88 protein-coding genes and 3 pseudogenes (1 of these 91 running past the window's edge) are annotated in these 93,725 nt (G+C 56.2%); 38 read left to right on the top strand and 53 right to left on the bottom strand.

The genetic code is table 11. The features are described from left to right. Positions 1-150 precede the first annotated feature (150 nt). Genes WMW72_RS17255 through WMW72_RS17240 form a run of 4 tightly spaced genes read right to left on the bottom strand, consistent with a single transcriptional unit; the run spans position 151 to position 3,420 of the window. Complete coding sequence (locus WMW72_RS17255; RefSeq protein ID WP_341416760.1) at positions 151-852, bottom strand: urease accessory protein UreF; 702 nt, start codon at positions 850-852, stop codon at positions 151-153. Between the two features lie 37 nt (positions 853-889). Beyond that, the gene (gene ureC, locus WMW72_RS17250; RefSeq protein ID WP_341416759.1) at positions 890-2,692 is read right to left on the bottom strand and encodes an urease subunit alpha; all 1,803 of its coding nucleotides are present in this window, start codon (positions 2,690-2,692) and stop codon (positions 890-892) included. After that, complete coding sequence (locus WMW72_RS17245; RefSeq protein WP_341416758.1) at positions 2,693-3,058, bottom strand: urease subunit beta; 366 nt, start codon at positions 3,056-3,058, stop codon at positions 2,693-2,695. A 56-nt stretch (positions 3,059-3,114) separates the two neighbouring features. Beyond that, positions 3,115-3,420, bottom strand: coding sequence for an urease subunit gamma (locus WMW72_RS17240; RefSeq protein WP_341416757.1), 306 nt, complete (start codon positions 3,418-3,420; stop codon positions 3,115-3,117). A gap of 302 nt (positions 3,421-3,722) precedes the next feature. On the opposite strand from WMW72_RS17240, the gene urtA reads away from it, so the two are divergent. The 9 genes and pseudogenes from urtA (at position 3,723) to WMW72_RS17195 (ending at position 12,266) form a co-directional block, all read left to right on the top strand. Then, a complete protein-coding gene (gene urtA, locus WMW72_RS17235) occupies positions 3,723-4,991 on the top strand; it encodes an urea ABC transporter substrate-binding protein (RefSeq protein ID WP_341416756.1) in 1,269 nt (422 codons plus the stop codon). Positions 4,992-5,038: 47 nt separating this feature from the next. Further along, positions 5,039-5,944 carry an urea ABC transporter permease subunit UrtB gene (urtB, locus tag WMW72_RS17230; protein WP_341416755.1) on the top strand — a complete coding sequence of 302 codons (906 nt, stop codon included), beginning with the start codon at positions 5,039-5,041 and terminating at the stop codon, positions 5,942-5,944. A 22-nt stretch (positions 5,945-5,966) separates the two neighbouring features. Further along, a complete protein-coding gene (urtC, locus tag WMW72_RS17225) occupies positions 5,967-7,091 on the top strand; it encodes an urea ABC transporter permease subunit UrtC (protein WP_341416754.1) in 1,125 nt (374 codons plus the stop codon). Positions 7,092-7,111: 20 nt separating this feature from the next. Continuing rightward, on the top strand, positions 7,112-7,906 hold the full coding sequence (urtD, locus tag WMW72_RS17220; RefSeq protein ID WP_341416753.1) for an urea ABC transporter ATP-binding protein UrtD: 795 nt from the start codon (positions 7,112-7,114) through the stop codon (positions 7,904-7,906). Beyond that, positions 7,896-8,618: an urea ABC transporter ATP-binding subunit UrtE gene (gene urtE / locus WMW72_RS17215; RefSeq protein ID WP_341416752.1), complete on the top strand. Its 723-nt coding sequence runs from the start codon at positions 7,896-7,898 to the stop codon at positions 8,616-8,618. Before urtD ends, urtE begins: the two co-directional genes overlap by 11 nt. 173 nt (positions 8,619-8,791) lie before the next feature. Beyond that, a complete protein-coding gene (locus tag WMW72_RS17210; RefSeq protein WP_341416751.1) occupies positions 8,792-9,625 on the top strand; it encodes an aldo/keto reductase in 834 nt (277 codons plus the stop codon). Between the two features lie 192 nt (positions 9,626-9,817). Continuing rightward, a pseudogene (locus WMW72_RS17205) lies at positions 9,818-10,092 on the top strand (hypothetical protein). Positions 10,093-10,130: 38 nt separating this feature from the next. Beyond that, complete coding sequence (gerQ, locus tag WMW72_RS17200) at positions 10,131-10,583, top strand: spore coat protein GerQ (RefSeq protein ID WP_341416750.1); 453 nt, start codon at positions 10,131-10,133, stop codon at positions 10,581-10,583. 207 nt (positions 10,584-10,790) lie between these two features. Continuing rightward, on the top strand, positions 10,791-12,266 hold the full coding sequence (locus tag WMW72_RS17195) for a protein adenylyltransferase SelO (protein ID WP_341416749.1): 1,476 nt from the start codon (positions 10,791-10,793) through the stop codon (positions 12,264-12,266). Positions 12,267-12,345: 79 nt separating this feature from the next. Here WMW72_RS17195 and WMW72_RS17190 read toward each other — a convergent pair whose 3' ends face one another. Continuing rightward, a complete protein-coding gene (locus WMW72_RS17190) occupies positions 12,346-13,095 on the bottom strand; it encodes an SDR family oxidoreductase (RefSeq protein WP_341416748.1) in 750 nt (249 codons plus the stop codon). Between the two features lie 151 nt (positions 13,096-13,246). On the opposite strand from WMW72_RS17190, the gene WMW72_RS17185 reads away from it, so the two are divergent. From WMW72_RS17185 to WMW72_RS17165, 5 genes and pseudogenes are all read left to right on the top strand, one after another. Next, entirely contained in the window at positions 13,247-14,065 is an 819-nt protein-coding gene (locus WMW72_RS17185) for a helix-turn-helix transcriptional regulator (protein ID WP_341416747.1), read from the top strand. Between the two features lie 263 nt (positions 14,066-14,328). Continuing rightward, positions 14,329-15,126, top strand: coding sequence for an alpha/beta fold hydrolase (locus WMW72_RS17180; RefSeq protein WP_341416746.1), 798 nt, complete (start codon positions 14,329-14,331; stop codon positions 15,124-15,126). A gap of 45 nt (positions 15,127-15,171) precedes the next feature. Then, positions 15,172-16,152 (top strand): sensor domain-containing diguanylate cyclase, encoded by a 981-nt coding sequence (locus WMW72_RS17175; RefSeq protein ID WP_341416744.1) that lies wholly within the window; start codon positions 15,172-15,174, stop codon positions 16,150-16,152. After that, positions 16,130-16,522 (top strand): annotated as a pseudogene (locus tag WMW72_RS17170) (phosphotransferase); the annotation flags it as partial. The gene WMW72_RS17175 and the pseudogene WMW72_RS17170, both read left to right, overlap by 23 nt. Positions 16,523-16,525: 3 nt before the next feature. Next, positions 16,526-16,654: a hypothetical protein gene (locus WMW72_RS17165; protein ID WP_341416743.1), complete on the top strand. Its 129-nt coding sequence runs from the start codon at positions 16,526-16,528 to the stop codon at positions 16,652-16,654. 108 nt (positions 16,655-16,762) lie between these two features. Here WMW72_RS17165 and WMW72_RS17160 read toward each other — a convergent pair whose 3' ends face one another. Beyond that, positions 16,763-17,809 carry a bifunctional transcriptional activator/DNA repair enzyme AdaA gene (locus WMW72_RS17160; protein WP_341416742.1) on the bottom strand — a complete coding sequence of 349 codons (1,047 nt, stop codon included), beginning with the start codon at positions 17,807-17,809 and terminating at the stop codon, positions 16,763-16,765. A gap of 143 nt (positions 17,810-17,952) precedes the next feature. Next, positions 17,953-18,273, bottom strand: a complete 321-nt coding sequence (locus WMW72_RS17155) for a hypothetical protein (RefSeq protein ID WP_341416741.1) — start codon at positions 18,271-18,273, stop codon at positions 17,953-17,955. 127 nt (positions 18,274-18,400) lie between these two features. On the opposite strand from WMW72_RS17155, the gene WMW72_RS17150 reads away from it, so the two are divergent. Then, positions 18,401-19,384 carry a metal-dependent hydrolase gene (locus tag WMW72_RS17150; RefSeq protein ID WP_341416740.1) on the top strand — a complete coding sequence of 328 codons (984 nt, stop codon included), beginning with the start codon at positions 18,401-18,403 and terminating at the stop codon, positions 19,382-19,384. Between the two features lie 191 nt (positions 19,385-19,575). On the opposite strand, the gene WMW72_RS17145 is transcribed toward WMW72_RS17150, so the two are convergent. Continuing rightward, positions 19,576-19,803 carry an alpha/beta-type small acid-soluble spore protein gene (locus WMW72_RS17145; RefSeq protein WP_341416739.1) on the bottom strand — a complete coding sequence of 76 codons (228 nt, stop codon included), beginning with the start codon at positions 19,801-19,803 and terminating at the stop codon, positions 19,576-19,578. Between the two features lie 146 nt (positions 19,804-19,949). On the opposite strand from WMW72_RS17145, the gene WMW72_RS17140 reads away from it, so the two are divergent. Next, positions 19,950-20,150 (top strand): DUF5325 family protein, encoded by a 201-nt coding sequence (locus tag WMW72_RS17140; RefSeq protein ID WP_341416738.1) that lies wholly within the window; start codon positions 19,950-19,952, stop codon positions 20,148-20,150. 117 nt (positions 20,151-20,267) lie between these two features. On the opposite strand, the gene trpS is transcribed toward WMW72_RS17140, so the two are convergent. Beyond that, entirely contained in the window at positions 20,268-21,257 is a 990-nt protein-coding gene (trpS, locus tag WMW72_RS17135) for a tryptophan--tRNA ligase (RefSeq protein WP_341416737.1), read from the bottom strand. A 528-nt stretch (positions 21,258-21,785) separates the two neighbouring features. Between trpS and WMW72_RS17130 the strand changes: the two genes are divergently transcribed. Next, on the top strand, positions 21,786-22,955 hold the full coding sequence (locus tag WMW72_RS17130) for a permease (protein ID WP_341416736.1): 1,170 nt from the start codon (positions 21,786-21,788) through the stop codon (positions 22,953-22,955). A 10-nt stretch (positions 22,956-22,965) separates the two neighbouring features. Next, on the top strand, positions 22,966-23,946 hold the full coding sequence (locus WMW72_RS17125) for a TIGR03943 family putative permease subunit (RefSeq protein ID WP_341416735.1): 981 nt from the start codon (positions 22,966-22,968) through the stop codon (positions 23,944-23,946). A 21-nt stretch (positions 23,947-23,967) separates the two neighbouring features. Here the strand turns inward: WMW72_RS17125 and WMW72_RS17120 are convergent, their stop codons facing one another. The 4 genes from WMW72_RS17120 to WMW72_RS17105 all read right to left on the bottom strand — a co-directional run bounded on the left by WMW72_RS17120 (position 23,968) and on the right by WMW72_RS17105 (position 26,087). Further along, positions 23,968-24,666, bottom strand: coding sequence for a Crp/Fnr family transcriptional regulator (locus tag WMW72_RS17120; RefSeq protein WP_341416734.1), 699 nt, complete (start codon positions 24,664-24,666; stop codon positions 23,968-23,970). Further along, the gene (locus tag WMW72_RS17115) at positions 24,641-24,979 is read right to left on the bottom strand and encodes an HD-GYP domain-containing protein (protein ID WP_341416733.1); all 339 of its coding nucleotides are present in this window, start codon (positions 24,977-24,979) and stop codon (positions 24,641-24,643) included. Before WMW72_RS17115 ends, WMW72_RS17120 begins: the two co-directional genes overlap by 26 nt. Further along, positions 24,980-25,402 carry a hypothetical protein gene (locus WMW72_RS17110; RefSeq protein WP_341416732.1) on the bottom strand — a complete coding sequence of 141 codons (423 nt, stop codon included), beginning with the start codon at positions 25,400-25,402 and terminating at the stop codon, positions 24,980-24,982. Positions 25,403-25,586: 184 nt separating this feature from the next. Continuing rightward, positions 25,587-26,087: an LURP-one-related family protein gene (locus WMW72_RS17105; protein ID WP_341416731.1), complete on the bottom strand. Its 501-nt coding sequence runs from the start codon at positions 26,085-26,087 to the stop codon at positions 25,587-25,589. A 124-nt stretch (positions 26,088-26,211) separates the two neighbouring features. On the opposite strand from WMW72_RS17105, the gene WMW72_RS17100 reads away from it, so the two are divergent. Next, positions 26,212-27,447, top strand: a complete 1,236-nt coding sequence (locus WMW72_RS17100; protein WP_341416730.1) for a CapA family protein — start codon at positions 26,212-26,214, stop codon at positions 27,445-27,447. 48 nt (positions 27,448-27,495) lie between these two features. On the opposite strand, the gene WMW72_RS17095 is transcribed toward WMW72_RS17100, so the two are convergent. Continuing rightward, a complete protein-coding gene (locus WMW72_RS17095; protein ID WP_341416729.1) occupies positions 27,496-28,026 on the bottom strand; it encodes a hypothetical protein in 531 nt (176 codons plus the stop codon). A 104-nt stretch (positions 28,027-28,130) separates the two neighbouring features. On the opposite strand from WMW72_RS17095, the gene WMW72_RS17090 reads away from it, so the two are divergent. Next, positions 28,131-28,358 carry an alpha/beta-type small acid-soluble spore protein gene (locus tag WMW72_RS17090; RefSeq protein WP_072334850.1) on the top strand — a complete coding sequence of 76 codons (228 nt, stop codon included), beginning with the start codon at positions 28,131-28,133 and terminating at the stop codon, positions 28,356-28,358. A gap of 158 nt (positions 28,359-28,516) precedes the next feature. On the opposite strand, the gene WMW72_RS17085 is transcribed toward WMW72_RS17090, so the two are convergent. The 5 genes from WMW72_RS17085 to WMW72_RS17065 form a co-directional block, all read right to left on the bottom strand. Continuing rightward, positions 28,517-29,518 (bottom strand): FecCD family ABC transporter permease, encoded by a 1,002-nt coding sequence (locus tag WMW72_RS17085; RefSeq protein ID WP_341416728.1) that lies wholly within the window; start codon positions 29,516-29,518, stop codon positions 28,517-28,519. Continuing rightward, positions 29,515-30,534 (bottom strand): FecCD family ABC transporter permease, encoded by a 1,020-nt coding sequence (locus WMW72_RS17080; RefSeq protein ID WP_341416727.1) that lies wholly within the window; start codon positions 30,532-30,534, stop codon positions 29,515-29,517. The genes WMW72_RS17085 and WMW72_RS17080 overlap by 4 nt, the downstream gene beginning before the upstream one ends. A 47-nt stretch (positions 30,535-30,581) precedes the next feature. Next, positions 30,582-31,598 carry an ABC transporter substrate-binding protein gene (locus tag WMW72_RS17075; protein ID WP_341416771.1) on the bottom strand — a complete coding sequence of 339 codons (1,017 nt, stop codon included), beginning with the start codon at positions 31,596-31,598 and terminating at the stop codon, positions 30,582-30,584. A 217-nt stretch (positions 31,599-31,815) separates the two neighbouring features. Next, the gene (locus WMW72_RS17070) at positions 31,816-34,221 is read right to left on the bottom strand and encodes a heavy metal translocating P-type ATPase (RefSeq protein WP_341416726.1); all 2,406 of its coding nucleotides are present in this window, start codon (positions 34,219-34,221) and stop codon (positions 31,816-31,818) included. Positions 34,222-34,433: 212 nt separating this feature from the next. Beyond that, positions 34,434-34,817, bottom strand: a complete 384-nt coding sequence (locus tag WMW72_RS17065) for an O-methyltransferase (protein WP_341416725.1) — start codon at positions 34,815-34,817, stop codon at positions 34,434-34,436. Positions 34,818-35,068: 251 nt separating this feature from the next. Here WMW72_RS17065 and WMW72_RS17060 point away from each other — a divergent pair, with 251 nt between their 5' ends. Then, on the top strand, positions 35,069-36,328 hold the full coding sequence (locus WMW72_RS17060) for a methyl-accepting chemotaxis protein (protein ID WP_341416724.1): 1,260 nt from the start codon (positions 35,069-35,071) through the stop codon (positions 36,326-36,328). 128 nt (positions 36,329-36,456) lie between these two features. Here WMW72_RS17060 and WMW72_RS17055 read toward each other — a convergent pair whose 3' ends face one another. Further along, complete coding sequence (locus WMW72_RS17055; RefSeq protein WP_341416723.1) at positions 36,457-38,244, bottom strand: M3 family oligoendopeptidase; 1,788 nt, start codon at positions 38,242-38,244, stop codon at positions 36,457-36,459. A gap of 166 nt (positions 38,245-38,410) precedes the next feature. Between WMW72_RS17055 and WMW72_RS17050 the strand changes: the two genes are divergently transcribed. Together WMW72_RS17050 and WMW72_RS17045 are read left to right on the top strand one after the other, a co-directional pair. Continuing rightward, complete coding sequence (locus WMW72_RS17050; RefSeq protein WP_341416722.1) at positions 38,411-38,599, top strand: YycC family protein; 189 nt, start codon at positions 38,411-38,413, stop codon at positions 38,597-38,599. A gap of 6 nt (positions 38,600-38,605) precedes the next feature. Continuing rightward, positions 38,606-38,848, top strand: a complete 243-nt coding sequence (locus tag WMW72_RS17045; protein ID WP_341416721.1) for a hypothetical protein — start codon at positions 38,606-38,608, stop codon at positions 38,846-38,848. Between the two features lie 90 nt (positions 38,849-38,938). Here the strand turns inward: WMW72_RS17045 and WMW72_RS17040 are convergent, their stop codons facing one another. From WMW72_RS17040 to WMW72_RS17030, 3 genes are all read right to left on the bottom strand, one after another. Next, entirely contained in the window at positions 38,939-39,637 is a 699-nt protein-coding gene (locus tag WMW72_RS17040; RefSeq protein ID WP_341416719.1) for a DUF2225 domain-containing protein, read from the bottom strand. A 30-nt stretch (positions 39,638-39,667) separates the two neighbouring features. After that, on the bottom strand, positions 39,668-40,054 hold the full coding sequence (locus WMW72_RS17035; protein ID WP_341416770.1) for a globin domain-containing protein: 387 nt from the start codon (positions 40,052-40,054) through the stop codon (positions 39,668-39,670). Between the two features lie 100 nt (positions 40,055-40,154). Then, positions 40,155-40,412 carry a hypothetical protein gene (locus WMW72_RS17030; RefSeq protein WP_341416718.1) on the bottom strand — a complete coding sequence of 86 codons (258 nt, stop codon included), beginning with the start codon at positions 40,410-40,412 and terminating at the stop codon, positions 40,155-40,157. Positions 40,413-40,430: 18 nt separating this feature from the next. On the opposite strand from WMW72_RS17030, the gene ylbJ reads away from it, so the two are divergent. The 3 genes from ylbJ to WMW72_RS17015 all read left to right on the top strand — a co-directional run bounded on the left by ylbJ (position 40,431) and on the right by WMW72_RS17015 (position 45,481). Next, a complete protein-coding gene (ylbJ, locus tag WMW72_RS17025; RefSeq protein WP_423227559.1) occupies positions 40,431-41,678 on the top strand; it encodes a sporulation integral membrane protein YlbJ in 1,248 nt (415 codons plus the stop codon). A 64-nt stretch (positions 41,679-41,742) separates the two neighbouring features. After that, entirely contained in the window at positions 41,743-44,340 is a 2,598-nt protein-coding gene (gene glgP, locus WMW72_RS17020; RefSeq protein WP_341416716.1) for an alpha-glucan family phosphorylase, read from the top strand. Between the two features lie 328 nt (positions 44,341-44,668). Continuing rightward, positions 44,669-45,481, top strand: coding sequence for an NAD kinase (locus WMW72_RS17015; protein WP_341416715.1), 813 nt, complete (start codon positions 44,669-44,671; stop codon positions 45,479-45,481). A 129-nt stretch (positions 45,482-45,610) separates the two neighbouring features. Here WMW72_RS17015 and WMW72_RS17010 read toward each other — a convergent pair whose 3' ends face one another. Both WMW72_RS17010 and lipA read right to left on the bottom strand, forming a co-directional pair. Continuing rightward, positions 45,611-46,444, bottom strand: a complete 834-nt coding sequence (locus WMW72_RS17010) for a YutD-like domain-containing protein (RefSeq protein WP_341416714.1) — start codon at positions 46,442-46,444, stop codon at positions 45,611-45,613. 18 nt (positions 46,445-46,462) lie between these two features. After that, positions 46,463-47,338 (bottom strand): lipoyl synthase, encoded by an 876-nt coding sequence (lipA, locus tag WMW72_RS17005; RefSeq protein ID WP_341416713.1) that lies wholly within the window; start codon positions 47,336-47,338, stop codon positions 46,463-46,465. Positions 47,339-47,512: 174 nt separating this feature from the next. Here lipA and larB point away from each other — a divergent pair, with 174 nt between their 5' ends. The 7 genes from larB (at position 47,513) to WMW72_RS16970 (ending at position 55,210) form a co-directional block, all read left to right on the top strand. Further along, positions 47,513-48,421 carry a nickel pincer cofactor biosynthesis protein LarB gene (larB, locus tag WMW72_RS17000; RefSeq protein WP_341416712.1) on the top strand — a complete coding sequence of 303 codons (909 nt, stop codon included), beginning with the start codon at positions 47,513-47,515 and terminating at the stop codon, positions 48,419-48,421. After that, positions 48,418-49,587 carry a nickel pincer cofactor biosynthesis protein LarC gene (larC, locus tag WMW72_RS16995; RefSeq protein ID WP_341416711.1) on the top strand — a complete coding sequence of 390 codons (1,170 nt, stop codon included), beginning with the start codon at positions 48,418-48,420 and terminating at the stop codon, positions 49,585-49,587. Before larB ends, larC begins: the two co-directional genes overlap by 4 nt. A gap of 121 nt (positions 49,588-49,708) precedes the next feature. After that, positions 49,709-50,179 (top strand): nucleoside deaminase, encoded by a 471-nt coding sequence (locus tag WMW72_RS16990; RefSeq protein WP_341416710.1) that lies wholly within the window; start codon positions 49,709-49,711, stop codon positions 50,177-50,179. Positions 50,180-50,465: 286 nt separating this feature from the next. Further along, a complete protein-coding gene (locus WMW72_RS16985; RefSeq protein ID WP_341416769.1) occupies positions 50,466-51,584 on the top strand; it encodes a GntR family transcriptional regulator in 1,119 nt (372 codons plus the stop codon). Between the two features lie 421 nt (positions 51,585-52,005). Then, positions 52,006-53,346, top strand: coding sequence for an ABC transporter substrate-binding protein (locus WMW72_RS16980; RefSeq protein WP_341416709.1), 1,341 nt, complete (start codon positions 52,006-52,008; stop codon positions 53,344-53,346). A 72-nt stretch (positions 53,347-53,418) separates the two neighbouring features. Next, positions 53,419-54,357 carry a carbohydrate ABC transporter permease gene (locus WMW72_RS16975; RefSeq protein ID WP_341416708.1) on the top strand — a complete coding sequence of 313 codons (939 nt, stop codon included), beginning with the start codon at positions 53,419-53,421 and terminating at the stop codon, positions 54,355-54,357. A gap of 16 nt (positions 54,358-54,373) precedes the next feature. After that, complete coding sequence (locus tag WMW72_RS16970) at positions 54,374-55,210, top strand: carbohydrate ABC transporter permease (RefSeq protein ID WP_341416707.1); 837 nt, start codon at positions 54,374-54,376, stop codon at positions 55,208-55,210. A gap of 125 nt (positions 55,211-55,335) precedes the next feature. Here the strand turns inward: WMW72_RS16970 and WMW72_RS16965 are convergent, their stop codons facing one another. The 3 genes from WMW72_RS16965 to larC2 form a co-directional block, all read right to left on the bottom strand. Then, positions 55,336-55,830 carry a GNAT family N-acetyltransferase gene (locus WMW72_RS16965; protein ID WP_341416706.1) on the bottom strand — a complete coding sequence of 165 codons (495 nt, stop codon included), beginning with the start codon at positions 55,828-55,830 and terminating at the stop codon, positions 55,336-55,338. Further along, the gene (locus WMW72_RS16960; protein ID WP_341416705.1) at positions 55,811-57,013 is read right to left on the bottom strand and encodes a bis-aminopropyl spermidine synthase family protein; all 1,203 of its coding nucleotides are present in this window, start codon (positions 57,011-57,013) and stop codon (positions 55,811-55,813) included. The genes WMW72_RS16965 and WMW72_RS16960 overlap by 20 nt, the downstream gene beginning before the upstream one ends. A gap of 450 nt (positions 57,014-57,463) precedes the next feature. After that, complete coding sequence (gene larC2, locus WMW72_RS16955; RefSeq protein WP_341416704.1) at positions 57,464-57,940, bottom strand: nickel pincer cofactor biosynthesis protein LarC2; 477 nt, start codon at positions 57,938-57,940, stop codon at positions 57,464-57,466. A 128-nt stretch (positions 57,941-58,068) separates the two neighbouring features. Between larC2 and WMW72_RS16950 the strand changes: the two genes are divergently transcribed. After that, positions 58,069-59,130, top strand: coding sequence for a M23 family metallopeptidase (locus WMW72_RS16950; protein ID WP_341416703.1), 1,062 nt, complete (start codon positions 58,069-58,071; stop codon positions 59,128-59,130). A gap of 103 nt (positions 59,131-59,233) precedes the next feature. On the opposite strand, the gene WMW72_RS16945 is transcribed toward WMW72_RS16950, so the two are convergent. The 10 genes from WMW72_RS16945 to WMW72_RS16900 all read right to left on the bottom strand — a co-directional run bounded on the left by WMW72_RS16945 (position 59,234) and on the right by WMW72_RS16900 (position 70,902). Beyond that, on the bottom strand, positions 59,234-60,850 hold the full coding sequence (locus WMW72_RS16945; protein WP_341416702.1) for a response regulator: 1,617 nt from the start codon (positions 60,848-60,850) through the stop codon (positions 59,234-59,236). Then, a complete protein-coding gene (locus tag WMW72_RS16940; protein ID WP_341416701.1) occupies positions 60,825-62,645 on the bottom strand; it encodes a cache domain-containing sensor histidine kinase in 1,821 nt (606 codons plus the stop codon). Before WMW72_RS16940 ends, WMW72_RS16945 begins: the two co-directional genes overlap by 26 nt. Before the next feature lie 26 nt (positions 62,646-62,671). Beyond that, positions 62,672-63,523 carry a carbohydrate ABC transporter permease gene (locus WMW72_RS16935; RefSeq protein ID WP_341416700.1) on the bottom strand — a complete coding sequence of 284 codons (852 nt, stop codon included), beginning with the start codon at positions 63,521-63,523 and terminating at the stop codon, positions 62,672-62,674. Then, on the bottom strand, positions 63,523-64,410 hold the full coding sequence (locus WMW72_RS16930) for a carbohydrate ABC transporter permease (RefSeq protein WP_341416699.1): 888 nt from the start codon (positions 64,408-64,410) through the stop codon (positions 63,523-63,525). Before WMW72_RS16930 ends, WMW72_RS16935 begins: the two co-directional genes overlap by 1 nt. A 90-nt stretch (positions 64,411-64,500) precedes the next feature. After that, positions 64,501-65,847, bottom strand: a complete 1,347-nt coding sequence (locus tag WMW72_RS16925; RefSeq protein ID WP_341416698.1) for an ABC transporter substrate-binding protein — start codon at positions 65,845-65,847, stop codon at positions 64,501-64,503. Further along, positions 65,822-67,045: an MFS transporter gene (locus WMW72_RS16920; RefSeq protein ID WP_341416697.1), complete on the bottom strand. Its 1,224-nt coding sequence runs from the start codon at positions 67,043-67,045 to the stop codon at positions 65,822-65,824. The genes WMW72_RS16925 and WMW72_RS16920 overlap by 26 nt, the downstream gene beginning before the upstream one ends. 22 nt (positions 67,046-67,067) lie before the next feature. Next, the gene (locus WMW72_RS16915; RefSeq protein WP_341416696.1) at positions 67,068-68,210 is read right to left on the bottom strand and encodes a Gfo/Idh/MocA family protein; all 1,143 of its coding nucleotides are present in this window, start codon (positions 68,208-68,210) and stop codon (positions 67,068-67,070) included. 36 nt (positions 68,211-68,246) lie between these two features. After that, a complete protein-coding gene (locus tag WMW72_RS16910) occupies positions 68,247-69,056 on the bottom strand; it encodes a sugar phosphate isomerase/epimerase family protein (RefSeq protein ID WP_341416695.1) in 810 nt (269 codons plus the stop codon). A gap of 171 nt (positions 69,057-69,227) precedes the next feature. Beyond that, the gene (locus WMW72_RS16905) at positions 69,228-69,590 is read right to left on the bottom strand and encodes an ArsR/SmtB family transcription factor (protein WP_341416768.1); all 363 of its coding nucleotides are present in this window, start codon (positions 69,588-69,590) and stop codon (positions 69,228-69,230) included. A gap of 52 nt (positions 69,591-69,642) precedes the next feature. Then, on the bottom strand, positions 69,643-70,902 hold the full coding sequence (locus WMW72_RS16900) for a DUF445 domain-containing protein (RefSeq protein ID WP_341416694.1): 1,260 nt from the start codon (positions 70,900-70,902) through the stop codon (positions 69,643-69,645). 178 nt (positions 70,903-71,080) lie between these two features. Between WMW72_RS16900 and WMW72_RS16895 the strand changes: the two are divergent. Continuing rightward, a pseudogene (locus tag WMW72_RS16895) lies at positions 71,081-71,782 on the top strand (Rpn family recombination-promoting nuclease/putative transposase); the annotation flags it as partial. A gap of 168 nt (positions 71,783-71,950) precedes the next feature. Here WMW72_RS16895 and WMW72_RS16890 read toward each other — a convergent pair. From WMW72_RS16890 to WMW72_RS16840, 11 genes are all read right to left on the bottom strand, one after another. Beyond that, a complete protein-coding gene (locus tag WMW72_RS16890; protein WP_341416693.1) occupies positions 71,951-73,141 on the bottom strand; it encodes an LLM class flavin-dependent oxidoreductase in 1,191 nt (396 codons plus the stop codon). Between the two features lie 84 nt (positions 73,142-73,225). After that, positions 73,226-74,185, bottom strand: coding sequence for a PhnD/SsuA/transferrin family substrate-binding protein (locus WMW72_RS16885; RefSeq protein WP_341416692.1), 960 nt, complete (start codon positions 74,183-74,185; stop codon positions 73,226-73,228). A gap of 67 nt (positions 74,186-74,252) precedes the next feature. Beyond that, positions 74,253-74,564, bottom strand: a complete 312-nt coding sequence (locus WMW72_RS16880) for a 2Fe-2S iron-sulfur cluster-binding protein (protein WP_341416691.1) — start codon at positions 74,562-74,564, stop codon at positions 74,253-74,255. Next, the gene (locus tag WMW72_RS16875; protein WP_341416690.1) at positions 74,552-76,288 is read right to left on the bottom strand and encodes an FAD-binding protein; all 1,737 of its coding nucleotides are present in this window, start codon (positions 76,286-76,288) and stop codon (positions 74,552-74,554) included. The genes WMW72_RS16880 and WMW72_RS16875 overlap by 13 nt, the downstream gene beginning before the upstream one ends. A gap of 12 nt (positions 76,289-76,300) precedes the next feature. After that, positions 76,301-77,089, bottom strand: a complete 789-nt coding sequence (locus tag WMW72_RS16870; protein ID WP_341416689.1) for a LamB/YcsF family protein — start codon at positions 77,087-77,089, stop codon at positions 76,301-76,303. Between the two features lie 12 nt (positions 77,090-77,101). Then, positions 77,102-78,106, bottom strand: a complete 1,005-nt coding sequence (locus tag WMW72_RS16865; protein WP_341416688.1) for a 5-oxoprolinase subunit C family protein — start codon at positions 78,104-78,106, stop codon at positions 77,102-77,104. A 5-nt stretch (positions 78,107-78,111) separates the two neighbouring features. Then, positions 78,112-78,822 carry a 5-oxoprolinase subunit PxpB gene (gene pxpB / locus WMW72_RS16860; protein ID WP_341416687.1) on the bottom strand — a complete coding sequence of 237 codons (711 nt, stop codon included), beginning with the start codon at positions 78,820-78,822 and terminating at the stop codon, positions 78,112-78,114. A gap of 155 nt (positions 78,823-78,977) precedes the next feature. After that, a complete protein-coding gene (locus WMW72_RS16855) occupies positions 78,978-80,402 on the bottom strand; it encodes a UbiD family decarboxylase (RefSeq protein ID WP_341416686.1) in 1,425 nt (474 codons plus the stop codon). A gap of 23 nt (positions 80,403-80,425) precedes the next feature. Then, positions 80,426-81,442 carry an ABC transporter substrate-binding protein gene (locus tag WMW72_RS16850; protein ID WP_341416685.1) on the bottom strand — a complete coding sequence of 339 codons (1,017 nt, stop codon included), beginning with the start codon at positions 81,440-81,442 and terminating at the stop codon, positions 80,426-80,428. Positions 81,443-81,489: 47 nt separating this feature from the next. After that, complete coding sequence (locus tag WMW72_RS16845) at positions 81,490-82,254, bottom strand: ABC transporter permease (RefSeq protein WP_341416684.1); 765 nt, start codon at positions 82,252-82,254, stop codon at positions 81,490-81,492. Positions 82,255-82,271: 17 nt separating this feature from the next. After that, a complete protein-coding gene (locus WMW72_RS16840) occupies positions 82,272-83,045 on the bottom strand; it encodes an ABC transporter ATP-binding protein (RefSeq protein WP_341416683.1) in 774 nt (257 codons plus the stop codon). A gap of 442 nt (positions 83,046-83,487) precedes the next feature. Here WMW72_RS16840 and WMW72_RS16835 point away from each other — a divergent pair, with 442 nt between their 5' ends. The 3 genes from WMW72_RS16835 to WMW72_RS16825 all read left to right on the top strand — a co-directional run bounded on the left by WMW72_RS16835 (position 83,488) and on the right by WMW72_RS16825 (position 87,158). Further along, positions 83,488-84,249 carry an IclR family transcriptional regulator gene (locus tag WMW72_RS16835; protein WP_341416682.1) on the top strand — a complete coding sequence of 254 codons (762 nt, stop codon included), beginning with the start codon at positions 83,488-83,490 and terminating at the stop codon, positions 84,247-84,249. Between the two features lie 191 nt (positions 84,250-84,440). Next, positions 84,441-85,433, top strand: coding sequence for a BMP family lipoprotein (locus tag WMW72_RS16830; RefSeq protein WP_341416680.1), 993 nt, complete (start codon positions 84,441-84,443; stop codon positions 85,431-85,433). Positions 85,434-85,457: 24 nt separating this feature from the next. Then, positions 85,458-87,158 carry a methyl-accepting chemotaxis protein gene (locus tag WMW72_RS16825; protein ID WP_341416679.1) on the top strand — a complete coding sequence of 567 codons (1,701 nt, stop codon included), beginning with the start codon at positions 85,458-85,460 and terminating at the stop codon, positions 87,156-87,158. 75 nt (positions 87,159-87,233) lie between these two features. On the opposite strand, the gene WMW72_RS16820 is transcribed toward WMW72_RS16825, so the two are convergent. The 4 genes from WMW72_RS16820 to WMW72_RS16805 all read right to left on the bottom strand — a co-directional run. Then, positions 87,234-88,034: an alpha/beta hydrolase gene (locus WMW72_RS16820; RefSeq protein WP_341416678.1), complete on the bottom strand. Its 801-nt coding sequence runs from the start codon at positions 88,032-88,034 to the stop codon at positions 87,234-87,236. Between the two features lie 207 nt (positions 88,035-88,241). Further along, positions 88,242-89,978, bottom strand: a complete 1,737-nt coding sequence (locus tag WMW72_RS16815; RefSeq protein ID WP_341416677.1) for a hypothetical protein — start codon at positions 89,976-89,978, stop codon at positions 88,242-88,244. Between the two features lie 18 nt (positions 89,979-89,996). Continuing rightward, a complete protein-coding gene (locus WMW72_RS16810; protein WP_341416676.1) occupies positions 89,997-91,298 on the bottom strand; it encodes an efflux RND transporter periplasmic adaptor subunit in 1,302 nt (433 codons plus the stop codon). A 100-nt stretch (positions 91,299-91,398) separates the two neighbouring features. Next, a protein-coding gene (locus WMW72_RS16805) for an efflux RND transporter permease subunit (RefSeq protein ID WP_341416675.1) crosses the window boundary here: on the bottom strand, positions 91,399-93,725 show its 3' portion. It continues 787 nt past the right edge of the window; the window shows 2,327 of its 3,114 coding nt (coding positions 788-3,114); its start codon lies off the right edge, out of view — the gene reads right to left on this strand; its stop codon occupies positions 91,399-91,401.

Here is a 93,725-nt window from a genome sequence, read left to right as displayed (position 1 = left end):
GATTGTTTATACTTCATGTTGAGTGCCTCCTGTGCTGGAATTGTTCTTTGGACGGAACGTTTCCCAGTATACAGTTGGCGCTTTTTTCATTCAAACCTTAAATTAATTCATTACAGGAATGGCTCCTTAAATGTAAACCTTCTGGATCATTCAGGACATAAACAACCGGGAATAGAGCGTTTCATGCCGCATCATCGCCAGATCTGCCTGCGGCGTGCTGGACATGCCGTCCTCCAGCGGGTCCAGCGCTTCCGCGAGCGACCAGGCATGCCGGATGGCCGGCAGCAGAGAAGCGATCAGGCGCTGCCCCTCCGTTTGACCGAGAGACATCAGTCTTAGCCCGCTATTGACGCCCGTCAGCACACACTGGTACAGATATCCCTCGGCAGCAGCTGTGAGCGGGACCCCGAGCTGCCAGACAACCCATCCGTGAAGCAGCGGATGCGTGCCGATGCAGCGGCGGTCGTTCATCGCCTGCGTCAACGGCTCCCAGCTCAGCTCCGGATACATCGAGCAAGCCAGCTTATGCAGCCTGCGTCCCATCTTGGCAACACCTTCCCTGGTCTCGGCTGCCGACCGCTGAACATGCTGCATCCGGTCTACCTGCCACAGTCGCTCCCATTCGCCTGCAGGGGCATACACATACACAGCCTTGACGGCGAGTGCATCCAGTGTAGACCAATTGAAGCGCAGCATCGTCTCCAGGTACAGCTTCAGCTCGGATGGTGTCTGGACAATTCCTTCCTGCACAAGCGTCTCCAGGCCGAAGGAGTGGGAGAACCCCCCGATCGGCAGCGCCGAGTCGAGAAACTGCGTGTATGCGAGCCAGCTCTGTTGAAAATCTGCATTCAACCGTCCGCCTCCCCTCCCTTCGTACCGCAGCGAGCCGTTAGAATAGAAAATACCTCTGCGCCATCGGCAGCTCCCTTGCCGGCTCACAGACAGCCGGCACACCGTCTACCTTAACCTCATACGTTTCCGGGTTCACCTCGATATGAGGCGTCTCCCCGTTATGCACCATGTCCTTCTTGGTAACGCCCCGGCAATGCTTGACGGGTTCAACTCGCTTGCGCAGGCCGAGCTGATGATGCACGCCCGCATCGAATGCGCTCTGTGAGACGAAGGTCAGGCTGTGACGGAGCGCCAGCCCGTAAGCCCCGAACATCGGACGGCCCATCATCGGCTGAGGGGTCGGGATCGAGGCGTTCGGATCGCCCATCTGGGCGAAGACGATCAAGCCTCCTTTGATCACCATGTCCGGCTTAACGCCGAAAAACGCAGGGCTCCAGACGACCAGATCAGCCAGCTTGCCGACCTCTACAGAGCCGACCAGATGGGAGATGCCGTGTGTAATCGCGGGATTGATCGTATACTTGGCGATATATCGCTTAATCCGGAAATTATCGTCGCTGGGAACTTCCATATCCGGGCCTGCTCCCGGGCCGTCCGCCAGACTGGGGCTGGCCCCTTCTGCCAGTGCGCCTACCGCCTCATCCTCCAGGCCGTCCGGGTCCTCCAGCCTTCCCCGCTGTTTCTTCATCTTATCCGCCGTCTGCCAGGTACGGATGATGACCTCGCCGACGCGTCCCATCGCCTGAGAATCCGAGCTGATCATGCTGAACACGCCCAGATCGTGGAGGATATCCTCCGCCGCGATAGTCTCGGGACGGATCCGCGAATCTGCAAACGCCACATCCTCGGGAATACGGCTGTCCAGATGGTGGCAGACCATCAGCATATCGAGATGCTCTTCCACTGTATTCACCGTGTACGGCCTCGTCGGATTCGTCGAAGAAGGAAGCACGTTCAGCTCCGACGCGATACGGATAATATCAGGCGCATGCCCTCCTCCGGCGCCCTCCGTATGGTACGTATGGATCGTCCGGCCGCCGATAGCCCGGATCGTATCTTCGACAAAACCCGCTTCATTGAGCGTATCCGTATGAATCGCTACCTGAATATCCAACAGATCGGCGACGGCCAGGCAGGTATCGATCGCCGCAGGCGTCGTTCCCCAATCCTCATGCAGCTTCAGACCGATAGCACCGGCCTCCACCTGCTCGATCAGAGGCTCTGGGAAGGATGCATTGCCCTTGCCGGTGAACCCTAGATTCATCGGAAACGCCTCTGCGGCCTCCAGCATCCGGTGAATATGCCATGCGCCCGGAGTGCAGGTGGTCGCTTTCGTTCCCGCAGCTGGGCCGGTACCTCCGCCGATCATCGTCGTGACGCCTGAGGACAATGCCGTCTCGATCTGCTGCGGGCATATATAATGAATATGCGTATCGATCCCGCCCGCCGTAATCAGCTTTCCCTCGCCTGCGATGACTTCCGTAGAGGCACCTATGATCATATCCGGAGAGACACGATCCATAATATCCGGGTTCCCTGCCTTGCCGATGCCGATGATGACCCCATCCTTGATCCCGATATCGGCCTTGAAGATGCCGCCAGCATCAATCACCACCGCATTTGTAATCACCGTATCCAGCACACCCTGATCCCGGGTATGGCGGGAGGACTGGCCCATGCCGTCGCGGATCGTCTTGCCGCCGCCGAATTTGCATTCGTCACCGTAGCAGGTATAATCCCGCTCAATCTCCGCCCACAGGTCGGTATCCGCCAGACGGATCGCATCCCCCGTCGTCGGACCGAACATCAGCGCATAAGAGCTTCGGTCCATCCGGGCCATCTACTCCCCCTCCTCCCACTCCATAAGTCTGGTGCGTACCGGTTCAGGCAATGGCCCTCGGACTGCCTGGCCCCGGCTAAGCCCATTCAGTCCGAAGGACAACCGGTCTCCTCCCAGCTCGATGAGCGTAATTTCCTTCTCCTCGCCAGGCTCGAAACGCACGGCCGTCCCAGCTGGAATGTCGAGACGCATGCCATAGGCTTCAGCCCGCTCAAACCGGAGGGCCCGGTTGACTTCAAAAAAATGAACATGCGAACCGACCTGAATCGGACGGTCGCCGATATTTATGACAATCAATACATGGGTAGATCGGCCTGCGCTCAGTTCGATGGCACCTTCCTTGATACGGTATTCTCCCGGTATCATCCCGGCATCCCTCCTGATCGGCGATATACAGTATGTGCAGCCGTCCGCTCAAAGCTTCAATAGCGAATCGGGTGATGGACAGTCACCAGCTTCGTTCCATCGGGGAAGGTCGCCTCGACCTGCACCTCCGGGATCATCTCAGGCACACCAGGCATCACCTGGTCTGCATTCAGCACAGCGGCCCCCGTCTCCATCAGCTCCGTGACCGTTCTCCCGTCCCTGGCCCCCTCCATAATCTCCGAGGTGATCAGCGCGACGCATTCGGGATAATTCAGCTTCAATCCCCTCTGCATCCTGCGCCTGGCAATATCGGCAACCACCGTAACCAGCAGCTTTTCTTTTTCCCTCTCCGTCAAGTACACAAGCATCCCCCCCAAACACGAATATTGATGCTAGATATCGTTCATTGTATTCGGGTTTGGTCATTTTGTAAACATTTTATGTTATACTTAATGACATTTATTATTTCACTAAAGTGAAACAACCTCCAAAAATAATCATTTTACAGCAAAAACACAATATTAATGTAAACTAAATGTTATGTTTTTAATATTTTTAGTTAAATAAGACTATTTTAAGTGATGTATATTGACATTACATAATTACCCAAATATGATGAATCCAGCAAGATACCCGAACGATACAAAGAAAAGGGAGTGGTCGGATGACAACAAGTAAACATCATCTTTCCAAATGGATGGCAGGTACGCTTACCCTCGCCATGATGCTCGCCGGATGCGCCAATCCGCCTGCAGCCCCGACGACGGCAGAGAGCTCGGCTGGAACTGGCGCGAAACCCGAGGCTGGAGCCGGCGATACCATACCGGTGGGCGTCCTCCATTCCCTTACCGGGACTATGTCTATCAGCGAAGTATCCGTGAAGGACGCTACCCTGATGGCGATCGAGGAGATCAATCAGGCGGGCGGCGTGCTCGGCAAGCAGCTCAAGCCCATCATCGAGGATGGCGCTTCGGATTGGCCGACCTTCGCAGAGAAGACGAAGAAGCTGCTGCAGAAGGATAAGGCCGCAGTCATCTTCGGAGGCTGGACCTCGGCAAGCCGTAAGGCCGTCCTGCCTGTCGTCGAGCAGAATAAAGGTCTGTTCTTCTATCCGGTCCAATACGAAGGTTTGGAATCTTCCCCCAATATCTTCTACACCGGCGCCACCACCAACCAGCAGATCGTTCCGGCCGTCTCCTGGCTGCTGCAGAACAAGGGCAAGAAATTTTTCCTCCTCGGCTCCGACTACGTCTTCCCGCGCACCGCTAACAAAATCATCAAGGAACAGCTCAAAGCCGAAGGCGGAACGCTGATCGCCGAAGAATACACGCCTCTCGGGCATACCGACTACAACACCATCATCAGCAAGATCAAGAAAGAGAAGCCTGACGTCGTGTTCAATACGCTGAACGGTGACAGCAATGTAGCCTTCTTCAAGCAGCTTAAAGATGCCGGCATCAGCGCCAGCGATCTGACGACACTGTCCGTCAGCGTAGCCGAGGAGGAAATCCGGGGCATCGGAGCTTCTGTACTGGAGGGTCATTATGCGGCCTGGAACTATTACCAGACGACCGCTACGCCGGAGAACAGCAAATTCGTCGCCGCCTACAAAGCCAAGTACGGCAAAGACCGTGTCACGGACGATCCGATCGAGGCCGGGTACTTTGGGGTTTACCTGTGGGCTGAAGCTGTCAAGAAAGCGGGTGCCTTGGATGTTGAGAAAGTGAAGGCCGCTGCCAAAGGCATCGAGTTCAACGCGCCTGGCGGCAAAGTAACGATTGACGGCGACAACCAGCATGTATTTAAGACCGTCCGCATCGGTCAGGTGCAGGCAGACGGCCAGTTCAAGGAAGTCTGGAATTCCGGGCAGCCCGTTAAGCCCGATCCGTTCCTCAAGACCTACCCGTGGGGCGCGGAGGTCACCAAGAAATAGGCGTCCGCATGTCTACGCACTCATTTTCCGTTAGGAGGCGATGTGTATTGAGCATTCTATGGCTGCAAGTCTTCAACGGCCTCTCCCTTAGCTCGGTGCTGCTGCTGATTGCACTCGGTCTCGCCATCACGTTCGGTTTGATGAACGTTATTAACATGGCGCACGGCGAGTTTATTATGATCGGCGCCTACACCACCTTCATGATTCAACGGGCCTTTCAAGCCTATCTTCCGGCGGATGCCTTCGGCTATTACTTTGCCGCCTCGCTGCTGCTCGCCTTCCTGCTCGCAGGAGCCGTCGGCTGGCTGATGGAGATCCTGCTGATCCGCTTCCTGTACGGCCGCCCGCTCGACAGCCTGCTCGCTACCTGGGGCGTCAGCCTCGTGCTGCAGCAGCTCGCAAGAACGATCTTCGGCGCACCGAACGTCGCCGTGAAAGCTCCCGCCTGGCTGGACGGGGGGCTCGCGCTTGCCCCCGATCTAATCCTGCCCTACAAGCGCTTGTTTATTATCGGGCTGGCCTGCCTGTGTATTCTGGCGGTGTTCCTGTTCATCTACCGCACGCGCAGCGGACGCAACATCCAGGCGGTCATGCAGAACCGGCAGATGGCCTCCTGCCTCGGCATCTCCACCCAGCGTGTCGATACCGTCGCCTTCTCGCTGGGCTCCGGGCTTGCAGGCGTGGCAGGCTGTGCCTTGACGCTGATCGGCCCGATCGGGCCGTCGATCGGCACCTATTACATCGTGGATGCGTTCATGGTCGTCGTGCTCGGCGGAATCGGCAAGCTGGCCGGGACCGTGTTCGGCGCCCTCGGCATCGGCGCAGCGGGTACGGTCATCGAGTATGGCACGAGTGCAACGATCGGGAAGGTGATCGTCTTCACGCTGATCATCGCGTTCCTGCAATGGAGACCATCGGGACTTGTGACGACCAAGTCCAGAGCTCTCGATTAACTAGCGAAGGAGTGCTGCCTATATGTACGGCATGCTAAGTATCGGCGGCAAATACAAGCTCGTCCTCACCGCCATTCTGTTAATTGCGCTGCTAGCAGCTCCCTTGCTGCTATCCGAGTTCCGGCTTGGCCTGCTCGGCAAATTCCTCGCCTTCGCGATCCTCGCGATCGGCCTCGATCTGATCTGGGGCTATACCGGCATCTTAAGCCTGGGTCACGGCGTATTCTTCGGCCTCGGCGCCTATGCCATGGCCATGCATCTCAAGCTGGCCGCCTCCGGCGGGGAGCTGCCGGACTTCATGTCCTGGAGCGGCGTTGAGACGCTACCCTGGTTCTGGGTGCCCTTCCATTCCGCCGGGCTCGCCGTCCTGCTGGCTATCGCCATCCCGGTGCTGGCCGCCCTGCTCATTGGGTACTTCACGTTCCGCAACCGCATCCGGGGCTCATTCTTCTCCATCCTCACCCAGGCTACGGTGATCATCGCCGTCACCCTGTTCGTCGGGCAGCAGGGCTATACGGGCGGAACCAACGGCTTGACCAACTTCAGCACCTTCCTGGGCTTCTCGCTGAGCGACCCTGTGGTCAAGCGAATGCTGTATATCGCGACTGTGCTGATCCTGGGGCTCGTGCTGCTGGCCTCGCTGAAGCTGGCTTCCGGCAAGCTCGGCAATATCCTGATCGCCATCCGCGATGCTGAGAACCGCGTCCGCTTCCTAGGCTACAATCCGGTCACGTACAAATTGTTTATTTACTGCGTGTCTGCAGCGCTCGCCGGAATCGCAGGCATCCTCTTCGTGCTCCAAGAAGGCATCATCTCGCCTGCGCAGATGGGCATCGTTCCTTCTATTGAAATGGTGCTATGGGTAGCTATCGGTGGCCGGGGCACCCTGTTCGGCGCCGTCATCGGTGCCTTGCTGACGAATACCGCCAAAACGACGCTGAGCGAGGCCTATCCAGAATGGTGGCCAATCGTCATCGGCGCCCTGTTCATCATCGCCACGATGCTGCTGCCACAAGGAATCGCCGGAGCTCTATCCGGCTGGATCCAGCGTTACCGGGTGCAGCGCGGCAATCGCCGGCAGCCGGTGCGTCCGGCTGCTGCCCTGGCCTCTTCCGGCCTCGCAGAGCCGGGGCCTGAACAATCCTAACCGAAACGGAGGAACCAGCGATGCATTCAGCCGAGGCCATGCCCCGTCAAGCAACCGCAGGCCCCATCATCCGGGTGGAGCAGCTCGAGGTCCGCTTCGGAGACTTCAAGGCGATCCGCGGCTTGAACTTCTCACTCGCCCCCGGGGAGCTCCGCTTCCTGATCGGCCCGAACGGCGCCGGCAAAACCACCCTGCTCGACGTGCTGTGCGGGAAAACAAAGCCTTCATCCGGAACCGTCCGTTTCAAGGACAACTGGGATCTGGCGAAATTCCAGGAGCATCAGATCGCGCAGCTCGGTATCGGGCGGAAGTTCCAGTCTCCCTCCATCTTCGCAACCTTGTCCGTGCTCGACAACATGCTGCTCGCCTTGAAGGCGCAGCGCGGGCTGCTTCGCACCCTGCTCGCAGCAACAGCCGCCGGACAACGGGAGCGGGCAATCGGGCATCTGGAGACGGTCGGGCTGGCGCACAAGTCCGGTCTCCAAGCCGGAGCGCTCTCCCACGGGGAGAAGCAATGGCTCGAGATCGGCATGCTGCTTAGTCAGGAGCCGGAGCTGCTCCTGCTCGATGAGCCAGCCGCCGGGATGACCGACAGCGAGACAGAGAAAACCGGCGAGCTGCTTGTGCGGATCGGGCAAACACAGACGGTCATTGTCGTGGAGCATGACATGGAGTTCGTGAAGCAATTTGCCAGCATCGTGACCGTCATGCATGAGGGAAGCGTGCTGCGGGAAGGGACGATGGAAGAGATTCAAGCGGACGATCAGGTCGCACAGGTATACCTGGGAAGGAGGACGGAGAGACATGACGACTAATTCTGGCACAGGCTTATGGGTAGAAGCGCTGGAATCAGGCTACGGGGAAAGCATGGTCGTACGGCGCGCCTCCCTGCACATTCCGCCCGGGCAGGTCGTGTGCCTCATGGGCCGCAATGGCGTGGGCAAGACAACCCTGCTCCGCACGGTGATGGGGCTGATCAAGCCCCGCTCGGGACGCATCCTCTACAACGGCCGCGATCTGACGAGATCCGCCCCCGCAGTCCGGGCCAAGTCCGGTATCGGCTACGTGCCGCAGGGCCGGGACATCTTCCCGCAATTAACGGTGGAAGCCAATCTGCTGCTCGGCCTGGAAGCGGCCTCCCCCGACATACGCAAGGACGGCATTCCAGCCTCGATCTTCGAGCAATTCCCGGTGCTGCGCGACATGCTGCACCGCAAGGGCGGTGAACTGAGCGGAGGCCAGCAGCAGCAGCTCGCCATCGGCCGAGCGCTCATCTCGAGGCCCCAGCTGCTCGTGCTGGATGAGCCGATGGAAGGTATCCAGCCGTCGATTGTCATGGATATCGAGCGGGTCATCGAGTCCGTTAAGGCAGCAAGGACCACCTCCGTGCTGCTCGTCGAGCAAAGCCTGGCTTTCGCCACCAGCATAGCGGATTACTTCTATGTGCTGGATAAGGGCACCGTCGTGGCGGAGGGCAATTCCGGCACCTTGAACGGAGACATGATGCGCAAGCACCTGGCCGTCTAACCGAGACTCAAGCAACTTACTTCAAGAGAAAGAACCAGGCTCCCCGCCAGGTTTTTTTTCACGTTTATTGCCGTAACTCGCTTCATTTTGGAGGTTGTCGGCAACTTGTGTTATGATGGAAAAGCAAGCAAATCGCTAGGAATAATCGATATGGAGAAGGGAGCTGTCATCTCATGACATCCATTACACAAATCCAGGACACAGTCACGCTTCACAACGGCGTCCGTATGCCATGGCTCGGGCTCGGCGTATGGCAAACCAAGGAAGGAGACGAGGTCGTTCAAGCCGTAACCGACGCTCTCAAGTCAGGCTATCGTTCTATCGACACTGCTGCTATATATGGTAATGAAGCCGGGGTTGGACAAGCCATCCAGGCGAGCGGCGTCCCCCGCGACCAATTGTTCATTACGACGAAGGTCTGGAATGCCGATCAAGGCTTCGACCAGACGCTCCGCGCGTTCGAGGAAAGCCGTAAGAAACTGCTCGTCGACACCATAGACCTTTACCTGATCCACTGGCCGGTGAAGGATAAGTACAAAGAAACCTGGAAAGCGCTGATCAAGCTGTATAACGAAGGTCTAGTTCGTGCGATCGGTGTGAGCAATTTCCACATCCACCACCTCAAGGATATCATTGAGGACAGCGGTGTCGTGCCGACGGTCAACCAGGTCGAGCTTCACCCCTTGCTGCAGCAAAGAGAGCTGCGCGAGTACTCCCGCGCCCATAATATCCGGCTGGAAGCCTGGAGCCCGCTCATGCAAGGGCATCTCGACCTTCCGCTGCTGGCGGAGCTGGCAGCCAAGTACGGCAAATCTCCGGCCCAGATCGTGCTTCGCTGGGATCTCCAGCAAGGCATCGTGATTATCCCGAAATCGATCCAAGCCCACCGGATTCAAGAGAATGCCGATATCTTCGACTTCAATTTGTCGGATGAGGATCTAGCCCGTCTGGATGCCCTGAATGAGGACAAACGGTTCGGCCCTGATCCGGACAATTTCAACTTTTAAACTTCTACCGGCATCTTCCCGGTAAGAACCGCAGGCCTATAGCTTGCGGTTCTTTGGCTTACTTCCCCATTTCAGACGCCTCTTCCCCGCTCCCGATAAAAAGTACAACCACCCCCCGGCAATAATCCCGCCTACCCGTCATACAATAAATGGTGTGCAAAAGCCCATGGGCGCTAGGTCCATGAAAAGGAAGTGACAGCAAGAAAGGCAGTCATTAAAACGAATGCCAATGACACCAGGCTTCTCGCAAGATTGCTTCGCGCCGAGGCGGAGAGCGAAGGCGAGCCCGGCATGCTGATGGCCGACCATGTCGGCGTCAACCGACTGCGTTCGGATTCTGGTATTTCCGGCCTAACAGCGATTGCCCCGATCAGTGGTACAATCAGCCGAATATAGGCCGTTACAAGCTGCATTGCTTCTTCTCGCCGACCACCGAAGATTGCCCACAGGTGTACAACACGTATTGAGCTGTAATCCGATTATGTAAAGGAGGCTTTAACTGCTCATGTACAATCAGCCTTACAAGCCGAATGCCACCCCTTACGGGTACCCGTCTTATCCGCAACAACAGGTCAGTCCCGCCACCCAGATTCCGCCGCAGGTGCCAAGCGGCTCACCCATCACGCCTTACGGTACCGTCGTCGCTCAGCAAGCCGCCCCGGCTGCCCCTGCCACGCCAGGCTTGCTGCCGATCGAGCAATCCTTCATCGAGAACATTCTGCGCCTTAATCTTGGCAAGGTAGCCACGCTTTATATGACGTATGAGAACAACTCCGAATGGAACGCCAAAATCTTCAGAGGCCGCATCGAGGCCGCGGGACGCGACCACATCATCATCAGCGACCCCAAAACAGGCATGCGGTATTTATTGCTGATGGTCAACCTGGATTACATCACCTTTGACGAAGAGCTTCAGTACACCTATCCATACGGCACCCCCGCTCAGGGCGGCCGATAATTCCCGGCACATAAGACTCCCCGCCTGCAGCTTGCAGCTGCAGATTTCTCAGTTACAAGTTGCACTTGCAGGCAGACCGGCCTCCCGGTCTGCCTATTCGTCGCACAAACCGATTAGCCTCAGCAAGCTTAGAAAGAGTATAATGATTAGATAGAAGCAAAAACTACGTGAATGCCTATGATTTTGTCTCATGCAAAGGAGAAACTGATGACACCGAACTCTGCAACCCCGAAGCCAGGCTGGAACCTTGATGATAGTTACGCTCGTCTGCCGAAGATCTTCTTTACCCATCAGAGCCCGGCCCCGGTGCGCTCTCCGGAGCTGGTCATCCTGAATAAACGGCTGGCCGCCTCGCTGGGACTGGATGCGGAGGCCCTGCAAACCCGCGAAGGAGAAGCCGCCCTGGCCGGCAATCATGTTCCCGAGGGTGCTTCACCGCTGGCCCAGGCCTATGCCGGGCATCAATTCGGGTACTTCAACATCCTCGGAGACGGACGGGCCCTGCTCCTCGGCGAGCAGCTTACGCCCCAGGGTGAGAGATTCGATATCCAGCTCAAGGGCTCGGGCAGAACCCCTTACTCCCGCCAAGGCGACGGACGTGCGGCGCTCGGACCGATGCTGCGCGAATACATCATCAGTGAAGCCATGCATGCGCTCGGCATCCCGACCACCCGCAGTCTGGCGGTGACGGCAACCGGTCAGGAAATCATCCGGGAAACCCATCTTCCCGGCGCCATCCTCACCCGCGTGGCTGCCAGCCATATACGCGTCGGCACCTTTCAGTACGCAGCCAGTCAAGGTACTGCCGAGGAGCTCAAGGCTCTGGCGGATTATACCCTGCACAGGCATTATCCGGAAGCCGGCGCCGAGCCGAACCGCTATCTGCTCCTGCTTCAGGGGGCCATCCAACGTCAATCCGAGCTGATCGCCAAGTGGCAGCTGGTCGGCTTTATCCACGGGGTCATGAACACCGACAATATGACCCTTAGCGGCGAAACGATTGATTATGGTCCTTGCGCCTTCATGGATGTCTATAGTCTGGCAACAGTGTTCAGCTCCATCGATAGGCAAGGCCGCTATGCCTACGGCAATCAACCGCATATGGCCGTCTGGAATCTGGCGCGGCTGGCCGAATCTCTGTTGCCCTTGCTGCATGAGGATGAGGAGCAGGCCGTCAAGCTGGCCGAAGAAGCACTTGCCGGCTTCTCCACTACCTATCAGCGTTATTGGCTCGCCGGCATGAGGGCTAAGCTGGGGATTTTCAATGAAGAGACCGGGGATGAAGCCCTGATCGAGAACCTGCTCAAGCTGATGCAGCAGTACGAGGCAGACTACACCAATACCTTCCTCGCCTTAACCTTCGACCGGCTCGAGGGGACGACCCTCTTCGAGACCGAGGAATTTGCGGATTGGAAGGCGCAGTGGCAGGCTAGACTAGGCCAGCAGCAGGAAGGCAAGGAAGCCTCCCATCAGCTGATGCGGAGAAGCAATCCAGCCGTCATCCCCCGAAACCACCGGGTGGAAGAAGCCCTTGAGGCCGCAGAATCCAACGAAGATTACAGCGTCTTGGAGCGCCTTCTCGAGGTATTGTCCGACCCCTTCGCTCATACGCCTGAGCAGGCGGAATACGCCGCACCCCAGGAGCGCTCCACTCGTCCTTACCGGACCTATTGCGGAACCTGACCCCGTCACATGAACAAGCGCCCGCTCCCGGCTTAGGCTGGGAACGGGCGCTTGTTCATGTCTATCTATGCGCAGCCGGTTACACGAGGATAGAACCTCCATCTACAACGATTCTCTGTCCGGTCGAGTATTGCTCGCGCATCAAGTAAAGAAAAGCTTCGGCCGCATCCTCCGGTTCACCTACCCGGCCTGCCGGAAGGCGAAGACCGTGGTTCTCATACAGCGCGTTCCGGCCCTCCTCAGGAAGGTTATCCCACAGCTCCGTGCGTATAAGTCCCAGACACACGACATTGACCCGGATAGGTGCGAGCTCGACCGCCAAGGCCCGGGTCAGCACCTCCACAGCGCCGCATATGCTGGCCGGGACCGTCGATCCTGCTGAAGGCCTGATCCCAGCTGTACCGGAAGTCAATGTAATGGAACCGCCCTGCCGGATGTTCCCGCTGCCGTATTTGGCAGCCATATAGGCTCCCCAGTAGCGCAGGTCAAACAATTGTCGCGCTGCGGCCAACTCAATTTCACCGATCGTATCGAATGACAAGGACTCGCCAGCCGTAAACACCAAATGATCAAATTCACCGATTCGCTTAAAAAATGCACGGACCTGCTCCTCGTCGGACAAGTCAACCGCATACCCTTCGGTACCTCGGGGCAGCCGAGAAATCGCAGCATCAACCCGGTCCTGACGGCTGGATACGACGACAACGGAAGCTCCTCCCCTGGAAGCAGCTTCCGCTGTTGCAAAACCGACTCCGGATGTTCCTCCGAGGAGGAGAATCCGCTTATCTTCCCATGTACGACTGTGTTCGTTTTGTTCCGACTTGGTCATATGAAAATCTCCTTCTTACCCTAATAATTTGTTAGGTTCTCACCGACAAGTCGATTATAATCGGAGTTATATTACGCAAACAGTTGTGTACTTATCGTATGATTCGCTATCCTGCTATAAATTCTATTACGATGGGAGATGCATCATCGTTATGAATAGTGACCGAAGACGAAGAGAACTGGCGGACTTCCTCCAGAGCCGCCGCAAGCGTTTATCCCCGCAGGAGCTGGGGCTGCAGGCCGGAGCTTCACGCCGCCGCACACCCGGTCTAAGACGGGAAGAAGTCGCTAGTCTATCCGGTATTTCCATACCATGGTATACCGCGCTGGAGCAAGGACGGGATATTCAAGTGTCCGAGCAAGTACTGGAGAGCTTGGTGCGGACACTTAAACTGAGCCCTGACGAACGCAACTATCTCTTCATACTGGCTAATCCTTCTTTGATGACGAAAGCAGCGGAAGAATCCACTCCTCCCGCCCTGCAAGCGATTCTCGACAGGATGGGAACCTACCCCGCCTATGTCATTGACAAACGCTGGAATATATCGGCCTGGAACCAAATGACGAGTACGTTGTGCGGTGAGTTGAACGGATCGGCGGAGATCGAGCGAAATATACTTTGGCGCGTCTTCGTGATGGAGCGCAATAAGGCAAGCATCGTGAATTGGGAGCATGTCTCCTCCCGGCTGCTGGCTCACTTCCGAAACCGTTATGCCTGGCACCTGAATGATCCGTGGTATCAAGAGTTAATCAGCAAGCTGCATGACCAGAGCGAGGAATTCCGGGCAGGGTGGGAACGGCACGAGGTAGCCGGAAATTCGGAAGGCGACCAAGTGATACAGCATCCTGAGGCGGGACGGCTAGCCTTTCGCTATCATACTTTTGCAGTTTCTGAAAACAGTGACTTCTTCATGAGAGTGTATACCCCCCTCGAAAACAACGGAAGCCTTGATCGGCTGGTAAACTTGTAGCATGCCGAGCAAGCGAGGCCAATTCATGGCCGCATTGTGTTCCTGATCATCGTATCCTTATCGGGACTATATCATAGATGGATTTCTCGTAGCTTTGCCTCAGGTAGGACGCTTGCAATCGGCCGGCCAGTCTCCTTTATTCGTGCCAACCGCTCACAGAACCATCCTGCGGGACGGACTCCTGGACTGTGAAAATTTACTTGATATTTATAGAACCTCCCCTCAGAATGGAGAGAATACCAATTATAAGGGAGTCATCCAAGATGAGCGACGTGGGTGTACGGAATAATGTAAAGATGGTTGGCGAAGGAGAACGCACCGTCATGCTGGCCCATGGATTCGGATGCGACCAGAGCATGTGGAAGTATATATTGCCTTCCTTGGAGCGGAAATTTCGAGTGGTTCTGTTCGATTATGTAGGTTCGGGGAAATCGGATTTGAGTGCATATACCTCGAAGAAATATCACACCCTGCACGGCTATGCCCAGGACGTGCTGGATATTATAGAAGCCTACGGGCTTCGCGATGTCATCTTTATTGGCCACTCCATCAGCTCGATGATCGGGATGCTCGCGTCCATCGAGCGGCCGGAATATTTTGAGCGGATGGTCATGATCGGACCTTCCGCTTGTTATTTGAATGAGGCGGACGAGTATGTCGGAGGGTTCGAGAAGAGCGATATTATCGAGCTGCTGGATATGATGGAAATGAATTTTGCAGGCTGGGCAAGCTTCATGGCTCCCTTTGCCATGAATAATCCAGAGATGCCTATGCTATCCAAGGAACTCGAGCGCAGCTTTATTTCTGCAGATCCTGTCATTGCCAGAGAATTCGCGGAGGTGACCTTCTTTGCAGATCATAGACGGGATCTGGCTCAGGCTGCCGTTCCTACGCTGATCATGCAATGCTCCGATGATAGTGTGGTACCGCTGGAAGCAGGAGAATACTTGCACCGGCACTTGAAGAACAGCACGTTCCAGCTCATGGAGGCTAAGGGGCATTATCCGCATATTAGCCATCCTGACGAAACGATTCGCCTGATTCATGAATATCTGGAATAGCGGCGGAAGGAAGATCCGCCCGTGATTGAAAGGACACCTGAACTAATGGATGAACGGCTGAACCACGCACCTTGCGGCTATATCTCCCTGACCCATGAAGGAACCATAGCCGATGTGAATCAAACCTTCCTCGATAAGATGAAGTATACCCGGGCTGATTTGTTGGACAAACATATGGAATCGCTCATGTCGACGGCCAATAAACTCATTTTTCATTCTTACTTCTTCCCGTTTATCAACTTGAATGGGCATGTGGACGAGTTATTTTTGAGCTTGAAGGATGCCAGCGGGCAGTCGGTCCCTTATCTGCTCAGCGGGAAAATATTCCAGAACGATAGCCTGGAATTGACAGATTGTATCTTGCTGCCGATGGGCAAACGTATCGAGTACGAGCAGGAGCTCCGGTCGGCCAAGAAGCAGATCGAACAAGCCTACTGGGAGAAGGACCAGGCCCTGGCCAAGCTGGAGCAAATTCATAGGGAAATCGAGCAAAAACAAGCAGAGCTGATCCAGATGAATACGATCCTGGTTGAATTGTCTACGACCGATAAGCTTACGGGATTGAAGAATCGGAGATATTTTCAGGAAAAGCTCGAAGAGCAAATTGCCTTGTTCCATAAGACGCTGCAGCCCTTCTCCCTTTGCATCCTGGATATCGATCACTTCAAGAAGGTCAACGACACCTACGGGCATCAGACAGGGGATCAGGTCCTGGAGCAGCTGGCCCGTATTCTGAAAGCCCATGCCCGGTCTGAGGATATTGCAGCCCGGTACGGCGGAGAAGAATTTGTGCTGATCCTCCCGGGCACCGATGGGCCGGAGTCCAGAAGCATCGCCGAGCATTTGCGGCAGATCGTCGCAGAATCCTCGTGGATAACAGGCAGCCTCACCGTCAGTGTCGGTATAGCGACCTACACGGCCGAGGAGACCGATGCTACGATTCTGAAGAAGGCCGACCAAGCTCTCTATACTTCGAAACTAAACGGAAGAAATCGCGTGACCCATATCGTGGAAATTCCAGAATGAGTATGATACAGAGGCCGTTCAGTCTGGAGTTCGTTGCAAGTCCCCGGAAGAAGCACGGGAGGCTTTTGCCGCCAACATCGAAGAGATCCAGCAGAGCTTCGCGATTCCGGCCAAGCTATCCGAGCGCTGGACGGCATGGCTGACTACGGATAGCTACTGGCCGGAGCATTCGGTACTCCATCATGGCGATCTGCATCCCCCTCATATTCTCGTCGACCGCAACCAACGTGTAACCGGGCTGATTGATTGGACTGAAGCCGAAATTGCCTACCCCGGCAAAGATTTCGTTATCCTGTATGCCTTATTTGGCGCCGAGGGACTCCGTGATTTACTGCGGCGTTATGAACAGGCGGGCGGCAGAACCTGGCCACGCATGTATGAACATATCGCAGAACAATGGGCCGCATATCCAGCACTAGTCGCCAAGTTCGCACTGACGACAGGAAAAGAAGCCGATATGGACATGGCCAGAGGGATGATCGCCAGATGGAAGACGGACTAATCCAGGTCTGCATGGACAGGAAGTGGGAATGGCTTGTAACAAAACGCTGACCCCAGCCGCTGCGTGAGCATGCGGCTGGGGTCAGCCTGTTCAGCTTGAGATTTCATCCTATTTGACTCCCATCTCATGCTGCAGCAGCCAATTCTTGCGCGTTAAACCGCCCCCGTAGCCGCCCAGATCGCCATTGGCATTGATGACACGGTGACAGGGAATTACGATGGCAAGCTGGTTGGCTCCGTTGGCCTGAGCCACAGCGCGAAATCCCTTTGGCTTCCCGAGCGATAGGGCAAGGTCCAGATAAGACCGCGTTTCCCCCGTCGGTATCTTTATTAACTGCTCCCACACGCTTTGTTGGAAGGGCGACCCCGCTAGAAAAAGTGGAGTTTCGAAGGTAGTCCGCTTCCCCTCGAAATATTCGCCGAGCTCCCTCTCGATGGAGCGGATGGGCTCGGTCATTCCCGGAATAATCGCCGAGCGCGTCCGCTTGCGGTGACGCTCCACCTCTCGCTCCAGTCCGCGGCGGTCGACAAACTCCAGTAGGTGAAGAGCATGATCATCTCCTATAGCCATCATCGGGCCAAGTCGCGTATCGATCCAGGCCGCTTTCAGAATTCTCCGCTCGTCCACCAAGGTAGGCGCCGCCCCCATAATGCGGGAGAAGGCATCTCGGAAGCCGCTGCTGGATTCATAGCCTGCTGATAGCTGACTATCGATCACGGGCTCGCCCGCCCTGATCTTCTTGAGAGCAAGCCCCATGCGCCGGGCCCGTGCATATTCCACAAAGGTCATACCGAAGCGCTTCTTGAATTGACGACGCGCCGTCGATTCATCGACGGACAGATTTTTGAAATCTTGACCGGTCCATCGTTTTTCCGGGTTATGCTCGACCGCCTCAACCAGCACGCGGACAATCTCCGGCACATGGTTCGGATGAGATAGCGGCCGGCACCGCTGGCAGGGCCTGTAGGAGGCGAGCAGCGCCTGCTGCGCCGTCTCGTAGAACTCGCAATTTTCAAACTTAGGCTTCCTTGCGGGGCAGGTTGGCCGGCAAAAGACGCCCGTAGTCTTGACGCCTACGTAGAATAAACCCTCGTATTCGCTGTTTTTCTCCAGCAATGCCTTATAATATTCCTCTTTGCGTTCAGCCATGCTCATGGGCGCACTCCTTAACCTGGATTATGCTTTTATTATAAAGCGCTGTACCCTGCAGCATCGCCGAAATTCAGGCACTAATATTGGGAAATGACGACCGCCTGTCTGACACCATTCCTCCGCTTATGGCATACGATACGACGGAATCATACGCCCTTACCCGAGATCGGACTGAACTGCCACATATGAATCTTAGGCCGTCCTCCGGCCACCCACAGCTCCATCGTCCTCCATCTGCCGCTCTCTTCATCCTGAGCGATCCGGGAGTCCTCCCCGATTCTCGCCGCTTTCAGCGCCGCGTACTTCTCCTGACTCAGGCCGCTCCAAATCTCTACGAACAAATTCGGCTGCTCCGTCCCCTCGTAAATCTCCAATTCCGCAAACTCCTGTTTCAAATCGGCGGCCCATGTCAAATAATCAGTACGATGTATGGCGTCAATCTTATACTCAGTAAACACAATCCCCATAGTATTCACGCTCCCGACGTTTTTTTGTTCCCGATGAAGCTTTATTTTGCTCAAGAAAATGATACACTACTAGTAGTGGACTGCAAACGACAGTTGGCAGAACTATGCTTGACCAGGAGGTAAGTCCATGGATACCGGAACCCATCTCGTCATTGGGCTGGGCTTGGCGGGACTCGCTTATATCGATCCTGTCGTTGCCGCAGACCCTGCGGTCGCTACGGCCGTCCTGATCGGCACCGTTGCCGGCTCGCAGGCCCCCGATGCAGATACGCTGCTACGACTGAAGAACAACGCCGTGTACATCAAAAATCACCGTGGCAAGTCTCATTCCTTGCCCGCGCTGGTCCTCTGGACCGCGCTCATCTCCAGCGTGCTGGGGCTCACCTTCAAAGGTCTGCCGATGCTGCACGTCACGATGTGGGTATTTATCGCCGTCGCCTTTCACGTTTTCACCGACTTGTTCAACACGTATGGGACTCAGGCGGTCCGGCCTTTTTCGGAACGATGGGTGGCCTGGAACATCATTCACATTTTCGACCCGTTTATCTTCCTGTCGCATGTACTCGCCATCTTCTTATGGTCGGTGCATGTACTGCCTCCACAGGTGATTTTCCCGATTCTGTACAGCCTGACAGCCGTTTATTACCTCTGGCGCACCTGGGAGCATCACCGGACCCAGTCCAGACTTCATCTATCCGACCCCGAGTATAAGCCGGGAGAACGGTACACCTTGATTCCGACCGTTCACCTGCATAACTGGCAGATTGTGAAACGACGGACGGACGGCTCCTACCGGCTGGGCGAGCTGAGGAACGGCAAGCTCCAATGGGTCGATCAGGTGCGCTGCGATGAGCATCCTGCCGTTGACGCCTCCAAGTCGCATCCGAATGTAGCTTCATTCCTGTACTTTACGTCTTATGCCTGCTCGGAGATGAAGGAGCATGCCTGGGGCTACGAGGTACGCTGGGCGGATGTACGCTACCGGCATCGCAAGCAATATCCGTTCGTGGCTGTCGTCAGAATGGACAAAGCCTACGAAACGCTCGATTCCTACGTTGGATGGAAGAATGATTCCAAGCTGGAGAAGAAGCTGCGTGTCGATCTGAATTAAGCATACACGGATTACGGCGGATTGGGAACGCGGAATGAAAAGCAGACAAAGGGCGGGACATGCGCGGATGCTGTATCCGCCATGTCCGCCCTTTGTTGCGCGCCTCCGGCCGGGTCCATAGGAAAAAGCCCAAGGAGCGAACTCCTTGAGCTTTATATTCGATCTTGCTTGGTACAAGACCGACCGGGCAATTAGCGGGATTGTTGTCCTGCAATTGCTTGCTCGGCGATTTGCACCAGGCGGCGTGTAATGTGACCACCGATTGCACCGGTGTCACGGGACGCCATGTAGCCGTAGTAACCGTCTTGAGGGATTTGAATGCCCAGCTCCTGAGCTACCTCATACTTCAATTGATCCAATGCCTGAGAAGCTTGTGGCACTACCAGAGCGTTGCTGCTGCGGGATTGACCTGCACCCATGTTCAGCACTCCTTTCGATTGGATAATGTCTTTGATGTATTTGCAAGCTTGCAAACTTATTATGTGTCGGACGCGGGAAACTATACGCCGCTTTGAAAAAAAATTCAGTTTCAAACTTTTACAGTCAAAGGGGCAACTTAAACCTTATGAACAAACCACTTGCACTGATCTATGCCGTGCTCGGTACGGCGCTGCTAGCTGCTATCAGCTTCTTCATGGCAGCAGGCCGCCCCTGGATGGCTGTACTCGCCGCCATCGTCTCCCTGTTCTTCATCGGCTCGGGCTTTATCGTCAAGGCCAGGCAGCGGAGAAAACGCGAGCAGTCGTCCCATTCGGGTGAGAAGTAGCCAGGTTCGCATTACACTCTCTGTCCGGGTGTCCGGCAGCCAAAACTCAAAAAGAGCTCATTCCCCCGTTCAACCGGTTGGAATGAGCTCTTTGTCTGTGAATACTTGCTTATTCGTTCAGAGGGTAACGAAGCCCATCTTGGCTTTGACTTCGCTCAGCGTCCGCTCGGCCTGTTCCTGCGCACGCTCCTGCCCTTGCCGCAGAATCCGGTGCAGCTCGCCGGACTCGCGAATATCCCGGTAAGTCTGCTGCAGCGGCTCGAGCAGCTCGACCACGGCTTCGCCCAGCCCTTTCTTGAACGGTCCGTACCCCTGCCCGTCGTACATCGCTTCGATCTCTGTAATCGGCTTATCCGTAACAGCGGAATAGATGCTGAGCAGATTGCTGACCTCCGGCTTGCCCGCAGGATCATATTTCACCTCGCGGCCTGAGTCGGTCACGGCCCGGCTGATCTTCTTACGGATCACATCCGGCGGATCGAGCAGCGCAATATAGCTGCCGGCGTTCGGACTGCTCTTGCTCATCTTCTTGGATGCATCGTCCAGTGACATGACGCGCGCGCCTACCTCCGGAATATATCCTTGAGGAATCTTGAACGTGTCCCCGTAACGGCCGTTGAACCGGTGCGCCAAATCCCTCGTCAGCTCCAGATGCTGCTTCTGGTCGTCGCCTACCGGCACCTGATCCGCATTGTACAGGAGAATATCCGCAGCCATCAGAGACGGATACGTGAATAAGCCCGCGCCTACCGACTCCTTGCCCTCCGATTTATCCTTGAACTGGGTCATACGCTCCAGCTCGCCCATATAGGTCATCGTCGTCAATAACCATCCGAGCTCCGCGTGCGCGCTCACGCTGGATTGCAGGAAGACCGTTGCCTGCTCAGGATCGATGCCTGCCGCCAGATACAGAGCCGCTACGGATTCTGTCTGCTCCCGCAGCGCTGCAGGCTCCTGCGGAACTGTAACCGCATGAAGATCGACGACCATGAAGTAGCAGTCATGCGTATGCTGCAGCTTGACATAATTGCGCAAGGCGCCGATATAGTTGCCGAGGGTCAGTTGACCGCTGGGCTGCATGCCCGATAATACCCGCAGCTTTGTCATTGTTCATTACCTCCCGATATTCTAGACTCTTCTCGTTTCTTTACCCAAAAATGCATACAAAAAAGGCCTCTCCCCGCAAGGGACGAGAGACCGTGGTGCCACCCTAATTCGCCTGCATGAACGACCCGCCAGATGATATCCTCATCCAGTCAGTGCCTGAATTATGCAAACCTTATGGCTCCTGTAACGGGGAGTCAGCCGGACAGGTATACTTGCTCACGCATTCAACGGAAAGTTAATTATCCGTCCCGGGCCCGGTAATCGCGCGGCCGTTCCACCTTCAGCTCAGGGATCCATTCAGTCGGCGCCGCCTGCCGGTTCGCACCACCCACCGGCTCTCTGATCAAGCGCACTGCCGCTTACTTGTTCCCGTCATTGCTTATTAGGAGCATTGTATCGAACGCATCATGCGATGTCAACCACCTCCCGCCCAAATTCTTCCTTCCGAAAAAAACTCGTCCTATATTCAAGGGCTCGTGCATACGATATAATAATAATTATTACGTTTATAGAAGGAGAAATGGGATCGTGTCCATGACTATCCAACGCTGGATCACTAATATCCTGGCCGTTCTATGCCTGCTTATGCTTGTACTGATCTTCACGCAGAAGCAGCAGCCCGATCTGTCCTGGATCAGCTCCGATGCGATGCAAAACTTCAAGACGATGTTTATCAGCATCATCCTAGAGGCGCTGCCCTTCGTCCTGCTAGGCGTCCTCGTGTCCGCCGTACTGCAGATGTTCGTATCTGAGCAGACTATCCGCCGCTGGACTCCGAAAAACCCGATCCTCGGCATCTTGTTCGCGTGCCTGGTGGGCATCATCTTCCCTCTCTGCGAATGCGGCATGATTCCTGTCATCCGGCGTCTGATTCGCAAAGGCATGCCGGCTTATGTAGCCGTCGTGTTTATTCTAGCGGGACCGATCATTAATCCGGTCGTCTATGCCTCCACCTTCATGGCCTTCCGTACCCGCCCAGAGATCGCCTACTCCCGGATGGCACTCGCCTTTGTCGTAGCCGCGGCAGTCGGTCTGATCGTCTACCGGTTCGTCCGGTCGAATCCTCTGCGCAGCCAGACAGAGGGTACCCATGAACACGACCATGGGCACAACCATGGACACCTGCACGGACATGCGCATCATCACGATCATGGACACGACCACCATCATCATGATCATGGGCACCATCACGATCACAACCACAACCATGAACATGGTCACGTCCACGCAGGAGGCCATATTCATGGCGCCGGTCATGCCGCCCATAGCAGCGCCGGCCGCGGATTGAAAGGGAAGGCAGCTGGCGTGCTCAGCCATGCGTCCGAAGAATTTTTCGATATGGGTAAATATTTAATTTTCGGCGCCATGCTGACCGCCATCATCCAAACCTTCATGTCGCGCGATAGCCTGGCCGCCATCGGCGAAGGCACGATCAGCTCCCATCTGTTTATGATGGGCTTCGCTTATATCCTGTCGCTCTGCTCCACCTCTGACGCCTTCGTGGCCTCGTCGTTCGTCACGACCTTCTCGACCGGCTCACTACTGACGTTTCTGGTCTTCGGTCCGATGCTGGATATCAAGAGCAGCCTGATGCTCCTATCCGCATTCCGTGTCAGATTTGTTCTCGTGCTGACCGTACTCGTGACCGTAGTCACCTTGTTGTTCTCTCTGCTGTTCGAACGTATTTTCTTCCTGTGAGGTGAACCCGATGAGTCCACGTACGCTTAGCTTCCATCATGCCATCAAGGCGTTGATCCTGTTCGGCTTTGCCGGGTACATCGCCTATCTCGTCCAAAGCGAACGCATTCTCCTGTACATAGCTCCACGCATGACCGATTATGTCAAGTGGTCCGCCTTGGGCCTCTATGCCGTAGGCGCCCATCAGGCCTACCTGGCCGTCAGCACGCTGCGCAAGCGGCATGAGCCGGACTGCGACTGCGGTCATGACCACACACCGTCCAGGTCCGTCTTCAAGCATACCATCGTCTACGGCTTGTTCATCCTGCCTCTGCTGCTCGGCTTCGCCCTCCCGGACTCAACCATGGGCAGCAGTCTCGCGGCCAAGAAAGGAATGAACCTGAGCAGTGCCAGCTCGGTGAAGAAGGCTTCCCCAGCCGCCGATTCGGGCACTGGAGAAGCTCCAACGAACGGCGGCGGTACCGGTGCTACCGCTCCGGACAGCCGCACGTCTCAGACCGGCGACGCGGGCAAGGAAGCTCAGCAAGCAGGCTCGGCTGGGCCGACAGATGAGCTGTTCCCTTCCGACCGGTTCACCAAGCAATATGCTGATTATGCCAAGAAGCTGTATAAGCAGGATACGATCCAAGTATCGGAAGAATTTTTCATGGAGACGCTGACCTCAGTCGATCTGTATCTCGACCGTTTCGTGGGCAAGAAGCTGGAGCTCACCGGCTTTGTCTACCGTCAAGAGGAGATGAACGAGCGGCAGTTCGTCATCGGGCGCTTCTCCATCCAGTGCTGCTCGGCGGATGCCGCTCCCTTCGGCGTACTTGCCGAATATGACAGAGCCAAGACGCTCGAGAATGACGGATGGGTGACGGTAACCGGCAAAATCGAAAAAACGAAGTTTAATGATGCGGAGATTATGGTGCTCAAGGTGGAAAAGGTCGTCCGGGCAGAGCCGGCCAAGACCCCGTATGTGTATCCGAATATGAACTTCGGTCTCTAAGTGGAGCGGGCAAGCCCAGAGTTATTCATCCTCCAGCAGCTTGCTCTCCAATTGCTTGATGCTGATCACCTGAATCATCTTCTGCCTGATCTGGATCAGGCCCTCGTCCTGCAGCTCCTGAAGCACCTTGGATACCGTTTCGCGGACGGCGCCGACCAGATCGGCGAGCTGCTGATGGGTCAGCTTCATCGGGATCAGGACAGGGCCTGCTTGTCTGGGAGCGGCATATTCCTCGGCCCAGCCCTTCAGCCGCTTCATGATGCGGGAACGGACCTTCAGGAAGGTCAGATCATAGATCTGCCGGTTCGCATTACGCAGCCGATCCATCGTGTCCTCTACCAGGTAGTAAAGCAAATTACGGTCATTCTCGAACAGGTACTTAAAATCCGTTCCCTGCAGCACGAATAACCGCGTCGGCGCGATCGTCTCCGCTGTTGCCGACCGTACGAGACCCGGCTTGATCAGCGCCATCTCCCCGAAATAATCGCCTTCTTGAAAGAAGGCCAGGATGACCTTCTTGGATTTATTGAACGTATGAATGCTGACTGACCCCGATGCGATGAAATAAATCTCATTCCCTTCGCTTCCCTCTAGGAAAATAAGCGTTCCCTTCCTGTAGGTCTTCTCCTGTACATACGGTACAATCCGCTTCAGAAGTTCAGGATCTATGCCCTGGAAAAAAGGAATCTTCGACCTAAGCTTGGCTGAAGTAATAGGCATACCTGTCCCCCATTTCCTTATAAACCGTCCCCAAGGGGTAGGGTACGAATGCCTTGAGAAATGCACAATCACTGCAGATTCCGCAAATCTGTGCCCCTTCGGATAGCTCCTTCCCTGTAATACCTTGAGGAAAGCCTCTGCCATCCAGTTGCTCATGATGCTGCAGGACAATATTCAGTGCCCCTTCGGAAATGCCAGGTACTGCTTGCAGCAGTTCATAGCCGGTCACCGGGTGTTGGATAAGCAAGCTGTCAGCCGCGGAATAGGCCAGTCCCATGTCATGCAGCAGACTGCCAATCGCCACTTCTTTCACCTAAGGCAGCGTATAACCGAGCGCCCTGCCCGTCAGCATGGACAGCAAGCATACGTTCAAGCTGTGTCCGATCAAGTCCGGGCCACTGGGCCGGAGGTCTTGATAATAATAAATAACATCCGGCTGCTCCATGAAGGAGGCGGCTGCATGATCGGCCCAGTCATTAATCGGCTCAAAGCTCAGCCCCTCTTCCAACTGAGCCTTCTCGTTCAGTTCCTGGAGCAGCAGCTCCGTCAGGCGGCGTAAATCCGCCTTGATCCCCTCCGTACCGGAAGTCTCACCGACTCTTGATTCGATAACAACGTAACGCTGTCCTCGCCGCTTGATGGTGTCAATCCGTTTATCGTCAAGCTTGACGCCTTTATTCAATATCAGCCGTCCTTCAGCCGTGTATATACTGCGCCCGAGGATATCGCCCTCCATTGCTTCATCCGTCAGGACAACAGCATACTTCCACTCCCTATCTTGTCTTGTAGAACTGACTTCTCTCTAAGCCGATACTACCATATTCAACATTCAAGATTCTGTAACTTCCGTTACAAAGCTTGGAATGATGAGGACTTTTGAACCAAATTCCTATGGAAGTCAGGTCTTATGCATAAACTTTTCATGTATTCGCCGAGGACTGCTTCCGCTTCCGGATCGCATGAACACCCATGACCACCACGATCAATTCCTGCATCTGCAGTCCCGAATGATTGGTCAGCTCAAATGCTCCGGAAGCGAAGAAGTGGCTAATCCGGCGGAATTCCGCAGCTACCTGCCCATTAGGGGCAACGACCGTATAATCTTTGGAGAAAGCAGGGGCCTCGATCGTGAATATCCCGTGACGGAAACTATCGTATTCATATCGTTGGGACAGAAACGAAATTCTGGACCTCAATACGCCCATTTCCTGCTCGTTCCCACTGTAAACGAACCATTTGTTGGAGAAAAAACGGAATTTGCCGCTATAGGACGCGAGTCCGCCGGAGCTGTATACGGTCACTCCAGAATGAAACATGCTGTGCAGATCCAACCTCCCTACCTGCCGCTGGGCTTCATCCAGAATTTCCGTTTCTCCGCTGGAGAAAAAATTTTCGCGAAAGTAGACAGTGCGAGCTTCCATATCTGCCTCCCCCTCTCAGCTTACGTCTTTGTATACCGTTAAACGTTGTATGCAGGAAATAGTTTCATCCCCTGCGGATTTGTCCATCTGGGGATAGTATGGGAAAACAGGAGGTGGATCCGACTTGAAACAAATCTGGGGATCCCCCAGGCTCATCGCCATAGCCGGTGCGCTTCTTCTAGCGGTTGTCTCCAGCTCCTGTTCGACCCTGTCCAGGCAAGGAAAGCCGCCAGCTCCCGATGCCTCCGTCCACGAGCTGCAGCATACAGGAGGCGGAACAGGCAGCTTGTCCGTGCCACTTCCTGAGGAAAGCATGCAGCAGGCAGGCCCGCCTGCTCCGGAGCCCGCCGTCACGCTTGCAGCCGTCGGAGATGTCCTGCTCCATCGGTCCGTCTACGAGGATGCCCGAACCGGGAACTCCTTCGACTTCCGCCCGATGCTGGCCCCCGTCAAGAGCATGCTGGAGACGGCGGATATTGCGATAGCCAATCAGGAGAGCGTGACAGGCGGAGCTGCCATCGGACTGTCCGATTATCCGGCATTCAACAGTCCCTTCGAAGTAGCTGACGCACTGCGCGACGCTGGTCTCGACCTCGTAACCATGGCTAATAATCACGCGCTGGACCGCGGGGAGAGAGCCTTGCAGCGGGCCATCGCACATTGGCGCACGCTGGGGGTCGAATATACGGGAGCCAGCACGGATGAAGCCGACCGCAGGCGTCTGCGCATCTTGGAGAAGCACGGGCTGAAGCTGGCATTCCTGGCCTATACCTACGGAACGAACGGTATCCTCTCCCCGCCGGGAAAGGAATATCTCGTCCACAGGCTGGATAAGGAGGCGCTGAAACAAGAGGTTAGCCAGGCCAGACAAAGCGCCGATGCCGTCATCGTGAGCCTACACTTTGGCAACGAGTACCAGCGTCTGCCGAACGCCGGTCAGCAGGAGCTCGTCCGACTGGCGGCTTCGGCCGGAGCGGTCCTGATCCTGGGCCATCATCCGCATGTGCTGCAGCCTGCCGAATGGGTGGATGACGGACATGGCAGCCGCAGCCTGGCCGTTTATTCGCTCGGCAATTTCATCGCGGCCCAGAAGCAGCCGGGGCCGTATACACGCATCGGCGGCATCCTCCAGGCCAAGCTGCGCAAAAAAGCCGCTTCAGGCGATAGCCCGGGCGGCGTAACGGTTGAGCACGCAAGCATCATGCCGACCTATATCCGGTTCTCCGATTGGAGAGGATACCGTGTCGTACCGCTTGCGTCTGTGGAAGAGCATGAGCTGAAGGGCGCCTCCAGCATCCGCGATGAGCTGAGGCAGCATATGCGCCGCTGGATGCCGGAGCTTGAGATCTTAGACAGGTGAGCTTTTCACCCGATCGGTATTAAGTTCACAGCCTGTCGATCTGCTGACCTATGAGCTCTGACCCGATGCAAATCCCTGAACGTCGATTTCCTGCCGAGACAGCTCAGCTAGCAGCCTGCGAACCGTAGGTACCGTGTCCGCGTAGAGCGGCCTATAGTCGAGCGGCTCCACGAAGGCCAGGAACGTCTCGCCGATGTCCCGGACCTGCCGGATGTACTCCGCCCGGTCGATCTGGTAATCGGCCAGCGGGCGTGGCTCCCCGTCCTGGGACTCCTCGACCTCCTGCAGATCGAGCAGCGGCTCGCCTTGGCGGTGCCGGGCGATGAAGGAGAAGCCGCGGCATTCCGGGTCGCCGCAGCCGCAGATGAAGAAGGGCACCTTGTCCCAGGCCTCAATCCCAGCCCAGCGGTCGGGCCGCACATCCCGCTGCGCGCTCAGCAGCAGGGCCGGCAGGCCTACATCGATACAGAGCGGCTCGTCGATGACCGATTCGCCGTCAATCTCAAGCCTGACATCGGCGTGCACGATTTGCAGGTCACGGTCAAAGGACCAGTTGCGGTAGCTGAGTGCAAAAGACATGCTGTTCATCCCCTTTTCGCGCTAATGGACAGATTTACCAATTTCCAAATTGAGTAGAAGTCCTTTTGTGGAACATACTACCTATCAGAACGGAGGTGATATCAATGGGTGCAGGACAATCCCGCAGCAGCAACGCTTTGGTCGTTCCTCAAGCCTCCCAGGCTTTGGACCAGCTGAAGTATGAAGTTGCTCAAGAACTGGGCATTCAAATTCCTCAAGACGGCTACTATGGCTTCATGGCTACCCGCGACACGGGTGCGATCGGTGGTCATATTACACGTCGTCTCGTTCAAATCGCCGAGCAGCAGCTGGCCGGCAAATTTTCCCGATAAGGCAACACCACGAATACTTAAGGGCGGCTCCTTCCGGAGCCGTTTTTCTTTATGCTGTCCTTTTATTATAGACGATGAGCTTGCTTCACGCCTCCCCCTATTTTCCCTGGACCCGTCGCGACGCTGGAATATCCATATCCTGAGCCTCCAGCTTGGTTTCACGGCTTGCGGATCAGCAGATACAGGAAGTAGGGGGCTCCGACGGCGGCAACCACGACGCCCACTGGAATTTCCACCGGCTGCGCCATCGTTCGGCCGATGGTATCAGCGGTAAGCACGAGAATCGCGCCCAGCAGGGCCGCGCCCGGCAGCAGCAGCCGGTAGTCGGCCGGAAACAGCCGGCGGGCCAGATGCGGTGCGATCAGCCCGACGAAGCCGATGCTTCCGGCCACTGCGACGCATGCCCCCGCGAGTCCGACTGCGACAGCCATCAGGACCAGACGCTCGCGCTGCACCGCGACGCCCAGACCGGTCGCGATAGGATCGCCCAAGGTCAACAGGTTGATCCGGTAACCCTTGTAGACGGCCAGCGGCACCAGCACTGCCACCCAGAGCAGCGCAGCCTGTACGTAGAGCCAGTTGGTGCCCCAAATGCTTCCCGTCAGCCAGATTTTCACGAACGTATAGTTGTAAGCATTCATCCGGTAGGTAAAAAACAGCATCGCTGCGCTAATACCCGCTCCTGTGGCGATGCCAACCAGCACGAGCCGTACCGGGGCCAGCTGGCCGTCTTTAAGCGCGAGCAGAAATACGAACAGGGCAGCTAAGGCAGCCCCGACGAACGCAACCGCCGGCAGGGCGACTACCGGGGCATACTGGAGCTTGCCATAGCCGAATACCACATACAAGACAATAGCCAAGCCCGCTCCGGCATTGATGCCCAGCAGCCCCGTATCGGCCAGCGCATTGCGGGATACGCCCTGCATGATCGCCCCAGCCACGGCAAAGCCTGCGCCGACCAGCAGGGCGATGACAATCCGGGGCAGCCGGATGTCGAATAAGATGAGCCGGGCATCGGGTGTCCCTTGGCCCAGCAGGGTGTGCACGGTCTCCACCGGTGTGAGCCGGACGAGCCCCGAATTAACGCTTATGAAGAAGATGACAGCCAGCAGAAGCAGCAGGACGATAACAGTAACCAGGGTGCGGCGCTGGGTGCTCATACGGCCCCCTTCCCTTCCTTACGGGCGAGATACAGGAAAAAAGGAATGCCCAGCAGCGCGGTCAATATACCGACCGGCGTCTCCTGGGGAGGATTCACCAGCCGGGCGGCCGTATCCGCCGCCAGCAGCAGGAAGCCGCCGAGCAGAGCCGAACAGGGGATCACCCAGCGGTAATCGACCCCGATGAGAAAGCGGGTCAGATGCGGAATCATCAGCCCGATAAAGCCGATCGGCCCCGCTACGGCTACCGCCGAGCCGGTCAGCACGAACACAGTCAGCGCTCCGGCCAGCTTGACCCGGCCTACCCGCAGCCCGAGTCCCGCTGCGGAATCCTCGCCCAGGCCCAGCAGCGTGATGCTGCGGGCAAGCAGCATTCCGGCGGTCAGACCCGCCGCCGCCCAAGGCAGCATCGTCTGTACATGCACCCACTTCACGCCGGAGATGCCCGCCGCATACCAGAACATGATGTCCTGGGCGATGCCGTAGTAAATTTGCATCCCCTCGGACACCGCGCCCAGCATGGCGCTGACCGCTGCCCCGGCCAGGGCAAGCCGTACATGCGTATGGGATGCCGAGCCGATATACGAGGCCGCAGTTCCCGCGCCGAAGACCAGCATCGTCCCGAGCGCTGCACCGGCCATCGATACGAGGATCATCGCCTGGTAAGACAGCGCTGGAAAGAAGATAAAGGCGCCTACGACAGCAAAACCGGAGCCTGCCGATACGCCCATAATGCTCGGGCTGGCCAGCGGATTGCGCGTCATCCCCTGCATAATCGCTCCCGATACGGCGAGGCCTGCGCCGATGAGGACGGCAATGACCGCACGGGGCAGCCGGACGGACATCACTGTGTAATGCTGCACCGAAGTCCGGTCATAATGCAGGAAGGCTTCCTTCACCGTGGTCGGAGAAATCGAAGCGGCTCCTGTCGTCACCGAGATAAGCAGCCCGGCCAGAATACCCGCCGAAACGAGAAAAATCAGAAAAGAAGGCGACAGCCTTCTCTTCTGATTCATCGCCCCGGGAAGGCAGTCAGGCCGTCGTGCGATAGACGGCCGGGAACTCATGATCCGAGCAGCGCCTTCTGTACTTCGTCGACGAACTGATTGTGCATCATAAGTCCAAAGCCGGTTTTCGTTGCACGGAGCGGCACCATGTACACATGCTTGTTCTTCAAGGCATTGAGGCTCTGCCACAGCGGCGTCTGCATCGCTTCATTCAGCTTGGCGGCATAATCCGGCACGTTCGTATCCATCACGAAGATATAATCCGGGTTCAGCTCAGGCAGCTTCTCGATGGCGATCTTGATCTCGCCTTCTCCGTCAGGCATGCCCTGAGGCGCCTTCAGGCCAAGCTGCTCGTAAGCGATTTTTCCGAGCGGGCTGTTTTTGCTCAGGATGCGCGTATCCTTGTCCGTGACCTTGAAGAATACGACGGTCTGATTGCCCAGCTTGGCAGCAAGCTTCCCCTGAAGAGCCTTCGTTTTATCTCCGAACGCTTGCAGCTTCTGCCTCCCTTCCGCTTCCTTGCCTACGGCTTCCGCTACCTTCAGGAACACGCTGGCCCAGTCCTGCTCCATTTCCTTATCTGTGTATACGAGCGTAGGAGCCGTTTTCTTCAAAGTCTCATACACTTTGGAGTGATCCTTCTCCACCGCCAGGATCAGGTCGGGCTTCAGCGTCACCAGCTTCTCCAGACTCGGTGCCGATGACTGGCCTACGGAATCCGTCCCCTTCAGTTGAGCTGCCAGATACGGTTCAAAATCTCCGCCCTCGCGTACGACTGAGCCGACAGGCGTAATGCCCAGCGATACCAGGTGATCGGCGAAATGTGGAGTCAGCGATACGACCCGGCTTACCTGCGCGGGTACCTCTGTCTCTCCGAGCGCGTGAGTGATTTTTTTCGTCTCGGCCGCCGCCGGAGCCGGATTCGCGGTCTGCGCTGCAGAAGATGTGGAAGCTGGTTCAGCGGGCTTCGCCGCTTCCTTTGCCTGATTTCCCCCGCCTCCGCATGCACTGACCGTAAGAGCCAAACTTAACGCAAGCAGAGATAACAACTTTCTTGATTTGCCGGACAACATGATAAGCACCCCGTCTATATGTATTTTATTGATAATGATTATCACTTTCAGTATAACAGGGGGGTCTCTCCTGTCAACCCCTAATCCTCCCCCTACTGTCCGATAATGTCGGGAGTCGTGTCCCTTTTTCTGTGAAGCCTGCTTCCAATCGCCTCATCGTCCATGCCATAAACACGAAAAACCTGCCGTTGACCGGCAGGCTCTTCGTTCTTCTTAATCAGGCGTAGTCACGCAGACGCAGCACGCGCATCGCGTTCAATACAGCCAGCAGGGTTACCCCGACATCTGAGAATACAGCTTCCCACATGGTTGCAATGCCGAAGGCTCCCAGCAACAGGAACAATGCTTTGACCCCGAGGGCAAACCCGATATTTTGCCAGACGATGCGGCGCGTCTGTTTGGCGATGTGAATGGCTGTCGCAATCTTGGACGGCTCATCGGTCATAATCACGATATCCGCCGCTTCGATCGCAGCATCCGACCCCAGTCCACCCATCGCGATCCCGACATCGGCGCGGGCCAGTACCGGCGTATCATTGATACCGTCTCCGACAAATATCGTCTTTTCCTTCGCTGACTTCTGCTGCTCCAGCCGTTCCAGCTGCTCGACCTTATGCTGGGGCAGCAGCTCCGCATGCACCTCGTCGACGCCAAGCTGCCGGCCTACGGACTCTGCGACTGCTCGGGCATCGCCGGTCAGCATGACAGTCCGCTTGATGCCAAGCTGCTTCAGCTGGCGGATCGCTTCGGCCGCATCGTCCTTAACCTCGTCGGAAATGACCAGATATCCCGCGTAGCTGCCGCCGATCGCCATGTGAATGATCGTTCCGGCCTCTGGAGGCGCTGCGAACGTTAGCCCTTCCCTCTCCATCAGTCTGGCGTTGCCCGCCAGCACGGATTGACCGTCAAACCGCACCTCGACGCCGTGGCCGGAGATTTCGTTGTAATCCTCCAGCCGGCTCTCATCGATAGGCTTGCCGTAGGCGGCCCGCACCGATTCCGCTATCGGGTGATTGGAATGCAGCTCCGCGTAAGCCGCGTTTCGAAGCAGCTCCTCCTTGGAGCGCTGACCTTCCGGGTAGATGCCTGTGACGGCAAAGGCGCCTTTCGTCAGGGTTCCTGTTTTGTCGAAGACGACGTATTGAACATCATTCAGAGCTTCCAGATAATTGCTGCCTTTGACCAGAATGCCTGCCCGGGAGGCAGCGCCTATGCCGCCGAAGAAGCCTAGCGGAATCGAGATGACCAGCGCGCACGGGCAAGAGATGACCAGGAACACCAACGCGCGGTAGATCCACTCCGAGAATGTAGCTCCACTGATGACCAGCGGGGGCACCACGGCCAGCAGCAGCGCGACAATGACGACAACAGGGGTATAATAACGGGCGAACTTGGTGACAAACTTCTCCGTCGGTGCTTTCTTGCTGCTTGCATGCTCGACCAGCTCCAAAATCTTCGATACGGTCGATTCACCGAACTCCTTGGTAACTTCCACGGTCAACACGCCGTTTTTGTTCATAAATCCGCTCAGAACGCCGCTGCCCGGTTCGACCTCGCGGGGCAGGGATTCGCCGGTCAGGGCCGAGGTATCCACCGCGGAACGGCCGCTGACGACCTTACCGTCCAAGGGCACCTTCTCACCCGGCTTCACGATAATCAGGTCGCCGATCGCCACCTCCTCAGGCGCTACGCGGCGAATGCCGTCTCCGGCCTGCAGGTTAGCGTAGTCCGGCCGGATATCCATCAGAGAGCTGATGGACTTTCTGGAGCGGTTGACGGCGATGCCTTGGAACAGCTCCCCGACCTGATAGAAAAACATAACCGCGACACCTTCCGGATACTCTCCGATGGCGAAGGCTCCCACCGTAGCGACTGACATCAGGAAGTATTCGTCGAATACTTGCCCGCGTCCAATATTTTTGACGGCCTGCAGCACCACATCCCCGCCGATGACAAGATAGGCTGCCAAGAACAGCATCAGCTCCGCCCAGCCGGGCAGACCCAGCCAGTAGCCGGCTGCGCTGAGTGCAGCGCCAGCCGCCAGCCTCATGACAAGCTTCGTCGTCCTTCCTTGACCGTGATCATGCGAATGTCCCTCATGCCCCTCTGCGTGAGCCTCGTCCTCCGACGCAGCGGCATGACCGTGATCATGCCTGTGGCCGCTATGCTCCCGGCCGTGCTGATGAGGATGTGCTTCTTCATGAACATGTCCTCCGTGCGCATGACCGTGGTCGTGAGCATGCGAATGACCCGGATTGTGATCGGCGTGATCGTGAGAATGCCCGCCGCAGCAAGCAGCGCCCGCAGTCTTCTCTTCTGTCGAAGCGGAGCCAAGCTCCTTCTCCGCTGCTGCGGCGACAGGGCTGGCCGCGATCCGGCGCGCCTTGACTTTAGCGCGGACATGAGGCTCTAGCTGGGTCACCGTTTTCACAGCTTGCGATACCAGTTCCTCTTCCCTGGCTATATCCGCCTGAACGGTTAAGGTTTGGGTTACAAAATTGACCGTACATGAGGCGATTCCGTCAATTTTGCCGACGCCTTTTTCAATTTTTGCCGCGCAATTGGTGCAATCCAACCCCTCGAGCAGCAGCTCGCGCTTCACGGTTTCATTCGCTGATTCCATAACAGTCACTCCTCAAAAAACAAATATATGAGTATACGTTCATATGTTATGAACCCATTATAATCCTGACCCTCAGCTCCAGTCAATCCTCGTGCGAGCCCTTTTTGCGGAATAACTCAAAGCATGCCAAAAAAGGCCCCGAAACATCAGGGCCTTCTTATCATGCTTAGGATGTATGATCTATATAACATATAATTGCTGAATACGGGGTACTAAAATTCATGACCTTTATTTCTAGAAGAGCCAAGCAGGTTAGCCATATTATAGTTGGATTCAAAGGTAACCGATGTGCATAACAGATTCTGGCGCATCGCGAATTCAAACTGAATTTCCCCATGCGACCACTTCTTAAGCTTCAGGGATTCGAGTGCGGTCTGACGGAACGACAATTGATGGCTTTCCGACAAGCCGCGATCGGCCTTCTTGACCTCCGTTCCCTTACTCTCCAGCGGAAAAGCACGAATACCAAATTTGCCTACCATGTTATTGCGGATTTGAACGAAAACGGTGCCGGAAGTCAGGGAAGTAAGCTCCTCCTTCAACTCGCGGAAAACAAGATCCAATTGTCTGGCCAACGGAAGTTGTTCCAGAATCATATTACAGCTCCTTTCATTTAAATAATATGGAATATATTGTATAACAGGCCTGTAGACCTATTATAGGGCAACAATACCCATTTATCAACAAAAATTAACTATTTTCGCTAAAAAATTTAACTTGTTAAGACCTATTGATTTGTCCGAATTGTATAGACCAAAACTTCCATGGGGTGGTATAATTACCCATAGGGTTGGGATCCTCTCGTGAGACGTTAATCCTATATTACCTTTGAAGGGGTCGTTTGGGTATGAACTGGTTTTCCGGATTATCGTTTAAAACGAAGCTTCAGATCGGCTGCTACGCGATCGTCTTGCTCTACTCCCTTGCCATGCTGATCTTTATCCTGCGCGCCGATTCCGGTATGCTGCTGGGAATCGGGTTTCTCGTGGCCATGATCGGCCTAAGCTTCCCCTTTGTAAATTTTTTAGAGAGAGCGCTTACACAACCCATTAGCGATGTGTCCAGGGCCGCCCTCAGCATTTCGAAAGGCGACTTTACCGCGCAAATTTCCGTTCGTTCCGATGACGCTCTGGGAGAATTGGCCCATTCCTTCAATCGGATGACGGAGAAGCTGCGTGAGATTTTGACGGATACGGGGAAGGCTTCCCGACAGGTTTCCGATTCCAGCCGTGATATTTACTATAAGAATGAGAGCATGAAGGCGGTGCTGGAGGATGCGGCCACCGCAGCCAATGAGCTGGCCGCTGGAGCCCACCAGATTTCCGAGGAAATCAGCAGCGTATCGGCCGCCACCAAGGATATTGAGTTTAAAGTCTCCACCTACGCGGACTCCACCCGCGAGATGAGCTCCCGATCCGACCACATGCTGGCGCTTGTCAATAAAGGCCTACAGTCGGTTGAGACCCAGAGCGACGGTGTCCGCAAGAACGTTGTCGCTACCGCCAACGTGTCGCAGACGATCCATTCCCTGGCGGAGCTGGCGGGCGGCATTTCGACCATGACTCGCTCGATCTCCGAGATCGCCGAGCAGACCAACCTGCTATCGCTCAACGCCTCCATCGAGGCTGCCCGCGCAGGTGAGCACGGCAAGGGGTTTGCCGTCGTAGCCCAGGAAGTCCGCAAGCTCGCCGAGGAGTCGACAACGTCCACCAAGGAGGTATTCGGTCTGGTCCGTGACATTGAGCAAGGCATCAAGGAAGCTCTTGCATCCATGGCCGAGAACGAGAAGGTCGTTCATGAACAGACCCGGCTCATCACGGAGACGGAGACCGTCTTCGCTGAAATTGTCAGCAGCGTGTCCTTCATCTCCGAGCAAATTTCCACGTTCGTCAAGGAAAGCGAGCATATGTTGACCAGCGCCCAGCAGATCGCCGCTACGATGGAAAATATCTCCGCCATTACCGAGGAGTCTGCCGCAGGCACGCAGGAAGTATCCGCCTCGATGGGCGAGCAGATCGCGGCCGTACAAGCCATCGTCTCGCAATCGGAGACGATGACGCGGCTCGTCACTCAGCTTCAGCAGACGATGAATATTTTCAAGCTGTAGCTCTTGCCAGGCAGGTGCTCCTGGACGCATAGTAAACCGCACCAATCCAAAGAGGCTCCCTCCGGCATACGTGACTACCACGCCACGTTGTCCAGAAGAAGCCTTTTTTCTTGGCTATGCCTTTGCGATTACGTCAACCGCAGAAATTCCTCAACGTCAGCTACAGACAGGTCCAGCGCCCGCTGCCAGAAGTCCGGCTTGCTCAGGTCAATGCCCAGATGCTTCTCGGCCAGTTCCTCTACCGTCATGCGTCCTGTATCGCGCAGAAGCGCAATATACTGCTCCTCGAATGCCTCGCCCCGCTGCAGTGCCTCTGCGTATAAGCCCGTGCTGAACATGTAGCCGAACGTATACGGGAAGTTATAGAACGGCACCTCCGTAATGTAGAAGTGCAGCTTGGATGCCCAGAAGTGCGGATGATACTCATCCAGTGCATCGCGGAACGCCCGCTTCTGCGCGCTTTCCATCAATTCGTTGAGCCGCTCGACGCTCACCAGTCCCTGACGGCGCTCCTCATAGAATTCGGTCTCGAACAAGAAGCGTGCGTGAATGTTCATGTAGAAGGCGACCGAACGCTGAATTTTGTCCTCCAGCAGCGTAAGACGCTCCGCTTCGGTCTCCGCCGCTTTCACCGCCGCGTCAGCCACAACCATCTCGGCGAAGGTCGAAGCGGTCTCCGCAACGTTCATCGCGTATTCCTGGGCCAGCGCGGGCAAATCATTCATCACATGCTGATGGTAGCCGTGTCCGAGCTCATGCGCCAAGGTCGCAACGTTGGAGGCCGTTCCCCCATAGGTCATGAAGATGCGCGTCTGCTCGCTCACCGGGAAAGACGTGCAGAAGCCGCCAGGCCGCTTGCCGTCGCGGTCCTCCGCCTCGATCCACCGGCTCTCAAACGCCTTGACGGCAAAATCCGCCATCTTCGGGCTGAACCTCCTGAATTGCTCCACGATCAGTGCCGCGCCCTCATCGTAACTGAAGGTCTGACTTCCTTCGCCGACGGGAGCCTCGACATCGTACCAGCTCAGCTTGGGAACGCCCAGCAGCTTGGCCTTGCGTTCCAGATAGTGCAGGAATATCTCCTTACCGCCCTCGATGACGTTCCACATTGCGTCCAAGGTTTCCTTCGACATCCGGTTGATCTCCAGCGGTTCCTTATGTATGCCCTCCCAGCCCCGTCGCTCATACAGCTTGAGCCGGAATCCGCCGAGATGGTTCAGCGCGTCAGCGCAATAATCGGCATGCTCCGCCCATTTGTTCTCCCATAGACGGAATAGCTCCTGCCGCACCTTGCGGTCTGGACTGTGCATCCGGTTCGCTGCCTGGCCCGCGGATAGCTCCGTGACCTTTCCGCCTTCCTCATAGGGGATTCGGAACTTGCTCACCGTCGTATTGTACAGCTCGCCCCAGCCATGATACCCGTCAACGGCCAGATCGTTGATCAGCGCTTCCTGTTCCGGCGGAAGCTTATCGGCTGCGAGCGCCTTACGCTCCTGCAGCGGGTAGACGATCTCGGCAACCTCCGGCTTCGCCAGCAGCGCCTCCCAAGCTTCGCTGCCAACTCGCGTCAGCAGATCATCGAACAGCGTAAGCGCCGTCGCATAATCTGCTTCGACCGCCTTCACCTTCCCCGCTAGCAGCACAGCGGCCTTGTCATTCTGATTTTCCGCAGCCAGGCAGCCTGTGAACGAGCCTGCCTCGCGCAGAGCGAGCAGTACGGTCTGCAGCAGCCCGATAACGGGCAGCAGCTCATCCGCAGAGGCTGCCGTCTGAGGAGCGTCCAATCCAATCAGCAAAGTATGGAGCTCCTTCAAGTCTGCCTCCAGCTTGCTCAAAAACTCGCGAAAAGCGGCCGATTGGCTGCCTCCCGGGAAGAACGTATCCAAATCCCATGTTTGTGGCAATGGACTTTGCATAAGACGCACCGCACCCTTCCATCCTAAAATTTAGGTATTCCCTATTATTAAACCATAATCCGATACCGAATCCCAGGCTGTACCTGACCCACATTCTGGTTGATATCCTGGTCCCGGATATGTTTAAATGAAGACTATACACAGAGGGACGGGAGAGAAGACAACGATGAGACCCTTGCAAATTTCACCGGAAACAGCCCAGAAGCTGGCCAAGCAATTGAATGTGCCCCTGGAGCACCTAATGCATATGCCGCAGCATATTTTGCTGCAGAAGCTGGCAGAGCTCGCGAGTGCCAAGCCGGACGAAAGCCAGGCGAAGCCCGATGAATCGGCCGGCAAGCCGGAAGCGGAGTAACGGGCGATGATCCCCTTTGAGCGTACATGGCCCTATGACCGGATCGGTAAAGATCTGTATATCCAAACCTGCCCCTTCTGTCCCAAAGAGCATATTCTGCTTCCTCTGGGACTCCGGGAATTGGACGAGCTGAAGGAAGGCATCAAGAAGCTGCTCGTTCTCCCTTGCTGCCGCAACCGGCTGATGCTGGTCGAGGCCGATGCGGATTATCTGCTCGCCGACCGCCCCCTTCGCCGCAGTGGGATTTAATCTCCGGGTCACCCGGCTCACCCCGGCTGCCGCAAACAAAAAAGGCTTAAAGCGCCTGCCCGTCAAGCGGGCCGCTTTAAGCCTTTTTCGTTAGAGCTCCTGAACATCCTCGCTCAACTGGAGCTTGCGCTCCTCCATTTCCTCTCGCACAGCCTGCCATTGCTCCCGGCATGCCCGGATCATCCCTGCATCCATGATCCGCTTGTCGTTGACGACGCGGGAGAACCATTTGACCGCCTCATTAAACTCATCCAGTCGACGGTGCAGCTCTCCGATCAGGTACATCAGCCGGGCATTGTTCATCTCGCCGGCCTCCGTCTCGAAGGCCCTTATGTATTCAGCTAACGCATACCTCAGGAACCTGCTCTCCTGCTCGTCATCCCCCTTGCTCCGGTACAGCCAGGCAATCTGATGAAGCAGGCCGGCCGTCAGCCGGGCTTGTTCGTTTACAGTCTGAGCGCATACAAGGGCCAGCTTATACGCATACAGTGCATCCTCCCAGCGACGCTCTCCGCTATATTCCTTGAACGTCCACTGGGCACCGATCTTCTCCTGGAACACCAGCTTCTGCGGAGGGGTCAGCTTGCTCTTGGAGTTCTCCGTACTGGCGAAACCGCAATGCGGACAAATTCGAACTACGTAATAGTCCGGGTTGACTTCCTTATAATGCAGACAAAAATCCGTGTCCGTCTTCACCGGTTTCTTGAAGCTAGGACGGACCCGTGAGGTTTTAAATTCCGCCTCACACTGAGGGCACTGCACTTTGGTCTGAAATAGTGGTTCTACCATGCGTACCCATCCTTCTGCTACCTAGATTGTCTAGCTGTTAATAAAATGGTAAGCCGGACCCTTCAGACGTTCTAACGCAGCCAGCTGCACCTTGTGATCCAAGCCGGACTCCTCGAGCGCCTGCGCCATGCAGCCGAGCCATGCCTTGGCCCGCTCCTCCGTGATCGGGAACGGCAGATGCCGGGCCCGCATCATCGGATGCCCGTGTGCCTCCGAGAACAAGGGCGGACCACCGAAGAACTGGCTTAAGAACATATACTGCTTCTCTATAACCGGATCTATATTCTCGGGAAACAGCGGCCCCAGCAGCGGATGCGCCTGCACCTTCGGGTAAAAGCTCTCGACTATCCGGCGGATGCCTTCAGCTCCTCCAAGCGCTTCATAGAAGGTCTGACGGCTCTGCTCATCCTCTGACATGACATTCATCTCCTCAACGAAAAAAGATGCTAACGCCTGCGCCTTAGCATCGTGATCGATCTCAAAACCTATGCGGTCGCTGCTGCCTTCCGCTCCCGACTCAGCTGTACGTGTCTTCTTCACCCGAGGTCATCAAGGTCTCCCTTATGACATAAACGAATGCGCATACGAGAATTCCAGCAATAACACCCATCATAAGGATCACTCCCGTTCTCATATTAGTCACATTGTACCATAAAAAGTCTAAACATTCAGCATTTTTGTAAGCCTTCCCAATAATTTTGGCTGGGTGCACAGCAACCTCTTGAAGCATGTCTCCCGCCTGGCCATCATATACAAAAGAGACAGGCTTTTTCACGGAGAGGAAGTGACTATGATGCGCGCCGCTAATCCCGGCCTACTGCTTATCTCGCTCTTGGCCGCAGCGCTCGCCGGCTTGATCTTGGTTTATCCCGAGCCTTCGCTTCAGGCCTCGCTGAGAGGAATTTCCATCTGGTGGGACGTGCTTTTTCCTGCTTTATTTCCGTTCATCGTCATCTCCGAATTGATGCTGGGCATCGGCATCGTCCATTTCTTCGGCATGCTGCTCGATCCGATGATGCGTCCGTTGTTCCGCATTCCCGGCATCGGCGGCTTCGTCATGGCGATCGGCTTTGCCTCGGGATATCCGGTAAGCGCCCGGATGACGGCGCAGCTCTACGAGCAGAAGCTGGTCAATCGGGAGGAAGGCGAGCGTCTGGTCGCCTTCACGACATCCTCGGACCCGATTTTCCTGATCGGTGCGGTGTCGGTCGGTTTTTTTCACAATGCGGCGCTCGCTGGGATTCTGGCCAGTGCCCATTACGGCTCTGCCGTGCTCGTCGGGCTGATCATGAGGTTTCATGGCAGGCGCTCCGCGGGTAATAACCCGCATCAGCTCTATACCGGCGCAAAGCCCCCAGTCCGCGGCGGAATAGGGAGGCAAGCGTTCGAAGCCATGCACCGGGCCAGGCTGCAGGATGGCAGACCGCTCAGTGTCATGGTAACGCAAGCACTCTCCTCCGGCCTGCAGATGTCATTTATTATCGGCGGTCTTGTCGTTTTTTTCTCCGTTGTCATGGAGGTGATGGCCTCAGCCGGCATCATGACCTATATTTATGCCGGGGTCCAAGCGCTGCTCCACAGCATCGGATTGCCTGCCGTGTTATCCCAAGCCATAGTTAACGGCTTCTTCGAGGTGACCCTGGGAGCCAAGGCGGCCGGCAGCGCTCCTGGCATCTCGCTGATGTATCAGGCGGCCATCGCAGCCTGGGTGCTATCATGGGGAGGCATGTCCGTGCACGCTCAGATCGTCAGCCTGCTGCATCACACGCCTCTGAGGTATTGGCCCTTTGCCGCGGCCCGGTTCATTCACGGCCTGCTGGCTTTCTTGCTGGTGCTGCTGCTGTGGAAGCCTCTTGCCGGGTGGCTGGACACCGCTCCTTCTTCCGTGTCGGCCGTCGATATGGCCCGCCCCGTCACATCCTGGGTTCGGTACACGCTGCCGCAGGCATTCTGGCTGCTCTCCGGTACGCTTGCCGCACTGCTCGCGCTGTCCTTCGTCTTTTACTTCATCCGGGCGTGCATGAAGCGTCTCCGAACTTAAAATACTAATCAGACATGTACCCCCGGCATAAGTAGTTCATTATGATGAAACTTGAGGTGAACCCATGTCCACGTTGTTCCCGGCACCATCCTTCCGCCTTCCTGCGGCTATTGCCAGACTGTCGGATCTCGCCCTGAATCTGTGGTTTAGCTGGAACGGCAGCGCCCAGGCCCTATTTGCCGATATTGATGCAGAGCTCTGGCTGCAGACACGCCATAACCCCGTAGAGCTATTAACCAAGGTATCGGAGGACACGCTCGAACGGCTGGCTGCAGACGAATCCTTCTTGAATCGCTATGAGGCTGTGCTCAGGCAATTCGACGAATATATGGGCGCCGGAACCTGGTTTAGCCGCCATTATCCGCATCAGTCCCGGCATGCAATCGCTTATTTCTCCGCGGAGTTCGGCTTCCATGAATCGCTGCCCATCTACTCCGGCGGGTTGGGTATCCTCGCGGGGGATCATTGTAAATCCGCCAGTGACCTCGGCATTCCTCTGATCGGAGTAGGCTTGCTATACAAAAAGGGCTACTTTCGCCAGAAGCTGGATTCCAAGGGGCATCAACTGGCCGAAAGCGTCCCCTATCACTTCCGCACACTGCCAATTACACCGGCTTTGGCTTTACATGCGGAGAAAGCCAATGTTTCAGACGAAGATGCGGGGACGCCACGGGACGCTGAACAACCGGAACCTCAAGAGCTGTACGTCACCGTGGATGTAGCCGATCGTACTGTCCGCTTGAAGGTGTGGCAGGCTCGGGTCGGGCGTATCCGGGTGCTGCTGCTGGATGCCGACCTGGAGGAGAACAGCTCCTGGGACCGCGACTTGACCGCACAGCTATACGGAGGGACGCAGGATGTCCGGATTGCTCAGGAAATGCTGCTCGGTATCGGAGGCATCCGCGCCCTACGGGCGCTTAACGTCCCTACAGGGGCCTATCATATCAATGAAGGTCATGCCGCCTTCCTGTCGTTCGAAAGGCTAAAAGAACAGCTTGAGCTGGGACTCCCCTTCCATGTCGCGCTGGAGGTCGTCCGCGCCAGCACTGTGTTTACCACACATACGCCAGTGGCGGCAGGACATGATGCATTTCCTCTGGCGATGTTCGATTATTATTTCACCAGACTGTTCACCGATCATCCGGCCTTGCGCCACGATCTGACACGGCTCGGCTTTGACGAATCCAGTCAGACCTTCAACATGACCCATCTGGCGCTGAACACCTCCGCTCTTCGCAACGGCGTGAGTAAGCTGCACGGGCATGTGTCCCGCCAGATGTTCCGGGACTTTCATGGCCATATCGACATTCGCGAGGTTCCCATCGGCCACATCACTAATGGCGTACATCTCAGCACCTGGCTTGCTCCGCAGCTCAAGGAGCTGTTCGACCGGTTCCTGCCTGGCAACTGGACACTCAATCAGATGAACCCGGACGTATGGCGGGGTATCGATCTGATCCCTAGCGAATCGTTGTGGAAGGTGCACGAGGAGCTGAAGGAAACGATGATTCGCCTGGCGCGGGCCAACCTGGCCGAGCAGCGCCGCCGAAACGGACAGTCCGATCATCAGATCGGGGAAGCCCGTGGCTATCTGTCCAAACACGCCCTCACGATCGGCTTTGCCCGCCGGTTCGCTACGTACAAACGGGCTACGCTGATCTTCAATGACCTCAAACGTCTGGATCGACTCGTCAATGATCCGGAGCGCCCCGTGCAGTTCATTTTTGCCGGCAAGGCTCATCCCGCCGACCGTCCCGGTCAGGATATGCTTCGTGAAATCTATCAGGTGTCCCAACTCGAGCGGTTCAAGGGCAAGATCGTTCTGCTGGAAAATTATGATATCAATGTAGCGCGGGCCCTCGTCCAAGGCGTAGACATCTGGCTTAACAATCCACGTCGTCCGTACGAGGCGAGTGGTACGAGCGGGCAGAAGGCTGCGCTGAACGGCGTCATTAATTTCAGCGTGCTGGACGGTTGGTGGGAGGAAGGCTATGACGGGAGCAACGGCTGGAGCATTGACTCAGACCTGAATGCTGATGAGGAGACCCAGGGACGCCAGAATACTCAATCTCTCTACCAGGTGCTGGAGCAAGAAATCGTCCCGCTGTACTACAATCAAGGCCCCCTGCCGGTCCAATGGATCGAGCGGATGAAACGTTCGATCCAGACGCTGTCTCCCGTCTATAACACGGACCGGATGGTCGCCGACTATACGGCGGGCGCCTACATTCCCTCTCTGGAGCGGACCCAGCGGTTCATCACCAATTCATACGAAGAGGCCCGGAAAGTCGCGGACTTTAAAAAATTCATCTCGGACAACTGGCATCACGTCCGCGTGATCGAGGTTAGCGATTCGCTTCAAAGCGGCAAAACCGCCCGGACTGCCGAGCCTGTCAAGGAAGTGTCGGTCACTGTACAGTTCGGACCTGTCTGGTACCAGGATACGGCGGTTGACCTGATCTACTACGAGGACACCGCAAGCGGCTGGGAGCAGGTGGTCGTCCCGATGGAACCTTCCCGCCAGTTAGGCGAAGGCCTATTCATCTATCGTGCCATTGTCCCGTCCCATCTCCGTCACGGCCCCCATTTCAGTGTCAGGGTGCATCCAGTCAGCACGAATTTCGCCACTTCGTTCGAGCTGCCCCTCGTCAAAACCTATTGAACTCAGCGTTTCATCTGCCGCTTCGTCATGGACGAAGCGGTTTTTTTTCTTGTTTAAATATGTCCTTATTTTGTGCAAACACTGCCTTACATCCTAGGTAACGGTTACATCGCTGTGCATCCGGCATAGGGGCAATTTGTACCCATCCCCCTTTCTCTGCCCAAGCACCGGGCCGCATTGTGTTATGAGGCCAGATTGTTTATGATGAATGGGAAGTGGCTTTCTGACGAAAGCCTAAGCATCACCTTACGAAGTGGCTTTCTGACGAAAGCCTGAGCATCACCTTACGAAGTGGCTTTCTGACGAAAGCCTGGAGGAGGACAACCTGTTGAAGTACAATGTCATTCACCGCGGTGACGAAATATCCATTCAATTGATGAACAACTTTCACGAATTGATCCAGAAGCTCGGACTGACGCATGAAGAGGACAGCCCGGATATCGTGCTGTCCATCGGCGGAGACGGTACACTGCTCCATGCGTTTCACCGGTATAAAGATCAGCTTGACCATATTGCATTTGTAGGCATACATACGGGACGTCTCGGTTTTTTTGCCGATTGGAAGCCGGATGAGGTGGAGCTGCTGGCGCAATTGATGGGCGAGAGCGCGCAGCAGAACGACCTGCGTGTCGTTAAATACCCTCTGGTCGAGATCCAAATTACGACGCAGCGCGGTATCGAGACAGAGCTGGCCTTGAACGAATTCACGCTGAAAGGCGTGGATGCCACGCTTGTCGCAGAGCTGCATATCAATGATGAGCTGCTGGAGACCTTCCGGGGCGACGGCATCTGTATTTCCACCCCTTCAGGCAGCACGGCCTATAATAAAAGCCTTGGGGGTGCCATCGTGCATCCATCGCTGGATGCGATCCAAATAGCCGAAATCGCTTCAATCAATAACCGTGTCTTCCGGACACTCGGCTCGCCGATCCTGCTGCCCAAGCACCATCATTGCGATATTTACCCGCGGGCCAACCAAAATATCATCTTGTCGCTGGACCATGTCTACATGCAGCGCAACGATATTTTGTCGATCCGCAGCATGGTAGCCGCAGGCAAGAAGGTAAAGTTTGCCCGCTTCCGTCCCTTTCCGTTCTGGAGTCGTGTACGCGAGGCGTTTATCGGGTATGACATGATGTAGGTCTGCCCGGCAAGTTCTTTGTCATGGGCTTTCTTGTAAGCCTGAGTGTGTTATGCAGGAAATTTGATTCCACAAACAAAGACCCCTCCAGATCAATGGAAGGGTCTTTCCTATGAACAACTATACGAACTATACGCGGGTTGATTCCTGCTTAGGCTTCTGATTGCCGCCTGGGTTGCTTTTGTGATGCGGTTTATTCGGTCGATTGTGCTGGGCATTCGGATGGCCGCCGGAGCGTCCCCCTTGCTCCGGGCGCTCACCACGGTCAGGACGTTCGCCACGGTCCGGGCGTTCACCGCGATCCGGTCGCTCGCCACGATCATTGCGCGGAGAGCCTTGCTGACCCTGACGCTGCTGACCGCCCGGCTTGCCGTCCTTCTGACGGCTGCCACCCTGTTTATACCCGCCGTTCTGCTTGTTAGACGAGCCCTCCGGCTGGTTCTTGTCATGCTGGCCACGCCCACCATGCTGCTGACCATAGCGCTTTTCGCCATGCTGCTTGGTGCCTTGGCGATCGTGAGGCTTGCCTTCCTCACCGCTTGCTGCGGAAGTCTGAACGGCTGCCGCCTGCCGCGCGCTAATCTGTTCCTTGCGCTCCTGCGCGCGGTGCTGCCTAGCCCCCTGCGCCTGCTCGTATTCTTCCTCGGCCAGCACAGGCTCGCCGCCCTCCTCGGAGGGAGAGAGCTCCCGGGTAGCCACTTTCTCGAGGATGAAATACGCACAGCCAAAGTTACAGTATTCATTCAAGTAATCCTGAATCGTCGAAATAATCGTATCCTTCGTTCCCTTAGGATGCGTATCCTTGAAAAAACCTCTCAGCCGCAGTTGGCTGTAGCCCCAGTCTCCAACGACATAGTCATAGCGGTCCAAAACCTCGCTGTAGCGGTCGCGAAACGCTTCGGGGCGCCAGCCGTTCTTGTGATCGACAAGAACCTCATACGTTTTGTTGGCAATATGGATCACGATTCGCGCCTCCCCTGGTTACGACTGCTCCGCCGATTTGACCTGATCATGGGCATGGTAGGAGCTGCGAACGAGCGGACCGGACTCCACATGCTTAAACCCGCGTTTCATTCCCTCCGCCTTTAATTCGGCAAATTGGTCCGGCGTATAATACTGGCTCACGGGTAAATGCTGCGGACTCGGCTGAAGGTATTGCCCGATCGTCATGATATTGCAATCAACGGCACGCAAGTCGTCCATCGTCTGCAGGATCTCGTCCCAGGTCTCGCCCACACCCAGCATAATGCTTGACTTGGTCGGGATGGACGGCGCAATCTGCTTGGAACGCTCCAGCAATTCGATCGACCGGCGGTATTTGGCCCGGGCTCTGACCCGGTCCGACATCCGTTCTACCGTCTCCACATTGTGATTCAGAATATGCGGCTTCGCTTCCAATACCGTGCGCAGTGCCTCCTCATCACCTTGGAAATCGGGAATCAGCACCTCTACGCCGGACAGAGGCATCCGCTGCCGAATAGCGCGGATGGTCGCAGCGAAGATCGAGGCTCCGCCGTCCTTCAGATCATCCCGGGCTACGGAGGTCACGACAACGTGACGCAAGCCCATCTGCTCCGCCGCTTCGGCCACCCGTTCAGGCTCCTGAAGATCCAATTCCGTCGGCAAGCCTGTCTTGACGGCGCAGAACCGGCAGGCGCGTGTGCAAATATCGCCGAGAATCATAAATGTTGCTGTGCGATTCGCCCAGCATTCGTGAATATTCGGACATTTTGCTTCCTCGCATACCGTATGCAACGTCTTGTTGCGCATCATATTCTTTAAATCTTTATACGACTCGCCATTCGTCAGCTTGGTTTTCAGCCAATCCGGCTTGCGTTCCATCGATGTTGTAGCCATGGTCTCCCTGCTTTCCTGCTAAAATCGGAGCTCTTAATGCTGCTGCTTTCGTTACTGTTGTTACCCGTTATTATAGCATGAATACCGTAACAATCCACACCCGTCAATTTCACTCGATATGGAAATATGCTAAACTAACGGAGAAGTGTTTGAAATTTAGGGAGGACTTGTCGGATGATGAACGTGGATCATATTCTCAAGCTGGTTCAGTCCGGTGACTTGGATGTTGCAGAAGCCAAACGGCTGCTCGAGGAAGAGCGTGCTGCCTCAAGCGTCAAAACCCGCGACGTTCTCGAAACGGAGAGCGGGACGGTCTCCGCGGCTGTGCCGCTGCTGCCCTACGAAGTCGTTCCGCAGACGACAGCCGTATCCGTCTCCAGCACGGATATCGACGATTCGCTAATCTACGCCCAGCTCGATGTGCGCCGCGCAGACCGGACAGGCTTTCCCGAGATCGTATACGGTGAGGGAAAGACTGCCGAGCAGGTCGCAGCCATCATGGAACGGCTGGTTCAACATAACGGCCGCGCGCTCGCTACGCGGGTTAGCGGAGACAAGGCCGTCACCCTGCTAGAGCAGCTGCCAGGTGCCGTGTATCATGCGGATGCCCGTGCGCTAGTGTGGAACAGGCAGACGGATTCTCCGGGAGATAACAGCACACCGGCAGGCGGATTTATTGCCGTAGTCTGCGCGGGTACCTCCGACGTTCCGGTCGCCGAAGAAGCGGCGATTACCGCCGAGTATCTCGGCAGCCGCGTCGAGCGTATCTACGATGTAGGCGTTGCCGGTATTCACCGTCTGTTCCGCCGGCTTCCGCTAATCCGCCAGGCAGATGCGATCGTCGTCGCGGCCGGTATGGAGGGTGCGCTTGTCAGCGTGATCGGCGGTCTGGTGTCCGTACCGATCATCGCCGTGCCGACTAGCGTTGGCTACGGAGCCAGCTTCCAGGGAGTGGCCGCGCTTCTGGCCATGCTCAATGCCTGTGCGCCTGGCATTTCGGTCGTCAATATCGATAATGGCTTCGGTGCCGGATACAATGCAGCTTTGATCGTCAAGAATCAGACAAAGAGGGATGAGCGATGAAAATCTTATATTTGGACTGCTTTTCCGGTATCAGCGGGGACATGACGTTGGCCGCACTGGTCGATGCGGGCGCAGACCGCGGATACATCGAAGAAGAACTGCGCAAAATCCAGATCGAGCCTTTCAGCCTGGAGTGGAAACGCGTGAATAAGAAGGGCATCTCCTCGTTAAAGGCAGACGTGCTGCTTGATCCGAGCAAGCCTCCCCAGCATCACCGGCATTATTCCGAAATCGTCAGCATTATTGAAGGCGCAGGCTTCAACGAGCGTGTCGTCAAGCTCAGCCTGTCCATTTTCGAGAAAATTGCCGTGGCCGAAGCCAAAATCCATGATATTCCCATCGAACGGGTTCATTTTCACGAAGTGGGCGCGATCGATTCGATCGTTGATGTCATCGGCGTAGCGCTTGCGATCGATTCCCTCGATATTGAGAAGGTACTATCGTCAGCCGTTCCTCTCGGGTCCGGCACGGTTCACTGCGATCACGGCATCTATCCGGTTCCGGCCCCGGCTACGCTGGAAATGATGCGCGGACTGCCGATCGCGACGACTACATACTCGATGGAAATGACCACTCCGACCGGAGCTGGCATCATCGCCGGACTTGTTGAAGAATTTGCAAAGGGACTTCCTCCGATGATCGTCGAATCGATCGGTTACGGTGCCGGTACGCGTGACCTGCCGAATCAGCCCAATGTGCTGCGGGCCGTAGTCGGGAAAGCCGATCCGTTTATGAATAAATGGCAGGTGCATCACGAGGAACTGCAGCATGCTCATACTCACCACCATCACCATCATGACGAGCACCATCACCATCATGACGAGCACCATCACCATCATGAACACGGGCATTCGCATAGTCACGACCACGAGCATGAGCATAGTCACGAGCATGAGCATCATCATGGCCATGCACACGATCACAATCATGATCACCACGGACACGGATATTCGCATAGTCACAGTCATGACCACCATGAGCACAGCCATACTCATGACCATGACCATCATCATCACGGGCATGAGCATGAAGACCATCATCACGGCCACAAGCATTCGTCAGACCACGATGGCCACGGGCACGAGGGTCCGGCTATCAAGCTGAGCCACGACCCGGATCATGAGCTGCATAGCCATGAATGCGAGCAGCGCCACGGGAAGCATTAATGCACCTGGACGCCTGAACGGCGGCTCAGCCATCGTCATAAGCTGTTAAGACTTCATTTTGAACGAATAAAGCGAAGCATGGGTTTAACTATCGGTAACATAGCGAAGCGGGGGAAAACGGATGAGTCATGAACAGTTCATGAATGCGGCGATTCGTTTGGCTTATGACAATGTGATCTCGGGTCACGGAGGCCCATTCGGGGCCATTGTCGTGAAGGACGGGCAAATTATCGGCAGAGGCAGCAATGAAGTGACGGCGGCTTGTGATCCGACCGCTCATGCGGAGGTGCAGGCGATACGAGATGCCTGCAAGCATCTCGGGAGCTTCCAGCTCGACGGCTGCGTGATCTATACGAGCTGCGAGCCTTGCCCGATGTGTATCGGGGCCATCTACTGGGCCAGACCCGATGCCGTGTACTATGCCTGCACCCAGCATGAAGCCGCGGAAATCGGCTTCGACGATCATTTTATTTATGAGCAGATCGCCCTGCCGATGGAGGAGCGCTCCATTGTAACGAAACAGATTTATCCGCCCGACAGTCCGCAGCCCTTCCAGGCATGGCGCACCTCCGTTCAGAAGGTCGAATACTAGCATCCAGGTGGCAGCGCCGGCGCGTCTTGAACCTCCCCGACCGGGGCAGTTAAGCGCGCTGGCGCTGCTTTTTTCATCGCTTCCGAATGCGAAAAGTCCTGGGCGGATTCCGAAGGCAGTGACAACGTTCGGGACGCAGCGTGAAAACAGAGCTGCAGTTTATAGAAAACTGACCTCTGGAACGGACCTGAGTGACGACGACACTCAGGTCCGAATGTTAAGATTATTTACCATTCACGAAATGATATACTTAGTATATTAATAACATAATGTTAGGGTGGATCAGATGGAAGTCCATTTATATGAACAACTTTATATGCATGTTATTCGTGAGATTAAAGAGGGAAAATTGAAGGCGGGTGACCGCGTATCTTCTGAAAAAGAACTGGCCGAAGCGTTCGGCGTAAGCCGGATCACTTCAAAAAAAGCGCTGGAGAAGCTGGCGGAATCAGGAGTCATCAAGCGTATTCAGGGGAAAGGATCGTTTGTGGCGAATCTTGCAGGCGGCTTGGAGCCAAAGAAACATTCGGAGGAAAGCACAAGTCTGGTAACCGACGAAAGAAAAAGACCGCTAATCGGGTTTATTATTTCGAATTTTTCCGACGAATTCGGCTTGCGGCTGCTTCGTGCCATGGAAAAGCGGAGTGCTGAGCACAATTGCGATCTGATCATCAAGCGTACCGGCGGGAGCAAGGAAGAAGAAAAACGCGCTATTCAACTGTTTGTCAGCCTTGGTATCAAGGGCTTAATCGTGACGCCCATCCATGGCGAACATTATAACGCAGAGCTGCTTCGTCTCGTCTTGGACAAGTTTCCCGTTGTCTTGGTTGACAGATACCTGAAAGGAATTCCGGTTTGCTCCGTGTACACGGACAATAAGAAAGCCGCTAAGGATCTTACGCTTTATTTGATTGGGAGAGGCCACGATAAAATCGCCTATGTATCTCCTCCTGAGGAGAATACGTCAACCTTTGAGGAAAGGCTTTTGGGGTATACGTTAGCCTTTACGCAAGAGGGATTAAAGCTGAACCAGGACTATTGCTTGACGAATTTAAAGGGGATTCTCCCCATTAACCTACACGGTACAGCAATCGACGACGACAAAAATACACTTCGGCGCTTTTTAGAGCAATATCCTGATGTAAAAGCATTTGTCGCTTCAGAATTTCTGGTTGCGACCATGTTGGCTCAGGCCATCGATTCGTTGGACAAATCGTTGGATGAATACGACATCGTTTGCTTCGACTCTCTCAACGACTACCTCGGGAAGCCGCTATTCACGCATATTCAACAAGATGAGAAACGAATGGGCGAAGAAGCGGTTGACCTGCTCGTCTCACAGTTAATCGGAGAAGCCGTCCCCGAACAGAGGATTATCGAACATCGGATGATCATGAGAACATAGCCGTAACGCCGGTAACTGAACAGCAGTCAAGATAGCATGGGACAAATACCCTATGCTTTTTCATTTTTCCATTTTTCCGTACACGGTCATCCTTTCATGTCGTGAAATTGAAGTAGACATATTATATTGGTTAATATTAATATATTTAGTATATACAGACATACCATCCTAATGAAGTTGGGCTGTACTTACTCAAAACACATCAACGATGCCTCGAATTCATGTTGCTCTTCATCCTCCGTTCTACCGTCAAGATGCATCTCACAAACCAGAATCAGCAAAAATGTAAACGTATACAAGTATCGCGTATGAGTTCAATTTTTTTGAGCTCACGCACATTTGATCCTCAATAGGAGGTGGTCTGGGTTTAACTGGAAATGAAGTGGAAGTAACAAAACCTATCCTAAGGGGGATTTCGTGCATGGGAAAATCCAATAAACTTGCATTTCCGACACTGGTATCCGTTCTTACGATTTCCATTCTTGCAACCGCTTGCTCGTCGACTCCAACAACAGGCGGCACTACTAATCCTTCATCCAAGACAGACTCAGACGCTAAGGGCGGACAAGGCGGTGTTTCCACGGTCACGATGTGGCACAGCCTCACCTCAATTGACTTGGACAACATGAATAGAGTCGTGAAAGCATTTGAAGATAAAAATCCTACGATCAAAATCAAGCTGGTGTACACAGAATCCAGCGAGGGCGCCGACCAGAAGCTGCTTACTGCGGTCGCAGGCGGCAATCCTCCGGACATTGCCTATTTCGACCGATTTAAGGTTGGCTCTTGGGCAGCGCAGGATTCATTGACTGATTTATCGGCAATGGCTGCAGCAGCTGGCATTAATAAGGATTCGTACTATCCGTTTGCTTGGGATGAGTCCAGTTATAAAGGCAAACTATATGCGATTCCGTTAGGTACGGACTCTCGCTTGCTCTTTTACAATAAGGATCACTTCAAAGAAGTAGGGCTTGATCCGAACAATGCGCCCAAGACGACTACCGATCTTGAAACAGCCTCCCAAAAGCTGACCATCAAGGAAGGCAAACGCTTCAAGAGGATAGGGTTTATACCGTGGTACTCCCAAGGCTGGCTATATGGCTGGGGCTGGTCGTTCGGAGGGGATTTCCAGGACAAAGCAACTGGCAAGATCACGGCCAATGATCCTAAAGTCGTTGAAGCTCTCCAGTGGATGACCGACTTTGGCAAAAAATATAATGTTGAGGACATTGCTGGATTTACAAGCGCTGCAGGTGTAGATGAAATGGATCCATTCATTACCGGCCAAATCAGTATGAAAATTAGCGGGAATTGGACGGTAGCAGGCATCAAGAAATTTAAACCGGATCTGAATTATGGCGTTACACCGATACCGACGCCTACAGGAGCTAATTTTACAACATGGTCCGGCGGCATGTCCTTAATTATCCCTAAAGGAGCTAAGAACATAGAACCCGCCTGGAAGCTTCTTGAGTTCGTGGGTAAAGAGGAAGGGCAATATTTGCTGAATGAGAATTCGGGCATGTCGGTTATCGATTCGGTTAACGCCAAGTTCGGTTACAAGGATGATCCCATTATGAAGGAATTCGTTAATATTCTTCCTAACTCACACAACCGTCCGGTTATCCCTGAAGGACAGCTGCTCTGGAATGAATTGGCTTCCGCAACGGAAAAAGCCACGCGCGGCAGCGGTACCCCCAAAGAAAATCTAGATAAAGCGACAGAGACCGTAAACAAAGCGTTGGAAAAATACAGCAAATAGAACACGCCGCTGGCAGGGAGAGTCTTTCTCTCTCCTTGCCTATTCGTGTAGGGATTTGGAAGGAGGATGTTTATGGTAAATTCATCTGATTCTGTGCATGCATTAGACCGTACAACAGTAAGAAAACAAAAGTCATTTCGCCAAACAAACGTAATAGGGTGGATCTTTGCCTCACCATGGGCTCTGGGTCTCACTTGCTTTTATGCTATTCCCATGTTTGCTTCCATTTATTTCAGCTTTACCACTTACAGCATTCTGCAGCCTGGTGAATTTGTCGGATTAAATAACTATAAGGATCTATTTAATGATCCTTTGTTTTGGAAATCCATTTACAACACCGTCTATTTTGCCGTATTTTTTGTTCCCTTAAGTATCTGTTTCGGTGTGGTGTTAGCTATGATGTTAAATATGAAAATCAAGGGTATGGCTGTATACAGGACGATCTTCTTCTTACCGACCCTTGTACCGCAGGTGGCTTTGGCCGTTTTGTGGATGTGGCTGCTGCATCCAAACTTCGGATTGGTGAATGGCATGCTAGCGAGTATCGGTATCGACGGTCCTCCTTGGCTCGGGGGGGAATCATGGTCCAAGCCCTCGCTTATCCTGATGTCGCTTTGGGGTATCGGTCATGCAGTCGTTATCTATTTAGCGGGATTAGGGGACATACCGGATGAGTATTACGAAGCAGCGGAAATCGATGGGGCCAGCTGGTTTCAGAAAACGAAAGCAGTTACGCTGCCTTTGCTCACTCCTGTTATTTTCTACAATCTGGTCATGGGGATGATCGGTGCATTTCAACAGTTCACGCTCCCTTACACGATGACCAAAGGTCAAGGAACCCCTGCGAATTCAATGACTTTTTACGTCATGTATTTATATGAGAACGGATTCAAATATTTCAAAATGGGCTATGCTTCCGCCATGGCATGGATCTTATTCATTATTGTTATGGCATTAACTGCGTTGATTTTCATCACGTCGAAACGCTGGGTTCATTATCAAGGGAAATAAAGGAGGCCGTACGGAAATGAATCCTCTAGCTATTAAAAAAGTGAATCGGACTTTAGCTCATGTATGTTTAATCATGGCTTCATTTTTTTTCATTATTCCGTTTATATGGCTGGTCTCCACTTCTCTTAAACCGCTCACACAAATCTTCACCTTTCCCCCGGAGTGGATTCCGCGTCCTTTTATGTGGAGCAACTATGCCCGTGCGGTAGACTATATCCCTTTCTGGACCTATTTGAAAAATACGGCGATTATTACAATCGTTAGTACCATCGGTGTAGTCATATCCTGTCCTTTGGTTGCCTACAGTTTTGCCAAGCTGGAGTGGCGCGGTCGTGGTGCGATGTTCTTCGCCACCCTCGCTGTTATGATGATTCCCGGACAAGTGACCATGATCCCTCTCTTCCTTCTATTTACGAAATTAGGCTGGGTAGGGACCTCTCTCCCGCTCATTGTTCCCCAATTTTTTGGCGTACCGTTTTACATTTTCTTACTGAGACAATTTTTTCTCGGACTGCCCGATGCCCTTCGCGAAGCTGCCCGCATCGACGGCGCCAGTGAATTCCGCATTTATTTACAGATCATGTTTCCGTTAGCGAAGTCTGCCGTTTTAGCTGTGGCCTTGTTTCAATTTATGGGAAGCTGGACCGATTTCATTGGCCCCTTGCTCTATTTAACGAATGAGCCCACCTATACGGTTTCACTCGGCTTGCAGCAGTTCCAAAGTCAAAAAGGTACGGAATGGGGCCAGCTGATGGCCGTATCCACCTTGATGACATTACCCGTCATTGTCCTGTTCTTTTTTCTGCAGAAAACGTTTATTAGCGGCATTACTTTTAGCGGTATAAAGGGTTAAGCGGACCGAATATGTTATCCTTTTTGGGGTGGCATAAAAAACTCCCCTCCGGTAGACAGTATTTGAATTCATGTCACCATGAACTCTTTTTACTGTCTACCGTAAGGGGAGAATACCATCAATCATCAAGGTTTCCCGTCAAACAGCTCATCACGTTTATTCTCTCCTACGGCTCCGTGATCGCTATATTCCATCGTTAGATGAGTCGGCATGAAGCCATGTCTCTGATACAGGGCGCGCATCGGCTGATTGTCAAAATGAACATGTCCCACGATTCTCTGGGCTTCTTGTTGCTTGGCATAGGACATCCCCGCTTCAAATAGCTTATCTACGCTTGCCGTACCGCGAAAAGGCTTGCTCACGTAAAAGCTCTTGAACCGCATGTAAGTCTCCTGTATAACGGAATTCACCCTGATCTCCATCCACATCCATCCCGCGGCAAAACCGTTCATGTCCAAGACCAGCATGCCAGACCGTTCTCGGATCATGGCCTTCTCCAGCTTGTGCAAATGAAAATCCAAGTCTGTTATCGCTTCTTCGCCAAAGGAAATCACGGAAATTTCTCGCTCCCATTTCGCTACTTGAGTCAAATCACGATTTTCAATCTGCCTTATGATCACTCGGGTTATCCCCTTCTTTGAAGTCTAGTTTTTTGGCAACCATCTCAAACGTATCATGGCCGCAGCCCGAACACCCTTCATTCTTAAGCTGTTCGATGGTTGCAAGCTCTCCATGGATGCCGACTTGCACATCTCTTGAGCATTGCTTACAACGGTAGGTGCGCAGGGTTTGTTTCACTTCACCTGTATACAAGGCGTCCGTAAATTTCTCCGGATATTCAGGCTTCGACTGATCCGTTGTCCGTAAAATAAACATCTGGCTTCGGTTCGCAATCATTTCCGCGCCTTCGTAGGCGTTGAATTGTGGGAAATTCGCACTGACCGTCAGCCCCATGCGTACAAATTCCCGCTGCATGGCAAGCATAACCGCCGGTGGTTTATGGGCAAAGGACAGGAAAATAGGCAGCCCCTTCTCCCTTTTCAGCGCTTGTAAGCCGCGCGACACGAATAAACTCATTCCCTGAAGCGTATAGGGCGGATCCGTAAAAAAACAATCATATTTCCCATGTAGGCTTTCCGGCAGAGGCTCCCTTAGATCCAACCGGTGGCCCTGAATCTGCAGTCCCCACTCCTTCGCAATCGTTTCAATATAATTTAAAAATCGTTCGTCCATATCCAGAACATCCACCTGCGTAGCGGTATGCCCGCGATCCGAAAACAACCGCTGTAGCAGCAGACCTATGGACACGCTCACCAGGTCATCATCGCCGACGCATAATATTTTCTTTCCAATCAACGCATGCTGCTTCAAACAAAGGATAGCCCTGCGCAGGCTTGTTTCCGGCGTACATTTGGATTGATCAATCTGAACATCTACGGACGGCCGCAGCGCAAAAATCTCCTCCAGAATAACCAACATATCCTTGAGACCCTCGGTCCATTTTGTTTCATCTAACAGATCGTGATAAAGGAAATGATCGAGCCCGCGGTATCCCCATTCCCGCTCGATCCATGCGAATCCTTCGGCCGTGCAGCGGACGCCGCGATCCTGTACAAGCGCTCCCGCTTTTATGAGTTCCCGTTTGATAGCAGCAGCTACAGGAGTCGGCAGCAGCGTTTTACGTGCCAGCTCTTTCGTGGAAATCCCCGGTTTTAGGTAGCACTCGAGGAGTAATTGTTCGATGACCTGCGTCCCTTCTTGCAGACGGATATTCTGACTTGCTTGTTCGATATAGGTTTTCAAGGTAGTCCTCCTATTAGTTTATGGTATATATTCACACTTTTAGCTGCATACACAATCTCATTTGCCACCGACACAATCTCACTTCCCTTCTGAAAAATACAAAAAGGGCAGGAATGAACAAACGTCATCCCTGCCCTTTTTGGACATTGCCTAAATAAGCACCGAAAAAACAAAAAAATCCGAGCTGAACACAGCACGGATTGGGGGTGCATAATAATAGGCAGCACTAAGGCTTCGATTATGATCCGCTGTTCTTAACTAATTCCGAAGGTCTCAAAATGTCCGTATCAAAACAAACCATGCTTTTTACAGCAATTGGTCTCTAGGACTATTGAAAACTTCAAATATGGAATTTGATTAGTTAAGAACTACCGCCGACACAATCTCACTCCTCAGTTATAATGTTTTCATGGTATTACACACGATAGCTATTGTCAAGCAGCCTGACTCTCACTCGCCTCGGCGCTCCAGAAACAGCCTCCGCACCTCGTCATAGACTTGCTTGAGCGGCACCTGATGCTTCTTCGCCGCCTGCTCGCATTCCTTAAACTCAGGTGCGAACTGCACCATTCTTCCGATGTGGAAGGCTGCCTTCACATGAATCGCTCCCCAGCGTGTCTCAATCAGAATAAATTCCCTGCCCAGCCGATGACAATCCGCCCGCACATAGCGAAGCCCGAAGGTTGTCGTTTCTGAGAAGATCACCTCTTCTAGCTCCCCGGCTTTTCCCTCGTCAGCCAGCACGTTCAGCATCACACCAGGCCGGCCTTTTTTCATAATGATGGGAATCCAGTACACGTCATTAGCTCCCGCCTCCAGCAGCTTGTCGGTAATATAAGAAGTCAGCTCGGGATTCATATCATCGAGATTAGCCTGAATGATCAGCATTCCTGTATCCACATGTTCTTCGCGGTGGTCAAACGCCATGATTACATTCCTCCCCTTTCCCAGCATCATATCAAACTTGTCCCGGGATAAAAAGCCATTCGTTCGCACAAGCTAACCATACTTAATTATGCGAAAGACTCGCATCAAGCGGCAGGAGGAGGCTATTCATGGTATTCCCCCTTACAAAACCTATCGCCACCTGGCTTTGCGGCGCACTGCTGACCGGCATGCTGGCCGGAGCGGCCCCGTCCGGTGCCAGCGCGGCAGCAGCGCCTTCAGGCGGCCAAGCTCCAGTCAAGCCGAAGCCGCCTGCGAACATAAAGGCGGTATTCGCCGAACGGAAGGATCTGTTCGACAAGGTCAGCGCGCTCACCGGCCTTCCCTGGTACATACTGGCCGCCATCGATCAGTATGAGCGTACAATCAATCTGGCCAAGAAAAGACCGGCCCCCGACGGTCTGGTCGCCATTTTCTTCACGGATCTGCAATGGGGCGGCATTATGAATCCCGATCACGAGGACCGTAGCTTAACCAGCATCGCTTTCTTCGGCGGACTGGGACAGGACGGATCAGGTGACGGGCTGGCCGACCGCGCGAACGATGTGGACCGGCTGTACACTATGGCCCATTACCTGCAACAGCGCGGAAGTGCTCAGGAGGATCTGAGGATTGCCCTTTGGGACTATTATCAGAACACGCGCAGCGTGGATCGAATCCAGCAATTTGCTCAGATCTACGCAGCCTCCGATACGCTGGATCTGCACGAGCATTGCTTCGTACTCCCGCTCCGTTCCGATTACTCCTATCGCAGCACCTGGGGCGCCAGTCGTGGTTGGGGCGGATACCGGATTCACGAAGGCACCGATATTTTCGCCGGCCACGGCGTGCCCGTCCGCAGCGCTACCTACGGGATTGTCGAAGTCATGGGTTGGAATCCTTATGGGGGCTGGCGCATCGGGATACGCGATCTGAACAACGTGTACCACTACTACGCCCACCTGTCCGGCTTCAACAAGAAGGAGGTCGCCCAGGGCACAGTCGTGAAGCCCGGTCAAGTGATCGGCTGGGTAGGCAGCTCTGGCTACGGCAAGCCCGGCACCAGCGGCAAGTTCCCACCGCATCTGCACTACGGGCTGTACCGCGACAATGGGCTGACGGATTGGTCCTTCGATCCGTACCCGCATCTGCGCAAGTGGGAGCGCGAGGAAGGTATGCGGCGGCGTAAGTAACGATCGGCCGATTGGACGGCAAGACAAATTCACCATCCGCCGGCAGGCGAAAAACGGCCGGGACTGACGCTCTTTTGAAAGAGAGCGGGTCCCGGCCGTTTCTTTACGATTGTCCGGCCGCGCGATGAGCGAGCAGGCCGGAAACCTTCTCCCGATATTCGGCGGGCGACATGCTCTCGAGGCGGGTAAACACTTTATTGAAGTAACGGCGGTCCATATAGCCGACCATATTGCTGACGCGAGTGATGCTGTGCTCGCTCCCGGCGAGCAGCGACTTGGCCCAGTCGATACGCAGCCGGGTGACATGTTCCAGGAAGGTTACTCCCGCATGCTGCTTGAAGAGGACGCTGAAGTGGCTGCTGCTCAGCCCCAGATGGTCGGCCACCTCCTCGATCCCGAGCTCACCGCCCAGATGCTTGCGGATATAAGCCTCCGCCATCGAGATCACTTCCTTGCCCGACCGGCGGCTGCCGGAATCCGCCAGTCCTTGCTCGATCAGATGCTCCAGCGTATCCATTAGATCCTTGGCGCTGAGACAATGATCAAGGCCGGACCACACCTTGTCCTCCTCCGCCTCCGTCACCCGCTGAATCTCCTTGAGCTCGCGCAGGATATGCAGGATCAGGAAGTGGAGAATCTGGTTCGCCTTTGTCAGCGAATGCTCGGAGATCGCGCGCAGCTCGCGGGCCAGCAGCTCGTAGGCACGCTCCAGACGGGAACGGTCATAGAGCTTCACCCCGGTGACCAGTTCCTCCGCCAGCGCCCAGACGGACGGGTTGAAGTGGTCTGCCCGCACCTCTCCGTCCAGCACGAGCACCTGCTCACTCCCGCTCTTGAAGTGCAGCTCCCGCTGCAGCTTCTTGTATGTGCCGGCCAGACTGGAGACGGGCACGAGCTCGGGACATACCGCCAGGCTGACCGTCACCTTTACATTTTGTGCGACGGCCCCGATCAGCTCCTGCGCCCACTCAGCCGCACTGCCCTCCCTCAGAACGGTGTCACCAGTCATACGGATGAGCACGCACCACTCGCCCTCGCGGGTCTGCAGCACGTTGTATTCAAGGCCAAAGGTCAGCAGCGCGACCTGCAGCACATTGCGGACGGCAAAGTTGTACAGCTTGCGTTCGTTCTCGCTCCAACTTCGTGACAGATAGGCGTACCGGTCCAGATCGGCAAGCAGCAGCACATAGGCCGGCTGGTCGTCCGCCGCTTCGTCCCCCGGCAGCAGCGGCTGCATGAAGACCTTCGTGTAATCCATCAGGACGTCGTTCATCAGCTTCTCGTAGACGACATGGGAGTAGTGCTTCCACTTCTCCTCCTGCTGCCGATGCTCCTGCTTCCTCTCCCGGATCTGTTCCGCGACCCGGGTAACGACGCTCTTCAGCTCCTCGTAGTTGATCGGCTTCAGCACGAAATCCTTCGCCCCGAACTTGACGGCACGACGGGCGTAGTCGAATTCTTGAAAGCCCGTCAGCATGATGACGCTGCAGTCCATCCCGAGACAGTGAAGCTGCTCGAGGAAGGTCAGACCATCCATCCGCGGCATTCGGATGTCGCAGAGGATCAGGTCCGGCTGCAGCTGCTGGGTCAGCTCAAGCGCTGCCGCTCCGTTATCCGCGGTGCCGACCACCGTGATCTGATACGCGCTCCAAGGGATAACATTCTGCAGATTTTCGACGATCAGCGGCTCATCATCAACAATCAATGCTCTCAGTAACATAGGCATCACCTGTTGTCAGTTTTGGGATGATACATTGAATGACGGTGCCCCGGCCCGGTTCGCTGCAGACCCACATCCCGTAGCGCGTCCCGTAATGAATGCGCAGCCGGTCCGCGACATTTTGAATACCCAAGCCAACCCGGGCCGCCTCCTCGGGTGACGGGGTTCTTTGCCCCGGTATCGGCTCCGACTTGCGGTAGCTGAGCCGCTGCAGCACCTCAGGCGGAATACCGGAGCCGTTGTCGATGACCCACAGTGCCACATCCCGCTCGCGCTCCTCGACACGGATCTGGATCATCCCCGTATGGTCGATCGCATCGAAGCCGTGCTGGATGCTGTTCTCCACCAGCGGCTGGAGCGTGAACTTCAGAATGGGAATCCGCTCCAGCTCCTTGGGCATGTCGATGGCATATTCGAAGCGCTGGCCAAAGCGGATCTTCTGGATTTCGATGTAATTCTGCAGGTAACCGATCTCCATGCCCAGCGTGATCTCCTCGCCCTCCTGGAAGCCGATACGCAGGATCGAACCGAGCCGGTATACGAGCTGGCTCACCTTGTCACCCTTATTCTGCATCGCCAGCGCATTGATCGACTCCAGCGTATTGAACAGGAAATGCGGCTTGATCTGTGCCTGAAGCAGCAGCAGCTCGGCCTTGTTCTTGCGGGCTTGCTCCAGCTTGACCTCGTCGATCAGCTCGCCGACCTTGCCGACGAGGCTGTTGAAGCCCCGGGTCAGCGTTGTCGTCTCATCTCGCAGCTCGGAGTGAACGCGGACGCTCAGGTCGCCCAGCTCCACCTTGCTCATTGCCTTGGAGAAGCGCAGGATGAAGCGGGTATACCGCGTGACGAACATCATATTGAACACGAAGACCGACAACAGCACGCCCGCCGTGATCAGCCCGGCCCAACGGATGATGGTGAAGGTATCGCTAGTCAGATAAGACCAGGGTACGACCGAGACGAGCGTCCAGTCCGTAATCCCGAGGTCTCTCATATTCAGCGGCTGCACGGACACCAGACTCGCATGACGGTCGAACTCGACCCTGCGGCCGCTGTCGTCCTGCCGCAGGTCGATCGGCTCGCGGATCAGCCTAGACAACGAAGCTCCTCCGTATGTCTTCATGCTGTCGTACACGATCAGTCCGTCCCCGTCCACCAGGAGAAACTGATTAGGAATCCCGCTCTGACGCGAGTAGAAGCCGAATATATTTTCCAGCTCCAGGAACTGGTACTGCAAGTACACATAGCCGATCTGCTCCAGACGAACCAGATCGTTCACCATCCTTATCTGGGTGAAATACGAATTCGCCCCGGTCAGCTCGGGAGCCTCGTAAGGAGCAACCCAGCGGGCTGTACCGTTGCCGGCAAGTACATCGGCGAAAACAGGATGCCCCCTCAGCTGACTAAAGGGGACGGGTGAGAAATTGACCTTGGACCGGCTGAATCCCTCGCCCTCCATGGTATAGATCGTCACAGAGTCAAGCGGCGCATAAGTCAGAAACGTTTGATTCAGGATGAAGGAGATGTTGGACGAGTCCCGGGACCCCGGCGGCATGTTCAGCACATCCTGAACGGGCGGGGACAGCATCCAATTATCGGAATAGTAGGTGGCTTCCTTGAAGACAGCGGCGATATTGCGGGCAATAGAGGTCACGACGAGCCGGGACTGCTCGGCGTATTTTTGTTGAAGCACATGCTGGAATAAATAAGAGCCGATCGAGCCGATCACGAGAATGGGGAGAATGATGAACGTCACGAAGCCGATAAATACTTTTAACCGGATGCTCAGATTCATGTTCGTCCCCTCCTCTGGTGTCTGGCCTACCCCTTCACACTGCCGGAGGTCAGCCCCTCGATGATCTGATCTTGAAGGAACATATACAGGATAATGACCGGAATGACGCTGTACATCGCGGCGGCGTACAAGCCTCCGTAGTTGGTGTTCAGCATATCCTTGAAGGCGGCCGTTCCGACGGCCAGCGTGCGCAGCTGCTCCTTGGAGATCAGCAGGTTCGCCATGATGAACTCATTCCAGTTGCCCAGGTAGCTAATGATGAATACCGTGACCAGCGCAGGCATACACAGCGGGAGCACGACCCGGAAGAACACGCCGTACACCTTCAGCCCGTCCATGACGCCCGCCTCCTCCAGCTCTCGGGGAAGTGCGGCCATGAAGGCCCGGATTACGATGACCGACATCGATAGTCCGAAGGTGATGTACGGCAGAATCAGCGACAGATACGTATCATAGATCGGAAACCCGAAGTACTGCTGGAAGTTGCGGATAAAGGTATACAGCGGCACGAGCAGCGTCGCGCCGGGAATCATAATCGCGAGCAGCAGGATCGAAGTGACGACCTTGTTCATACGGCCGAACGGCATGCGTGTCAGCGCATAGGCGGTCATGGCGGCCAGGACGACGGTCACCGTGCTGGATACCGCGCTGACCAGCAAGCTGTTGACAAAATAGACGCTTACCTTGGAACTGTACCAGGCATCTACGTAATTGACTAATGTAAAATTTTTGATCAGGGCAAAGGGGGACGAGATAATGTCCACATGCCGCTTGAACGAGTTTTGCAGCGCCCAAAACAGCGGGTACAACGTCAGGAGCACGTAGATGATCAAGACGCCGTGAATCAGAACAGGTACCGCTCCTCTTTTATTCGACATCAGCTCTCCACATCCTCCAATTTTTTTGTAAGCAGGTTGCTGATCAGTGTAAGCAGCAAAGTGAATACGAAGATCAGCATCCCGAGTGCGTTCGCATACCCAGCCTCTGAGAACTGAAAGCCGACCTTGTACATATAGGTGGCCATTACCTCGGTGAGACCTGCCGGGCCGCCGTTGGTCATAACCATGACGACATCGAGCGTCTTCAAGGAACCTGCGATGGACAGAAGCAGAATGACCGATACGATCGGACGGATCAGTGGTACCGTTATGTACCACGCCCGTTGCATCCGGGTTGTGCCGTCGATCTCGGCGGCTTCATAGATTTCCTTGGAGATGCCGTAGATCGCAGCCAGGACGAGCACCACGTAAAATCCGACCCAATGCCAGCCGTTGGTTACAAGAATCGACAGCAGGGCGAACTTGTCCTCGGCCAGCCAGGCATGCGCCCAATTGTTCAAGCCGAGCGAACGGAACACATAGTTGAGCAGTCCGATATCGGGGTGGAAGACGACGAACGACCAGAGCACTCCGACGACGGGCGTGGACAAGATGCTGGGCAGGAAAAACGTCGTTTTATAAAAGCCGTGAAACCGGCGAACTTCCGAGATCAAAATGGCGAAGATGATAATGACGGGAATCTGCACGAAGACGGCAAAACCGGTAAAGCACAGGTTATTGACCAGCGCCTTCAGAAATTCCTCGTCCGTGAACGCTCTGACGAAGTTATCCAGCCCGTTGTAGCGGGGCTCCGTCAGCCCGTCCCATTCGGAGAAGCCGTAGCGGATAATTGTGGACATCGGAAACAGGTAGAAAATCACGTAAAACAATAGGGTGGGTACGATAAACAGCAGGTAAGCCACCGGGTTTTTTAAGGTTTTGGTCACATTCGTTCGCCTCCGGATGGGGAAATGATGGCAGGAAGCGGGGGCCGCCGCTTGACGGCTCTGCCGTCCGCTTCCTGGGATGCGAATCCTTTACTTCGCCTGCTCGGCGCTTTTCTTATTCTCGGTCTCCTGAGACTGCTGCAGCTTCTCCAGCATAGCCTTCATATTGGTCTTGCCGCCAAGCACCTGCTGCATGCCGGCTTCGAGATCGCTCTTGATCTTAGGCTGCACGATGGAGTCGAAGGCCGGGAACAGCTTCAAGCCGTCGATGCTTTTGTTGATTTCCTGAATGATCGGCTTCACGCCGCTCATGTCGGTCAGCTTGATCGCCGGGAAGTAGCCGTCCTCGATCAGCTGGCGCTTCTGATACTTCTCGCTGAAGAACACCTTGATAAATTCCTTGATCGCCTTCTTCTCGTTCTCGTCGACCTTGGCCGAGAAGCCGAAGCCGTTGGAGAACGCTCCATTCACCATGTTGTCTCCCTTGCCGCCAAGGTTCGGGAAGTTGAAGAAGCCCAGGCTGTCCACGATCGAAGACTTGGACGGGTCGGCGTAGGTCGCGTTGGCCCAACTGCCGTCGAAGGCCATGGCCGCCTCGCCGCTGGCGAACTTGGCCTGCGCCTCCGGATATTTCAGCCCGAGCGCATTTTGCGTATAGTAGCCCTTCTTGATCAGGTTCTCGACCATCTCGAAGCCCTTGACCACCTCCGGATCGGTCCACTTCGTCTGGCCGGTGACGAAGCCCTGCACGACCTCCGGTCCGCCCAGCCGCACCATGACCGTGCTCGGGATCATGTTCAGGCTCCAGGCGTCGATCGCGCCGAGCGTCAGCGGGGTGATCCCCTTCGCCTTCGCCTTCTCACAGATCGCCAGGAATTCGTCCCAAGTCTTCGGCACGCCGACGCCGAGATCGGCGAAGATTTTCTTATTGTAGAACACGCCCTGAACCGAGCCGGCCATCGGCAGCCCGTAGATCTTGCCATTCACCGTAAATTCGGAGAAGTCGATCAGCTTGTCCTTGAGCCCCAGCTCCTCGATGATCGGCGTAATATCAAGCATGTTGCCCGTCTTCACGAAGTTCCGCGTATCGCTTCCGCCGAACACCTCGAAGATCTTGGGAGGGCTGCCTGCGGCGAACTCGGCCTTCAGCTTTGTCTGGCGGTTGACCGTGCCGTCCACGCCCTCGGGAACGAACTTCAGACCGGGCACATTGCCTTCCACTTCCTTGAGCACATCCATGAACATCGCCATTCGATTCTTCGCATTATCCTTGATCTGCGTGTGGCGGAACGACACCTCGAACTCCTTGGCTTGAGCCGGCTTCCCTGCCTGGGGGGCCGAGCTTCCCTTGGACGAATCGGTAGCGCCACAAGCGCTGAGTACCAAAGCGGCGGACAAAACGACGGACGAGCTAGCGGCTAACGTTTTCTTTTTCATGTGAGTAGCCTCCCTTTTGATTGACGATGCGGAACATGCCTATGAAGCCTAGAATACCGAGCAAAGCCATACCTGCTGCGATGCGGTACATCGTGACGGGCCCCGCCTCCTGGAACAGCCAGCCGCCGGCCAGGCCTGCTACGATGCCGGAAAGTCCTCCCCAGGTGAGCGCGTACGCCGCCTGGCCGCTTGAGCGGTAGTCGGGCGGGACGAGCATCGCGGTCAGCTGCGTGCCGATATAGTAGTAGCCTCCGAAGGTGAGGCAGTGCAGCCCTTGTATCCAGATCACCTGGTACGGATCAACCGCGACGGACATCAGCACCCAGCGGAGCACGAACAGTCCGCTGACGATAATGAGGCCCGCCACGAGGTTGCCGATGCTTTTCTTGAGGTAACGGTCCAGCAGCAGAAAAATCGGAATCTCGAAGATCGAGGACAGGAAGGCCGACCAGCCGATCAGCGTTTCCTTGCCGCCGAGCTCGGAGATATAAATCGTGACAAACGTCGTATTCATGGAATTCGGTACGGAGATCAGCACCCCGAGTATGATAAGGATCAGAAACGGACGATTCGTAAATATCTTGCCGTATCCGGCATTTGAAAATACTTCCTTCTTGCGTCTCTCCCCTCCAGGCAGTGCCAGAGCAAAACCGATGGACACCAGCATCAGCACGCTGTAGACGAGCCACATCCGATTCACGCCGACCCAGGTCACCACCGGTCCGCTAGCGACCGCCAGCAGCGCCCACCCGAGGGAGCCCCACATGCGGAAGGCCCCGAACTTCTGCTTCGTCCCCTCGATGCTGTTCAGAATCAGCGCGTTGGTCTGGGAGAAGAGCGGCATCTGGAAGAAAAAGAACAGAAGCATCGCCCCGTAGATGAACGGGATACTGCCGAGCTGGAACACCGCCTGCATGACAATCAGATTGCCGATCAGCATGAAGAGCAGCATCCGCTTCAAGTTGCGGAGCCGGTCACTCCAGTAGCCCCAGAACGGATTGGCCAAAATGGAGATAAACGGGCCGCCGGCCAGCAGAGCGCCGATCTGAATCTTGGACATCCCAATCGATTGCAGATACAGTGGAAAGTACGTGCTGTAGACGGCAATCGCGCCGTAGACGAAGAAGTGGAACCCCTTGATCGTGCCGGCCGAACGAACCCCGCTGTGCTGCTCCAAGATTTCGGACGTTGAAGCCATGAGGCAAAACTCCTTTGCAGGTTTAGACCGTAACGGCCTGGGAGACGGACAGCGCCGCCACCTCGTCGGCCGTAACTTCGCGGTCCTGGGCGTCGGACAGGTAAATGCCCTCGCTGATCAGCATGGTCTGCAGAGCGATCTCTGCGGTCGCCAGCAGCGGCACTCGGCCCTGCAGCGCGGCGATCCAGTGATGCTGCGACGAGTCGTACGCATCCTCGTTCTCCCGGATGCGGTGCCAGCGCAGATCCATCAGGTCGAGATCGAGGGTGCTATCCAAATCCATGTCGGATTCGGTCCGGTGGAAGCTAAACGGCTGCTTCTGGCCCCCCGGCCCCTCAGCCGGCAGTCGGACACCGCCCAGCGAGCCGAAGACCGAGCCGCCCTCGAAGCTGCCGCTATGCACCGCCCAAGCTTCGATCAGGTCCAGCGTCAGCCCGCCGGCAAACTTGATGAATCCAAGTCCCAGCTCCTCCACGTTGAAACCGCTCAGCTCGCGGCGCTCCGCCAGCATCTCGATCTCCTGGTACACCTTGCCGGAGATGCGCTTCACCTGCGGATTGTCCAGCAGGTACAGCATCTGGGCAATATGATAGACGCCCATGTCGAGCAGCGCGCCGCCGGCGGCGGTCTCCTTACGGGTGAAGTACGGAGTGCCGTACCCGTCGACATAAGGACGATGGCGGCGGCGGAAGCCGGTGGAGCGAGCATGGTACAGCTTGCCTAACTTGCCTCCGTCGATCAGCGTCTTGGCCGCCTTCGTCTCCTTGCGATACAGCGTGCTGAGCTGGATGTGCAGCAGCCGTCCGGTCTCCTCCGCCGCTTCCAGCATCGCCTTGCCATCTGCATACGAGCCGGCAATCGGCTTCTCGCAGTAGACATGCTTGCCTGCGCGGAGCGCCTCGATCGTCACTGGAGCGTGAAAGTTATTATGCAGGCACACATCGACCGCGTCGATATCGTCCCGCTCCAACAGCTGGCGGAAGTCCGTGTACGTGTGCGGGATGCCGTACAGCTCCCCCACGCGCGCCGCCTCCGCTCCGTTCACATCGCAGGCCGCTACGACCTGCGCGCCAGGAATCTCCCGGTAGCGGTCCAGGTGCATCTTGCCGATCTGTCCGACCCCGATGATGCCGATGCGCACAGGGGCTTTCTCTTGGTTACTCATAGCTCGTGTTGCCTCCTTCGTCGGGTAAATGCCTCGTTATTTCGCAGCTTGAACATCCGAGAGCAGTTTCTTGACCTTGCCGATCAGCAGCTCCATCTCCAGGTACTGGTTCCCCGGAGCGTTATACTCGATGCCCCAGTAACCGTCATATCCGGCCGCTTCCAGCATCTGAATCTGTTCCACAGCATCCGGTGCGGACGCGGTGCCCGCGTCAAAATGGGTGTGAATCGTCCATGGCGCGACGATCGAGTCCCCTTCCTCCTGATCAGCACGCCAGCGGTTCATGTGGAGCAGGATGCCGTAAGCCGGGTGATCGATGGCTTCCGCCAAACGCTTCATCTCCTTGGGCAGCAGCGAGGCGCCCATGTGATTCTCCGGACCGATCTTGTAGCCGTAATCCGCCGCGCGCTGGGCATACTCCCGGTACCGGGTCACGATACATTCGAACTGCTCGTCGTTCAGCGGCTCGGCTTCCTTGTAGTTGCCGCCGGTGTCCAGCCTGACGGTCTGTGCCCCGAGAATCTCGGCGGCGCGCAGATGCAGCTGCGCATTCTCGTACAGCTTCTGTCTCATGTCCGGGTCCGGGTCCCAGATATGCGCCCCGTCGATCGCGAAGTTGACGACCTTCATCTCTTTCTCGTCAAGCGCCTCGCGGATTTTGCGGATATAGCTTTCGTCGGCCAGCGTCATGATCGGCGTAGCGCTCCGGTCGATGAAGAAGCCGTTCCAGAGATCAACCACATCCATCCGGTACCGATACTTGACCGTTTCCAGATAACCGAACACATCCATCTTGCCTTCCAAATACAGATTGTTGAACGAATAGCCCCCTATTGAGATGTTCAACCTGCTCTCCTCCTGCCTCCAGCGGATTGTCTTGCGTCTTGATACCTTGATTATAGCGAAGGGTCCTCTCACTCCGGCAGGTGTTCATTTCTTCGATCGAGGGGTATTTTTCTTCGGACCCAGGACGGAAGCAGCAAAAAGCCCGCCTGGAATCCCAGACGGGCCTAAACCTTATGCATGCTTCATATGTTGAAGCATCTGAACGAAAATCTGCTCGATATGTTCGTCATCCAGCGAATAATAGACGGTCTTGCCTTCCTTGCGGCGCTTCACGATCCGCAGGTTGCGCAGATAGCGGAGCTGGTGGGATACCGCCGATTGCCCCATATCAAGCACCTGGGTGATGTCATGCACACACAGCTCCTGCTGAAGCAGCGTGTGGATGATCTTGACCCGCGTCGGGTCTCCCAGCGCCTTGAAGATATCGGCCAGTCCCGCCGCCGTGGACTCCCCGATCAGGTTGCGTTTCAGCTCCGATAGCGGATGCGTCCCCTCACAGGTATCGTCGCATTGCTCTTGCACGATGTGGTTCACCTCGAACACCGCCCTTTCTCCTGCTTCCGGTTTACCTCCAGTATAACACGCCTTAGAACAAGGCTCGAACCCCGAATAAGACGAGACCGATCAAAAATCCACAGATCGCCCCATTCACCCGAATCCACTGCAGGTCCTTGCCGACCTTATCCTCCATCAGGGAGATCAGGGTCGCGTTGTCGAACTTGTCGACGTTCTCGTGGATGAGCTTGCCGATCAGATGATGGTTATCCGAGATCCAGCGGGTCAGCCCCTGGCGGATAAACGTCTCGATGTTAGCCATCGCCGTCTCATCCGACCTCAGCTTATGCAGAGCACGCGTCAGGTAAGGAACCAGGTGCTCATCCGCGAACCGTTCTTCTCGGATAAACGCCGTCAGCCGCTCCCGGATGCCCTCCAGCACGTGAGCCGCCCGATCCGTCAGGTCCAGGCCCTCGAGCAGGCTGATCTTCCATGCCTCCAGCCCTTCACGCTGCTCCCCGGTCTGGCCGAAGGACTGCAGAGCCTTGCGCAGCTCGGCTAGCACCCAGCGGCGGTTGCCGTCCTGCTCCTGCTTCAGCCGGATAACCTCGCGCAGCAGCTGCTCCTGAATCATGCTGCCCAGCTTCTCTTCGTTCACGAAGCCGGCGAAGGCATTCAGCGCAAAGGACATGAAGCCCCCCGTATTCATCTGCGAGACGGCATTCATCGCCAGTGCGCCCAGCCGGTTGCGTGTATCGTTACGGCTGACCAGATCGTAGACCAGATCCAGCAGTCCGTTCAGGGCCTTCTCGTCATACCCGCGTGCGACCGCTTGCCCGATCCCAGCCTGCAGGAGCGCAGATACGTCGAGCTCTGCGGCGTACCGCTTGATCTCCCGGTCGGCGAGCTTCGCCGCCTCATCCCATGGTATATGCTCCAGCACAGTCTCGATCAGCCGGATCAGTGCCGTCTTGGCCTGCTCCGTGCCCAGCTGCCGCTCCAGCAGCTCCAGCAAGCGCTCTCCGATCTGCAGCGTCTCCAGCTTGGCGGTCAGGCTCTCCTTGCTCAGCAGCTCGTTCTGTACGGTGTTGACCAGCGCCTCGGTGACCCGCTCCCGGTTTTTCGGTAGCAGCGCCGTATGTGGGATCGGGATGCCCAGCGGATGCCGGAATAACGCCGTCACCGCGAACCAGTCGGCTAAGCCCCCGACCAGCCCCGCCTCGAAGCCGCTCTGCAAAAACCGCACCCACGGAATGCTCGACGCCCACGGAATCGTCAGCACGAATCCCGCAAACATCGCGATCAGTGAAATCACCGCCGTGTTGCCCGCTCTCCCTTTCTTGCTTGTCATACCCTTCTCCTCCCGCCTGCATCTCTCCTATGTTGTCTGAAATCCATCATACTGGTAGGATGCCACTTTTTCAATAGGAGTATCACGAGCGGAGCGTGAAGCGCGGTGCCAGGGGCGACTGACCTGCTCCCCAAGTGTCTAAAGAATCAGCCTCGTGATATAATGGATAGGGAACGGAGACAGACATTCGATTTTGGATATCCGAGGCAAAACCTCGGAAGGCGAACTGATCCATGTAGAGATGCAATTATTCAATAAGTACGATACAGAGAAACGAACGCTGTTTTATTGGAGTAAGCTTTACAGCGGACGGTTGCAAGAGGGCCAGTCCTATAAAACTCTGAAAAAATGTGTGGCCATCCATATTCTGAATTATTCCATCCTCCCGAACGATCAATACCACAGCGTGTTTCATTTACGAGAAGATCGCAGCGGCATTCCGCTCGTCGATGATTTAGAGCTACATGTTCTGGAGCTTCCCAAATTGGATCACCACGCTGTTCCGGTTCAAAGCGGCGGTTTAGTAAACTGGCTCCTCTTTCTGAAGGGTGTCGATAAATCGAACTGGGAGGTGCTGACGATGAACGAGCCTGTCTTAAAAAAAGCTATGGATACCTTGGAGTTTCTCAGTCAGGATGAGGAAGCCCGCCGATTGTACGAAGATCGGCAGAAGTATCTGCACGATGAAGCTTCCATGATTGAGGGAGCTCTAGCCGAAGGGGAGGCTCGGGGTCTAGAACGCGGTATAGAGCTAGGTGAGCTGAAGAAAGCCCTACAAATGGCTTCCGAGCTTTTGAGCCTTGGCGTGGAAATATCCGTCATCGCCAAAGCCTCCGGGCTAACCGAGCGAGAAATACGCGAGCTAGCGAAGCCCAAATAAGCAACCTATAATCAGGCGGCCGAGCCCTTAAATTCGTTTGCTGCTCATTAGCCCAAATCATGCCAACTTGAAGGACCCCGACCCCGTCTAAAAGCGGAAAGCCGAGGTCCTTTTCTTGCGGATGCAGAGGTTTTCGTCTCAGAACTGTGTCCTGCCACACAGCAAGCGCTACAAAGGAAGCACTGGCCTTCTCAGCCCAGCCTGCTCCAGCAAAGGAATAACGCTCTCGCCGAAGTACGCAAGCTCCGGCTCATAATCGTAGAACGTGATCTGGATGCCGTCCACGCCGGTCGCATGCAGCTGCTTCAGCTGCTCCGTCACATCTTCCGGCGAGCCGACGATGTGCAGATGCCCTCCGACGGCACGGCCTCTGGCCGAGTGCTCAAGCCAGGACTGGCTGTCGCCGGCGGCGTGGCGGGCGGAGAAGCTGCGGATCGCTTCGATGTCCGCATGATCCATGATCGCCTGATAGTAGGCGAAGGCCTCTTCGCGGGTCGGACGCACGATGATCGTCGGATTGATAATGACGCGCACCTGCCTGCCGTGGGAGGCTGCCGCTTGCTTGACAGCCGCCACATGCGCAGGCAGCTTGGGAAGCGCCTCGGCCAGCTTCTCCCCGGCCGGACTGGAGATGAATACAATATCCGAGTACCGACCGGCATAGTCAAACCCGGCGGGCGATCCCGAAGCAGAGGCCAGCACCGGGCGGCCGTAGCGCGGACGCGGCGACACATAAGCCTGCTCCAGCGAATAAAACTCCCCCTGGTAGGTCAGATTGTCATGACCGGCCCAAAGGGCGTTGCAGATGCGGATGAATTCGGCTGATTGCACGTAACGCTTGTCATGAGCGGCGCGGGTCGACCCGAACATCCGGGGCTCGTTGTCCGCATACCCGGTCACAATGTTCGCTCCGAACCGCCCCTGCGAGATATGATCGGCCGTGGCGAGGAAACGCGCCAGATGCATTGGATGCCATGGGCCGTACAGGATGTGAATCGTGCCCAGCAGCAAAATACGGCTCGTCACAGCGGCCAGCGCCGTCGTGGATACGAACGGATCGAGAAAATTTTCACGGTAGCGGGTTTCCCCGCCAAAGCCGCCCTTGGGCAGCCATTGGGACAGTCCAAAGGCCACGTCGAACCCCAGCGCCTCAGCCTGCTGAGTCAGCCTGGCATTGTAATCGAACGTCCAGTCCGTGCTACGGGGCAGCGTGGATTGGGACCAGCCTCCAGTCTGCAGCGGCAGGAACAAGCCCAGCATCAGCGGCTGGGCGAAGGCTCGGGACAGCGGACTGTCCGGGTGATGCTGCGGTTCCTCCGGCGTCCAGAGAAACGGCTCGTCATGGTTGGTTGTAGGCATAAGTTCCATCCCCTTCGTTAATCTCCTCCAGCGGCACAGGCTGGAGATGATCCGATTCCTTCGCCAGCCCTCACACGCCAGGTCTTACGTATGCAGCACGGACGGGTGGAAGATCTGCTCCGGGGTTAGCCCGCGGTCCAGCAGGCCGTCCTCCTGCAGGTAAGACATGAACAATTCGATCTGAGACCAGTTGGCCTTCATGCCGTACGGCCACATATCGCCGTTCATCAGCTTGGCGCTTTGTTCAGCAGACTCCCACACCCAGGGGGCGGAGGTTTGATTTTTGATCGTCTCCAGCAGTTGGGCGATCCCTTCGTCCTTCCGCTGCAGCATCTGTTTGTAGAGCTGCAGTGGAAGCTTGGGATGCTCCTGGACCGTTTCTTCCTTTAACGAAACCAGATGCATAATTGGGAAAATACCGGTACGGCGGTAATACTCCCGCTCCGCCCCCCAGACGTCGGGGATCAGCCGGCGAATCCGGCCCCCTTCTCCCGAAGCGGGAAAGTAAGCGGACGGAGGACGACGGGCCGTCATGATCGCATCCACTTCCCCTTGCAGCAGCGCTTCGAAGATATCGTCGCCGGAGCCCCGGTGTGCGGGCGTCGGGATGGGCACCCGCTCATCCCGGTAGGTGAACCAGGTCATATCCTCGCCGGCCACACCCCATTCATGCCGGAAAAAACCGCGCACCCAGACAGCCGCCGTCATCTGGTATTCCGGAAATCCGAAGCGGCGGCCTTTCAGCTCGGAAGGATGCGTCCATGGACTATCCGCTCTGACATAGATCGCATTGTGACGGAAGGACCGGGATAGAAACACCGGGATCGCCGTCAAACGCCGCTCCCCCCGGCCCAGCGCGATAAGATAGGAGGACAGCGACAGCTCGGCCACGTCGTACGCAGCTTCGGAAATTTGCTTGACGAAAATCTCCTCCACCGTCGCCTGCTGAGGCTCCAGCTTGAAGGACGGCAGCTTCTCCTGTCCCGACATGATCTTCTGAGTGCGATCGCTTTCCGACATGGCGATCGTTAAGGCTTTTTCCATCGTCAGCACCCCTTTGCGATGATCGCTTGCATATTCCCGGCGCTTGATATGGGCGCGGGAACTTCATTTATTCCAAGGCAGTAGCCAGGTCCTTGATCCAGGGCAGGCTCGGCAGGGGCTCTAGGCGTACCTCCGAGTCCGGCACGGCCCGAAGGCTGCATAGATAGCCGGGCTTGCCATCGACGACAGCCATGCACTCCTTGCAGGCATTGGCTGAGCGGCAGGAGTACCGGATGGCCAATGCAGGGTCCTGATGCTCCCGAAGCCAGATCACGGCATCCAGCAGACTCATACCCTCCCGGTAAGGCACCTGGTAATCCTCGACGGTTCTTCCCGTCTGCTCATCACCGCGGACGATATGCAAGGTTACGTTCGACATGGTTCATGATCCCCTTCCCCGGATGATGTAGATGCAGTCAATGGCAACTCGTCCATCGCCCACAGGCGGCCTGAACCCAGCTTAAACCTCGTGCTCACCGGGGTCTCATAAGCTTGCTCGTAATCCAGACGCACATGTGCCCCCCGCGACTCCCGTCTGGCTTGCGCTCCGAGGATGATCGCCTCTCCCAGCTTGAGCATATGCTGCACCTCCAGCTTCTCCACCAGCGCGAGCGCATAGTACGCCTGCTTGGCCAAGGCGATCCCCTCGGCCCGGCTACTGAGCTCCACCAGCCGCTCTGCGGCGCGGTTCAGGCTGCCCTCCGTGCGCAGCGGCCCGGCCCCTTCCCACATCAGCTTCCTCAGCTCATGCTTCACCGCCAGCATAGAAGCCTCATCCTGGTCCACCTCGCGCGGATGCCACAGCCGCTCCAGCCGCTCCAGCTCCTGCTCCAGCTCAGCGGCCAGCAGGCCGTCTGGGACTGCGCTGCGCTCGATTCCGGACGCGGCTTCCGCCGCAATGCGTCCGGTGACGAGAGCTTCCGTGATCGCGTTGCCGGACAAGCGGTTCGCCCCGTGCATGCCGTAGATCAGCTCGCCGCAGGCGAATAGGCCTGGGACGGTCGTCTCCATCCGCGTGTTGACCCGGATGCCGCCCATCGTAAAGTGAGCCATCGGCGCGACTTCCACCATATCCCGGGTCAAATCGACCCCTTGGCTCTGAAGGATGCCGATGACCGGGCCGAACGCTTCCTTCAGCTTCTCCTCCGGCACCATACGGAAGTCGAGATAAGCGCCGCCGTGAGGTGTCCCTCGTCCCGCCTCCACCTCCTTGAAGATGGCGAAGGTCGTCTGGTCTCTAGCCGCCGTGTACTGCCCGGAGACTTCCTGGTTGTACCGGTCCATAAATTCCTCCAGGTGGCCATTCAGCAGCCGCCCGCCCAGCTTGTAGCGGAACGGGTCCCACATGATCGGGTCGATCCCGACGAGCGGGGGATACAGATGGGCGATCGGGAAAAACTGGACCATCTCCAGATCCCGCAGCTCCGCTCCCGCCTCCGCCGCCAGCATAAACCCATCTCCGGTCATATTGGCCGAGGCGCTGCTGCGCTCGTAGAGCTCAGTCAGTCCGCCGGTAGCCAGGATCACGGCCCGGGCCTCAATCACGACCGGGCGGAACTGCTCCATCGCGAAGCCAATGGCGCCGACGATCACGCCGTCCGTTACGACCAGCTTCGTGATCATCACGTTCTTCAGCCGCTGGATCGCCTCGTCCTTCCAGATCGCTTTGCGCAGACCAGCGGAGGTGGCCCCGCCTGTATTCAAAATATCCACATACACGCAGCGCTGGCGCGAGTGCCCGGGCGCGACCACCTGGGCGTGCTTGCCGTCCGGCGTACGTGCCCATTTCACCCCGTAGCGCTCGGTCTCCAGGATGAGCTCTGGCCCCCGGTCTACGATCGCGCGGACGATGTCCGGATCGGCCATCCCCCGGCTTCCCTTCATCGTATCCTCGAAATGAAGATCCGGATGGTCCTCTTCGGCGTCCCCCAGCGCGACCGCAACCGTCATCTGCGCCAGAATCGTCGCGCCTCCGCGCCCGACGAGGCTTTTGTCAGCGAGGACCACGCGGGCGCCTTCATCCGCAGCCGCTCGCGCAGCCATCATCCCGGCTGCGCCGGAGCCGATAACCAGAACATCGGCGGAGATTTGCAATGGCTTCATCTGTCAACGCTCCTATCGTTCTTCAGGATTGGCCGATAACGTGCGGCCGATAGACTGTACGGCAATGCCGGCTTGCTGCAGAGCTTCATGAATGGTGCGGGCGAATTCGAGCGCATGGGCGCCGTCGCCGTGAATGCAGACGGTATCGGCCTGGATGCCGACATCGGTCCCCTGCCTGGAGTGTACCTTGCCCTCCTGCACCATGCGGATCACCTGCCGGACGGCTTCTCCGTCGTCGGTGATCAGGGCGTCTGGCTGCCTTCTCGGGGTCAGGGAGCCGCTGGACTGATACGTGCGGTCCGAAAACACCTCGCTCGCCGTGCGAAGCCCGATCCTCTCCCCCGCCCGGATCAGCTCGCTGCCCGCAAGCCCGAGCAAGATTAGCCCAGGGTCGACCTTGTAGACCGCCTCCGCCACCGCTTCGGCAAGCCCCGGGTTCACGGCCGCCATATTGTACAGCTCGCCATGTGCCTTCACATGCTGCATCGCTCCGCCTTCGGAGCGGACGAAGCCCCACAAGGCGCCGATCTGGTACACGACAAGGTCATACGCCTCCTGCGGCGAGATATCCATCCTTCGGCGGCCGAAGCCGATCAGATCCTGCAGCCCCGGATGGGCTCCGATGCCCACAGCCTGCTCCAGCGCCAGCTTGACCGTCGTCCGCATCGTCCCGGCATCCCCCGCATGAAAGCCGCAGGCGATATTAACCGAGGTCACATAAGGCAGGATCTCGGCGTCCCGGCCGAGCCGGTACGCGCCGAAGCTTTCTCCCATATCACAATTCAGATCCACAACTTTCATCACCGATACCCCCTATATGAAGTGCAAATGAATGCTCCTTCGCAAAAAGCTTACATGCAGCTCCATCTCCAGCAGCGCTTCCTGCGCCTCGTGCAGATCCACCAGCCTGAAGCGCACGGGACGGCCGATCTGGACCTGAGCCAACACCGGCAAATCCGCCGTGATGACCTGAGCGACCTTCGGATACCCGCCGGTCGTTTGCCGATCGGCCATCAGGATGATCGGATTGCCGTCCGGCGGCACCTGGACCGTGCCGAAGGTGACCGGCTCCGACAGCATCTCCAGCCGTTCCTTCATCTGAAGCGGCGGTCCCGAGAGCCGATAGCCCATCCGGTCCGACTGCGGCTGCACCCGAAACTCCTCCGAGAACAAAGCCTCCAGGCTCTCATCCTGGAATAAAGCGTACTGGGCGCCGGGAATGACGCGAAGCTCAGGCTGCGCTGCATAGGCCGGCATCAGCTCATAAGACAACCGCCACGAAGCGGAGGCGAAGCCCGCCTCTCCGGCCTCGGCGCGCAGCCGCTCCAGCAGACTCATCCCCAGCGCCGTCACCGGCTTGAGGGGCAGATGGTCCCCCTCCTTCAGCGCCCGGCCCTCGAAGCCGCCGAGGCCTGCGCGCAGATACGTTGAGTAGCTGTTCATCCGCTGCAGCACATCGAATCCCCCGGATACAGCCAGGTAGCAGCGACAGCCCTCGCGCGAGGAGCCGAAGGCAAGCGTCGCTCCCGCCCGGATATACACCGGCCTCCACAGAGGCACTGTCTCTCCGTCGATACGCGGGGACAGATCCGAGCCGCAGATCGCGATCAGCGCCTCCTCCGCAAATTGCAGCACGGGGCCGATCAGTGTCATCTCGATCGTCGCTTCACGCTCTCCGTTGCCGACGAGCAGATTGGCGGCCTTGTGCGCGAAGCTGTCCATAGCTCCGCTTACGATTACGCCGTATTGCTGGTAGCCGTAACGGCCCAAGTCCTGCAGCGTGGACAGCAGGCCTGGTTTATGCACCTGTATCGTCATCCGTTTCATTCCCTCCACTGGTCATACGCCTTGCGGGTAATCGGGTAAAATCGGATGATATTACCCGCTTCGAGCAAGGTCGGAGGCTGCTTATCCGGCAGAAATAAAGCCAGCGGCGTACGGCCGATCAATTGCCAACCGCCCGGCGTCCCGATCGGGTAGATCCCGGTCTGTTCCCCGGCAATCCCGACTGTCCCCGGCGGGATGGCGAGACGGGGCGTCGACTGGCGCGGCGCCGCAATCCTGGCGTCCATGCCTCCCAGATACGGAAAGCCCGGAGCGAAGCCGAGCATGTACACCAGGTATTGTCCGCCCGAATGAATCCGAATCACCTCATCCGTGCTTAATCCGTTGATCTCGGCGACATGGTCCAGATCGGGTCCGAATTCGCCGCCGTAGCAGACGGGAATCTCGACCACCCGGGGCTCCGCCACCGACCCTTCCTCCAGATGCTCTAGTCTTTCTGCCAGCAGGCCTTCCACGATATCATAGGGATGCCGCAGCTCGCCGCTCCGCGCCTCCTGTCTTTCCCGCCCGAAAATCACGACCGGATCGTAGAAGACGGTGACCGACGTAAACGCCGGAATGTATTCCACCATCCCGGGCAGCGGATGCTGCGTCAAGTGCTCAGACAGTAAGCGCACTTTCCGGTGCGTAGCCGGATCGATCTGCTCTCCGAGCTTTACGACAAGGGCGCTATCCCCGAGCGGGGACATGTCCACATATCGAATATCAACATCCCCTTTCTATTTCTATAATTGCTCGATCACATTGTAAACAAACGAGCCCCAAGCTGGCCAGGGCCGGAAGGGGCACTTCCCTTCCGGCAGCGGACCACAACTCGGGGGGACTTATCGGATCGATGACAGCCTCAGAACCACTTCTGCTTCTCTTCCTCCGTCAGCGCACGCAGTGCCTCCAGCCGGGCAAGTCCAACATGCTGGACAGGTACGACCGCCCTGGGCGGAAACTCGATTGGCGGCGCGGGCTTGGTGGCATCCACGATGACGGCGCTGGACATCCGCGGCGTATGCTTGCCGTCAGCATGATACTCCCAGTTCGTCGGGAGCAAGCCGCCGGGCCCGTTCCATCTAGGGATGACGAGCAGGTCGCGCTCTGCGTCAAAGCGAGTACCGATCGCCCAGGCTACCTCCTGGCCGTCGAACACGTTGATATCATCGTCCACCACTACGATATGCCGGAGGTTTTCCTGCTCCGTGTTCAAGGCTGCGAAGGCCGCCTTCTTTACATCGGCCTCCCTTTCCTTATGCAGGGACAGATAACAGTGCATGCGGCTGTAATATGGCACATGGACGGTTTTGAGGCTCGGCACGACTTCCTTCACCGTCTGGTAGATGCTGCCGGAGCGAGGAACGCCCCCCACGACCAGATGCTCCCGGCTAGACGCCACGATGTCCTGGAAGATCGCATGGCGCCGGTGCGTGATCCGGGTAATCCGGATGGTCGGCACTGAGCCTCCGCCCAAGTAATGGCCCGGCCATTCTCCGAATGGGCCCTCCGCTTGATCATAATCCGGTAAAATCTCCCCTTCGAGGATGATCTCTGCCTGAGCAGGCACGAGCAGATCCGAAGTCTCCGCGCGGACCAGCTCCAGCGCCTCGCCCATCAGAGCTCCGGCCGCCGCATACTCGCCGCCGATCCCCTGGATGCGAGAGACGGCGCCCATGACGAAGCCCGGATGATGACCGAGCACAATCGCAACAGGAGCTGGCTTCCCCTGTTTTTTGTACTTCTTGTAGATGAGGCCGCCGTGATGGGCGCCCAAGAACCATACGCCCATTTCCTTCGGACCGAAGATCTGATGCCGGTAAATGCCTGCATTGATCTCGCCGGAGTCAGGGTCGCGGATTACCATTACGCCCGCGGACAGGTATGGTCCGCCGTCCAATTCATTGTGCACGGGAATCGGGAGCTTAGACAAGTCCACGTCTTCCTCTTCGATGACGATCTCCTTGACCTGAGCCTGAGCGCGCCCCACCTCGACTGGCTCGATCGGAGCCTGCAGCTTCTCCCCGTATACCCTAGGAATCTCCTGCACCTCGCAGCCGAGATACAGTGCGATGCGTTCGTAGGACGTAAGCAGGTTCGAGATGCAAGACAGCTCGGAGCCCTGCACCTGGGTGAAGAGCAGCCCCGGATATTGGCCCTCCTGGGCAAGCCTGGACGCATAGGCCGTGATCCCGAATCTCGGGTCAACCTGCTGGTCCACGACCTTCAGACTCTCCGGGTAGCGGTGTACGAGCTCCTGGAGATACGTTCGCAAATCCTTTGCCATAGCTGAATCCTCCGTTTCTGGGATTAAGGAAGCAAGGTCAGATCGACAGTTTTGTCAAACGGAATTTCCTTGCTGATCGCTCCTAGCTCGAGCTGGGTGCTGACGACCATGTCCGCAGCGGCCTTCGTGATCTTCAGACCGGCCGGGACCTTAGGCAGCTGGTTTTTGATCGCAGTCAGCAAAATATCCTGAGGAATTTTGTCAAATTCCTTGAGCATAGGCTCCACAGCGCTTTGCGGGTCTTTTTGCGCGCGCTCGTTGACGTCGTGATTGACCTTCAGGAAGGCCTTCATCGCATCCTTATGCCCTGCGGCCCACTCGGATTTGGCCATGATGACAATTCCGGCATATTCGAAAGGAGGATCATACAGGATGCGATAGTTGCCGGAGGCCAGCATCTGTGCGGTCGTCGGCTCGGACACCATGCCGCCTGCGGCCTTGCCGCTTTCGATAGCCGCCAGCATCGTGGCGCCGCTGCCGCCGTTGATGATCTGAACGTCCTTCTCCGCACTGACCCCATCCTTCTCCAGACCTGCGCGCAGGCCGGTGTCGGACAGGCTTCCTACCTTGGTGACAGCCAGCGTCGTTTTCTTCAGGTCGGACAGCTTCTGGTAAGGGGCTTCCTTCTTCACCACCAGCGCATAGCCTACGCCGTTGTAAATCTCGCCGTATACCTTGACATCCAGACCGTTCTTCTGCTGTCTGAGCACATGCTCATAGGAGCCCAGGTTGATGTCGATGCTGCCGCCGACCAGCGCCTGCACCGCATCGGCGCCGGCGTTGAAGCAGGTCTTCTCGATCTTCAGACCGGCCTTCTCGAAGGAGCCGTCGTTGATCCCGATCTGGGTCAGCAGCGGCGTCATGCCTCCGCAGACGAGTCCTACCTTGATGGTGGTCGGCGAAGCCGCCGCCGGTGCCGGCTTCGACTCGGAGGGCGCGCCGGAAGACTGGGGATTCCCCGCCGGGGAATTGCCGCAGGCCGATACGAACATCAGAGACAAGCCAAGCAGCAGCGCAGATACAGAAGTTAAGCTTTTCATAAGTAGCAACTCTCCCTTGAATTAGTTGGATAAAAACAAATGCTCCTTTACCGGTATTTCAATAATCTCCGCTCCAGCTGGATGACCACTTGCTCCAGGACAACCGCGATCAGCATGATCAGAAACAGTCCCGTGAAAATACCCGTCGTATCCAGCATGCCGGAGGAATACGTAATATAGTAGCCCAAGCCCCGGTTCGCGCCGACCAGCTCCGCGATGACCGAACCGATCAGCGCCATGCCGATATTCAGCCGAAGGCTGGTCAGAATCCAGACCGTGATGGAGGGCAGGATCACCCAGGTCAGCTTTTGCAGCTTGCCGGCCTTGTAAGTCTTCATCATATCAAGCAGATCCTTGTCGATGTTGCGGATGCCCTCGAAGGCGTTGTAGAAGGCCACGAAGATGACCATCGCCACCACCATCAAAATTTTGGAGGACATGCCGATCCCGAACCACACGATAAACAGCGGGGCCAGCGACACCCTCGGCAAGCTGTACAGCGCCATGATATACGGATAAATCCACCGCTCGAAAATCCCGCTATATGCCAGAACAATACCCAGCAGCGTCCCTCCGACCATCCCGATGATCAGGCCGAACACTGCTTCCTGCAGCGTGACGCTCAAGTGGAACCATAAGGTTCCCTTCTGCGTCATCTCTACGATGCGCTCCAGGATCAGGGAAGGCTTGCTCAACCAGAAGGCGTTGAAGGCTCTCCCCGACAGCAGCTCCCACAAACCCAGGAGAAGGACGCCGAGCGCAATTCTTCCTGACCACACCTTCACCTTGCCGTATTCCTCTGTACCCGACATGGCAGGCTCCCCCCTCTCTACGTTTCCTCAGCCATACAATGCCAAATTTCCTTCTGAAGCTCCTTGAACCTGGCGTCGAAGCGGATGTCATAAAATGGGCGCGGGCGCTCCAGGTTCACTTCGAATTCCGCCTTGATCCGTCCCGGCCGGCTCGTCATCACGACCACCCGGTCCGACAGCGCGATGGCCTCCTCGATGTCATGGGTGATGAACAGCACGCTTTTCCCCACCTGCTCCCACATCTTGAGAAACTCCTTGCCGATGGTCACCCTCGTCTGAGCATCCAGCGGGCCGAACGGCTCGTCCATCAGATACAGCTCAGGGTCGTAAGCAAACGTCCGGGCCAGCGCCACCCGCTTCCTCATGCCGCCGGACAACTGCCTCGGAAAATACCGCTCAAACTCGGCGAGCCCCACCATGCGGAGCAGCCGGCGCACTTCCTCCCCCTGCCGGTCGCGGGAGATGCCTTGAATCTCAAGCGGCAGCCGAACGTTGTCATACACGGTCTTCCATGGCAGCAGGGCGTCGTTCTGGAACACCATGCCTACCCGGCCGGTCACTCCGTCGATCTCCTTGCCGTCCAGCATCGCTTGTCCGCCCGCCGGCTTCAGCAGTCCAGCCGCCACCTTGAGCAGCGTAGATTTCCCGCACCCGCTTGGACCGACCACCGAGACAAACTCGCCTTCCCGGATCGACAGGTTCACTTTGTCCAGGGCGAGCGTGCTATGCTCCTTCGTCGAGTAACGAACTTCCAGGTTCTGAACCTGCAGCTTGGCCTGATTCTTCTTCATCTCACGTTCTCCTATACGAACATAGTGTCAAGCACAATCCAAGAAAACCTTGCATGTCGTCATAATCAACTCTTTAAATTCCGAATTACGGAATTAATAAACCAAATTTCGAAACTTGATATATACGATCATTATAGTCGGTATTGAGAAAAAAGCAAGCCTAAAAAACCTTTGAATACCGCTTCTGACGCCGCTTTTTCCCTCCCTTCTCCTCGTTGTTGATTAATAATTCCGAATTTCGGGAAAAATAATCCGAATTTAAACCTAGATATACGATCATTATAGTTGGTATTGGTCGAAAATCAAGGCTTATAGCAGATGGAATAATTAGGATATGACATGGAGTTCATGCTATATTCGGTGTATACTCTTCATAAACGATGCGCTGAAGCTTTGAAGGCTCAAAGCTTCCAGCCGGCCAAGCAGGAGGAACGCGTGTAACGTGCAAAACAAAAATAAGACCGTCGTCAGGTCCATGGACCTGCTCAATCTTTTCTTGACCCATTCCAAACTCAACATGAACGAAATGGCTCAGCTCTCCGGCATCCCCAAAACCTCGGTTCATCGGATGATGGGCTCCCTGGAGGAAATGGGGTTTCTTCATAAAGATAAAAACGGGCACTACTCGCTCGGCCTGCTCTTTCTTCAATTCGGCAATCTGGTCGCAGAGCGCCTGGACATCCGGCATATCGCTCTCCCGGTCATGGAAAGGCTGCGCTCCGAGATCGGAGAAGCCGTTCATCTCGTGCTTCGGGACGGAAACGAATCGATCTATATTGAAAAGCTGGACACCGATCATCCGGTTAGACTTTTCACCAAAATCGGAAAAAAAGCTCCGCTTTATGCCGGAGCCTCTTCCCGGACCATCCTGGCTTTCATGCCGGAGGAGGAACGAGAGACTTATCTGGAGGAGATCGAACTGCTTCCCATCGGCTCGGGGACGATCATTAGCAAGGACAAGCTGCGCCAATCCCTTGAGCTTACTCGGGAGACGAGATACAGCTTCAGCCGCTCCGAGCTGGAGAATTATACCGCCGAGCTGAGCGCTCCCATCTTCAACCACGCCTGCGACATTGTCGCCGCCCTCAGCATCGCAGGGCTGGAGGTTCAGTTTGGCGAAGGCCAGATGCCCGTCTTGATCGACAAGGTCGTCAAGGCTGCCCATGACATCTCCCGGAAGCTGGGCTACCAGGAGTCTACGTAGCCTATACCTGTAACTTCGCATGCAATTGTCCAAGCCTCATCCAAACCGGATGAGGCTTTTGTGCGTTAGCCGCGCGGGCTTGCATTTACATATTTTTATCATCCCGTTAATACTAGGCGTTTAGTCCCGTCATACACTATCCTTATCAAACCATGGACTCATATATCACGACGAAAGGGGCATAAATGCCTATGAGATTACTGCACCGCTGCCTGCCGATTGCGCTGACCCTGCTGCTGCTGCTCAGCGGGTGCGGGATGAAGCCCGAGCCTGCGGCTCCCGCCAAGCTCAAGGTCGGCATCATGCTCTCCGACTCCGGGCTGGGCGACCAGTCCTTCAATGACGCAGCGTTCGCCGGGCTGACGAAATCGCGCGACGAGCTATCTATCGAATTCGACTACCGGGAGCTGTCCGGTACAGGCACCTACGAACAGGGCCTGCAGGAGCTGATCGCGGAGCGCTGCGACCTAGTCGTCGGCCTGGGCTTTACGATCAAGGAAAGCCTGGAGAAGATCGCCAAGGCGCATCCCCAGCAGCCCTTCCTGCTCATAGATGAAAGCTCAGAGCTGCCCAACGTAGCTTCTCTGACGTTCAAGGAGGAAGAAGGCAGCTTCCTGGTCGGCCTGATCGCCGGGCTTAAGACTCAGACCCAATCCGTCGGATTTATCGGCGGAATCGACGCTCCGATTATTCACAAATTCGGCCAAGGCTTTGCAGCCGGCGTCAAGGCGGCCAATCCCAAGGCCAAGGTAGTCATCGACTATGCCGGCGACTTCGGCAACGCCCAGCTCGGCAGCCAGATCGCCGGTAAGATGGTAGAGGGCAGCAATGCGGACATTATTTTTGCCGCGGCCGGATTTACGGGCGTCGGCATGCTGCAGGAGCAGCAAAAACGAGGGAAAATGGCGATCGGCGTCGACTCGGATCAATTTTTTATGGCAGAGAAAGCTGTAATCACGTCCATGCTCAAAAATATCGATACGGCGATATACGCGGCCATTAAAACCTTTGCGGAAAAAAGGGCGTTCCCCGAGAAGCTGCTGGTGTTCGGCCTCAAAGAAAACGGCGTGGGCATGTCCCCGCTTCATCTCGTGTCCTTGACTCCGCAGGAGGCCTCTAAGATCGATAAGCTCAAGCAACAGCTGCTGGACGGCAGCCTGTCCATTCCTGCAGGCAGGCCTTAAGCTGAAAAATGGAGGGATCTTTCCTTGAAACTTCGCGGTAAACTTCTGATCAACTCCCTCGTGCCCCTCATTCCGGCGCTGCTGATTCTACTATATATTACGATCCGCCTGACGAGTCTGCAGGCCTCTAACCACGATCTGGTTAGCCTGATGATGACGGCCCAGCAGGCGAAGGGCGCGATGATCCTCAGCCAGCAGTCCCTGAGCAATTTCTCCTTCAGCACGAGCGAGAATAATAAATCGGAAGCCTTGAAGGACTTGAATCAGGTCCAGCTGCTGCTGAACACCTTGAAGAGCCAGACGCTCCGCGGCGCAGACCTGCCACTGGTGGAGCGCACGCTTGCAAAATTCGAGAAGCTGAAAAGCGAATCCGAGAAGGCGCTGACAGATAAAAACGGTCTGGAAGCTAAGCGCCAGTCGCTTCGCTCCTTGGGCGTGCTCAACGATATCTACCAGCTGAATGCTTACTATGACGACAGCTACAATCAGGCCACAGCGGAGAGCAAACGGCAGGTCGACCAAATCTGGACCGTATCCGTGCTCAGCGGCATCCTGCTGCTGGTGGCTGCGGGCGTTTACAGCCTTCTAATGACGCACCGGCTCACCCATCCGATTATCCGTCTGCAGCTCAGCGCCAAGGAGGTGGCCGCGGGCAATCTGGCCGTCCAGCCTCCAGTGCTGAGGGGCAAGGACGAGATTGTGGAGATGAGCCGGTCCTTCGCCGATATGGTGCTCAGCCTCCGTGCCATGACCCATTCGGTAGGCGAGGCGGGAGCCAAGCTCGACATCACAGCCCAGGAAATCAATTCCGATACCCGAACGCTGCTCGAAATTGTGAATCAGGTGTCGGTCGCCACCGATGAGCTGGCGATCGGCAGCCAGACCGTGTCCGAGGACTTGTCCACTGTAGTCGCATTGGTAGAGGACCTGCGTCTAGGCTTCGAGACCAATCTCCAGATGTCTGTGGAGGCCGGCCACTACAGCCGGCAGGCCGCGGAAGCGGTGGCGGGCGGCCAGGATGCGGTCCAGCAGCAGGAGCTGCTGATCGGATACAACCGGGAGGCGATGCAGACGCTGCTGCTCGCCGTTCAGGATCTGAGCGGGAGCGCCTCAGAAATCCAAGCCCTGACCGGGCTCGTCGCGGATATCGCCCGGCAGACGAACCTGCTATCGCTGAACGCCTCCATCGAAGCGGCGCGGGCCGGTGAAGCCGGACGCGGCTTCGGCGTCGTTGCGGGCGAGGTGAAGAAGCTGGCCGAGCAATCATCGGGCACGGCTGCGCTCATTTCCCAGCTGGTAGTCCGGATCACGGAAAGAATGGACAAGATGCTGGCCTCCACACACAACGGCTTGGAGCTGGCCAACCGGCAGACGGAAGCGATGAAGGCTACGACAGGAGCATTCGGGGTGATCGGACAGAAAGTGGAAGGCATCGTGGGGGAGCTGACGAGGCTTAGCGATGATATGAATGTGTCCCGGGAGAAGAGCGGCCGGGTACTGGAAGCGGTGGAAAATATAAGCGCCGTAACGGAGCAATCCGCAGCGGGCAGTGAGGAAATTTCAGCCTCGACGCTGGAGCAGCAGAAGGCCTTCGAGGCGTCTTACGGTAAAGTGAAGCATCTGCTGCTTATCGCCAGCGAGCTGCATACGCAGATCGAGCGGTTCAAGCTCAGTGAGGAGGCTGTACCTGAGCGCGGAACTGATCATACGCTCCTTCATGACTGAGCGGCCGGAGAGCGTTGCGCCCTTAGCCACATAGAGGCGGCCGTGCCCGTTCAGCCCCGGGCACGGCCTTCCCGCTCAGAAGCCCTGCAATCGCAGCCAGCGCTCGCAGGCCGCCGTCCAAGGCTGGGCGTACGGATGATCCTCCGCCAGCCCGATGCCATGGCGGCCGCTCTCATAGCTGTGCAGCTCGAAGGGCACGCCATGGCGGCGCAGCGAGGCGGCGAAGTACAGCGCGTTCTCCACGGGCACGACCGGATCGTCCGAGGTGTGCCAGATGAAGCACGGAGGGGTCTCAGCGCTTACCTGCAGCTCCTGACTCATCGCGCGGACTTGGTCCTCGGACGCTTCTTCACCCAGCAGATTGCGCATGGAGCCTTGATGCCCGAACTCCGGCAGCAGGCTGATGACGGGGTAGCAGAGCACCGCCAGATTCGGGCGGGAGGACTCCCGCAGCAGCGGGTCATCAGAGGTCTCATCCCCCGGCTGGAACAAAACGCTGGCCGAGGCGGCCAGATGACCGCCTGCCGAGAAGCCCAGAATGCCGATCCGCGCCGGATCAAGCCCCCACTCAGCGGCATTCGCCCGCACGATGCGAATTGCTTGCTGGGCGTCCACCAGCGGTGCGGGATGCTTGGACGGAGCTACCCGGTAGTCCAGCACGAACGCGGAGAGGCCGATCCGGTTCAGCCATTCGGCGACCGGACGCCCTTCATGGCCGGCACGCATCCCGTAGCCGCCCCCCGGGCACACGATAACGGCAGCATGCCGCTCGCCTTGCGAAGCTTCAAGCAGGTACGGCGTCAAGATCGGCCGCTCCTCCTGCACATGCTCTTGACCATGGGGCAGCTCCCCTGGCCATACTTCTATCACAGACATCTGAAAAATTCCCCTTCCGCAGCAGGCAGTAGTCGAAACGCTGGCATGAACATCATTGAACTTCTTGTTTTCATGTTCGACGCTGCTTTCCCAGTTCCTTCCCCCGCAGGAAATTGTTCGTCGCTCCTGCTCCGGACGCAAAGAAGAAGACCTCCGGCACAAGCCGGAGGTCTCTCCCTGGTACGGACCCCTGTAGAGGAGTCACGATTATTTCAAAGTCTTGATCAAACGCTTGGAAGAAGTGCCGCCTGGCAGGTCCACCGCCTCGTACACGCGGATCGTCACATTGGAATCCAGCTGCTCGCTCTTGATGTTATTGAACGTCAGCATCTGCCTGCCGCTAATTAGCCGGTTTTTCCCAGCGAACGGGGCGTCCAGCGAATCGAGCACGCGACCCATGCTGTCCACAGCCTCGAAGCGCAGCTTGGACGAACTCTCATCCACGACGACATCATCCGCCTGCGTGATGTTTAGATCGAGCAGAATCTTGTACGAATAGGTAAACGTCTGCGAGTTAAACATGGCCGAGATCGTATAATCGTTGAACTTGACTTCAAACGGATATAACTTGAACTTTGTTTCGCCATTGAGGCTGTCCCCGTCCTTCTCCAAAGGCGTCCGGAGGGAAGCGACGGTGCTGGCATACGGAGCGGCAGACTTGCCGTCCAGCAGCTTCATCGTATAAGCCTCAGCCTGTTCGGACTTTGGTACATTGAAGGAGTAATTCACAATATAGCTCAGTCCGGGATTCAGCTGTGCCGTCACATTGGCCTGCCTGGCTCCCGCATAGGTCGCTCCGCCACTGCCGACGAGCTCAGCCCCGAAGGCAGGCAGTGCAACCGGCGCCGTGCCCCTGTTGGTCAGCTTGAACTTTCCGACTGCCGTCTGATAACCCAGATCGGGGTTTTCGTTCAGATGAAGCTCCATCAGAGATACAGCCGTTTGCCCATCAACCAGCTTGGATACTGGGTCGAACGCAATCGGCGTGCCCAGCGTATACGCGGCAGGCACCGGCTGGCCTTGACCATCCGCCGGCAGTGCCAAGTAAAGCTTGCCGGTATCGACCGCCACCGGCTGTGCGCCGGCTTCCTTCGGCACGAACGCTTCGGTCGTCACGACCGTCAGTTGCTTCAGTGTTGTCCCCGTCTCCAGCGGAATCGCGTAGTGAAGATAGGCTTGCTCTCCCGCTTCGAGCACGGCCGGCTGCTGCTCGGTAGGCGCGCCCCGGTAAGCCTTTTGCTCGTCAGCTCCATCCAGACGGAAGGCAGGGACGGTCTCCCTACCGGCCCCCGGATTCTCGGCCAGCAGCGTGACCAGCAGCACCTGTCCCTTGTCCGTATGCTGGATGGCGTATTGACTCGTCGTATAAGTGAGCTCGGAGTTCACGCCGGGGATGGAGAATTTCTCTCCCCAGGCCAACGTGGGCAGATTGGACAAGGATGCTTGGCCAGCTCCATACCACACCTGGTTGACCGGAACCTCCAGCAGCGTCGTTTCCTGCTTCGGATATACATATTCATTGACCTTCACCCAGGACAGATGGTCCGCTCGGAAGTTATCCTTGCTGTCCACGGTCGCCAGATAAACGAGCTCTCCGATTTCCTTGGGCTGCAGCGCCGTCTTGTTGGACGCGCTCGGCTTCAGCACATAGGTAATCCCATCTGCTCCGTACAACCGAAGCTCATGCTCCGGAACCCGCGTTTGCGCAGTTCCTCCGTTATACAGTCGGACCGTCGCAGAGAGCTGAAGGCCCTGCGCCGTCCGATCTACAGTCACACTCTTCACGGCGGCACGGATGTCCGCCGTCAAACCGTAATTGGATGGGGCGACAACTGAGGCGGCCGCCGGTGTCTCAGCATCAGCCGCCAGTACGACCGCTGAGCCCTGAATGACCATTGCTCCGACAACTAGGGCAGCTACGCCCGATTTCCATGGTTGGTTCATGAAGTTACGCTCCTCGCTTTATTTGGAGTTGGTTTCTGCTGCCTGTGCAGGCGCTGTCTGCGAATCGCCGACCTTCTGTCCGTCCTTCAACGTATGCTGGCCGGTCACGACCAGCTGCTCGCCTTCCTTCAAGCCTTCCAGCACTTCCTGGTAAGCTCCGTTGATTCTGCCTAGCTTCACGGAGCGCTTCACATACTGGTCACCCTGTTGAACGAACAAGTATGTCCCGCCTTCCTCGCGGATCAGGCTCAACGTAGGCACCGCGATCACCTGCTGCTCAGCTTCCGTGGTTACCTGCACCGACACACGCTCTCCCGGCTGCAGCTTGCCATCCGTATTGGGGACCTCGAGCTCCAGCGTATAGGTTTTGCTGGTTGCGCTCATGACCGGGGCGAGATAAGCAATCGCAGCCTTCTCTTTCTTATCCGGAGTAGCCGGCATGTAATACACCAACTCCTGCTTGTTCTTCGCCAGCAAATAGTTGGCTTCGGACAGCTCCGCCTTGATGCGGATCGGGTCTACCTGCTGCACCTGGGCCAGCTTGGCGCCCGCCGAGATACTCTGCCCGGCAACCACGTTGAAATCGGTTAGCAGCCCGCTGATCGGGGCTTTCACACTATAATTTTCGATCGAACGGGTCGCATCCTCATAGGCGAGCTTGGCCGTTTCCGCTTGCGTCTCGATCGAGGCGATGGAATTGGAATTGTCGTTCGCGGCCAGCTTGCTGCGCGCCGAGTCCAAGGCCATCTGGGCATTGTCCGCCTGCTGCTGGGCTTGCTGCACCTGACGATCCGTCGCTTTGCCGGCGTCGAAGTCGTTATGCTGTTTGGCCAGCTCCTCTTGGGCATTCTTTAGCGTCGTCTCGGCGCGCGACACCGCATCCGCCAGATCTTGCCGGCCGTTCACCTTGTCATCCTTGGCCTTCTGCAGCGATTCTCGTGCTCCCTTCAGCGACAGCTCGCTCTTCTGTCTCGCAGACTCCGCATCGCGACTGTCGATCCGCAGGATCACATCACCCTTCTCAACCCGTTCACCGCGCTTCTTCAGCACCTCGACGACTTCGCCGTTCGCCTTAGGCACAACGTCAATCGTATGCTGCGACGTAATCTCCGCCACCTGCTCGACCGGCTGGCCGATACTCCGTTTGACGACAGGCTCGGTTTTAACCGCCCGAACCTGTAATTGAGCCTCCGCAGCACCCTTGCCTCCGGGTCCTCCAACCGAGCAGCCGGCCATTACGACCGACAGCATCGTTGCTGTCAGCACTACCCCCAGCAGATGGCTCCTTGCCCGTTTTTTCTCTGCACTCACCCTTATCATATCTTTGCCTCCTCTGAAAGCTTCTCTACGCGGCGCTTCTGTGACGCCTTCTCTATTCATGGCTTCCTGCCGATGGCAGAGATAACCTGGAAACTCGGGGTTAAGCCTCTACCGTCTCGTGAACGTCTGCGGCCTGCTTGGACTTGCCGCCGAACCTTCTGGCGAAGCGGTTCTTAATACCCTCGATCAGCTCGTATACAACCGGTACGACCACCAATGTCAATACGGTCGAGGTAGCCAGGCCGCCGATGACGACGACGCCGAGGCCCTTGCCGATCAGGCCGCCTTCTCCGGATAATCCGAGTGCCAGAGGAACCAGGGCCATGATCGTAGCCCCCGCCGTCATGATGATGGGACGAAGACGGACGAGTCCAGCTTCGATCAAAGCTTGACGAACCGTATAGCCCTCCTCACGGAGCTGCTGGGCGCGGTCAATCAGTACGATAGCATTGGTAACGACGATACCGATCAGCATCATGAAGCCGATCATTGAGGTGACATTGAGCGCCTCTCTCGTCAGGACGAGACCGAGCAGACCCCCGATCGCTGCAAGCGGCAGCGAGAACAGAATAGCGAACGGAGCACTCGCATTACCGAACGCCAGTACCATGATCAGGTAGACGACGAACACAGCAACAGCCATAGCAACAAACAGTTGCGTGAAGCTTTCATTGATATCCGCCGACACGCCCTTCACTTCGCGGGAGACGCCGTCCGGCAGTTGGACCTTGGCCAGTGCGGCTGTGACCTTGGCACTGATCGCGCTCTTGTTCTCAGCGTTGATCTTGGCCGAAACCTTGACGAGCTGTTGTTGAGACTCGCGTGCCAGCGATGCCGCGGACTGCTTCTCATGAATTGTCGCGATGTCCTTGAGGAACACGGTAACTCCCGTACTGCTCGTCAGCGGGATCAGGCCCAGCTTCTCGAGCGAGTCCTTATCCGACTTGTCGAGGGACACGGTCGTCTTGTAAGTCACATTGTCCAGCTTGAGATCGCCCAAACTCTGCTTTTGAATCCAAACACGGGCCGTGTCACGTACAGTGGCAGCGTTCAAGCCGTAGCTGCGGGCCTTCTTCTGATCCACCGCGATCTCGACTTCCGTCTTGGCATCACTCAGATTGTCCTCAATTTCCGACAACTCTGGGAAGGTACGAAGCTCTTCCTTGATCAGCACCGCCGCTTGTTCCAGCTGCTCCTGATCTTCACCTTTAAGCGAGTAGGAGAAATCCGTGTTGGAAACCCCGAAGCCTCCCCCAATTTCACGATCATTAACCTCAGACCCTTGCGGAAGCTCCGAAATCAGAAATTCCTTGATCTGCTTCTTGGTGTGCTCAGGATCCACATTTGGGTTCATTTCCACATAAATCTGCGAGGCATAGGGAGTGCGCTCATCGTCATTGCCGGCATAGCCGACCAGACCCTGGACAAAGGTGAACAGCGGCTGCCCCTTATTATCCTTCGTAGCCATCAGGATGTTTTCAAGCTCCTTGGTTTTCTCATCCGTCGCCTCGAAGGATGTCTCATACGGCAGCTTCAAGGAGAAGGACAACGTTCGTGAAGCCGCTTCGCTTGGCAAGAATGAGACATTCACAAACGGAAGCGTAGCGCCGATCGTCACGACGAACAGCAGGCCGGAGATCAGCAGCGTCTTGATCCGATGGTTCAGCGACCATTGCAGTACCGCTCCGTAGAACCGGCCCATACGGCCATGATCGGATTCGTCGTGAACTTTTCCTGTCTTGGTGCTGCGGAGCACTAACAGCTTGGCAAGCATCGGGATAACGGTCAGTGCCACGAGCAGAGAAGCTAACAGTGCGCAGGCAAGCGTAATCGCGAAGGGCCGGAAAAAGCCGCCGACGATACCGCTGACCATCCCGAGCGGTGCGAATACACCGACCGTCGCCAGTGTGGACGAAGTAATGGCCATAGCCACCTGCTTCGTTGCCAGCGCGATAACCGATTCATTCCTTTTCTGAGCTTTTTCCAATGATGCGTAGATGTTCTCGATAACGACGATCGCGTCGTCCACGACCCGCCCGACGGCGATAAACATCCCGCCCAGCGTCATCGTATTAAGCGTCAGATCCAATTGCCACATCAGCAGCAGCGTAATAAGAACGGACAGCGGAATCGAGACCAGGACGATCAGGGTCATGCGAATATTACGCAAGAAGATGAGAATCATTAGCGAAGCAAGCAGAGCGCCCACTACGCCTTCGCGAAGCAAGCCGTTAATCGACTCTTTGATTTGATCCGCGCTGTCAAAGGTGCTTTTGAAGACGACATTCGGCATCGTTTTGTGCCAGCCATCCACTTTGCCCTTCAGCTCGTCGGAAAATTCGACGGCATTGGCATTGCCCGTTTTGTACAGAATAAGAGCAATTGCCGGCTTACCGTCCAGACGACCGACAAAGTTGGATTCCGTAA

This window comes from Paenibacillus filicis, from assembly GCF_038070315.1.
Lineage (GTDB): Bacteria > Bacillota > Bacilli > Paenibacillales > NBRC-103111 > Paenibacillus_G > Paenibacillus_G filicis.
Note: the sequence above shows the minus strand (reverse complement) of the source record. Positions and strands in the feature narration are given on the sequence as shown.

Coding starts and splice junctions, on each gene's coding strand:
- ureC (WP_341416759.1), bottom strand. CDS start 2,692: ATGGCCCGGATGGACCGAAGCTCTTATGCGCTGATGTTCGGTCCGACG.
- WMW72_RS17245 (WP_341416758.1), bottom strand. CDS start 3,058: ATGATACCGGGAGAATACCGTATCAAGGAAGGTGCCATCGAACTGAGC.
- urtA (WP_341416756.1), top strand. CDS start 3,723: ATGACAACAAGTAAACATCATCTTTCCAAATGGATGGCAGGTACGCTT.
- urtC (WP_341416754.1), top strand. CDS start 5,967: ATGTACGGCATGCTAAGTATCGGCGGCAAATACAAGCTCGTCCTCACC.
- urtD (WP_341416753.1), top strand. CDS start 7,112: ATGCATTCAGCCGAGGCCATGCCCCGTCAAGCAACCGCAGGCCCCATC.
- urtE (WP_341416752.1), top strand. CDS start 7,896: ATGACGACTAATTCTGGCACAGGCTTATGGGTAGAAGCGCTGGAATCA.
- WMW72_RS17210 (WP_341416751.1), top strand. CDS start 8,792: ATGACATCCATTACACAAATCCAGGACACAGTCACGCTTCACAACGGC.
- gerQ (WP_341416750.1), top strand. CDS start 10,131: ATGTACAATCAGCCTTACAAGCCGAATGCCACCCCTTACGGGTACCCG.
- WMW72_RS17195 (WP_341416749.1), top strand. CDS start 10,791: ATGACACCGAACTCTGCAACCCCGAAGCCAGGCTGGAACCTTGATGAT.
- WMW72_RS17190 (WP_341416748.1), bottom strand. CDS start 13,095: ATGACCAAGTCGGAACAAAACGAACACAGTCGTACATGGGAAGATAAG.
- WMW72_RS17185 (WP_341416747.1), top strand. CDS start 13,247: ATGAATAGTGACCGAAGACGAAGAGAACTGGCGGACTTCCTCCAGAGC.
- WMW72_RS17180 (WP_341416746.1), top strand. CDS start 14,329: ATGAGCGACGTGGGTGTACGGAATAATGTAAAGATGGTTGGCGAAGGA.
- WMW72_RS17175 (WP_341416744.1), top strand. CDS start 15,172: ATGGATGAACGGCTGAACCACGCACCTTGCGGCTATATCTCCCTGACC.
- WMW72_RS17165 (WP_341416743.1), top strand. CDS start 16,526: ATGTATGAACATATCGCAGAACAATGGGCCGCATATCCAGCACTAGTC.
- WMW72_RS17160 (WP_341416742.1), bottom strand. CDS start 17,809: ATGAGCATGGCTGAACGCAAAGAGGAATATTATAAGGCATTGCTGGAG.
- WMW72_RS17155 (WP_341416741.1), bottom strand. CDS start 18,273: ATGGGGATTGTGTTTACTGAGTATAAGATTGACGCCATACATCGTACT.
- WMW72_RS17150 (WP_341416740.1), top strand. CDS start 18,401: ATGGATACCGGAACCCATCTCGTCATTGGGCTGGGCTTGGCGGGACTC.
- WMW72_RS17145 (WP_341416739.1), bottom strand. CDS start 19,803: ATGGGTGCAGGTCAATCCCGCAGCAGCAACGCTCTGGTAGTGCCACAA.
- WMW72_RS17140 (WP_341416738.1), top strand. CDS start 19,950: ATGAACAAACCACTTGCACTGATCTATGCCGTGCTCGGTACGGCGCTG.
- trpS (WP_341416737.1), bottom strand. CDS start 21,257: ATGACAAAGCTGCGGGTATTATCGGGCATGCAGCCCAGCGGTCAACTG.
- WMW72_RS17125 (WP_341416735.1), top strand. CDS start 22,966: ATGAGTCCACGTACGCTTAGCTTCCATCATGCCATCAAGGCGTTGATC.
- WMW72_RS17120 (WP_341416734.1), bottom strand. CDS start 24,666: ATGCCTATTACTTCAGCCAAGCTTAGGTCGAAGATTCCTTTTTTCCAG.
- WMW72_RS17110 (WP_341416732.1), bottom strand. CDS start 25,402: ATGGAGGGCGATATCCTCGGGCGCAGTATATACACGGCTGAAGGACGG.
- WMW72_RS17105 (WP_341416731.1), bottom strand. CDS start 26,087: ATGGAAGCTCGCACTGTCTACTTTCGCGAAAATTTTTTCTCCAGCGGA.
- WMW72_RS17095 (WP_341416729.1), bottom strand. CDS start 28,026: ATGTCTTTTGCACTCAGCTACCGCAACTGGTCCTTTGACCGTGACCTG.
- WMW72_RS17090 (WP_072334850.1), top strand. CDS start 28,131: ATGGGTGCAGGACAATCCCGCAGCAGCAACGCTTTGGTCGTTCCTCAA.
- WMW72_RS17085 (WP_341416728.1), bottom strand. CDS start 29,518: ATGAGCACCCAGCGCCGCACCCTGGTTACTGTTATCGTCCTGCTGCTT.
- WMW72_RS17080 (WP_341416727.1), bottom strand. CDS start 30,534: ATGAATCAGAAGAGAAGGCTGTCGCCTTCTTTTCTGATTTTTCTCGTT.
- WMW72_RS17075 (WP_341416771.1), bottom strand. CDS start 31,598: ATGTTGTCCGGCAAATCAAGAAAGTTGTTATCTCTGCTTGCGTTAAGT.
- WMW72_RS17070 (WP_341416726.1), bottom strand. CDS start 34,221: ATGGAATCAGCGAATGAAACCGTGAAGCGCGAGCTGCTGCTCGAGGGG.
- WMW72_RS17065 (WP_341416725.1), bottom strand. CDS start 34,817: ATGATTCTGGAACAACTTCCGTTGGCCAGACAATTGGATCTTGTTTTC.
- WMW72_RS17060 (WP_341416724.1), top strand. CDS start 35,069: ATGAACTGGTTTTCCGGATTATCGTTTAAAACGAAGCTTCAGATCGGC.
- WMW72_RS17055 (WP_341416723.1), bottom strand. CDS start 38,244: ATGCAAAGTCCATTGCCACAAACATGGGATTTGGATACGTTCTTCCCG.
- WMW72_RS17050 (WP_341416722.1), top strand. CDS start 38,411: ATGAGACCCTTGCAAATTTCACCGGAAACAGCCCAGAAGCTGGCCAAG.
- WMW72_RS17045 (WP_341416721.1), top strand. CDS start 38,606: ATGATCCCCTTTGAGCGTACATGGCCCTATGACCGGATCGGTAAAGAT.
- WMW72_RS17040 (WP_341416719.1), bottom strand. CDS start 39,637: ATGGTAGAACCACTATTTCAGACCAAAGTGCAGTGCCCTCAGTGTGAG.
- WMW72_RS17035 (WP_341416770.1), bottom strand. CDS start 40,054: ATGTCAGAGGATGAGCAGAGCCGTCAGACCTTCTATGAAGCGCTTGGA.
- ylbJ (WP_423227559.1), top strand. CDS start 40,431: ATGCGCGCCGCTAATCCCGGCCTACTGCTTATCTCGCTCTTGGCCGCA.
- glgP (WP_341416716.1), top strand. CDS start 41,743: ATGTCCACGTTGTTCCCGGCACCATCCTTCCGCCTTCCTGCGGCTATT.
- lipA (WP_341416713.1), bottom strand. CDS start 47,338: ATGGCTACAACATCGATGGAACGCAAGCCGGATTGGCTGAAAACCAAG.
- larB (WP_341416712.1), top strand. CDS start 47,513: ATGATGAACGTGGATCATATTCTCAAGCTGGTTCAGTCCGGTGACTTG.
- larC (WP_341416711.1), top strand. CDS start 48,418: ATGAAAATCTTATATTTGGACTGCTTTTCCGGTATCAGCGGGGACATG.
- WMW72_RS16990 (WP_341416710.1), top strand. CDS start 49,709: ATGAGTCATGAACAGTTCATGAATGCGGCGATTCGTTTGGCTTATGAC.
- WMW72_RS16985 (WP_341416769.1), top strand. CDS start 50,466: ATGGAAGTCCATTTATATGAACAACTTTATATGCATGTTATTCGTGAG.
- WMW72_RS16980 (WP_341416709.1), top strand. CDS start 52,006: ATGGGAAAATCCAATAAACTTGCATTTCCGACACTGGTATCCGTTCTT.
- WMW72_RS16975 (WP_341416708.1), top strand. CDS start 53,419: ATGGTAAATTCATCTGATTCTGTGCATGCATTAGACCGTACAACAGTA.
- WMW72_RS16970 (WP_341416707.1), top strand. CDS start 54,374: ATGAATCCTCTAGCTATTAAAAAAGTGAATCGGACTTTAGCTCATGTA.
- larC2 (WP_341416704.1), bottom strand. CDS start 57,940: ATGGCGTTTGACCACCGCGAAGAACATGTGGATACAGGAATGCTGATC.
- WMW72_RS16950 (WP_341416703.1), top strand. CDS start 58,069: ATGGTATTCCCCCTTACAAAACCTATCGCCACCTGGCTTTGCGGCGCA.
- WMW72_RS16945 (WP_341416702.1), bottom strand. CDS start 60,850: ATGTTACTGAGAGCATTGATTGTTGATGATGAGCCGCTGATCGTCGAA.
- WMW72_RS16940 (WP_341416701.1), bottom strand. CDS start 62,645: ATGAATCTGAGCATCCGGTTAAAAGTATTTATCGGCTTCGTGACGTTC.
- WMW72_RS16935 (WP_341416700.1), bottom strand. CDS start 63,523: ATGTCGAATAAAAGAGGAGCGGTACCTGTTCTGATTCACGGCGTCTTG.
- WMW72_RS16925 (WP_341416698.1), bottom strand. CDS start 65,847: ATGAAAAAGAAAACGTTAGCCGCTAGCTCGTCCGTCGTTTTGTCCGCC.
- WMW72_RS16920 (WP_341416697.1), bottom strand. CDS start 67,045: ATGGCTTCAACGTCCGAAATCTTGGAGCAGCACAGCGGGGTTCGTTCG.
- WMW72_RS16915 (WP_341416696.1), bottom strand. CDS start 68,210: ATGAGTAACCAAGAGAAAGCCCCTGTGCGCATCGGCATCATCGGGGTC.
- WMW72_RS16900 (WP_341416694.1), bottom strand. CDS start 70,902: ATGACAAGCAAGAAAGGGAGAGCGGGCAACACGGCGGTGATTTCACTG.
- WMW72_RS16890 (WP_341416693.1), bottom strand. CDS start 73,141: ATGCCTACAACCAACCATGACGAGCCGTTTCTCTGGACGCCGGAGGAA.
- WMW72_RS16885 (WP_341416692.1), bottom strand. CDS start 74,185: ATGGAAAAAGCCTTAACGATCGCCATGTCGGAAAGCGATCGCACTCAG.
- WMW72_RS16880 (WP_341416691.1), bottom strand. CDS start 74,564: ATGTCGAACGTAACCTTGCATATCGTCCGCGGTGATGAGCAGACGGGA.
- WMW72_RS16875 (WP_341416690.1), bottom strand. CDS start 76,288: ATGAAGCCATTGCAAATCTCCGCCGATGTTCTGGTTATCGGCTCCGGC.
- WMW72_RS16870 (WP_341416689.1), bottom strand. CDS start 77,089: ATGAAAGTTGTGGATCTGAATTGTGATATGGGAGAAAGCTTCGGCGCG.
- WMW72_RS16865 (WP_341416688.1), bottom strand. CDS start 78,106: ATGACGATACAGGTGCATAAACCAGGCCTGCTGTCCACGCTGCAGGAC.
- pxpB (WP_341416687.1), bottom strand. CDS start 78,822: ATGTCCCCGCTCGGGGATAGCGCCCTTGTCGTAAAGCTCGGAGAGCAG.
- WMW72_RS16855 (WP_341416686.1), bottom strand. CDS start 80,402: ATGGCAAAGGATTTGCGAACGTATCTCCAGGAGCTCGTACACCGCTAC.
- WMW72_RS16850 (WP_341416685.1), bottom strand. CDS start 81,442: ATGAAAAGCTTAACTTCTGTATCTGCGCTGCTGCTTGGCTTGTCTCTG.
- WMW72_RS16845 (WP_341416684.1), bottom strand. CDS start 82,254: ATGTCGGGTACAGAGGAATACGGCAAGGTGAAGGTGTGGTCAGGAAGA.
- WMW72_RS16840 (WP_341416683.1), bottom strand. CDS start 83,045: ATGAAGAAGAATCAGGCCAAGCTGCAGGTTCAGAACCTGGAAGTTCGT.
- WMW72_RS16830 (WP_341416680.1), top strand. CDS start 84,441: ATGAGATTACTGCACCGCTGCCTGCCGATTGCGCTGACCCTGCTGCTG.
- WMW72_RS16820 (WP_341416678.1), bottom strand. CDS start 88,034: ATGTCTGTGATAGAAGTATGGCCAGGGGAGCTGCCCCATGGTCAAGAG.
- WMW72_RS16815 (WP_341416677.1), bottom strand. CDS start 89,978: ATGAACCAACCATGGAAATCGGGCGTAGCTGCCCTAGTTGTCGGAGCA.
- WMW72_RS16810 (WP_341416676.1), bottom strand. CDS start 91,298: ATGATAAGGGTGAGTGCAGAGAAAAAACGGGCAAGGAGCCATCTGCTG.